The sequence below is a fragment of the Thioclava sp. ES.031 genome (assembly GCF_002563775.1).
Classification (GTDB): Bacteria; Pseudomonadota; Alphaproteobacteria; order Rhodobacterales; family Rhodobacteraceae; genus Thioclava.
The window spans coordinates 1,112,789-1,225,331 of record NZ_PDJO01000001.1 but is presented as its reverse complement, the minus strand read 5'-3'; the positions used below and the strand labels follow the sequence as shown (position 1 = coordinate 1,225,331).

General features: G+C 65.4%; 100 protein-coding genes and 2 tRNA genes (2 of these 102 cut by a window edge). 50 read left to right on the top strand and 52 right to left on the bottom strand.

The annotated features are described in order from the left end of the window. The 8 genes from AXZ77_RS05945 to AXZ77_RS05910 all read right to left on the bottom strand — a co-directional run. Positions 1–2,410, bottom strand: the 5' portion of a protein-coding gene (locus AXZ77_RS05945; RefSeq protein ID WP_098410427.1) for an error-prone DNA polymerase. 1,004 nt of this gene lie to the left of the window's left edge; the window shows 2,410 of its 3,414 coding nt (coding positions 1–2,410); it begins with the start codon at positions 2,408–2,410; its stop codon lies beyond the left edge, outside the window. Beyond that, entirely contained in the window at positions 2,407–3,882 is a 1,476-nt protein-coding gene (locus AXZ77_RS05940) for a DNA polymerase Y family protein (RefSeq protein ID WP_098410426.1), read from the bottom strand. Before AXZ77_RS05940 ends, AXZ77_RS05945 begins: the two co-directional genes overlap by 4 nt. A 96-nt stretch (positions 3,883–3,978) precedes the next feature. Continuing rightward, a complete protein-coding gene (locus tag AXZ77_RS05935) occupies positions 3,979–5,205 on the bottom strand; it encodes a glycosyltransferase (protein WP_098410425.1) in 1,227 nt (408 codons plus the stop codon). Further along, complete coding sequence (locus tag AXZ77_RS05930; protein WP_098410424.1) at positions 5,202–6,812, bottom strand: ABC transporter ATP-binding protein; 1,611 nt, start codon at positions 6,810–6,812, stop codon at positions 5,202–5,204. Before AXZ77_RS05930 ends, AXZ77_RS05935 begins: the two co-directional genes overlap by 4 nt. Then, positions 6,809–7,921, bottom strand: coding sequence for an ABC transporter permease (locus AXZ77_RS05925; protein ID WP_078546388.1), 1,113 nt, complete (start codon positions 7,919–7,921; stop codon positions 6,809–6,811). The genes AXZ77_RS05930 and AXZ77_RS05925 overlap by 4 nt, the downstream gene beginning before the upstream one ends. Then, positions 7,921–9,078, bottom strand: coding sequence for a microcin C ABC transporter permease YejB (locus tag AXZ77_RS05920; protein WP_088721872.1), 1,158 nt, complete (start codon positions 9,076–9,078; stop codon positions 7,921–7,923). Before AXZ77_RS05920 ends, AXZ77_RS05925 begins: the two co-directional genes overlap by 1 nt. Before the next feature lie 32 nt (positions 9,079–9,110). Beyond that, positions 9,111–11,027, bottom strand: coding sequence for an extracellular solute-binding protein (locus AXZ77_RS05915; RefSeq protein ID WP_098410423.1), 1,917 nt, complete (start codon positions 11,025–11,027; stop codon positions 9,111–9,113). Positions 11,028–11,179: 152 nt separating this feature from the next. Further along, complete coding sequence (locus AXZ77_RS05910; protein WP_098410422.1) at positions 11,180–11,728, bottom strand: cytochrome c family protein; 549 nt, start codon at positions 11,726–11,728, stop codon at positions 11,180–11,182. A 204-nt stretch (positions 11,729–11,932) separates the two neighbouring features. On the opposite strand from AXZ77_RS05910, the gene AXZ77_RS05905 reads away from it, so the two are divergent. After that, positions 11,933–12,790, top strand: a complete 858-nt coding sequence (locus AXZ77_RS05905; RefSeq protein ID WP_098410421.1) for a prephenate dehydratase — start codon at positions 11,933–11,935, stop codon at positions 12,788–12,790. A 29-nt stretch (positions 12,791–12,819) separates the two neighbouring features. Here the strand turns inward: AXZ77_RS05905 and AXZ77_RS05900 are convergent, their stop codons facing one another. Then, positions 12,820–13,287 carry an SRPBCC family protein gene (locus tag AXZ77_RS05900; RefSeq protein WP_098410420.1) on the bottom strand — a complete coding sequence of 156 codons (468 nt, stop codon included), beginning with the start codon at positions 13,285–13,287 and terminating at the stop codon, positions 12,820–12,822. A 64-nt stretch (positions 13,288–13,351) separates the two neighbouring features. Then, positions 13,352–14,383 carry an NAD(+) diphosphatase gene (nudC, locus tag AXZ77_RS05895; RefSeq protein WP_098410419.1) on the bottom strand — a complete coding sequence of 344 codons (1,032 nt, stop codon included), beginning with the start codon at positions 14,381–14,383 and terminating at the stop codon, positions 13,352–13,354. A gap of 233 nt (positions 14,384–14,616) precedes the next feature. On the opposite strand from nudC, the gene AXZ77_RS05890 reads away from it, so the two are divergent. The 4 genes from AXZ77_RS05890 to AXZ77_RS05875 all read left to right on the top strand — a co-directional run bounded on the left by AXZ77_RS05890 (position 14,617) and on the right by AXZ77_RS05875 (position 19,344). Continuing rightward, the gene (locus tag AXZ77_RS05890; protein WP_098410418.1) at positions 14,617–16,533 is read left to right on the top strand and encodes a 5'-nucleotidase C-terminal domain-containing protein; all 1,917 of its coding nucleotides are present in this window, start codon (positions 14,617–14,619) and stop codon (positions 16,531–16,533) included. A 174-nt stretch (positions 16,534–16,707) separates the two neighbouring features. After that, the gene (locus tag AXZ77_RS05885) at positions 16,708–17,721 is read left to right on the top strand and encodes an ABC transporter substrate-binding protein (RefSeq protein WP_078539657.1); all 1,014 of its coding nucleotides are present in this window, start codon (positions 16,708–16,710) and stop codon (positions 17,719–17,721) included. Positions 17,722–17,794: 73 nt separating this feature from the next. After that, positions 17,795–18,583 (top strand): ABC transporter ATP-binding protein, encoded by a 789-nt coding sequence (locus AXZ77_RS05880; RefSeq protein ID WP_098410417.1) that lies wholly within the window; start codon positions 17,795–17,797, stop codon positions 18,581–18,583. Next, complete coding sequence (locus tag AXZ77_RS05875) at positions 18,583–19,344, top strand: ABC transporter permease (protein WP_078519584.1); 762 nt, start codon at positions 18,583–18,585, stop codon at positions 19,342–19,344. The genes AXZ77_RS05880 and AXZ77_RS05875 overlap by 1 nt, the downstream gene beginning before the upstream one ends. Positions 19,345–19,453: 109 nt before the next feature. Here AXZ77_RS05875 and AXZ77_RS05870 read toward each other — a convergent pair whose 3' ends face one another. The 4 genes from AXZ77_RS05870 to AXZ77_RS05855 all read right to left on the bottom strand — a co-directional run bounded on the left by AXZ77_RS05870 (position 19,454) and on the right by AXZ77_RS05855 (position 25,745). Further along, on the bottom strand, positions 19,454–20,554 hold the full coding sequence (locus tag AXZ77_RS05870) for a hypothetical protein (RefSeq protein ID WP_141536232.1): 1,101 nt from the start codon (positions 20,552–20,554) through the stop codon (positions 19,454–19,456). Next, a complete protein-coding gene (locus AXZ77_RS05865) occupies positions 20,521–21,351 on the bottom strand; it encodes a glycosyltransferase family 25 protein (RefSeq protein WP_141536231.1) in 831 nt (276 codons plus the stop codon). Before AXZ77_RS05865 ends, AXZ77_RS05870 begins: the two co-directional genes overlap by 34 nt. 157 nt (positions 21,352–21,508) lie before the next feature. Next, a complete protein-coding gene (locus AXZ77_RS05860; protein ID WP_098410414.1) occupies positions 21,509–24,766 on the bottom strand; it encodes an efflux RND transporter permease subunit in 3,258 nt (1,085 codons plus the stop codon). Continuing rightward, complete coding sequence (locus AXZ77_RS05855) at positions 24,756–25,745, bottom strand: efflux RND transporter periplasmic adaptor subunit (RefSeq protein ID WP_098410413.1); 990 nt, start codon at positions 25,743–25,745, stop codon at positions 24,756–24,758. Before AXZ77_RS05855 ends, AXZ77_RS05860 begins: the two co-directional genes overlap by 11 nt. 199 nt (positions 25,746–25,944) lie before the next feature. On the opposite strand from AXZ77_RS05855, the gene serS reads away from it, so the two are divergent. Together serS and AXZ77_RS19525 are read left to right on the top strand one after the other, a co-directional pair. Continuing rightward, a complete protein-coding gene (serS, locus tag AXZ77_RS05850; RefSeq protein WP_098410412.1) occupies positions 25,945–27,234 on the top strand; it encodes a serine--tRNA ligase in 1,290 nt (429 codons plus the stop codon). A gap of 123 nt (positions 27,235–27,357) precedes the next feature. Further along, positions 27,358–27,531, top strand: a complete 174-nt coding sequence (locus AXZ77_RS19525; protein WP_176535972.1) for a hypothetical protein — start codon at positions 27,358–27,360, stop codon at positions 27,529–27,531. Positions 27,532–27,615: 84 nt separating this feature from the next. Here AXZ77_RS19525 and der read toward each other — a convergent pair whose 3' ends face one another. The 3 genes from der to AXZ77_RS05835 all read right to left on the bottom strand — a co-directional run bounded on the left by der (position 27,616) and on the right by AXZ77_RS05835 (position 31,253). Next, positions 27,616–29,130: a ribosome biogenesis GTPase Der gene (gene der / locus AXZ77_RS05845; protein WP_078539662.1), complete on the bottom strand. Its 1,515-nt coding sequence runs from the start codon at positions 29,128–29,130 to the stop codon at positions 27,616–27,618. 49 nt (positions 29,131–29,179) lie between these two features. After that, complete coding sequence (locus tag AXZ77_RS05840) at positions 29,180–30,502, bottom strand: PQQ-binding-like beta-propeller repeat protein (protein ID WP_255266423.1); 1,323 nt, start codon at positions 30,500–30,502, stop codon at positions 29,180–29,182. 73 nt (positions 30,503–30,575) lie between these two features. Further along, positions 30,576–31,253: a hypothetical protein gene (locus AXZ77_RS05835; protein ID WP_098410411.1), complete on the bottom strand. Its 678-nt coding sequence runs from the start codon at positions 31,251–31,253 to the stop codon at positions 30,576–30,578. Between the two features lie 197 nt (positions 31,254–31,450). Here AXZ77_RS05835 and AXZ77_RS05830 point away from each other — a divergent pair, with 197 nt between their 5' ends. Continuing rightward, complete coding sequence (locus tag AXZ77_RS05830; protein ID WP_098410410.1) at positions 31,451–32,629, top strand: efflux RND transporter periplasmic adaptor subunit; 1,179 nt, start codon at positions 31,451–31,453, stop codon at positions 32,627–32,629. Next, positions 32,626–36,180 (top strand): efflux RND transporter permease subunit, encoded by a 3,555-nt coding sequence (locus tag AXZ77_RS05825; protein ID WP_098410409.1) that lies wholly within the window; start codon positions 32,626–32,628, stop codon positions 36,178–36,180. The genes AXZ77_RS05830 and AXZ77_RS05825 overlap by 4 nt, the downstream gene beginning before the upstream one ends. A 184-nt stretch (positions 36,181–36,364) precedes the next feature. Here the strand turns inward: AXZ77_RS05825 and AXZ77_RS05820 are convergent, their stop codons facing one another. Both AXZ77_RS05820 and AXZ77_RS05815 read right to left on the bottom strand, forming a co-directional pair. Then, on the bottom strand, positions 36,365–38,212 hold the full coding sequence (locus AXZ77_RS05820; RefSeq protein ID WP_098410408.1) for an ABC transporter ATP-binding protein/permease: 1,848 nt from the start codon (positions 38,210–38,212) through the stop codon (positions 36,365–36,367). Between the two features lie 137 nt (positions 38,213–38,349). Continuing rightward, positions 38,350–39,822, bottom strand: coding sequence for a LysM peptidoglycan-binding domain-containing protein (locus AXZ77_RS05815; RefSeq protein ID WP_098410407.1), 1,473 nt, complete (start codon positions 39,820–39,822; stop codon positions 38,350–38,352). A 135-nt stretch (positions 39,823–39,957) separates the two neighbouring features. On the opposite strand from AXZ77_RS05815, the gene AXZ77_RS05810 reads away from it, so the two are divergent. Beyond that, a complete protein-coding gene (locus tag AXZ77_RS05810) occupies positions 39,958–40,512 on the top strand; it encodes a TIGR00730 family Rossman fold protein (RefSeq protein ID WP_098410406.1) in 555 nt (184 codons plus the stop codon). On the opposite strand, the gene rarD is transcribed toward AXZ77_RS05810, so the two are convergent. After that, positions 40,498–41,439, bottom strand: a complete 942-nt coding sequence (gene rarD / locus AXZ77_RS05805; RefSeq protein WP_098410405.1) for an EamA family transporter RarD — start codon at positions 41,437–41,439, stop codon at positions 40,498–40,500. The genes AXZ77_RS05810 and rarD overlap by 15 nt on opposite strands. 133 nt (positions 41,440–41,572) lie before the next feature. On the opposite strand from rarD, the gene AXZ77_RS05800 reads away from it, so the two are divergent. Beyond that, the gene (locus tag AXZ77_RS05800) at positions 41,573–42,418 is read left to right on the top strand and encodes a DUF1206 domain-containing protein (protein WP_098410404.1); all 846 of its coding nucleotides are present in this window, start codon (positions 41,573–41,575) and stop codon (positions 42,416–42,418) included. A gap of 214 nt (positions 42,419–42,632) precedes the next feature. Here AXZ77_RS05800 and AXZ77_RS05795 read toward each other — a convergent pair whose 3' ends face one another. The 5 genes from AXZ77_RS05795 to AXZ77_RS05775 all read right to left on the bottom strand — a co-directional run bounded on the left by AXZ77_RS05795 (position 42,633) and on the right by AXZ77_RS05775 (position 46,391). Then, positions 42,633–43,088, bottom strand: a complete 456-nt coding sequence (locus tag AXZ77_RS05795) for a host attachment protein (RefSeq protein WP_098410403.1) — start codon at positions 43,086–43,088, stop codon at positions 42,633–42,635. Next, a complete protein-coding gene (locus AXZ77_RS05790) occupies positions 43,088–43,315 on the bottom strand; it encodes a hypothetical protein (protein WP_098412449.1) in 228 nt (75 codons plus the stop codon). The genes AXZ77_RS05795 and AXZ77_RS05790 overlap by 1 nt, the downstream gene beginning before the upstream one ends. A gap of 159 nt (positions 43,316–43,474) precedes the next feature. Continuing rightward, positions 43,475–44,074 carry a superoxide dismutase gene (locus tag AXZ77_RS05785; protein ID WP_078519601.1) on the bottom strand — a complete coding sequence of 200 codons (600 nt, stop codon included), beginning with the start codon at positions 44,072–44,074 and terminating at the stop codon, positions 43,475–43,477. 102 nt (positions 44,075–44,176) lie between these two features. Further along, positions 44,177–45,022, bottom strand: coding sequence for a DMT family transporter (locus tag AXZ77_RS05780; protein WP_098410402.1), 846 nt, complete (start codon positions 45,020–45,022; stop codon positions 44,177–44,179). A gap of 349 nt (positions 45,023–45,371) precedes the next feature. After that, a complete protein-coding gene (locus AXZ77_RS05775) occupies positions 45,372–46,391 on the bottom strand; it encodes a ribose-phosphate pyrophosphokinase (RefSeq protein WP_078519603.1) in 1,020 nt (339 codons plus the stop codon). A gap of 111 nt (positions 46,392–46,502) precedes the next feature. Here AXZ77_RS05775 and AXZ77_RS05770 point away from each other — a divergent pair, with 111 nt between their 5' ends. From AXZ77_RS05770 to purF, 5 genes are all read left to right on the top strand, one after another. Further along, the gene (locus AXZ77_RS05770; protein ID WP_098410401.1) at positions 46,503–47,102 is read left to right on the top strand and encodes a 2-hydroxychromene-2-carboxylate isomerase; all 600 of its coding nucleotides are present in this window, start codon (positions 46,503–46,505) and stop codon (positions 47,100–47,102) included. Beyond that, entirely contained in the window at positions 47,103–47,918 is an 816-nt protein-coding gene (locus AXZ77_RS05765) for an alpha/beta fold hydrolase (RefSeq protein ID WP_098410400.1), read from the top strand. It begins immediately after the preceding gene. 4 nt (positions 47,919–47,922) lie between these two features. Next, positions 47,923–49,287: a DNA repair protein RadA gene (gene radA, locus AXZ77_RS05760; protein WP_078539678.1), complete on the top strand. Its 1,365-nt coding sequence runs from the start codon at positions 47,923–47,925 to the stop codon at positions 49,285–49,287. Between the two features lie 22 nt (positions 49,288–49,309). Beyond that, complete coding sequence (locus tag AXZ77_RS05755) at positions 49,310–49,921, top strand: CvpA family protein (RefSeq protein ID WP_078519607.1); 612 nt, start codon at positions 49,310–49,312, stop codon at positions 49,919–49,921. A gap of 105 nt (positions 49,922–50,026) precedes the next feature. Then, entirely contained in the window at positions 50,027–51,505 is a 1,479-nt protein-coding gene (gene purF, locus AXZ77_RS05750; protein ID WP_078519608.1) for an amidophosphoribosyltransferase, read from the top strand. A gap of 68 nt (positions 51,506–51,573) precedes the next feature. On the opposite strand, the gene AXZ77_RS05745 is transcribed toward purF, so the two are convergent. From AXZ77_RS05745 to AXZ77_RS05735, 3 genes are read right to left on the bottom strand one after another with little or no spacing between them, the layout of a single operon-like run. Further along, positions 51,574–51,996: an MliC family protein gene (locus tag AXZ77_RS05745; protein ID WP_098410399.1), complete on the bottom strand. Its 423-nt coding sequence runs from the start codon at positions 51,994–51,996 to the stop codon at positions 51,574–51,576. Beyond that, entirely contained in the window at positions 51,993–52,370 is a 378-nt protein-coding gene (locus AXZ77_RS05740; protein WP_078519610.1) for a cell division protein ZapA, read from the bottom strand. Before AXZ77_RS05740 ends, AXZ77_RS05745 begins: the two co-directional genes overlap by 4 nt. Continuing rightward, a complete protein-coding gene (locus AXZ77_RS05735) occupies positions 52,363–52,947 on the bottom strand; it encodes a hypothetical protein (protein ID WP_098410398.1) in 585 nt (194 codons plus the stop codon). Before AXZ77_RS05735 ends, AXZ77_RS05740 begins: the two co-directional genes overlap by 8 nt. A gap of 200 nt (positions 52,948–53,147) precedes the next feature. On the opposite strand from AXZ77_RS05735, the gene tkt reads away from it, so the two are divergent. The 3 genes from tkt to AXZ77_RS05720 are packed head-to-tail and all read left to right on the top strand — an operon-like array spanning position 53,148 to position 56,982. Next, entirely contained in the window at positions 53,148–55,166 is a 2,019-nt protein-coding gene (tkt, locus tag AXZ77_RS05730) for a transketolase (RefSeq protein WP_098410397.1), read from the top strand. Positions 55,167–55,207: 41 nt separating this feature from the next. Then, positions 55,208–56,095, top strand: coding sequence for a DMT family transporter (locus tag AXZ77_RS05725; RefSeq protein WP_176535971.1), 888 nt, complete (start codon positions 55,208–55,210; stop codon positions 56,093–56,095). 11 nt (positions 56,096–56,106) lie between these two features. Continuing rightward, complete coding sequence (locus tag AXZ77_RS05720; protein ID WP_098410395.1) at positions 56,107–56,982, top strand: lysophospholipid acyltransferase family protein; 876 nt, start codon at positions 56,107–56,109, stop codon at positions 56,980–56,982. Between the two features lie 49 nt (positions 56,983–57,031). On the opposite strand, the gene AXZ77_RS05715 is transcribed toward AXZ77_RS05720, so the two are convergent. The 5 genes from AXZ77_RS05715 to AXZ77_RS05695 form a co-directional block, all read right to left on the bottom strand. Then, positions 57,032–58,633: an APC family permease gene (locus AXZ77_RS05715; RefSeq protein ID WP_098410394.1), complete on the bottom strand. Its 1,602-nt coding sequence runs from the start codon at positions 58,631–58,633 to the stop codon at positions 57,032–57,034. A gap of 119 nt (positions 58,634–58,752) precedes the next feature. Next, complete coding sequence (locus AXZ77_RS05710) at positions 58,753–60,168, bottom strand: aldehyde dehydrogenase family protein (RefSeq protein ID WP_098410393.1); 1,416 nt, start codon at positions 60,166–60,168, stop codon at positions 58,753–58,755. Between the two features lie 61 nt (positions 60,169–60,229). Continuing rightward, positions 60,230–61,015: a metal ABC transporter permease gene (locus AXZ77_RS05705; RefSeq protein WP_078519617.1), complete on the bottom strand. Its 786-nt coding sequence runs from the start codon at positions 61,013–61,015 to the stop codon at positions 60,230–60,232. Beyond that, entirely contained in the window at positions 61,008–61,808 is an 801-nt protein-coding gene (locus tag AXZ77_RS05700; RefSeq protein WP_098410392.1) for a metal ABC transporter ATP-binding protein, read from the bottom strand. The genes AXZ77_RS05705 and AXZ77_RS05700 overlap by 8 nt, the downstream gene beginning before the upstream one ends. Beyond that, complete coding sequence (locus tag AXZ77_RS05695) at positions 61,805–62,314, bottom strand: Fur family transcriptional regulator (RefSeq protein ID WP_098410391.1); 510 nt, start codon at positions 62,312–62,314, stop codon at positions 61,805–61,807. The genes AXZ77_RS05700 and AXZ77_RS05695 overlap by 4 nt, the downstream gene beginning before the upstream one ends. A gap of 91 nt (positions 62,315–62,405) precedes the next feature. Between AXZ77_RS05695 and AXZ77_RS05690 the strand changes: the two genes are divergently transcribed. Genes AXZ77_RS05690 through AXZ77_RS05680 form a run of 3 tightly spaced genes read left to right on the top strand, consistent with a single transcriptional unit; the run spans position 62,406 to position 64,725 of the window. Further along, positions 62,406–63,362, top strand: coding sequence for a zinc ABC transporter substrate-binding protein (locus AXZ77_RS05690; RefSeq protein ID WP_098410390.1), 957 nt, complete (start codon positions 62,406–62,408; stop codon positions 63,360–63,362). Positions 63,363–63,394: 32 nt separating this feature from the next. Further along, the gene (locus AXZ77_RS05685) at positions 63,395–64,159 is read left to right on the top strand and encodes a 2-dehydro-3-deoxygalactonokinase (RefSeq protein WP_098410389.1); all 765 of its coding nucleotides are present in this window, start codon (positions 63,395–63,397) and stop codon (positions 64,157–64,159) included. 35 nt (positions 64,160–64,194) lie between these two features. Beyond that, the gene (locus AXZ77_RS05680; RefSeq protein ID WP_098410388.1) at positions 64,195–64,725 is read left to right on the top strand and encodes a GbsR/MarR family transcriptional regulator; all 531 of its coding nucleotides are present in this window, start codon (positions 64,195–64,197) and stop codon (positions 64,723–64,725) included. A gap of 34 nt (positions 64,726–64,759) precedes the next feature. On the opposite strand, the gene AXZ77_RS05675 is transcribed toward AXZ77_RS05680, so the two are convergent. Both AXZ77_RS05675 and secG read right to left on the bottom strand, forming a co-directional pair. Then, positions 64,760–66,403: a CTP synthase gene (locus AXZ77_RS05675; RefSeq protein WP_078519623.1), complete on the bottom strand. Its 1,644-nt coding sequence runs from the start codon at positions 66,401–66,403 to the stop codon at positions 64,760–64,762. A gap of 183 nt (positions 66,404–66,586) precedes the next feature. Further along, positions 66,587–67,039 carry a preprotein translocase subunit SecG gene (gene secG / locus AXZ77_RS05670; RefSeq protein ID WP_098410387.1) on the bottom strand — a complete coding sequence of 151 codons (453 nt, stop codon included), beginning with the start codon at positions 67,037–67,039 and terminating at the stop codon, positions 66,587–66,589. A gap of 291 nt (positions 67,040–67,330) precedes the next feature. Here secG and AXZ77_RS05665 point away from each other — a divergent pair, with 291 nt between their 5' ends. The 3 genes from AXZ77_RS05665 to AXZ77_RS05655 are packed head-to-tail and all read left to right on the top strand — an operon-like array spanning position 67,331 to position 70,091. Further along, complete coding sequence (locus AXZ77_RS05665; RefSeq protein WP_098410386.1) at positions 67,331–68,626, top strand: adenylosuccinate synthase; 1,296 nt, start codon at positions 67,331–67,333, stop codon at positions 68,624–68,626. Positions 68,627–68,630: 4 nt separating this feature from the next. Continuing rightward, a complete protein-coding gene (locus tag AXZ77_RS05660; RefSeq protein WP_078539696.1) occupies positions 68,631–68,870 on the top strand; it encodes a DUF2842 domain-containing protein in 240 nt (79 codons plus the stop codon). A 42-nt stretch (positions 68,871–68,912) separates the two neighbouring features. Further along, complete coding sequence (locus tag AXZ77_RS05655) at positions 68,913–70,091, top strand: amidohydrolase (protein ID WP_098410385.1); 1,179 nt, start codon at positions 68,913–68,915, stop codon at positions 70,089–70,091. A 54-nt stretch (positions 70,092–70,145) separates the two neighbouring features. Here the strand turns inward: AXZ77_RS05655 and AXZ77_RS19520 are convergent, their stop codons facing one another. After that, the gene (locus tag AXZ77_RS19520) at positions 70,146–73,070 is read right to left on the bottom strand and encodes a hypothetical protein (RefSeq protein ID WP_176535970.1); all 2,925 of its coding nucleotides are present in this window, start codon (positions 73,068–73,070) and stop codon (positions 70,146–70,148) included. Between the two features lie 141 nt (positions 73,071–73,211). Here AXZ77_RS19520 and AXZ77_RS05635 point away from each other — a divergent pair, with 141 nt between their 5' ends. Then, on the top strand, positions 73,212–73,865 hold the full coding sequence (locus tag AXZ77_RS05635) for a thiamine diphosphokinase (RefSeq protein WP_098412448.1): 654 nt from the start codon (positions 73,212–73,214) through the stop codon (positions 73,863–73,865). Between the two features lie 4 nt (positions 73,866–73,869). Here the strand turns inward: AXZ77_RS05635 and AXZ77_RS05630 are convergent, their stop codons facing one another. Continuing rightward, positions 73,870–74,820 carry a LysR family transcriptional regulator gene (locus AXZ77_RS05630; protein WP_098410382.1) on the bottom strand — a complete coding sequence of 317 codons (951 nt, stop codon included), beginning with the start codon at positions 74,818–74,820 and terminating at the stop codon, positions 73,870–73,872. A 166-nt stretch (positions 74,821–74,986) separates the two neighbouring features. Here AXZ77_RS05630 and AXZ77_RS05625 point away from each other — a divergent pair, with 166 nt between their 5' ends. Both AXZ77_RS05625 and AXZ77_RS19295 read left to right on the top strand, forming a co-directional pair. Further along, a complete protein-coding gene (locus AXZ77_RS05625) occupies positions 74,987–76,345 on the top strand; it encodes an aminotransferase (protein WP_098410381.1) in 1,359 nt (452 codons plus the stop codon). A gap of 136 nt (positions 76,346–76,481) precedes the next feature. After that, positions 76,482–76,853, top strand: coding sequence for a hypothetical protein (locus AXZ77_RS19295; protein WP_141536230.1), 372 nt, complete (start codon positions 76,482–76,484; stop codon positions 76,851–76,853). Between the two features lie 192 nt (positions 76,854–77,045). Here the strand turns inward: AXZ77_RS19295 and AXZ77_RS05620 are convergent, their stop codons facing one another. From AXZ77_RS05620 to AXZ77_RS05610, 3 genes are all read right to left on the bottom strand, one after another. Beyond that, positions 77,046–77,645 (bottom strand): hypothetical protein, encoded by a 600-nt coding sequence (locus AXZ77_RS05620; RefSeq protein ID WP_141536229.1) that lies wholly within the window; start codon positions 77,643–77,645, stop codon positions 77,046–77,048. 240 nt (positions 77,646–77,885) lie between these two features. After that, on the bottom strand, positions 77,886–79,268 hold the full coding sequence (locus tag AXZ77_RS05615; protein WP_098410379.1) for a DEAD/DEAH box helicase: 1,383 nt from the start codon (positions 79,266–79,268) through the stop codon (positions 77,886–77,888). Positions 79,269–79,785: 517 nt separating this feature from the next. Next, the gene (locus AXZ77_RS05610; protein WP_098410378.1) at positions 79,786–81,165 is read right to left on the bottom strand and encodes an L-serine ammonia-lyase; all 1,380 of its coding nucleotides are present in this window, start codon (positions 81,163–81,165) and stop codon (positions 79,786–79,788) included. 153 nt (positions 81,166–81,318) lie between these two features. Between AXZ77_RS05610 and AXZ77_RS05605 the strand changes: the two genes are divergently transcribed. The 8 genes from AXZ77_RS05605 to AXZ77_RS19290 all read left to right on the top strand — a co-directional run bounded on the left by AXZ77_RS05605 (position 81,319) and on the right by AXZ77_RS19290 (position 89,547). Next, complete coding sequence (locus AXZ77_RS05605) at positions 81,319–82,335, top strand: Hint domain-containing protein (protein WP_176535969.1); 1,017 nt, start codon at positions 81,319–81,321, stop codon at positions 82,333–82,335. Positions 82,336–82,420: 85 nt separating this feature from the next. Beyond that, positions 82,421–83,206 (top strand): ribose-5-phosphate isomerase RpiA, encoded by a 786-nt coding sequence (gene rpiA / locus AXZ77_RS05600; RefSeq protein WP_098410376.1) that lies wholly within the window; start codon positions 82,421–82,423, stop codon positions 83,204–83,206. 142 nt (positions 83,207–83,348) lie between these two features. Then, positions 83,349–84,701, top strand: a complete 1,353-nt coding sequence (gene gor, locus AXZ77_RS05595) for a glutathione-disulfide reductase (RefSeq protein ID WP_098410375.1) — start codon at positions 83,349–83,351, stop codon at positions 84,699–84,701. Positions 84,702–84,756: 55 nt separating this feature from the next. After that, positions 84,757–85,938 carry an FtsH protease activity modulator HflK gene (gene hflK, locus AXZ77_RS05590; protein WP_098410374.1) on the top strand — a complete coding sequence of 394 codons (1,182 nt, stop codon included), beginning with the start codon at positions 84,757–84,759 and terminating at the stop codon, positions 85,936–85,938. After that, entirely contained in the window at positions 85,938–86,870 is a 933-nt protein-coding gene (hflC, locus tag AXZ77_RS05585; RefSeq protein ID WP_083079136.1) for a protease modulator HflC, read from the top strand. The genes hflK and hflC overlap by 1 nt, the downstream gene beginning before the upstream one ends. Then, positions 86,870–87,061, top strand: a complete 192-nt coding sequence (locus tag AXZ77_RS05580) for a DUF2065 family protein (protein WP_083079137.1) — start codon at positions 86,870–86,872, stop codon at positions 87,059–87,061. Before hflC ends, AXZ77_RS05580 begins: the two co-directional genes overlap by 1 nt. Before the next feature lie 175 nt (positions 87,062–87,236). Continuing rightward, positions 87,237–88,709: a DegQ family serine endoprotease gene (locus AXZ77_RS05575; RefSeq protein WP_098410373.1), complete on the top strand. Its 1,473-nt coding sequence runs from the start codon at positions 87,237–87,239 to the stop codon at positions 88,707–88,709. 223 nt (positions 88,710–88,932) lie between these two features. Then, on the top strand, positions 88,933–89,547 hold the full coding sequence (locus tag AXZ77_RS19290) for a hypothetical protein (RefSeq protein ID WP_141536228.1): 615 nt from the start codon (positions 88,933–88,935) through the stop codon (positions 89,545–89,547). Positions 89,548–89,743: 196 nt separating this feature from the next. Here AXZ77_RS19290 and AXZ77_RS05570 read toward each other — a convergent pair whose 3' ends face one another. Continuing rightward, positions 89,744–90,982 carry a nitrate/nitrite transporter gene (locus AXZ77_RS05570; protein ID WP_098410372.1) on the bottom strand — a complete coding sequence of 413 codons (1,239 nt, stop codon included), beginning with the start codon at positions 90,980–90,982 and terminating at the stop codon, positions 89,744–89,746. Positions 90,983–91,092: 110 nt separating this feature from the next. Then, positions 91,093–91,656 (bottom strand): peptidoglycan-binding protein, encoded by a 564-nt coding sequence (locus AXZ77_RS05565; protein ID WP_098410371.1) that lies wholly within the window; start codon positions 91,654–91,656, stop codon positions 91,093–91,095. A 166-nt stretch (positions 91,657–91,822) separates the two neighbouring features. Here AXZ77_RS05565 and AXZ77_RS05560 point away from each other — a divergent pair, with 166 nt between their 5' ends. The 4 genes from AXZ77_RS05560 to purU all read left to right on the top strand — a co-directional run bounded on the left by AXZ77_RS05560 (position 91,823) and on the right by purU (position 95,015). Continuing rightward, entirely contained in the window at positions 91,823–92,146 is a 324-nt protein-coding gene (locus tag AXZ77_RS05560) for a 2Fe-2S iron-sulfur cluster-binding protein (RefSeq protein ID WP_075776110.1), read from the top strand. Then, positions 92,146–92,907 carry a VCBS repeat-containing protein gene (locus AXZ77_RS05555; RefSeq protein ID WP_098410370.1) on the top strand — a complete coding sequence of 254 codons (762 nt, stop codon included), beginning with the start codon at positions 92,146–92,148 and terminating at the stop codon, positions 92,905–92,907. Before AXZ77_RS05560 ends, AXZ77_RS05555 begins: the two co-directional genes overlap by 1 nt. 116 nt (positions 92,908–93,023) lie before the next feature. Next, positions 93,024–93,974, top strand: coding sequence for a cation diffusion facilitator family transporter (locus AXZ77_RS05550; protein ID WP_098410369.1), 951 nt, complete (start codon positions 93,024–93,026; stop codon positions 93,972–93,974). A gap of 144 nt (positions 93,975–94,118) precedes the next feature. Beyond that, a complete protein-coding gene (purU, locus tag AXZ77_RS05545; RefSeq protein WP_098410368.1) occupies positions 94,119–95,015 on the top strand; it encodes a formyltetrahydrofolate deformylase in 897 nt (298 codons plus the stop codon). Here the strand turns inward: purU and AXZ77_RS05540 are convergent, their stop codons facing one another. Together AXZ77_RS05540 and mgtE are read right to left on the bottom strand one after the other, a co-directional pair. Then, positions 95,016–95,552, bottom strand: coding sequence for a 5-formyltetrahydrofolate cyclo-ligase (locus AXZ77_RS05540; RefSeq protein WP_078603931.1), 537 nt, complete (start codon positions 95,550–95,552; stop codon positions 95,016–95,018). It abuts the gene before it with no gap. Beyond that, on the bottom strand, positions 95,549–96,934 hold the full coding sequence (gene mgtE / locus AXZ77_RS05535) for a magnesium transporter (RefSeq protein WP_098410367.1): 1,386 nt from the start codon (positions 96,932–96,934) through the stop codon (positions 95,549–95,551). The genes AXZ77_RS05540 and mgtE overlap by 4 nt, the downstream gene beginning before the upstream one ends. Before the next feature lie 146 nt (positions 96,935–97,080). On the opposite strand from mgtE, the gene guaD reads away from it, so the two are divergent. Next, positions 97,081–98,364, top strand: coding sequence for a guanine deaminase (guaD, locus tag AXZ77_RS05530; protein WP_098410366.1), 1,284 nt, complete (start codon positions 97,081–97,083; stop codon positions 98,362–98,364). Further along, positions 98,361–99,092, top strand: coding sequence for a hypothetical protein (locus AXZ77_RS05525; RefSeq protein WP_098410365.1), 732 nt, complete (start codon positions 98,361–98,363; stop codon positions 99,090–99,092). Before guaD ends, AXZ77_RS05525 begins: the two co-directional genes overlap by 4 nt. Here AXZ77_RS05525 and AXZ77_RS05520 read toward each other — a convergent pair. The 7 genes from AXZ77_RS05520 to AXZ77_RS05490 form a co-directional block, all read right to left on the bottom strand. Then, on the bottom strand, positions 99,082–100,419 hold the full coding sequence (locus AXZ77_RS05520; RefSeq protein ID WP_098410364.1) for an 8-oxoguanine deaminase: 1,338 nt from the start codon (positions 100,417–100,419) through the stop codon (positions 99,082–99,084). The two genes, AXZ77_RS05525 and AXZ77_RS05520, sit on opposite strands and share 11 nt — an antisense overlap. Before the next feature lie 66 nt (positions 100,420–100,485). After that, positions 100,486–101,052 carry a peroxidase-related enzyme gene (locus AXZ77_RS05515; protein ID WP_078539717.1) on the bottom strand — a complete coding sequence of 189 codons (567 nt, stop codon included), beginning with the start codon at positions 101,050–101,052 and terminating at the stop codon, positions 100,486–100,488. Positions 101,053–101,128: 76 nt separating this feature from the next. Continuing rightward, positions 101,129–101,938 (bottom strand): exodeoxyribonuclease III, encoded by an 810-nt coding sequence (gene xth, locus AXZ77_RS05510; RefSeq protein WP_098410363.1) that lies wholly within the window; start codon positions 101,936–101,938, stop codon positions 101,129–101,131. A gap of 66 nt (positions 101,939–102,004) precedes the next feature. Beyond that, complete coding sequence (locus AXZ77_RS05505; RefSeq protein ID WP_098410362.1) at positions 102,005–102,616, bottom strand: inner membrane-spanning protein YciB; 612 nt, start codon at positions 102,614–102,616, stop codon at positions 102,005–102,007. Between the two features lie 6 nt (positions 102,617–102,622). Next, a complete protein-coding gene (locus tag AXZ77_RS05500; protein WP_098410361.1) occupies positions 102,623–103,525 on the bottom strand; it encodes an EamA family transporter in 903 nt (300 codons plus the stop codon). Between the two features lie 182 nt (positions 103,526–103,707). Continuing rightward, positions 103,708–105,006 carry a signal recognition particle-docking protein FtsY gene (gene ftsY / locus AXZ77_RS05495; RefSeq protein WP_098410360.1) on the bottom strand — a complete coding sequence of 433 codons (1,299 nt, stop codon included), beginning with the start codon at positions 105,004–105,006 and terminating at the stop codon, positions 103,708–103,710. 55 nt (positions 105,007–105,061) lie between these two features. Beyond that, positions 105,062–105,700, bottom strand: a complete 639-nt coding sequence (locus AXZ77_RS05490) for a lysoplasmalogenase family protein (protein WP_098410359.1) — start codon at positions 105,698–105,700, stop codon at positions 105,062–105,064. Between the two features lie 122 nt (positions 105,701–105,822). Here AXZ77_RS05490 and AXZ77_RS05485 point away from each other — a divergent pair, with 122 nt between their 5' ends. After that, entirely contained in the window at positions 105,823–107,016 is a 1,194-nt protein-coding gene (locus AXZ77_RS05485; protein ID WP_255266422.1) for an alkane 1-monooxygenase, read from the top strand. Between the two features lie 55 nt (positions 107,017–107,071). Continuing rightward, on the top strand, positions 107,072–107,494 hold the full coding sequence (locus AXZ77_RS05480; protein WP_255266421.1) for a hypothetical protein: 423 nt from the start codon (positions 107,072–107,074) through the stop codon (positions 107,492–107,494). Positions 107,495–107,497: 3 nt separating this feature from the next. Here AXZ77_RS05480 and xseA read toward each other — a convergent pair whose 3' ends face one another. Beyond that, complete coding sequence (gene xseA, locus AXZ77_RS05475; RefSeq protein WP_098410358.1) at positions 107,498–109,078, bottom strand: exodeoxyribonuclease VII large subunit; 1,581 nt, start codon at positions 109,076–109,078, stop codon at positions 107,498–107,500. A gap of 93 nt (positions 109,079–109,171) precedes the next feature. Between xseA and purD the strand changes: the two genes are divergently transcribed. The 6 genes from purD to AXZ77_RS05445 form a co-directional block, all read left to right on the top strand. After that, the gene (gene purD, locus AXZ77_RS05470; protein ID WP_098410357.1) at positions 109,172–110,437 is read left to right on the top strand and encodes a phosphoribosylamine--glycine ligase; all 1,266 of its coding nucleotides are present in this window, start codon (positions 109,172–109,174) and stop codon (positions 110,435–110,437) included. 434 nt (positions 110,438–110,871) lie between these two features. Continuing rightward, a tRNA-Gly gene (locus AXZ77_RS05465) sits at positions 110,872–110,946 on the top strand. Positions 110,947–110,968: 22 nt separating this feature from the next. After that, a tRNA-Gly gene (locus tag AXZ77_RS05460) sits at positions 110,969–111,043 on the top strand. 128 nt (positions 111,044–111,171) lie between these two features. Then, on the top strand, positions 111,172–111,759 hold the full coding sequence (gene hisB, locus AXZ77_RS05455) for an imidazoleglycerol-phosphate dehydratase HisB (protein ID WP_098410356.1): 588 nt from the start codon (positions 111,172–111,174) through the stop codon (positions 111,757–111,759). Further along, positions 111,759–112,397 carry an imidazole glycerol phosphate synthase subunit HisH gene (hisH, locus tag AXZ77_RS05450; protein ID WP_083079159.1) on the top strand — a complete coding sequence of 213 codons (639 nt, stop codon included), beginning with the start codon at positions 111,759–111,761 and terminating at the stop codon, positions 112,395–112,397. The genes hisB and hisH overlap by 1 nt, the downstream gene beginning before the upstream one ends. Next, on the top strand, positions 112,397–112,543 hold the 5' end (the start) of the coding sequence (locus AXZ77_RS05445) for an adenine nucleotide alpha hydrolase (protein ID WP_176535968.1). 519 nt of this gene lie beyond the right edge of the window; 147 of the gene's 666 nt are visible here — the first part of the coding sequence; it begins with the start codon at positions 112,397–112,399; the stop codon falls past the right edge of the window. Before hisH ends, AXZ77_RS05445 begins: the two co-directional genes overlap by 1 nt.

Here is a 112,543-nt window from a genome sequence, read left to right as displayed (position 1 = left end):
AGACATAGGTGAGATGCGCAAAGGCCGCCGCGTGGCTTTCGGGGAAGCCGTATTCGCCGAACCCCTCGATCTGGGAGAAGCAGCGATCGGCGAAATCGGGCGTGTAGCCGCGTGCCAGCATGCCTTGCACGAAGCGCTCGCGAAAGGTGCCGATCGTACCCATCTTGCGAAACGTCGCGAGCGAGCGGCGCAGGCGATCGGCCTCCTCCGGCGTGAAGCCCGCAGCCACCACCGCGATCTGCATCGCCTGTTCTTGGAACAGCGGCACGCCGAGGGTTTTGCCCAGCACGCCTTCCAGCTCCTTGGAGGGGAAATCTACCTTTTCGCACCCCTGACGACGGTTGATATAGGGGTGGACCATGCCGCCCTGAATGGGACCGGGACGGACGATGGCGACCTCGATCACGAGGTCGTAGAAAGTGCGTGGACGCATCCTCGGCAGGAAGTTCATCTGCGCCCGGCTTTCCACCTGAAACACCCCCACCGCATCGGCGCGGCACAGCATGTCATAGGTCGGCATGTCCTCCTGCGGGACGGTGGCGAGCGACATATCCAGCTTCTCGTGACCCGCCAGAAGGTCGAAGCTCTTGCGGATACAGGTGAGCATCCCGAGGCTGAGCACGTCGACCTTCAGGATGCCCAGCGTGTCGATATCGTCCTTGTCCCATTCGATGCAGGTGCGCCCCTCCATCGCGGCATTCTCGATCGGACAAAGCGCGTCGAGGCGGCCTTTCGTGATGACGAAGCCGCCGACATGCTGGCTGAGATGGCGCGGAAATCCGATGATCTCGCCGATCAGTTTCAGCGTCTGCGACAGCCGCCGGTCGGTGGGGTCGAGGCCCAGCTCACCCATCCGCGCATGGTCCGGCCCCTTGCCGGAAATCCCCCAGATCTGGCCCGCGAGGCTCGCCGTGACATCGGCGCTCAGCCCCATCACCTTGCCCACCTCGCGGATCGCGGCGCGGGTGCGGAAATGGATCACGGTGGCACAAAGCCCAGCGCGGTCGCGGCCATAGCGCTCATAGATCCACTGGATGACTTCTTCGCGGCGCTCATGCTCGAAATCGACGTCGATATCAGGCGGCTCGCCGCGATATTTCGAGATGAAGCGCTCGAAGACCATGCCGATCTGATCGGGGCTGACATCGGTGATGCCAAGCGCCCAGCAGATGATCGAATTGGCCGCCGAGCCGCGCCCCTGACACAGGATGCCGCGGCTGCGGGCGAAGCTCACGATGTCATGGACGGTGAGGAAATAGGCGGCGAAGCCCAGTTCGGAGACGAGGCGCAGCTCTTTCTCCAGCAGGCCTGCGTGACGTTCCGAGATGCCCCCCGGAGAGCGCCGCGCCAGCCCCTCGCGGGCGAGCCGGTCGAGCCGGTCCTGCGCGGGCTCGTTCTGCGCCACCTCATCGGGATATTCGTAGCTGAGTTCGTCGAGATCGAAACCGCAGCGCGCCGCGATCTCGCAGCTTCGGCGCAGGGCTGCGGGGTGGCGACGGTAGAGCCGCGCCATGTCCTGCGGCCCCTTCAACCGGCGCTCGGCATTGGGCAGCGCGCGGGTGCCAAGCGCGTCGATGGTGCAGCCCTCGCGCAGGCAGGTCAGCACATCGGCCAGCTGCCGGCGCGACCCGCGATGCATCAGCACGTCGCCAGTCGCCACCATCGGCGTCGAGGCCCGGAGCGCGAGCGCCGCGCAGGCGTCGAACCAGCGCTGATCCGAGCCGTCATAGCGCGGCGGCGCGCCAAGGAAGACCTGTCCCGGAAAGCGCCGCCGCATCTCCTGCAGCGGGCGGTAGGCACGGGCCAGATCGGCGGGCGGCAGGGCGATCAGGATCATCCCCGCGCAGCCCTCCAGAAGGTCCGCGCGGGTCAGGTGACACTCCCCCTTCCCCGCCCGGCGCTTGCCGCGGGTCAGAAGCTGGCTCAGCCGGTGATAGGCCGCGCGGTCGGTGGGAAGCGCCACCCACTCGACCGGGCAATCGCTCAGCACCAGCCGCGCGCCGACGATCAGCTTCGGCAGTTTCGCGGTTGTGGGTCGGGCCAGATCCTGTGGCGATCCGATGGGCTGGCGGGAGCTTTCGTCGCGCTGGACTTCCGAGCGGATACGCAAAGCCTCTCCGATCTCGCGCTTGAGTTCCTTGAGTGCGGAGAAAGCACGCACCACGCCCGCGAGCGAGTTGCGGTCGGTGATCGCGATGGCCTCGAGGCCCAGCTCGGCGGCGCGCACCATCAGCTCCTCGGGGTGGGACGCGCCGGTGAGGAAGGTGAAATTGGAGGTGGTGCAAAGCTCGGCATAGGCGAGCGGAATGGCGGGGGTGTTGGCGGTGGTCACGACCGTCGAGGGGGCGCTTCCCCCGCGCCCGTCGGGCGCCCCCCGGGATATTTCGGCCAAGGCGAAGGGAGCGGTCATGCGAAGACCCCCTCGACATACCAGCCGGGATCCTGCGGCGTGTGGAACATCCAGAGCCGCAGCCCCTGCCCGGTCTCGACGCGCCAATAGTCGCGCATCCCGCGCCGCCAGTTCGGGTCGTCGAACCACCATTCCGGGGTCAGCCGTTCCGGCCCCTCGATGCGTTCCGCGCTGAGCGACTGACGACGCCAGCGGAAGCGGCGCGGCGGATCGGGCGCGTCAGAGATGAGCGGCTCGGGCGGGAACAGCCGCAGCGGACGGGGATGCGGCTGGTGCCAGTTGCCCTCGGGCTCGGTGAAGGCGGCGGGCGCGATCAGGAAGCTGCGCTCGGGGATATGGCTGTCGGCGGGCAGGTAGCGCTGAACGTTCTCCAGCCCGATGCGCAGCCCGATCCGGGTGATCAGATCGCCCAGCTTGTCGCGCCGCTCGGTGGCGATGGCGCCGATCTGGCGGGCGGGCAGTGCCTCGACCTGCGTGGCGGCGAGGCGCATCTGGTCGATGCCGAAGCCCGCGTCGATATCCTCGATGCCACGCGCGAAGAGGGCCGCGATCCGGGCGGGGTCGCGGAGCGGGGTGGCGAGGCGCAGCTCGACCTCCTGACTGGCCTGATCGACGCGGCGCAGAGTGAGGCAGAGCACCCGCGCGCCGGTCTCGTTTTCCTTGAGTTTGGTGCAGAGTCGGTCGAGCAGCCGCTCGATCCCGGCCATCACATCGGCCTGCTGGCCGATCGGTTCGGGCAGGGTCAGGCGGGTGCCGTAATGGGGCGGATCGGCCACGGGCGAGACCTGTTCGGGCAGATCGCCCAAGGCCTGATCGAGCCGCGCCATCAGCCCCGCCCCGAAGCGGCGCACGAGCGGCGCGCGCGGCGTGCGGGTCAGATCGCCGATCTCGCGCAGGCCCAGCCGCTGCAGCCCCGTGACCGTGTCATGCGGCAGGCGCAGCGCAGCCACCGGCAGCTTGCCCAGTGCCGAGAGACGCGCGCCGGGCGCGGCCAGGCCGGGGGCGAAATGCGCCAGCGCCCAAGCCGCGCCGCGCGTATCGGCGAGGCCCAGCCGCGCGGTGATCCGGGCGCGCTCCAGCCGGGCGGCCATCTCGGCCATCATCGGCTCCTCCCCGCCCCAGAGGTGATCCGAGCCGGTGATGTCGAGCACCAGACCCTCGTCCTCCAGCCCCACCCAAGGGCAGTAGCGCGTGGCCCAGCGGCGCAGGGTTTCGAGAAATTGCGCCTCGCGGGCGGGATCGGCGGGCGCGGTCTGCAGCGCGGGGCAGAAGGCGCGGGCCTCGGACAGCGCCATGCTGCGCGCCAGCCCCTGCCCCTCGGCGGCGGCGTTCAGGCAGTGCAGCCGGTCGGTATTGCCCTCGCGCATGACCAGCGCGAAGGGCCCCTCAACGGGGCGCGCGCGAAGAACCCGGTCGCTCGCCAGCCGGGGAAACCAGAGAGTGAGAATACGCCGTGTGCGCCCGTCGAGCATGTCGCTGAGCCTAGGGTTCGAGTCACTTGTTCGTGCTTTGTTCTTTTTAGGTCTCGGGGGCTGCGGAGTCGAGTCCGTCTCGCGGAAGGGCGCGTATCAGGGTGTGGCGATCGCGCCCTCGACGAAGGCGATCAGGCGCGGCAGGCAATGGGTGCGCAGGTCGTAACGCTCGCACATATGGGCGCGGGCTGCCTCGCGCATCGGGGCGAATGTCTGCGGAGTCGCAAGCCCTTCGATCAGTGCCCTCGACCAGCCGGGGATGTCGAAGAAATCCACCAGCCGCCCGGTCTGCCCGTCGGTGATCACCTCGCGCACCGGGGCGGTATCCGAGGCCACGATGGCGCAGCCGGCAGCCATCGATTCCATCAGCGACCAGCTGAGCACGAAGGGATAGGTCAGGTAGGCATGGGTGCGGCTGACATGGAGCATGTCGACGTAATCGCCGTAAGGAATACGACCGAGGAAATGCACGCGGCTCATGTCCAGCCGGTCGCGAACCTCGTCGAGGAATTTCTGTTTCCAGCTTTTGGCGTCCTTCGGCGGGGCGCCATAGCTTTGCCCCTCCTCGCCCACGATCAGCACATGCGCCTCGGGCCGCGCGGCGAGCACTTCGGGCAGCGCGCGCATGAAGGAGTGATAGCCGCGATAGGGTTCGAGCGAGCGGTTCACGAAGGTCAGAACCTCGTCGCCGGGGCGGAAGGTGAGCGTCGTTCCGGGCACCGTAAAACGCGCCTGCGGGTTCGGTGCGAGGCGGGCGCAATCGACGCCGTCATGGCAGATGGTGAGCTTGGCGCGCAGCTCCGGCGGGAAGGTCTCGGCCTGAAACTCGGTCGGGGCGAGCCCCGCATCGGCCTGCACCATCGACTGGATCAGATGGGCCGAGCGCGCGGTGGTAGAGATGCGGGTCTCGAGGCCGGGGCGCTGGAACTCCGCGTCGAAGTCCGTGTCCATGCCGGTCGTGCGATACATCAGCTCGGCATAGACCAACAGCTTCGCTTCGGGCCAGACCTCGCGCAGGAACAGCGTCTCGCCCCAGCCGGAATGGCCAAAGATCACGTCCGGCACATAGCCGTGCTTGTCGCGCAGCTGCCGGGCGGCCAGCGCAACCTTCGCCCCGCGCGCGGCGCAATCGGCGTAAAGGCGGGTGAGCCGCGAGGACATCTCGACCGGCGCGGGCTTGCGATATTTCACCACCTTCACCGGCGAGGGGCGCTGGTTCGTCTCGACCGTCAGGGCGAGAATGTCATGCCCGCGCGCGGCCAGAGCCGGTGCCAGATGTACGAACTGGCCCGGGAAGTTCTGGTGAACGAAGAGGATCTTCATGCAATCTCGGGGGTCAGCGAACTCTCCCCCAAGGCGGCCACCATCAACTGGCGGGTATAGGCGGTCTGCGGATTGGCGAAGACCTCCGCCGCGTTGCCCGCCTCGACCACGTCGCCGCGCTTCATCACCATGATCTTGTGGCTGAGCGCGCGCACCACCCGCAGGTCGTGGCTGATGAACAGATACGCGAGCCCGTGGCGTTCCTGCAGATCGCGCAGCAGGTCCACGATCTGCACCTGCACCGTCATGTCGAGCGCCGAGGTCGGCTCGTCCAGCACCACCACCTTGGGACGCAGGATCATCGCGCGGGCGATGGCGATCCGCTGGCGCTGGCCACCCGAGAATTCATGTGGGTAGCGCTCCATCATCGACGGATCGAGCCCGGTTTCCTCCATGATTTCGGCCACCATCTCGCGGCGGTTGCGGCCCGGATCGACGCCGTGGACGGTCAGACCTTCGCCGATGATCTGCTCCACCGTCATACGCGGCGAGAGCGAGCCGAACGGGTCCTGGAACACGATCTGCATGTCGCGGCGCAGCGCGCGCAGCTTGTTCGCCTGCCAGCTGGAGATGTCCTGGTTCTCGTAGATGATCGGCCCTTCGGAGGCGATGAGCCGCATGATCGCGAGCGCGAGCGTGGTCTTGCCCGAGCCGGATTCGCCCACGATGCCCAGCGTCTCCCCTGCCCTCACCGACAGCGAGGCGTCGTTCACCGCCTTCACATGGCCGATGGTCTTGCGCAGCAGACCGCGCTGGATCGGGAACCAAATTTTCAGATGCTCGGTGCGCACCAGTTCGGGCGCGTTCTCGGGCACCGGTTCGGCGCGGCCGGTGGGTTCGGCCTCCAGAAGTTTCTTCGTATAGGGGTGTTTGGGGTTGGCGAAGATGTCTTCGGTCTTCCCCTGCTCCACGATCTCGCCATGCTGCATGACGCAGACCCGGTCCGCGATGCGCCGCACCACGCCGAGGTCGTGGCTGATGAACAGAAGGCTCATGCCCATGTCGCGCTTCAGATCGGCCAGCAGCTCGAGGATCTGCGCCTGAATCGTCACGTCGAGCGCGGTCGTCGGTTCGTCTGCGATCAGCAGGTCGGGCCCGTTGGCGAGCGCCATCGCGATCATCACGCGCTGGCGTTGTCCGCCCGAGAGCTGGTGCGGGTAGTCCTGCAAACGGTCCGCCGGGTTCTGGATGCCGACCTTGTCGAGCAGGTCGATGATACGTTTCTTGGCCTGCTCACCCGTCACGCCCTGGTGCAGCGCGAGGCTTTCGCCGATCTGCTTTTCCAGCGTGTGCAGCGGATTGAGCGAGGTCATCGGCTCCTGAAAGATGAAGCTGATATCGTTGCCACGCACCTGCATCAGCTCGCGCTCGGTCGCGCCGACCATCTCGCGGCCCTCGTAGCGGATCGAGCCCTCGACCTTGGAATTGCCCCCGACCAGCGCCACGGTCGACAGCGCGGTCACGGATTTGCCCGAGCCGGACTCGCCCACCAACGCGACGGTCTCGCCCGCATTCACGGTGAAGCTCACGCCTTTCACGGCCGGGGTGAATTTGCCCTCGGAGCTGAAGGCGACCTTCAGGTTTTCGACCTCGAGAACCGGTTTCATCGGAACACCTTTCTGGGATCGAACGCGTCACGGATGCCCTCGAAGACGAAGACCAGAAGCGAGAGCATGATGGCGAAGGTGAAGAAGGCCGAGAAGGCCAGCCACGGCGCTTGCAGGTGCTGCTTGCCCTGCAGCGCAAGCTCCCCAAGCGAGGGCGCCGACGACGGCAGCCCGTAGCCCAGATAATCGAGCGAGGCGAGCGCGCCGATCGCGCCGGTGATCACGAAGGGCAGCATGGTCAGCGTCGCCACCATCGCATTTGGCAGGATGTGGCGGAACATGATCACACGGTCCGACACGCCAAGCGCACGGGCGGCACGGACATATTCGAAGTTGCGCGCGCGCAGGAACTCGGCCCGGACGACGCCGACCAGCGCGGGCCAGCCGAAGAGGATCGAGACCATCACCAGAAGCCAGAAACTTCGGCCCAGGATCGCGAAGAGGATGATGATGACGTAGAGCGCGGGTGTGGAGGACCAGATCTCCAGAATGCGCTGGAAGAACAGGTCCACCTTGCCGCCGAAATAGCCCTGCACGGCGCCTGCCGCGATCCCGATGATCGAGCCGATCCCGGTCACGATCAGCGCGAACAGCACCGAGGTGCGGAAGCCGTAGATCACCCGCGCCAGCACGTCGCGCGCGGTGTCGTCCGTGCCCAGCCAGTGATCGGCATCGGGGGCCGAGGGCGCGGTGCCCACATCGTTGATCGTGTTGTAGCTGTAGGGGATCGGCGGCCACAGGAGCCAGCCCTTCTCGATCTTCTCGCCATCGACCTCGCCCGCCTGCAGCGCCTGTTTCGCGAAGGCGTTCGGGTCGTCCGCGTCGAAGCAGCCCTCGGTGCCGCCCGTCTCGATCAGGCATTGCACGGTCGGGTCGCGATAGATCGCCTCGGTGCGGAAATCGCCGCCGAAAGCGGTCTCGGGGTAGAAGTTGTAGATCGGGAAATACAGCTCGCCGCGATAGCTCACCACGATGGGTTTGTCGTTCGCGATGAACTCCGCGAACATCGCGAGGACGAAGAGCACGGCGAAGATGATCGCCGACCAGAAGGCGCGGCGATTGGCCTTGAAGTTGCGCCAGCGACGTTGGTTGAGAGGAGACAATGCCATCAGCCGGACCTCTTCTCGAAATCGATCCGCGGGTCAACGAAGACATACATCATGTCGGAGATGATGTTCACGACGAGCGAGATCAGCCCGAACATGTAGAGCGTACCGAAGATCACCGGGTAGTCGCGCTCCACCGCCGCCTGGAAGCCCAGCAGGCCCAGCCCGTCGAGCGAGAAGATCGTCTCGACGATGATCGAGGCGCCGAAGAAGATGCCGAGGAACTGCGCCGGGAAGCCCGCGATCACGATCAGCATCGCGTTGCGGAAGACATGGCCGTAAAGCACCTTCTTTTCGGCCAGACCCTTAGCGCGGGCGGTCATCACATATTGCTTGTTGATCTCGTCGAGGAAGGAGTTCTTCGTCAGCAGCGTCATCGTGGCGAAGCTCGCGATGGTCGTGGCCGTCACCGGCAGCGCGATGTGCCACAGGTAATCGAGCGCCTTACCGATCATCGTCAGCTGGTCGAAATTATCCGATGTCAGGCCGCGCAGCGGGAAAATCTTGAAATAGCTGCCGCCCGCGAACAGCACCATCAGCATCACCGCGAAGAGGAAGCCCGGGATCGCGTAGCCCACGATGATCGCGCCGGAGGTCCAGGTGTCGAAGGGCGTGCCGTCGCGCACCGCTTTGCGAATGCCCAGCGGGATCGAGATGATATAGGCGAGGATCGTCGACCACAGGCCCAGCGTGATCGAGACCGGCATCTTGTCGATCACGAGGTTCACGACGCTCTCGTTGCGGAAGAAGCTGTTGCCGAAATCGAAGGTCAGATAGCCCTTCATCATGATCGCGAAGCGCTGCCAGGCCGGGATCTTCTCCTTGTGGCAGGCCGGGTCCGCCAGATCGGGCGTGCCGGTGAAGCCGTCATCGCAGACGATCCGCGCGAAGCCCATCTGCACTTCGAGCTGATTGAGCAGTTCCGGAGAGATGCCGCGCGCGCCCTGATAGCCGCTGTCCTCGACGCCGCCCTGGTTCTGCGTGCCCGCATCCCCGCCGCCCGAGATATTGCGCATCGAATCCGCCTCGCCCTGCACGCGGGCGATGACCTGTTCGATCGGCCCGCCGGGGACGAATTGCGTCAGCGTGAAGTTGATGATCATGATTCCCAACAAGGTGGGGATCACCATCAGCAATCGCCGCAGGATATAGGCGCCCATGTCCGGCCCTCTGCTCGTTTATCGGCGGTCGCTCAGAGTGCGCCGCTCGCTTTCAGTTTCTTGGCCTTGTCGGCGTCATACCACCAGAAATCCAGCTCTCCCAGAGCGTAGGGCGGCAAGTTTTTCGGGTGATCGTACATATCGTAGTAAGCGACCGTATAGGTGGGTTTGAACCATTGCGGCACCCAGAAGCGCAGGGCGCGCAGGCTGCGGTCCAGCGCGTGGACGCGCGGCAGCAGCTCTTCTTCGGTGTTCGCCTCTTCGACCATGCGGATCATCTTGTCGATCGCCGGATTCTTCAGCCCCATCGCATTGAACACGTCATCGGTCGAGCCCGAGCCGAAATACTGCTGCAGGTTCGAGCCGGGGATTTCGTCCTGACCCAGATGGGTGGTGATCATGTCGAAGTCGTGGCTGCGACGGCGGTTCTCATATTCGCTGTCATCGACGCGGTCCATTCTGGCGTCGATGCCGAGCGCGCGCAGGTTCTGGACATAAGGGTTGATGACACGGTCGAAGGTCTGGCTGTCGTTGAGGATCGCGACTGTCAGTTTCTCGCCCTCGGCGTTGCGACGCATCCCGTCATCGCCGACGACCCAGCCCGCCTCTTCCAGCAGCTTCGCCGCCTTGCGCATGTTCTTGCGGTCCAGCTGACGCTTGCCCGAGACCGGCTGGATCACCGCGTCGTCGGTGAGGATGCCGTCGGGCAGATCCTTGGCGAGCGGCTCGAGGATCTTCTTTTCCTCCGCCGAGGGCTTGCCCTGCGCCTGCAGCTTGGAGTTTTCCCAGAAGCTCTCGACCCGGTCATAGAGCCCGTAGAACAGCGTGTCGTTCGACCATTCGAAATTGAACGCCAGATCGAGCGCCTCACGCACGCGGAGATCGTCGAATTTCGGCTCGCGCAGGTTGATCGCGAAGCCCTGCCCCGAGGCGATGTTGCCGTTGGGCAGTTCCGCCTTCACGACCTCGCCCGTCTGCATCGCCGGGAAGTCGTAGGCGGTGGCCCAGATGATCGAGCTGGCCTCGTTGCGGAACGTGTAGGTGCCGGATTTGAAGCCCTCGAAGGCCGACTGGTAATCGCCGAAATACTCGACGCGGATCTTGTCGAAGTTGGAGCGCCCCTTGTTGATCGGAAGGTCCTTGCCCCAATAGTCGGGGTTGCGCTTCCAGGTGATCGCGCGATTGCTTTTGACGCTGTCGAACACGTACGGCCCCGAGCCGATGAAGGGCACCGGCGAGGTTTGCGACAGGTCGATATCTTCCTTCTCGAACTGCGCCTTGGAGAAGATCGGCAGCGACGCCACCGATTGGATGATATCGCGGCGCGGGTAATCGGGCTGGAACTCGAAACGGATGTGCTTGTCGTCGATCGCCTCGGCCGATTTGACCTGCTGGGCGATCACCGCGCGGAAGGAGCTCAGCCCTTTGTCGCGCAGCTGCTCATAGGAGAAGACCACATCCTGCGCGGTCAGCGGCGTGCCGTCGGAGAATTTGATCCCGTCGCGCAGCGTGAAGACGACCCAATCCTTGCTCGGCGGATATTCGAGGCTCTTGCAGAGCAGGCAATACAGCTCCCCCACCGTGTCGGCGGTACCCTCCATCAGCGATTCCAGCGGAACAGAGGACAGCGCGGCGGCGCGGCCCTGAATCGAATAGGGATTGTAGTTGTCGAACCCGCCCGGCGCCCATTCCGAGATCTCACCGCCCTTGGGCGCATCCGGATTGACGTAGTCGAGATGGGTGTAGTCGGCGGGATATTTCAGATGTCCGAGCGTCGCGATCCCGTAGGAGGTGATCGTGTCGCCGCTTTGCGTGCTGTCTTGTGCATGTGCGCCGAAGGCCAGTCCCGCCCAGATCAGACCCGCTGCAACCAGCCCGCTCAGCGCGCGCGGCGCCACCTGCGTCCAATCCGTATCAATCGCTTTACTCGCCACTCGCGCTTTTGCCATGCACACCTGCTCCCTGCTCCAAAGCGTTTTCGCGTCTGCCTAGCTAAAAGCCTAAGTGCGCAGGGAGCAAGTTACGAATCTGTAAAGCAGGACGGGAAATGCAAAAGGCCGCCCAAAGAGGCGGCCTTGAGAAGATTCGAGAGGGGTTTGCCTCAGTTCGAATGCTCTTGCAGATAGGCGATCACGTCGTTGCGGTCTTCGGGCTTCTTCAGACCGGCAAAGGACATCTTGTTGCCCGGGATGTAGTCCTTCGGGTTCTCAAGCCACGAGTTGAGCGCTTCGAGCGTCCATTCGCCGCCATGGCTCTCGAGGGAGCCCGAGTAGGAGTAGTCGCCGACTGAGGCGACCGCGCGACCGACCACGCCGTCGAGATGCGGGCCAACGCCGTTCTTGCCTTCCATCGAGTGGCAGGCCTTGCACTTGCCGAAGATCTTCTCGCCCTTGGCCGCGTCGCCGGTGCCAAGCTCGATCTGTGCGACTTCCTCTTCCTGAGCCGCGCCATCGCCTTCGTCCTCGGTCGCCAGCAGATCACCGGGGGCTGCGGACATCATGTCCTTCATCTCGTGCTCGCTGCCGCCCGAAGCGTCATGGCTCTCGCCAACGGTGTAGAGCGCGCTCGAGGCCCAGGCCGTGAGCAGGAAGAACAGCAACGCGCCCAGAAACGCGCCCGCCGCCTTGGTAAAGGTCATGGTATTGAACATGTCTCGTCCCTGATATGCGTCGTCGTCCCGCGCATCTATCCGCACAGGGACTTTCAGATCAAGGGAACTTTACCAGATGTGATCGGATTTTCAGAGGGTGGATAATGAATGACGCAGCGTGAGCCTCCCGCGCCCCGGCCCTTCCCTTCCGCGCGGGCACGGGCTAGGCAGGGCGCAAGACAAGATCAGTGCGGGGGATTGCACATGAGCCGCCAAGGACAAACGCCGAAAACCGGACGGATCGCCTTTCAGGGCGAGCTGGGCGCCTATTCGCATCAGGCCTGCCGCGACGCGCGCCCGGACCTCGAGCCTGTCCCCTGCCGCACCTTCGAGGACGTGATCGCCGCCGTGAAGAAAGGCGATGCCGATCTCGCGATGCTGCCGGTGGAGAATTCGACCTACGGGCGGGTGGCCGACATTCACCGCCTGTTGCCGGAATCGGGGCTGCATATTCTCGATGAGGCCTTCGTGCGCGTGCATATCAGCCTGATGGCTCTGCCCGGCGTCGAGATCGAGGAACTGGAAAAGGTCCGCGCGCATCTGGTGCTTCTGCCGCAGGCGGCAAGCTTCCTGTCGCGCTACGGCATCCGGGGCGAGGCGGCCGCCGACAGCGCGGGTGCCGCGGCCGAACTCGTGCAGGCGCAGACCCGCAGCGTCGGCGTGCTGGCTTCCGACATGGCCGCCGAGACCTATGGCCTCAACATCCTCGCGCGCCATATCGAGGATCACGCGCATAACACCACGCGCTTCCTGATCATGGGCACCGAGCCCGACACCCGTCCGCGCGGCGAGAAGATGATGACCACCTTCGTCTTCCGGGTCCGCAACATCCCGGCCGCGCTCTACAAGGCGATGGGCGGCTTCGCGACCAACGGCGTGAACATGACCAAGCTGGAAAGCTACATGGTCGGCGGGCATTTCACCGCGACCCAGTTCTATGCCGATGTCGAAGGTCACCCGGACGATCCGGCGCTGGCGCGTGCGCTCGAAGAACTGGACTACTTCACCAGCTATCTGGAAATTCTGGGCGTCTATCCGGCCGCCCCGGAACGCGACAGCTAAGGCGAACGCGACAGCTGAGGATCAGGGCGTCAGGCGCTTTTCTCGTGCTGACGCTCGATATCCTGGGCGAATTGCTCGATCCGCTCCTTGAAGCGGCGTTCCAGATTGCCCTTGCCGAGCTTGGCCGACTGGATCATCAGCCGCGCGCCGAGGCTGCGCGGCCTCAGGTCCAGCCCGACCTGCAGACGCGTGCGCGTCTTCGACAGATCGGTCAGATCGAAATCCATCACCGCCTCGAAACTGTTCGACACGCCCTCGTAGATGATCAGTTCCGGCACCTCGAAATGCTTCACATCGGTGATCATCTGGCGCTGCTTGCCGCGAAAGCGAAAGCCGATATCCCAGGACATGCCCGCGCCGGGTTCGCTCAGCGTATCAAGCCGTTTCAGCGTGATCCCGCGCCGCATCGCCACCCGCTCGAAGCTGCCGAAATCCGCGAGCCGCTCGAAGACGAAACCGGCGGGCGCGGAAATATCTGTGCGGGTCGACAATTTCATAAAGCGGAGTCCTCAGGGCAGATCGGAGGCCGGGGAGTGGCGCACCGTGCGCGGCAAACTGGCCTCATTCCAGCCGATCTGCAAGCCACTCGCGCATCAGCCAGCCGGCAATCGCGCCTTGGCGTGGCGCAGATATCTCAGGATCGCGCCCGGCCACCACCTGCAGCAGCCGCTCGCGGCTGATCCAGCGCGCATCGGCGATCTCGACCGGGTCGATGGTGATCTCGGTGGTGGTCGCCATGCCGCGACAGCCCAGCATCAGCGACGCCGGGAAGGGCCAGGGCTGCGAGGCCACGAGAGAGACCTCGCCCACCTCGACGCCGCTTTCCTCGAAGACCTCGCGGCGCACCGCGGCCTCCACCGTCTCGCCCGGCTCCATGAACCCCGCGAGGCAGGAATACATCGTCTCGGGCCAATGCGGGCCGCGCCCCAGGAGCAGTCGGTTGCCGTGGGTGATCAGCATGATGACCACCGGATCGGTGCGCGGGAAATGGTGCCGTTCGCAGACCGGGCAGCGCCGATGCCAGCCCGCCTGTTCGGGTTCGCTCTCGGCCCCGCAGGTGGAGCAGAAGCGATGCGTCCGGTGCCATTCCACGAGCCCGCGCGCGGTGGCGGCGATCTCCGCCTCGACCGGGCTGAGGAAACCCATCCGCCCGCGCAGTTCGGCGAAGACGATATCGTCGGGCAGATCGGGATGGCGCTGCTCGGAGGCGTCGAAAAAGGCGGCACCATCGGGTCGTTCGCCCTCGGGCTCGAAGGCCGAGACATCGCGGGAAAACAGAGCACACGCATCGTGACACCCGAGGAAAATCTCCGGTCCCGGCATCGCCTCGAGCGCCGCCTCGCCCGCGCGCAGAAGATGCAGCCCCTCGGGTCCGAACAGCGGACGCCCGCGCCAAAGCGCAACCACCCGCGCAGTTTTGCCTGCGCGCAGCTCCGCGAGCCGCTCTGCATCGCCCCGCAGATGGGCCGCGCGCTCCAACGCGCCCGGCGCTTCGGCGAAGGCCAGCCCCCGCGGATCGAGCGCAGGCCTTTGAGACAACCGGGCGGGTTGAGAATTCGGCTGTAGCGCGTCGGCGAGGGAATCGGGCGGCATGAAAAACTCCTGCGGATCGCCCTACCCTTGCCACGGGCCGCCAGCCGGAGACCAGTGCCGATCAGGTGACGCGCAAGCCAGAGCCGCCACGCGCCCTGACCTCGCAAACGCGTTACGTCAATTTAAAACTTGGCAAACGACCGACCTCTACTCTAGGTTGCGTATGGGGACACGCGACCGTCAAGAGGCGGCATTTCAACGATAAAAGGTCAATTACGGGCCAGGGGGAACTCATGGGGAAACTGTCTGACCGGGATTGGCCCGGCCAGTTTTCGGGTCAGCGCGTCACGCTCGCGCTGAGGCTTCTTGAGACGACCGATTTGCATGGTCAAGCTCGGGGCTACGATTACTTCAATGACCGCCCAGCCCCGCGCAGAGGCTTGGCGGCGCTGGCGTCGGAAATTGCGCAAGCGCGCAGCGAAGCCCCGAACTGCCTTCTGTTCGATTGCGGCGATTTTCTTCAGGGCACGCCGTTGACGCAGCTCTGGAGCGAGCCATGCAAGATCGCAGGCTGCCACGACGGCGAAAATCCGATGATCGCGGCGATGAACGCTCTGGGCTACGACGCGGCGGCGCTTGGCAATCATGAGTTCGATTTCGGGATCGGGCCGCTCGTTCAAGCGTTGGAAGCGGCGAAATTTCCCACGCTCTGCGCCAATCTGCGCGCCTCCATCGGCACGCCGATCCGCCCTTGGGCGATGCTCGAACGCCGCCTGCTCGACAGTCACGGCATGGAGCGGACCCTGCGCATCGCGGTGATCGGCGTGCTGCCGCCCCCCAGCCTCGCCTGGCTCGAGACCCGGCCCGGGGCCGAGCTTTCGACCTCTTCGCTCCTGGAGGCGACGGAGGCACAGCTGCAATTGATCCGCGCCTCGGGCGCCGATCTTGTGATCGCCCTCGCCCATACCGGGATTTCGCCCCTGCCGCCGGGCAACGAGGCATCGCAAGATCCCGAACACTCTGCCGAACGGGCGGCGCTTGCGATCGCGCGGCTCGACGGGGTCGACGTCGTGCTGGCCGGGCATGACCATCACGGATTTCCCGACGCCACACGGCCGGCCTTCGTGGGGATCGACCCCGTTCTCGGCACGCTTCACGGCAAGCCCGCGCTCAATGCGGGCGCGCGCGGCACACATCTCGGGGTGCTCGACCTCGTGCTGGAGCAGACGCAGGACGGCTGGAGACTCGCAGCGCATCGGGCGGAACTGCGCCCGGCGCAGCAAGAGACCGGGCCGGACAGCGCGGCGGTGCTTGCCGCCTCCGAGCCTGCCCATCGCCGCACGCTCGATCACATCCGCCGTCCCATCGGCACCACTGCGGAGCCGCTGCACAGCTATTTCACACAGATCGCGCCGGACCGGACGCTCGCGCTGATCAGCGCGGCGAAACAGCGCTTCGCCCGCGAACGGCTCGCCGGTCGCCCCGAGGCGGACCTGCCCCTCCTCGGGGCTGCGTCGAGCTTCAAATCGGGCGGCGCGGCGGGGTCGGCCCATTTCATCGACATCCACCCAGGCCCGCTGCGTATGAGACATGTCGACGATATCTACCTGTTCAACAATACGGTCGGCGCGGTGGAGCTGAACGGCGCGGAGCTGCGCGACTGGCTCGAGCAGGCGGCCTCGATCTACAACCAGCAGCATCCCGATGGGCAGTTGCGGATGCTCTGCGACCTCACCTTCGCGAGCTACCATTTCGACGTGATCTCGGGGATCACCTACGAGATCGACCTCTCTCAACCCCCGCGTTTCCGCCCCGATGGCAGCCTGCGACCCGCCGCGCCCGGTCGCATCCGCGACCTGCGCCATGAGGGCGCTCGGATCAGCAACACCGACCGCTTCATCGTCGTGAGCAATGATTTCCGCCTGTCGGGCGGCGGCGGCTTCAAGCGGCGGGGCCGTCCCGTTCCAATCGATCCGGAGCCGGTGCTGGTGCGCGATCTGTTGCTCGAAGAGATCGATGCGCAGGTGGGGCCGCTGCATCTCGACGCGCCACCGATCTGGCGGTTCTCTCCCTTGCCCGGCGCGCGTGCGCTCTACCATACGGGTCCCGGCGCCGCGGCCTATCTCTGCGAACTGGAACAGGCGGGGCTGCGCGCGTCTTCCGGACCGGTCGACGCGACCGGGTTTCTGCCCCTGGAGATTTTGCTCTGAGCGCTCGCCGATGCCGCGCCTAATTTTCTTGCATTCTTGCAGCACCCCGCCCAAAACTTAATCACGGAACCGTGAGCGCCCCGCCTGTTCGCATGGCGTGCGCGGTTTGAGTTTACCCCCGCGCGCCGCCGGTCAGGATCGGGGCGAAAACGGATTAACGAAGTGAGGGATATCATGCTGCACATCAAACCGGGGCTTTTCGCGGCGCTCGCGCTCGGCCTCTCGGCCACGCTGGCACAGGCCGAAACCAAGATGCCTTTCGCGCTGGACTGGAAATTCGAAGGCCCCTCGGCGCCCTATTTCCTCGCCGTGGACGAGGGCTATTATGGCGAGGCCGGGCTCGACGTCGAGATCGCAGAGGGCAAGGGCTCGCTCGACGCGATTCCGAAAGTGGCGACCGGCGCCTATCCGGTGGGCTTTGCCGATATCAACTCGCTGATGAAATTCCTCGACCAGAACCCCGGCGCACCCGTGACCGCGGTGATGATGGTCTACGACAAGCCGCCCTTCGCGGTGGTCGGCCGCAAGTCGCTGGGCGTGAACGAGCCGAAAGACCTCGAAGGCAAGGTGCTGGGCGCGCCGCCGCCGGATGGTGCCTGGGCACAATTCCCGATCTTCGCCAAGGAGACCGGCCTCGACATGGACAAGATCAAGGTCGAGCCCGTCGGCTTCCCCACGCGCGAGCCGATGCTGGCCGAGGGCAAGGTCGATGCGGTCACCGGCTTCTCCTTCTCCTCGACGCTCAACCTCAAGCGCCTCGGTGTCGGCATGGATGATCAATCGATCCTGCTGATGGCCGATTACGGCGTGGCGCTGTACGGCAACGCGATCATCGTGAACACCGATTACGCGAAAGCACATCCCGAAGAGATCACGGGCTTCATCAAAGCGACCGCCGAGGGCTGGAAAGCCGCCGTGGCCGATCCGGGCAAGGCGGTCGACGCGCTTCTCAAGCGCAACCCCGCCGCCGACAAGGATCTGGAGACCGAGCGCCTGCAGATGGCGATCGATGCCAACGTCCTGACCGATTACGTCAAGGAAAACGGCATGGGCGGGATCGACGCGGACCGCATGGCCACCGCGATCGAGCAGACGAAAACCGTCTACGAGTTCCAGAACACGCCTGACGCGGCGCTCTATTTCGACAGCGAATACCTGCCCGACGCGGCGGAGCTGAAGATCGACTGATCCGTCATCGTCTCAGGGGCGGGCGCCGCAGACGCGCCCGCCCCTTTTCTCTGCCTTCTCGCGCCGGACCCTCATGGAAAACCTTATCGACATTCGCGGCGTGACCCACGCCTATCAAACCAAGCATGGCCCCCTGCCTGTGCTCGACCATCTCGACATCCGCGTGCCGCAGGGCGAGTTCTGCGCCGTGGTCGGCCCGTCGGGCTGCGGGAAATCCACCCTCACCCGTCTGGTGGCGGGGCTGATGAAGCCCGATCAGGGCGAGGTCTGGCTGCATGGCGAGAAGGTCACCAGCCCGCGCAAGACCGTCGGCATGGCGTTTCAGAACCCGGTGATGCTGGAATGGCGCTCGATCATCGAGAACGTCATGCTGCCCTTGGAGATCGTGGCTCCGGGCATGGCGAAATCCGAGAAGGTCGCGCGCGCCGAGCATCTGCTGGACATGGTGGGCCTGAAGGGGTTCGAGACCAAGCGCCCCTCCGAGCTGTCCGGCGGCATGCGCCAGCGCGCCTCGCTGTGCCGCGCCATCGTGCATAAGCCGGATGTGCTGATCATGGACGAACCCTTCGGCGCGCTCGACAATTTCACCCGCGAGGACCTGTGGCAGACGATGCGCGATCTGCGCGCCGCCGAGCCCTTCACCGCCGTGCTGATCACCCATGACCTGCGCGAGAGCGTGTTCCTCGGCGATCAGGTCATCGTGCTCTCGGGCCGCCCGGCACATACGCAATATGTGCTGGATGTGGACCTGCCGAAGGATCGCACGATCGACATTCTCTACGAGCCGAAAGCCGTCGACATGCTGCATTTGCTGCGCGACCAGATCCGGATCGCTCAGGGCCGCGACGAGGAGATGCACTGATGGACTTCAAGAAAATCCTCACCCCGATCCTGTCGATCATCGCCTTCCTCGCGATCTGGGAATTCATCGTCTGGGCGAATGGCTGGCCGAATTACGTCATGGCCTCGCCCTCGGACCTGCCCGCCGCCTATATGCGCTACTGGAACCTGTTCCTGATCGACAGCTGGCAGACGCTGTGGCGCACCGTGGCGGGGCTTGCGATCTCGATCGTGTTCGGGACGTTCCTCGGAATGGTGATGGGCTTTTCGCGCACCGCGCGCGATGCGCTCTATCCGCTGCTGGTGGGCTTCAACGCAGTGCCGAAAGCGACCGTGGTGCCGGTGCTGGCGCTGCTGTTCATCGGCGCGCATGACTTCAACACCGTACTGATGGCCTTCATGATCTCCTTCTTCCCGATCGCGGTGTCGGTGGGGATCGGCCTGTCCACGCTCGAGCCCGAATATCGCGATATCCTCGGCGCGCTCGGGGCCTCGAAATTCACCATCTTCCGCAAGATTGCCCTACCGAAAACGCTGCCCGAGTTCTTCGGCGCGCTGAAGGTCTCGGTGACGCTCGCCTTCATCGGCACCAACCTCGTCGAGATCATCTCGCCGCATGGTAAAGGCCTCGGCGCGCTGTTCCTGTCGGGCCAGACCAACGGGGATTACCCGCTGATGTTCGCGGTGCTGATCGCCTTGGCCTTCCTCGGGATCCTGCTCTACTACGCCGTCGTCGCGCTGGAGAAGATCTTCGCAGGCTGGGCGGAGAGGCAACCGGGCTGAGGGGGCCTGCCCCCTCGGGCTTCGCCCTCACCCCCGGGATATTTTCGCCAAGGCGAAGGGGGCGCCGGCGTGAGGCAACGCCTCGGTAGAACCGGTTGAGAAGAGGTTTTCAGAGTAGCCTCTTTCTCACGCGAGATCTGATCTTGCGCACCTGCCGAGCGGCGTGTCGGTTCCACCACCGGAGTTTCAGCTTGGCGACGCCGCGCGCGGTGGCATCGACCAGCCCGTCCTGCCGCGCGGGTGCGTTCTTGCTCGCACGCAGATCCCGCAGCACAGCGGGGTCGCAATTCGCAAACAGGATATCGAACGTGTCAGGCGCGGCGCGCATGGCGACGACGAGTTTGGCGAAACCCGAAAATTGTCCGCGCCTTTTCGTTCCGTCGAGCTGGGCAAAGAGAAACGTCCGCGCGCGCACCATCGCAAGAATTTCCGTCAGCAGATCGAGGTTCGCGGCATGGCGATCCGCCAGTTCCGTCTTATGGAGTGGCTGACCCTTTGTGTCGGGAGGTTCCGCAATCGAAATGACGTGAACCCGGTCGCCCAACAGGCGCGGCGCCTGTTTCTTGACCTCGGCGCTGTCGGTGCAGATCAGCAGCCTTCGAGCCGAGAAGACCGGAGCGACGCGCTGCAAAAAGCCTTTGAAATCGGTTCGGTAGTCGGAATGACGGATATGCACCGCATCGTAATCCGCGTTCAGCGTCAGGAGCCTGCGCGCAATCTCCGAGGCGACATCCGCGCGCAGGGATAGGCGACGAAGGAGCCGGAGCGAGTCCAGACCACCGCCCGCGCGTTCCTGAACGAGCAGGGTTTCAGGGTGATCGCGCTTCAGATCCACGCTCGTGAGGGCGTTGCTCTGGGTATCGCGATGCAGCCGTGTCGCATCGTCATAGACGGCCCGATACGTACTGATGCGATGCGCCAGCGCCTCGGGCTGCACAGAATTGATCGTGTCGAGTGCCTTGCCGATCTCCGGGATCCAGAAGACGACGGGACAACCGAAAGTCTCGCGCGGCGCAAAGAGCGTCTCGAACCCCGCCTGCAGCCCCGATCGGTGGGTATCGATGATCAGGGTCCGGTCGAATGTCTCGGCATGCCGACGGGCGCGATCCAGTTGGACGAGACAGTCGTTGAAGCCACCGCAGGGACGCGCGAGCAGGTAACGCTTGCCCGGCTCGATCACGAAAGGCGTATCGTCGTCATTTTGAGCCATTTCTTCTTCCAGTAAGCGCCCCTGAGGTATTTCCGCTCATTCCGAAAACTCTGCTTTTGGCGCCTCTTATACTCCAGATGCAACTGTGTTCTGAGATCGCCAAGTGCCGAAATATCTTCGTCTCCAGTTGGATGATCGACAAGACGCGGATCCGAGCACAGCACCCCCAAGGGACGCAGATCACAGGGCCAGTCCGCCGGGGCGCGCAGAGGGATCGCGCGCTCCAGTATGAAACTGGCGGCGTGACGGTTGATCGCATAGCCGGTCGAGAGGAGAGCATTGCGCGCGAGACGCCTGAGCGTGCAGCTTTCGATCAGCAGGGAGCGCCCCATGATCCGTGGGATGCGCGCGTGGTGATGATCGAGCTGGATGAGAGGTGCTCGCTCGTAGCCGCGCTCTCTCAGGAACTGCACGAAGCCTTCGCCGAGGATCGCGTCGTCTTCGAGGACGATCGCACCGGGGAGGTCTCTGTCGAGAATGAGGCGATAAATCGCGAGATGCGAAAGGGCGCAGGCATATTCGCCGTCGGTCATTGCGCGGCCGAGATGCCTCTGGGTTCCGATGCGGTCGATGCTGGCTTCGTATTCTTCAGGCAGCCCGGCACGCCCGTCGATCGCGTCGAGGAATTCGAATGGCAGATCGAGTGCGCCTAATTGCCGAGAGATCATCTCTTTTCGCGCAGCCGCGTCAGGCAGCGAAATGACCACGATGGGCCAGTCGGTTTCGGGCAGGGTCGAGAGAGACATCGATTTCAATTCGCCCTTAGCAAATGGGGGGGAAAAGACTGCCTGCTCCACCCGAATATGTGCTTGTTTCTGGAGGAGCGACCGGGCTGCGTCAACGCTGTTGGTGCGGCCTTGCGCCGTTCGATGGGGGGAACGCCGCCCGCATATGGAAAACCGCCCGCACGAGAGAGACGTGCGGGCGGGTTTGCGTTTCAGGTCGGTGACCGGATCAGGTCTTGAAGATCCGGTAGATCGCCGGGATCACGAGCACGGTCAGCAGGGTCGAGCTGAGCAGACCGAACAGCAGCGAGATCGCGAGACCCTGGAAGATCGGGTCGGCCAAGATCACCACCGCACCGATCATCGCCGCGATCGCGGTCAACAGGATCGGCTTGAAGCGGATGGCCCCCGCCTCGATCAGTACCTCGGTCGGCGATTTGCCCTCGTGGCTGCCGTGGCGGATGAAGTCCACCAGCAGGATCGAGTTGCGCACGATGATCCCCGCCAGCGCGATGAAACCGATCATCGACGTGGCCGAGAACGGCGCGTGGAAGATCCAGTGGCCGAGCATGATCCCGAGGAAGGTCAGCGGCACCGGCGTCAGGATCACCAGCGGCAGGCGGAACGAGCCGAACTGCGCGACGACGAGGATGTAGATCCCCAGAAGCGCCACCGCGAAGGCTGCGCCCATGTCGCGGAAGGTCACCCAGGTCACCTCCCATTCGCCGTCCCACAGAAGCGTCACGTGGCTCTCGTCCTGCGGCTGGCCATGCAACGACACGACAGGTTTCTCGCCCTTGGGCCAGTCCATGTTGTTGATCGCGTCGTCGACGGCGAGCATCCCGTAGAGCGGCGCCTCGAACTTGCCGGCAAGCTCTGCGGTGACCATCTCGGCCTCGCGCCCGTTATGGCGGAAGATCGGATAGGACGCCTTCTCCTTGTCGACGCTGACCACGTCGCCCAGCTCCACCACGCCGCGCGCGCCGGGCAGGACATTGGCCGGGATCGGCGTCGAGAGCGTTGCCTCGTTCATCACCTTGTTCGACTTCGAGCGCTCCATCACGATCGGGATCGGCTGGCGCTCCTGCCCGCGATGGGAATAGCCCACCGTGGTCGAACCGTTCAGCATCCCCAGCGTGTCCCAGACATCGCCTTCGGAGACCGAGTAGAACTCCAGATCGTCGGAATTGACCGTGGCGCGCAGCTTGTCGGGCTGGATGCCGAAGCTGTTATCCACGTCGACGATATAGGGCACCTGCTTGAACGCCTTCTCGATCCGGCGGGCCGCGTCACGGCGCATCTCGGGCGTCGGGCCATAGACCTCGGCCAGAAGCGTCGCGATCACCGGCGGACCGGGCGGCGGTTCGACCGTCTTCAGGCTCGCGCCTTCGGGCAGCTTGATCGCCTTGATCTTGTCGCGGATCTCCAGCGCGATTTCGTGGCTGGTGCGGTCCCGTTCCCCTTTCGGCGCGAGCTGAAGCTCGACATCGCCCTGATTGGGCTGCGCGCGCAGGTAGTAGTGGCGCACGAGCCCGTTGAAGTTGAACGGCGCGGAGGTGCCCGCATGGGTCTGCACCGAGAGTACCTCGGGCAGCTTGGTCACGATCTCGGCCACCTGCTGAGCGACCGCATCCGTGCCCTCGACCGAGGTGCCCGCAGGCATATCGACCACGACCGAGAGTTCGGACTTGTTGTCGAAGGGCAGCAGTTTCACGGTGACATGCTTGGTGTAGAGCAGCCCCAGCGAGCCGAAGGACAGCACGGTCACGACCAGCAGGAACAGACCCGAGCGGCCCTTGGTCTTCAGGATCGGACGCGCCACGGCGCTATACATCCGACCGAGCTTGCCGCCCGCATGTTCGCCGCCATAGGCGTCGTCATCGCCGTGATGGCCATGCAGCTGCGCCTTGCCTGCAACCTTCACCATCAGCCACGGGGTGATGATCACCGCCACGAAGAAGGAGAAGATCATAGCCGCCGAGGCCACCGCCGGAATGGGCGACATGTAAGGCCCCATAAGGCCCGACACGAAGAGCATCGGCAGCAGCGCGGCCACAACGGTCAGGGTGGCTACGATGGTGGGGTTGCCCACCTCGGCCACGGCCTCGATCGCCTTGGTCACACGGCTGCCGGGCGTTTTCATCGCCCAGTGTCGCGCGATATTCTCGATCACCACGATGGCGTCATCGACGAGAATACCGATCGCGAAGATCAGCGCGAAGAGCGACACCCGGTTCAGCGTGAAGCCCATGATATAGGCCGCAAACAGCGTCAGCAGGATCGTCACCGGAATGACGACCGCGACCACGATGGATTCCCGCCAGCCGATCGCGACCAGCACGAGGCCCACGATGGAGACCGTCGCGAGGCCAAGGTGGAACAGCAGCTCGTTGGCCTTCTCGTTCGCGGTCTCGCCATAGTCGCGGGTGACCTTCACCTCGACATTGTCGGGGATCAGCTGGCCATGCAGCTCGTGCACGCGGTCGAGGATATGCTCGGCCACGACCACGGCGTTGGAGCCTGCGCGCTTGGCGATGGCGAGCGTCACGGCAGGCGAGCGCTCGATCTTGCCATTGGCGTCGCGCTGCACGTTGGAGACGATATGGTCCGAGGCGTCCGGCACATAGGAGACCTTCGCGACATCGGCCACATAGACGGGGCGGTTGTCGCGCGTGGTCAGCAGAAGGCCCGCGATCTCGGAGGGCGCGGTCAGCGTCTCCCCTGCCGAGAGGCTGATCTGCTTGCCCTCATGGCGGATATTGCCGGTATTGAAGGCGCGGTTCGCCTGCGTGACCTTGTTCGAGAGCTGCTGCAGCGTGACGCCGTAGAGCGCGAGCTTGTCGGGCTCGGGCTCGATGCGGATCTCGCTCGTGGCGTCGCCCACCAGATAGGTCAGGCCGACGTTCTGGATCTTCGTGACCTCGGTCTGCAATTCGCGCGCGACACGGGTCAGCTCGTCGCTGTCGACCTGCGCGCCGTCCTTGCCGGTCAGCGTCAGCGAGACGATTGCCACATCGTCGATCCCGCGGCCCACGATCACCGGATCGGGGATGCCTTTCGGGATCTTGTCCATATTCGCGCGGACTTTTTCATGCACGCGCAGGATCGCGGCATCCGAAGAGGTGCCGACCTTGAAGCGCGCCATCACCAGCGAGTAGTCGTCCTGCGTGCGCGAATAGACGTGTTCGACCTCGTTGATGCCCTGCACGATGGTTTCCATCGGCTCGGTCACCAGCTTCATCGCGTCCTGCGCCTTCAGGCCCGGCGCCTGCAGGTGGATATCCACCATCGGCACGGAAATCTGCGGCTCTTCCTCGCGCGGCAGCGAGATCAGCGCGACCAGACCCACCGCGATTGCGGCGAGGATCATCAGCGGCGTCAGCGCGGAGCGGATGAAGGACTTCGTGAGTCCCCCCGCGATCCCCAGCTTGACGTGGATTTCGTCGTCTTCGGGCGTCTCGGGCCCGGTGCCTTGGTTATTGCTCATCGTTCGGCACCACCGTGTCGTCGGCGTTCAGACCGGTAAGAACTTCGACCATGTCCTGGCCGTCGATATTGACCTTAACGCCCGGCACGACCGTGCGCAGATAGGTGCCGTCCGCTTCCTTCACGCGGACGAAATCGAGCCCGGTGCGGTTGAAGACATAGTCCTGCGGGATGACAATCGCGTCACGCTCGCCCATCGGCAGCTTCACCAGAAGCCGCGCGCCGACGAAGCGCGAATCCAGATCGGGCACTTCGACATCGGCCTGCACCCGACCGCCCTCGATCTCGGGGTAGATCTTGGCCAGCTTGCCCTCGATCTCCTTGCCGTCGGGATCGGTGATCATGATCGTGTCGCCCATGTGCAGCGTGTCGGCGTGGCGCTCGGGGATCGACAGACGCAGGAAGAACCCGCCACCGCCGATCGTCGCGATCGTCTCGCCGCCCATGATGACGGCGTCCTTGGTGACCGGAACGGTCACGACCTTGCCGTCGATCGGCGCGGTCACGGTGCCGAATTCCTGCTGCTGTTCATAGACTTTGCGCTGCGCTTTCTGCGCCGCGATCTGGCCCTCGTAGACATTCACCTGCGTCTGAAGCTGGTCGACATTCTGCGAGGTCGAGACGCCGCGCGCCTGCAATTCCTGCCCGCGCTTGAGCTCGGTCTTGGCGTTTTCCAGCTGCGCTTCGAGCGCATTGATCTGCGCATCGACCGCGCCGATCTGATAATCGAGCGTCTGGTCGGTGATCTTGCCGATCTCCTGACCGGCCTTGACCTCGTCGCCCTCGGTCACGTCGAGTGCGGTGATCGTGCCGGAAATCCGTGCACGCGCCGCAATCGTGTTCTTTGCCTCGACCTGCCCGTAGACAGATTTCCAATCGGTCACGACCTGCGGTTCGACCGTAATCGCCCCGTCCTGCGCCAACGCGATTCCCGGCAGGATCAACGCGGCGAATGCCAACGGCAGAAGCTTCAACGTCATCTCGGGTTCCCTTCCCTTACCGGCGCGCCCCTGCGCCTGCAATTTATATTCCGGTTATTGAATATGTATTCACCCGACAGAATACAACCACTCCGCAGGTTTGAATTCATTGACCTGTGTCATGGTCGCATCGCCGGGGGTTTTCGCTTTCACAATCATGCGTTAAAGCCAAGTCCGCAACAGTCTTGGAGATGGTGAGATGCACGATATCCGCGCAATCCGCGAAAACCCCGAAGAATTCGACGCGCAGCTGGCGCGGCGGGGGCTATCGCCGCTCTCGCCCGAGATTCTCGCGATGGACGAGGCGCGCCGCACGGCGATCCACGCTGCCGAGACCGCGAAAGCCGATCAGAACGCTGCGTCGAAGCAAGTCGGCGCCGCGAAAGCGAAAGGCGACGAGGCCGAATTCGAACGCCTGCGCGCGCTGGTGACCGAGAAGAAAGCCGAAGTCGCGCAAATGCAGACCGAGGCGGGCGAGCTCGACGCCAAGCTGCGCGATCTGCTGATGACGATCCCGAACCTGCCGCTGGCCGATGTGCCCGATGGCGCGGATGAGGACGAGAATGTCGAGGTGAACCGCTGGGGCACGCCGCGCACCTTTACCTTTGATCCGAAAGAGCATTTCGAGCTGTCCGCCGTGGGCGGCGAGATGGATTTCGAGATGGCGGCGAAGCTGTCGGGCTCTCGTTTCGTGGTGCTCAAGGGCGGGGTCGCCCGCGTTCACCGGGCGCTCGCGCAATTCATGCTCGACCTGCATGTCGACAAACATGACCTGTCGGAAAACATCACCCCCGTGCTGGTGCGCGACGAGGCGATGATGGGCACCGGGCAACTGCCGAAATTCGCCGAGGACAGCTATCAGACCACGAATGGCTGGTGGCTGATCCCCACCGCCGAGGTGACGCTGACGAACTACGCCAATGGCGAGGTCATGGACGCCGCCGCCCTGCCCCAGCGCATGTGCGCCCATACCAACTGCTTCCGCTCGGAAGCCGGGTCCGCAGGCAAGGACACCTCGGGCATGCTGCGTCAGCACCAGTTCGAGAAGGTCGAGATGGTGACGCTCTGCACGCCCGAGACCGCGATCGACGAACATGAGCGCATGACGAAATGCGCCGAAGCCGTGCTGGAGGCGCTGGAGCTGCCCTATCGTCGCATCGTGCTCTGCACCGGCGACATGGGGTTCGGTGCGCAGAAGACCTACGATCTCGAGGTCTGGCTGCCGGGTCAGAACACCTATCGCGAAATTTCCTCGGTCTCGACCTGCGGCACCTTCCAGGCGCGGCGGATGAACGGGCGCTACAAGCCCGAGGGTGGCGGCAAGCCCGAATTCATCGCGACGCTGAACGGCTCGGGCCTCGCGGTCGGTCGCTGCCTGATCGCGGTGCTGGAGAACGGTCAGGAAGAGGACGGCTCGGTCACCCTGCCCGCCTGCCTGCACCCCTATCTGGGCGGCAAGACCCGGCTGGTCGACGGCAAGCTGGCCTGACGCTGCGACCCGGCGACGCAAGACTCCGGCCGGGAACGTTGTTAACGTTTCCGTGTTCGAAGTGAGTCGCCGGGAGAGCTGCACATGTCCGTAACAGTCACGCACAAGCGGGATAGCGTCTTGATGAGCCGTATCCTCGAGATCGGCGAAGACCAGATCCCCGCGCAGATCATCGCGATGCGCCGGGAAAAGACGCTGTCGAAACTGATGGCGGAGATCAATGCGAGCGTGCTTTCGGACTCGAGCGAAGAGCGCGCGCGCGCCCAAGCGGCACTCGATCGGCTGGGCTTTCTGTAAAGCGCGTCGGCATCGCCGAAACGAAAAACGCCCGCCGGAGATTGCGACATCCTCCGGCGGGCGTTTTCTTTCAGGATTAAAGGCTTACTCGCCCTTCTTCGCCTCGCGCGCTTTCCGCGCCGATTCCTTATGGGCCGAGCGCTTCTTCGCATCGACGTGTTTTTTCAGGCGCGACGGGATCGACTTCTTGCGATCCTTATAGGGGTTGGTCTTGCCCTGATCGCGCATGTAGAGGCGGATCGGGGTGCCCGGCATGTCGAAGCTCTCGCGCAGACCGTTAACCAGATAGCGCTCGTAGCTTTCGGGGATCTTGTCGGTATGGGTCGATTTCACCACGAAGCCCGGCGGACGGGTCTTCGCCTGCGTGATGTAGCGCAGCTTGATCCGACGGCCGCCGGGCGCCGGGGGCGGGTGCGCCTCGGTCATCGCGGTCAGCCAGTTGTTCAACTTCGCGGTCGGCACGCGGCGGTTCCAGACCTCATGGGCCTTCAGGATCGCATTGTGCAGCCGGTCGAGCCCCTTGCCGGTCTTGGCCGAGACGGTCACCAGAGGCGCGCCCTTGAGCTGCGGCAGCAGACGCTCGAACGCCTCGCGCAGCTCCTTCAGCTTCTCGGGCTTGTCTTCTTCGAGATCCCATTTGTTCGCGGCAACCACGACGGCGCGCCCCTCGGTCTCGGCGAAATCGGCGATCCGCAAGTCCTGGGTTTCAAAGGGAATATTCACGTCGAGCAGCACCACGACGACCTCGGCGAAGCGCACCGCGCGCAGGCCATCGGCCACGCTCAACTTCTCGACCTTGTCGGTGACCCGCGCCTTCTTGCGCATCCCTGCCGTGTCCCAGATCCGCATCGGCGTGCCCATGAAATCGGCTGTGACCGAGATCGCGTCGCGGGTGATGCCAGCCTCGGGGCCGGTCAGCAGGCGGTCTTCGTTGAGGATCTTATTGATCAGCGTCGACTTGCCCGCATTCGGGCGCCCGATCACGGCAAGCTGCAGTGGTTTCGCGGCAGAGGGCGGCTGGTAGGCGGGGATGTCGCCTTCCTCGAGCTCGTCCTCGATCACGATGTCGGTGACGGGAGCGTTCGCGGCATTGCGTTCGGCGAATTCGTCGGCCAGCGGCACCAGCGCGGTATAAAGATCGTCCAGACCTTCGCCATGCTCGGCCGAGATCCGCAGCGGCTCGCCCAGACCAAGGCTCCACGCCTCCATCGCGCCCGCATCGCCCGCAGCCCCTTCGGCCTTGTTGGCCGCGAGGATGACGTTGGCGTTCTTCTTGCGCAGGATATCGGCGAAAATCTCGTCGGCGGGCGTCACGCCTACGCGCGCGTCGATCATGAAGAGGCAGATATCGGCCTCTTCCACGGCGCGCTCGGTCAGGCGGCGCATCCGGCCCTGAAGGCTGTCGTCTTCGGCCAGTTCCAGACCGGCCGAGTCGATCACAATGAAACGCAGATCGCCCAGACGCGCATCGCCCTCGCGCAGGTCGCGCGTGACGCCGGGCATGTTATCGACAAGCGCGAGTCGCTTGCCGACAAGCCGGTTGAACAGCGTCGATTTTCCGACATTCGGGCGGCCCACGATGGCCAGGGTAAAGCTCATGATGCCCTCCTTGGGCGGTCGTAAGCGGCCCCCTTACACCCTAAAGGGCTCACTGAAAAGCGTGCAGTTTCCCATCGCCGCCGACGACGTAGAGGGTGCGCCCCGCCACGACCGGATCGGTCGCAGCCCCGCCCGGGATCTTCGCCTGGCCGATCAGGCTGCCGTCGATCGGGCTGAAGACGCGCAGCACGCCGTCGGAAGACGCGACGAACAGCTTGTTGCCAGCGAGAACCGGGCCGTAGCTCGCGACGATGTCGCGCTGCCGCTTCGGCTTGTCCTTGGTGTAATAGGGCAGATCCTTGGACCAGATCTGATCGCCGGTCTTGGCATCGAGACGCACGATCTTGCCCTGATCCGAGACGAGGAAGATCGAGCCGCCCGCAACCTGCACGGGGCTGTTCGCCCCTTCGGTCGCGGTCCAGATCCGCTCGCCGGAATTCACGTCGAAGGCTGCCAGCTTGCCCGCAGAGGAGCCCGCATAGACGGTGTCGCCCACGACGACCGGATCGCCGGTCAGATCGACGATATTCGCATAGCCCACGCCCGGACGTGCGCCCGGCACCTTGGAGTTCCACATCTGCATCCCGCTTTTCGGCAGGACGCCGCTCAGGAAGCCCGAGGAGAACGGGAAGATCACCATGCGGTCGGTGACGGCAGGCGAAGAGACGCCGGTCATGCCCGAAGCCGACGGCGCGCCCGGCACCTGCCAGATTTCCTTGCCGTCGCTGGCGCGGATCGCCCAGGCCGAGGAATCGCGCGCGACCACATAGACCACGCCGTTCTTCACGGTCGGCGCACCGCCGATGCCAGCGTCGAAATACTGCCGCCATTTGATGCCGCCGGTGGCTGCGTCGATCGCGACGAGCTCGGCGAAATCGGAGGTCACGTAGACCGTGCCGTTGGCATAGGCCACGCCGCCGCCCGAAGCATCGCCCTCGCGGTCGCCCGGAGGCGTGATGTCGGTCTGCCAGACGCGCCCGCCATTCGTCGCGGTCGCGGTCACGCGGGCCTGACTGTCGAGTGTGTAGATCTTGCCGCCGCCCACGATCGGGTCGGCGGTGATGCGGTAGCGGCGCGCATTGCCCGAACCGATATCGGCGGACCAGACCGGCGTCGTGCCGTTGCCGAGCGCCGCATTGAACAGGCTATGCGTGGCCGAGCCCGCCCGCTGCGGCCATTCGGCATTGCTCACCTGACGGGGCAGCGAGATCGGCAGCGACTTCTGGGCGGGCGCATCGGCCAGCGGCAGCCCCTCTTCGGCGCGCAGCGCGTCGCGGGGCGAGAGACGCTCGCCGGGGAGGATCGTTTCCTTGGTACAGCCTGCCACGAAAGCCGCCACACTCAGCATGCAGATCGTCTTGCTCAGCTTCACGCCCGTTCCCCCTGCCTGTCTCGGCTCTCTTGCAGCGCCCGCGCGGCCGATAAAGACGCGCCGGTTCAACCCTTTACTCTTGCGGTGCCGGAGCGGTCTGCCCCGGCTGGGTCGGCACTTCGCCACCCAGCGCCACAATCAACTCTGTCGCGCGTTGTTGCAAGCCCGGCGTGAGGCCGGCGTCCTGAAGAATCTGCTGGGCGATCGAGATCGCGCCGTCCCTGTCGCCGGACGCGACGGCTGCGGCCGCCTGCTGCTCCATCGCCAGAAGGCGGTAGGGCGCGCCGGGGGTGGCGAGTTCCTGCAGCGTCGCGTCGCGCTTGGCGGCATCCATCTTGTCGCCGGCCGCGATCACCGCCTTGAGCTTCGCGAGATCGCTGATCGAACGCGGCAGGCCCTGCTCGGCGCTGACCGCGTCGAAGAACTTGATCGCCTCGTCGGGCTTGCCCGCCTCGATCGCGGCGTCGCCCTGCATGATCTTGAGAACCGCGGTGCGGCCGGGACCGTCGGGCGTGACCTTGGCGAGATCGGCGCTGGTGGCGTCACCGTTCACGGCCGCCATTACCTGATCGCCAAAGGCGCGCGCATCGGCCTCGGTCTTTTCCTTCTGCCACGCATTCCAAGCGGTGCCGCCGACGATCGCGAGGATGATCACCGCGCCGATCCAGCCCCATTTCTTGAACGCCGCCCAGAGCTTGTCCTGACGCACGGCATCGGTGACTTCGTCGATGAAACTGTCGGTATCACTCACGCGCGGGTCTCCTCGTAGCTTTGGCGCCCCTCTTACACGGCTCCCCCGGCGCTGCCAAGGGCCGCACGAACCGCTCTGGTCACGCGCGCGCCGGAGGAACGCAAGCCTTGAGATCACGCTTCGCTCTCGGTAAGTTGAACCCTGCGGTTCAGTCCCCATTTTGGCGAGACGCCGTGCCCACATACAGGAGCCCGCCGATGCGTCCGGTCCCGATCCTTAACGCGATCCTCGTTCTTGTCGCGCTCTACCTTCTGGTGTTCGAGCGCGACCGCCTGATGGGCTATCTCGGCGATGCCGCGACGCCTGCCGAGCAAGCGCAGCAGGTCGAAGAGACCGGCACCCCTGCCGTGCCGGTGCAGGCGATGGTCTCGACCGCGCAGCCGCTCGATCAGGGCGTTCTCACGCGCGGGCAAACCGAGGCCGCGCGCCGCGTAGAGGTGCGTTCCGAGACGACGGGCAAGGTGATTTCCGAGCCGCTCGGCAAGGGCGCGCAGGTCGAAAAAGGTCAACTGCTGTGCAAGCTCGACCCCGGCACGCGGCCCGCAGCACTGGCCGAAGCGCAGGCCCGGCTGGCGGAAGCACGGCTCAACGCCACCGCCGCCGAGAAGCTGAAAGAGGGCGGCTACCGGTCGGAGACCTCCACCGCCTCCGCGCAATCGGCGCTCGAAGCGGCCAGCGCCGCCGTCGGGGCCGCACAGACCGAACTCGCGCGGCTCGAGATCACCGCGCCCTTTGCCGGGATGATCGAGGAAGACACCGCAGAACTGGGCTCGCTGCTCTCGGCGGGCGGGCTCTGCGCCACCGTGATCCAGCTCGATCCGATCAAGCTGGTGGGCTACGTCCCCGAGACAGAGATCGACCGTGTGCAGTCCGGCGCGATGGTCGGCGCACGGCTTGCGACCGGGCGCGAGGTGATGGGCAAGGTCACTTTCGTCTCGCAATCGGCGGATGCCGCCACGCGCACCTTCCGCATCGAGGCCGAGGCGCCCAATGGCGACCATTCGATCCGCGAAGGGCAGACGGTCGAAATGATCGTCGCCGCCGATGGGACCAAGGCACATTTCCTGCCCGCCTCCGCGATGACGCTGAACGATCAGGGCAAGCTGGGCGTGCGGCTCGCGGTGGACGGCGTGGCCCGTTACGCCCCGGTCGACTTCCTGCGTGACACGCCCGAGGGCGTCTGGCTGGCGGGCCTGCCGGAGAGCGCGACGGTGATCGTGGTCGGGCAGGACTACGTCACCGAGGGCTCGCCCGTGGCCGTGACCCTCGTCGATCACGCGCCGGGCGATGCGGCCCAAGACACGCCCGCCCCCATGACGCCCGCCCCGCAAACCGATAGCGACACCACAGACGCCACCGACGGGGCCGCGCAATGACCGGCATCGTCGATTGGGCCGCAGCACGCGCGCGGATGGTGATCGCCTTCGTGGCGATCTCGATCCTCGCGGGGCTGACCGCCTATCTGAGCCTGCCCAAGGAGGGCGAGCCGGATATCGAGATTCCGATGCTGTTCATCTCGGTCCCCTTCCCCGGCATCTCGGCCACCGATTCCGAGAAGCTGCTGGTCAAGCCGATGGAGACTGAACTGGCCGGGCTCGACGGGCTCGACAAAATGACCGGCATCGCGAAGGAAAATTACGCGGGGCTGATGCTCGAATTCGACTTCGGCTGGGACAAGACGAAGATCATCGCCGATGTGCGCGACGCGATGAACACTGCAGAGGGCAAGTTCCCGGACGGGGCCGAGAAATATTCGATCAACGAGATCAATTTCTCCGAATTTCCGATCGTCGTGGTGACGCTTTCGGGCAACGCGCCCGAACGCACCCTGCAACAGCTTGCCCGCGAATTGCAGGACGAGGTCGAGGGGCTGGAGCCGGTGCTGGAAGCCCAGATCGCGGGCCAGCGCGACGAGATGCTGGAAGTGGTGATCGATCCGCTGAAGCTCGAGGCCTATAACGTCACCGCGCCCGAGCTGATCAATGTCGTGCAGGCCAATAACCAGCTGATCGCGGCGGGCGAGGTGGAGACCGATGGCGGCGCGTTCTCGGTGAAGATCCCCGCGACCTTCGAGACCGCGCAGGATGTCTATGCGCTGCCGGTGAAGAAGAACGGCGAAAGCGTGGTGACGCTGGGCGATCTGGCCGATATCCGCCTGACTTTCGAGGACCGCACCGGCACCGCGCGCTTCAACGGCGAGCCGACGGTGGCTTTGCAGATCGTGAAGCGCAAAGGCTACAATATCATCGACACGGTGAACCTGCTGCGCAAGACCGTGGCCGAGACCGAGAGCCGCTGGCCCGAGCCGCTGCAGCGCGCCGTCGATGTGGGGATCTCGCTCGATCAGTCGAAGACGGTGGGCGCGATGGTCAGCCAGCTGGAAGGCTCGGTGCTGACCGCGATCGCGCTGGTGATGATCGTGGTACTGGCGACGCTGGGCACGCGCTCGGCGCTGCTGGTGGGTTTCGCGATCCCGACCTCGTTCCTTCTGACTTTCCTGCTTCTGGGCGCGATGGGCGTGCCGATCTCGAATATCGTGATGTTCGGCCTGATCCTCGCGGTGGGGATGCTGGTCGATGGCGCGATCGTGGTGGTGGAATATGCCGACAAGCGGATTTCCGAAGGCTCCGGCCCGATGGCCGCCTACACCGAAGCCGCCAAGCGCATGTTCTGGCCGGTCGTGTCGTCCACTGCGACCACGCTTTGCGCCTTCCTGCCAATGCTGTTCTGGCCGGGCGTGCCGGGCGAGTTCATGGGGATGCTGCCGGTCACGATCATCTTCGTGCTCTCGGCCTCGCTGGTCGTGGCGCTGATCTACCTGCCCGTCGTGGGCGGCGTCGCGGGCCGCGTGAGCCGCAGGTTGGATTACGGCGCCGCGCACCTCAAAGGACGCCCCTATTGGCTGCGCCTGCTGCTGGCCGTGATCTCCGCCGCGCTCGTCTTCCTCGGCGCGTTGCTCACGCTCAACCCGGCCTTCTTCACGGGCACCCATACCGCTTCGGGCAATCTGCTGGCCTCGCTGCCCGGTGTGATCCTTTTCGTGATCGCGACGCTGCTCAGCTCGATCACCTTCACGGCGGCCAAGCCCCAAGGCAAACCCAAGCCCATCGATGCGGGCTATCGCCGCCGCCCCTTCGGCCATTTCACCGCCGCCATCGCGGGCAATCCGATCATGCCACTGATCGTGGTCGCGGTGATCGTGACCGGCGTCGTCATGACCTTCGGCTATTACGGCAAGAACAATAACGGCACCCAGTTCTTCACCGATAGCGAGGTCGAACAGGCGATCGTCTATATCCGGGGCCGCGGCAACCTCTCGCTGACCGAGAAGGACGCGCTGCTGCAGGAAGCCGAGAACATGGTGATTGGCACGCCCGGCGTCGGCGCGGTCTTCTCCTTCGCGGGCGAAGGTGGGTTGAACCAGAACAATGGCGGGGCCAGCGCGCCGCGCGACACGATCGGTCAGATTCAGGTCGAGATGATCCCCTGGGCCGAGCGCAAGGACGATCCGGCGCTCGATGGCGATGTGGTGATGGAGAAGATCATGGCGAAGATCGCCACGATCCCCGGGATCCAGTCCGAATATCTCGCCCAGGATCGCGGACCGTCCTCCGGCAAGCCGATCCAGTTGCGGCTCGAGGGCGACGATTTCGCAGCGCTCGACAAGGCCGTGCGGCAGGTCGAGGCGCATATGGCGGATATGAAGGGCGTCACCGCGATCGAAGACACCCGCCCCCTGCCCGGCATCGACTGGGTGATCGACGTGGACGTGACCCGCGCGGGCCGTTTCGGCGCGGATGTGGCGACCGTGGGCGGCATGGTGCAGCTGGTGACGCGCGGCATCCTGCTCGACACGATGCGTGTGCCCTCGTCTGACGAAGAGATCGAAATCCGCGTGCGCCTGCCCGAGGAAGACCGGGTTCTGTCGACCCTCGACACGCTCAAGCTGCGCACCTCCGAGGGGCTGGTGCCGCTCGCGAATTTCATCACCCGCACGCCCGCCCCCAAGCTGGGCCAGATCGACCGGATCGACCAGACCCGCTATTACGACATCAAGGCCGGGGTCGAAGAGGGCCTCACCAATGACGACGGCCAGCCGATCACCGGCAACGGGCGGATCGCCGCACTGGGGGAGTGGCTCGATACCGAGGCCGCGCTGCCGCCGGGCGTCAGCTACGAATGGTCCGGCGATCTGGTCGAGCAAAACGAGAGCCAGGATTTCCTGATGACCGCTTTCGGCGGCGCGCTGGCGCTGATGTTTGTGATCCTGCTCGCGCAGTTCAACAGCTTCTACAATTCGGTGCTGGTGCTGCTGGCGGTGGTGCTGTCCACGGCAGGCGTGCTGATCGGGATGCTGGTGATGGGCCAGCAATTCTCGATCATCATGACCGGCGTCGGCATTGTCGCGCTGGCGGGGATCGTGGTGAACAACAACATCATCCTGATCGACACCTATCAGGAATTCTCGCGCTACATGCCCGAACTCGAAGCGATCATCCGCACCGCCGAGGCCCGCCTGCGCCCTGTCCTGCTGACCACAATCACCACGATGGCGGGCCTGACGCCGATGATGTTCGGCCTGTCGCTCGATTTTCTTCATGGCGGCTATTCGATCAACAGCCCGACGGCGCTTTGGTGGAAGCAACTGGCGACGGCGGTGGTGTTCGGCTTGGGCACCGCGACGGTGCTGACGCTTGTGCTGACGCCCGCGCTGCTGGCAATCCGGGTCTGGTTCAAGACTGGCGCCTACCGCTCGACGCGCGCGCTTTCGGCACTGATGCAAGGCGCGGACAGCCGCGCCGCGCGCGATCTGGCGCTGGAACGCGCGATGCGCAAGATGCGTGGCCGCGAGATCATCTGGGACGAGGATGCGCCCGAAGGCGGCGTGAAGCCGCATCTGGTGACACGGCCCGACGCGGCGGAGTGAGTGCGAAGGGGCGCGCCCGGCCCTCGGGTGGGCGCGTCGCATCGTCGGTGGCGTGGCGCTTCATCGTGCAAGCCCGCAAGTCGGTCGTGCCCGCAATCTCCTCGCCAATGCGCCCTCCCGGGGGAAGGGTCGGGCGCTGCCCGGGGCTGGTCGCCCCGAGCTCAGATGGCTGACAACGGAAGGCTTACGCCGCCCCCTGCTCCGCCTCGTCTTCCTCTTCCGCCGATTGCCGCGCCCACATCGAGGCATAGCGCCCGCGCTGTGCCAGCAACTCCTCGTGGCGTCCGCGCTCGATGATCTCGCCCTTGTCGAGCACGAGGATCTGATCCGCATCCGCGATCGTCGACAAACGGTGCGCGATGGTGATCACGGACCGCCCCTCACCCATCGCCTTCAGGCTCATCTGGATGTCGCGTTCGGTCTGCGTATCGAGCGCCGAGGTCGCCTCGTCCAGAAGCAGAATCGGCGGGTTCTTCAGGATCGTGCGTGCGATGCCCACCCGCTGCTTCTCGCCGCCTGAGAGCTTCAGCCCCCGCTCGCCCACGGCCGTGTCATAGCCTTCGGGCAGGCTCAGCACGAAGTCGTGGATGCGCGCCGCCTTCGCCGCCGCGACGATTTCCTCGTCCGTGGCATCGGCGCGGCCATAGGCGATGTTGTAGCGGATCGTGTCGTTGAAGAGCACGGTATCCTGCGGCACCACGCCGATCGACTGCTGCAAGCTCTCCTGCGTCACATCGCGCAGGTCCTGATCGTCGATGCGGATCGCGCCGCCAGTCACCTCGTAGAAGCGGAACAGCAAGCGCCCGATCGTCGACTTGCCCGAGCCCGAGGGCCCGACCAGCGCCACCGTCTGCCCGGCCGGCACGTCGAAGGAAATCCCTTTCAGGATCGGCCGCGTCGGGTCATAGGCGAATTCGACATGGTCGAAGCTGATATGCCCGCCTTTCACTTTCAGAACATCGGCGCCTTCTTTGTCCTGAATTTCGGCCGGTTGCTGCAACAAATCGAACATTTCGCCCATATCGACCAGCGCCTGACGGATCTCGCGATAAACCGTGCCGAGGAAGCCCAGCGGCATTGTGATCTGGATCATGTAGGCCTGCACCATGACGAAATCGCCGACCGTCAGCGTGCCCGCCTGCACCTGCATCGCGGCCATGACCATCACCGTCACGAGCCCGATCGTGATGATCAGCGTCTGGCCCGCATTGAGCGCCGCGAGCGACTGGCCGGTCTTCACCGCCATCGACTCGTAGCCCTTCATCGAGTCGTCGTAGCGTTCCGCCTCGCGCTTGGCCGCGCCGAAATATTTCACCGTCTCGAAGTTCAGCAGGCTGTCGATCGCCTTCTGGTTCGCCGCCGTATCGGCCTTGTTCATCTCGCGCCGGATGTTCACGCGCCATTCGGTGACCTTGAAGGTGAACTTGATATAGGCCGCGATGGTGACCAGCACGACCGCCGCGTAGCGCCAGTCGAAGACCACTGCAAAGATGATCGCCACCAGCGTCAGCTCGACGATCAGCGGGCCGACCGAGAACAGCATGAAGCGCAGCAGGAACTCGACGCCTTTCACCCCGCGCTCGATGATCCGGCTGAGGCCGCCGGTCTTGCGGGTGATGTGATAGCGCAAGGAGAGCTGATGCATATGGGTGAAGGTCTGCAGCGCCAGATGGCGCAGCGCGCGTTGCGCCACCTTCACGAAGATCGCATCGCGCAGCTCGCCGAAGGCCACCGTCATCAGGCGCGCGACGCCATAGGCCACGGTGATCGCCACCGCCCCCATGCCCAGCGCCCAGGCCGCCGAGGTGCCCTCGCCCGAGAGCGCGTTGACCGCCTCGCGATAGACGAAGGGCGTCGCGACCGAGATGATCTTGGCGAAGACCAGCATCACCATCGCGAAGACGACGCGGCGCTTCACCCACGGGGCTTCATGCGCCCAGAGATAGGGCAGCACCGCGCGGATCGTCCGCCAGCCGCGGGCGCGCTCCTCGGCATTCATCTTGCCCTTGGTCGTGATCTGTGCCGGAGGCATCGCGCCCTCCTCTTCCTCTTGGCTAAAATATCCCGGGGGCTCCCGTCAGGGAGCGGGGCAGCGCCCCTCACGGGGCAAACCTGCGCGCAACCTACTCGGCGGCGCGCAGGAGTCCAGCCATGCAAGCGGTCTGTGCGCTACTGCGCAGCCTCGGCAGGTTGTGCATCGGGGGCGGGAATATTGAAGACCTGCCCCGGATAGATCAGGTCGGGGTCGCGGATCTGGTCGCGATTGGCATCGAAGACCCGCACATAGAGGAACCCGTCGCCATAGACCTCGCGCGCGATCGCCCAGAGCGTATTGCCCTTCACGATCTGCACCACCTTCACAGCGTCGCCGACCTCGCCGGTCGCGCGCACCGAAGCCGCCTGCGCACCGGTCGGATCGGCGGCGTTGGCCACGAGGATCTCGTCGGGCTGGTCGAAGCCGGTCTCGGCCCGCGCGACCACCTTGCCGGACGCATCCTGCGCATCGATCCGCAGCTTATGCTCGCCCGTGCCCAAGCCAGGCAGGTTAAGCGACCAGCGCCCATCCGCGCCCGGCTGCGCCTCGGCGACGAGCGTGTCGTCGAGATAGGCGCTGAGCGTCGTGCCCTCGGGCGCGCCGCGCCCTTCGCTGCGCGCAACCTCGCCCGAGCCGAAGGAGATCGTGTCGATCACCAGATCGTCGCTTTTCGGAGCAAGCAGCCGCGCGCCATCGGCATCCGCGATGAGCGGGGCTGCCGGCGGCGTGGGTGTGGAGGGGGCCGCGTCGCTCGCGGATGCGGCGGACGCGCCTGCGTCAGTGCCGGTCATTGCCGCACCATCTGTCGCCGAGGCAGTCGCCCCGGCGCTACCATCTTTCGCACCATCCGCAGCCGCTCCGGACGTCGCACTCTCCCCTGCCGAAGCGAGGCGCTCCTGTTTCGGCTGGCCGCGCAGCACGAGCGTCTCGGCGCTGTCACGCGTGATGCCATCCGCGCCGGTCACCCGCAGCGAGAGCGCGCGCGGGCCATCGGAAGGCGGGAGATCGAAGAGCGAAGCGAAGCTGCCACTGCCATCGGCCAGCGTGCTCGCCACGACTTTCCCATCCACCAGGATATCGAGCTTGGCGCCCGGTTCGGCCCGCCCGGCGAGCGTCACCGATCCGTCGGGCGTGGCCCGCAGCGCATCGAATTGCACCTGAGAGAGCGCCTTGTCGTCACCCGCCGCCCTCGCAGTGGTGCTGTCAGCCCCCGCCTCGGTCCCGGTGGCGGACGCCGCGGCCGTAGCCTCCGCGCCCTGACCGTCGACCGTTTCAACAAGCTTGTCGGTGGGCTCCTCTGCCAGCGGAGCCACGGCACTTGCCGCCTCTTCCGCTTCCTGAGCCACGGTTTCCACGCCTTGCTTTTGTGGCGCGGCAGTGCCGGAGGCCGTCTCCGCGCCCCCCTCTTGTGTCGTTTGCGGCGCCCCTGCGGAACCGGTCGCGGCAGTGGTATCTGTCCCCGATGGCTGCATCCCTTCGCGTTCCACCGGGCGCAGAACGCCCCAAAGCACCAGCCCCAAGACCACGAGGAGCAGTGCGACCGCCCCCCCTTTCACCGCCCCGAGCCCGGTGCTCTCGACTGGTTGATCCGTCACGTTTTCATTCATTTAAGTCCCGCCTTCACGTCATCCCTCGGGGCCTGCCGCCTGTTCTTATGTGCGGCTAGGTCACCCGGTCCCTTGAGGGAACTTATCAACCCCGGTATCACCGCTCAATAACAATGCATTTTCGGAGACACCGTCATGACCCTTCCCCGTTCCGTCTGTGTCTATTGCGGCTCTCGTTCGGGCGCGAAGCCTGCTTATGCGGCAGCAGCGCAGGAAACCGGAGAGATGCTCGCCGCGCGCGACTGGCAGCTGGTCTACGGCGCGGGCGATGTCGGGCTGATGGGAGAGGTCGCGCGCGCGGCGCAAACCGCGGGCGGGCGCACCTTCGGCGTGATCCCCGAGCACCTCTTCCCGCGCGAGGTCGGCAAGCGCGATCTGACCACCTTCGTCGTCACCGAGACGATGCACGAGCGCAAGAAGGTGATGTTCATGAATGCCGATGCGGTGGTCGTGCTGCCGGGCGGTGCGGGCTCGCTCGATGAGCTCTTCGAAGTGCTGACCTGGCGCCAGATCGGCCTGCATGAGAAGCCGATCTATCTGCTCAATATCGAGGGCTACTGGGCCCCACTCGAGGCGCTGATCGACCATGTCATCGGCGAGGGCTTCGCGGATGCGTCGCTGCGCGATCTCGTCGTGACGGTCGACAGCGTGGCGGAGCTGGAACGCGCGCTCGTCTCAGCTTTCGCCTAAACCGCGCTGCGTGACGGGCTGTGCCGCAGGCTGCGGGCGGCGCATCCGCAGGTTGGCGCTGGAATAGAGCGCGAGCGCCGTCCAGATCAACCCCAGAGCGATCGCGTGCCAGATCGTGACCGTCTCGCCGAAGGCCAATGTCGCCACGGCGAATTGCAGCGTCGGGTTGAGATATTGCACCAGCCCCACGGTCGCCATCCGCACGCGCTGCGCCGCATAGGCGAACAGCAGCAAAGGCGTGCCGGTGAGCGGGCCGGAGAAGATCAGGAGCAGCGTCGTTTTCCAGTCGCCGCCGAAATGGCCCGCACCGGGCGCGCTGCCCCACCAACCCGCGTGATAGCCCCAGAGCACAATCAACGCGACCGGCGAGAGCAGCAGTACCTCGGCACAGACCGAGACCATCGGACCCGCGCGCAGCCCCTTCTTGATCAGCCCGTAAGTGCCGAAAGTCGCGGCAAGGATCAGCGAGACCCACGGCGCAACGCCCAGCCCGATCGTCAGGACGATGACCGCCGTGGCGGCCAGCGCGACAGCCATCCACTGCCGCGTGCTCAGCGCCTCGCGATAGACGATCAGCCCGAGGACGACGGCCACGAGCGGGAAGATGTAATAGCCCAGCGACGCCTGCACCGCATGGCCGAAATGGACCGACCAGATGAAGGTGAACCAGTTGGCCGAGATCATGAGCGCCGCCGTCGCGATCACCAGCGCCCCGCGCCCGCGACGTTCCGCCAGCGCGATCCAAAGCTCGCCAAGGCGGCCTTTCAGCCCGAGGATCACGGCGAAGAACAGGAAGGACCAGAGCGTGCGATGGGCGAGCACCTCGATCGGCGGCATCCCGTCGAGCATTTTGTAATAGAGGCCCGACAGCCCCCAGATGACGCAGGCCGTCACCATCGCCCAGAAGCCCTTGACCGCCTCGTTCATCGAAATTCCCTTCTCTCAACCGCGTGACCCTGACCGATTGGCGGGCGAAAGGAAAGGCCGCGGCTCACGGGAACCTGTGCGCTTGTCCACGCATTGGGTCTGCGTCAATTCACAGTACCGAGAGAGACCGCCAATGTCCGCCACCGACAGCCACGACCCCGACGATTTCGCCTGGGCAGTGCCCGTCATGCGCACGGGCTACGGGGGGCGCGGGCTGGTCTATCTCGTCGTCGCCGGCGTCTCGCTCTGGTCGCTGTTTCATGGCGGCAGTGCCGAGGGCACCAAGCAGGTGCTGCAGAAGCTCTCGAGCGGCTGGGGCGCCGTGGTGCTGGTCGCCATCGCGCTCGGCATGGCGGCATATGCGATCTGGCGTGTGGTGGATGCGCTCTGGGACCTCGAAGCCTATGGCTCCGAGATGAAGGGGTGGGTCGCGCGGATCGGCCTCGTGGTCAGCGGCCTCGTCCATCTGGGCATCGGCGGTATCGCCGTGACGGCTCTGGTCGCCCGCGCTAGCGGCGACAACGGGACAAGCAAACTGGTCTCCACGATCCTGAGCGCACCGATGGGCCGGATCGCGCTTGGCGTCATAGGGCTGATCGTGATCGGCGCGGGCGGCTACTACCTCTATAAGGGGATCACCAAGGCCTACCTGAAACATCTGCAAGCCAACGAGGTTACCCGGCGCGCCAATATCGTGCTGCAGGCGGGGCTTGTGGCGCAGGGCGTGGTGATCGCGCTCATGGGCGCGCTGATCGTCTATGCCGCCTATAGCTACGACCCGTCGAGCGCGGGCGGCCTCGGCAAGGTGTTCGACTGGCTGCGCGGACACCCGTTCGGACAATTTCTGACCGGGGCGATCTGCGTGGGCCTTCTCGGGTTCGCCGTGTTCTGCTTCGTCAACGCCGTCTATCGGATCGTGCCGCGCGCCAGCGACCCCGATATCGAGACGCTCAAGCAGAGCCTTGAGAGCGACGAATGAGCCGCCTAGATCCTCCCCAACCAACCAACGCCGCGCGGGTCTCGCGCGGCGTTTTTACTTTGCTCGACAGACGGCCGGAGACGCATGGCGGGTTGAACGATCCGTGGCGTTCTGACCAACAGCGCAAGGCCCCACTCCCCTCTCGAATTCCCAATGAAAAAGCGCCGCGCGAGACCCGCACGGCGCTTTTCCTGTCATCTTGGCGAGGCGCGGCTCAGGCGGTCGCGAGTTCTTCCTTCACCAGCTTCTCGATCTCGTCGCGAGGGTGATTGGTCAACGTCTTGTCGATCTCGGCCACCACCACGTCGGAGACTTCCTTATGCAGTGCAGAGCGGATCTCGCCCAGGACGCGCGGCGCCGCAACGATCACCAGCCGCTCGATCCGGCCCTTATGAACCATCTTGTAGAGCCGCTCTGCCAGATCGTCGGCGAAGCGCATTTTCGCCAGCTCGTGCCAGTCGGTCTCCTGGAAGGCCGAGCGATGGCCGGGGCCGTCATCGGCCATGCGGCCGGGGCTGTCGGTGCCCTGCTCGTGATCCGGCGGGTTCTCCTGCTCGTCGATGCGGCGCACGACGAGGTTGGGATCCTGGTCGTCCATCATGTTTTCAAGAAACAGCGCCTTCTCGCCATCCGCGATCACAACCCAGGTGCCTTTGGAAAGCTTGGTCATCACATCTTCTCCTTTTCACCGCTGTCGCGCTCGTCGCCGCCCAACGGACGGGTCGCGCCTGCCGAAGTTTCATCCAGGCGTTTCTTCTCGTCGCGGGTGCCGACCTTGCGATTGAGGTTCCCGCCCGAGCTGCCTTGCCCCTGCGGCGTGTCGATATTCTCGGGCTTCTCGCCGAGGACCTCTTCGGTTTCGCGCTTGCCGTCCTTGGAACGAATACGCTCTGCCATCATATCCTCCTCTTGGTTTCTGGTAGCTGTCAAGAAAACCGATTTGGCAGGGTCGCGGTTCCTGCTTTGCAGACTTTCCGTTCCGGCAATCATCACCGGCACAAAAACGAAAAAGGGCGCCCCGCAGGACGCCCTTCCAATTCGTATCGCGCGCGGAAATTACATGCGCGACGCGACGTTTTCCCAGTTCACCAGCTTGTCGAGGAAGTTCGACAGGTAGGCGGGGCGCTTGTTGCGGAAATCGATGTAGTAGGAGTGCTCCCACACGTCGCAGCCCAGAAGCGCGGTCTGGCCGAAGCACAGCGGGTTCACGCCGTTCTCGGTCTTGGTCACTTTCAGCGACCCGTCGGTGTCCTTCACGAGCCATGCCCAGCCCGAGCCGAACTGGCCCGCGCCTGCGGCGGCGAAGTCTTCCTTGAACTTGTCGACCGAGCCGAAGCTTTCGGTCAGCGCCTTTTCCAGCTCGCCCGGCATGGCCGAGGCGCCCGGACCCATCATTTCCCAGAACTGGGTGTGGTTCCAATGCTGCGAGGCGTTGTTGAAGATGCCGCTCTGCGCAACCGCGTTCGGCTGGTAGGTGCCCTTCACGATCTCTTCGACCGACTTGCCTTCCCATTCGGTACCGGCAATCGCCTTGTTGCCGTTATCGACATAGGCCTTGTGGTGAATGTCGTGGTGATATTCGAGGGTTTCCTTCGACATGCCGAGATCCGCGAGTGCGTCGTGGGCATAGGGAAGATCGGGAAGTTCAAAAGCCATGATGTCCTCTCATTAGTTCGAAGGTACGTGTGTCAAACACTAAAGAAGCGCTGGAGGTTCCGAGGTCAAGCCGTTTCCGGCCCGAAAATCCGAGAGATGCGCTCAGGTTTTTCGCCTCAGCGAGAGGGCGATCCCGCCGATCACCAGCGCCGCGGCCAGCCAGAAGCGTTCCGAAGGCGTCTCCGCGAGCAAAACCGCCCCGCCCAGCGCCGCGATCAAGGGCACGGAGAGTTGAGCGATGGCGGCGAGGCTCGCGGGGATTTGGGGTATCACGCGATACCACAGCGCATAGCCCAGCCCCGAGGTGACCGCGCCCGAGAGGATCGCAGGCGTCCAGCCCCAGCTTTCTCCCTGCCCCCAATCGCCCGCGCCAAGCATCCAGATCAGCGCCAGCGGCGTGGCGAGTGCGAAATTGAGTGCGGTGGCGACCAGCGGATCGCCCGTGCGTCGTCCGTTGAGCGAATAGAGCCCCCAGCCGATCCCGGCCAGCGCCATCATCGCAAATCCGCGCGGGTCGATATGAGCGGCACCCGAGGCGGGCAGCAGCAGAACAGCCAGCCCCGCAAAGGCCAGCCCCGCCCCGATCCAGCGCCAGAGCGAGATCGCCTCTCGCAGCCATAGCGCGCCTGCGAACATGGTGATCTGCACCATCCCGAACAGCGTCAGCGCGCCGACGCCCGCATCGATCAGCCCGCTCGCGATGGAGAACCCGAAGATATAAAGCGCGAGCGTCGCGACCCCGGCCGCCAGCACCGCGCCCGGCAGCCGCAGCCCGCGCGCGCCTTTGGCCCGGATCGCAAGGATCAACAGCACCAGCGCCCCCGAGGCGAGCCGCACGAAGCCCGTCGTGGCAGGGCCCCATCCCGCATCATGCACCGCCATCCGGTTGAGCACCGAATTGGCCGCGAAGGCGACCATGACGAGGGCGGTAAGGGCGAAAAGGCGCATGCTCAAGTCATCGCCGCGCCACGCGGCGCTGTCCAGCCCGACCTTTGGCCGACGCGAAAACAATGGCTTCGACGCCCGGCCCTATACATCGCGGGACCGTTGCCGCACGATGCTATTGCTAGGGATTGACACGGAGGAGCCTGATCATGGCGAAGAAAGCGAAGCTCAAGGAGCTGAAACAGGAAGTGAAGACGCGCAAGGCCAAGGTCGAGCGTCAGGAAAAGAAGCTGAAAGAGGCGAAGAAGGCGCTCAAGAAAGCCTCGTAACCCGGCGCTCGGGCTCGGGCGCAATGAAAAAGGCCCGGATCGCTTAGATCCGGGCCTTTTTCTTGTCTCGGGCGAGCCGCGGATCAGTCGCGGGTGTACATGCCCTCGTAGATAGGTACGAGCGTGTCGGTCTCGAAGAGCGACGACACGGACGTGCCCGACCAGGTATTGAGTATCGCCTGCGCGAACATCGGTGCGGTCGGCACGATGCGGATATTGGGGCAAGCTTTCACGGCGTCGGTTGGCTCGATCGAGTCGGTGATGACCAGCGACTTCAGCGCCGAATTGGTCACGCGCTCGACCGCCGGGCCCGACAGGACGCCGTGGGAGATATAGGCGTGAACCTCGGTCGCGCCGTGCTCCATCAACAGATCGGCGGCTTTGCAGAGCGTGCCCGCCGTGTCGACCATGTCGTCGACGATGATGCATTTCTGGCCCTTCACGTCGCCGATCACGGTCATGCCGGCCACTTCGCCCGCCTTCTCGCGGCGCTTGTCGACGATGGAGAGCGGTGCGTCGATCCGCTTGGCCAGCTCACGCGCGCGGGCCACGCCGCCGACGTCGGGCGAGACGACCATGATATCGTCGGTCTGGCCTTTGAAGTTGTGCAGGATATCGAGCGCGAAGACCGGCGAGGCGTAGAGGTTATCCACCGGGATATCGAAGAAGCCCTGGATCTGGGCTGCATGCAGGTCGAGCGTCAGGATGCGGTCGACCCCGGCTTCGGTCAGCAGGTTCGCAACCAGCTTGGCCGAGATCGGCGTGCGGGCCTTGGTGCGGCGATCCTGACGGGCATAGCCGAAATAGGGGATCACGGCGGTGATGCGATCGGCCGAAGAGCGTTTGAGCGCGTCGGTGATGATCAGCAACTCCATCAGGTTGTCATTGGCCGGGTTCGAGGTCGGCTGGATGATGAACATGTCCTCGCCGCGAACGTTCTCGAAAACTTCGACGAAAATCTCGCCATCGTTGAAACGCTCGACCCGCGCATCCACCAAACCGACTGACATGCCGCGATGCATCGACATGCGCCGCGCGATGGATTGCGCGAGCGGTTTGTTGGAATTTCCGGAGATGAGCTTCGGTTCAGTGACGACGGACATGGGCCAGTTCCTTCGTGACGCCGGTCAGTGCCGGCGGGATTCGCTTGATTGCGCCTGCCTTAGCACCGGGGTAGCGTGGCGGCAATTTCGACTGTCAAGAAAGTGTTATGAATGGCACGGATCGACTACTATTTCGGCACGTTCAGCCCCTGGGCCTACCTCGGCGGACCGCGATTCGAAGAAATCGCGACGCGTCACGGGGCCGAAGTCACCTATAAACCGCTCGATCTTCTGGGCCTGTTCGACCGCACCGGCGGGGTGCGCCCGGCGCAGCGCCACCAGAGCCGGATGGAATACCGGATGCAGGAGCTCAAGCGCTGGTCGGCGCGGCTCGGGATGGAGATGAACACCACCCCGCCCGGCTATCCGCCGAACCCCGCACCGTCCTCCTACGCGATCATCGCGGCGCAAAAAGCCGGTGGCGGCGATGTGGGCGGTCTGGTGAACGCGATCCTGCGCGCCTGCTGGGCCGAGGATAAGGACATCGCCTCGGACGAGGTGATCCGCGCGGCGCTCGAAGCCAACGGCTTCGACGGCAATCTGGCGACCACCGGCCTCTTCGATGGCGCGGTCACCTATGAGAAGAACCTCGAGGACGCGGTCGAGGCCGGGGTCTTCGGCTCGCCCTTCTATATCGTGACCGATACCGACGAGCGGTTCTGGGGTCAGGACCATCTGGAGCTGCTCGACGACTATCTGGGGACGCTCTGAATGCCGCGTGATCAACGACAAGGGGCGGAAGTGTTCTGGCAAAGCTTCGGTCAGGGCGAGCGCCCCGCCATCGCGATCCATTGCACGCTCGGCAGTTCGAACCTCTGGGCGAAGGCGCTGATACCGCTCGGCCAGCAGATCCATGCCGTCGCCTTCGATCAGCCGAGCCACGGGCAATCCGCGCCGTGGCGCGGCGATGTGAGCGAGCCGGGCGGTTTCCAGACGCAGGTGACGCGCATCGCGGCGAGCTTCATCGAGCGCCCCGTGGACCTGATCGGGCATAGTTTCGGTGCCTCGGTCGCGCTGCGTATCGCGGTGGGCGCCCCCGAGGCCGTCCGCTCGCTGACCTTGATCGAGCCGGTGCTGTTCGCAGCCCTCCCCGAGGACGACCCGGATTGGCAGGACCTGCGCGCCAAGCAGGACCATTTCGAGCAATTGATAGAAGCGGGCGATTACGAGCCTGCCGCGCGCGGCTTCATGCGCGACTGGGGCACCGGTCAGCCGTGGGACAGCTATTCCGAGACGCAGCGCGAGCGCTTCACCGCGTGCATGCCGATGGTCGAGAACATCAGCCGCGCCAATTTCGAAGATCCGGCACAGATCGCGCGGCCCGACGGGATCGAGCAGATCGACGCGCCCACGATGATCATCCACGGCGACCGCTCGCCCGCGACGATGCCGAAAGTGGCCGAGGCGATCGCTGCGCGGTTGCCCGATGTGGGCGTCGCCTGTGTCGAGGGCGCGGGCCATATGCTGCCCGCCACCCATCCCGAGCAATGTGCGAGCCTGATCGCCGCCAATCTGGACCGCAGCTGACCTTATGGCCAAGCAATCCGCGATCTTCCGCTGTGCCGAATGCGGCGCGACGCACGCCAAATGGTCCGGGCGTTGCGACGCCTGCGGGGCGTGGAACTCGATCCACGAAGAAGCGCCGATCTCGACCACGCCCGGCTCTGGGATGAAGGGCGCGAAAGGCAAGGTGATCCCGCTCACCGCGCTCGACACGAAGGAAACCCCGCCTGCCCGCGTGAAATCGGGCATGGAGGAATTGGACCGGGTCTTGGGCGGCGGTCTGGTCGCGGCCTCGGCGGTTCTGGTGGGCGGCGATCCGGGCATCGGGAAATCGACGCTTTTGCTGCAAGCGACGGCCAGCTTCGCCCGCAAAGGCGTGAAGGCGCTCTATATCTCGGGCGAGGAAGCGGCGAGCCAGGTGCGGATGCGCGCGCAACGTCTTGGGCTTGCCGATGCGCCGGTCGGTCTGGGCGCGGAAACGTCCCTGCGCGACATCCTGACGACGCTGGAAACCGAGCGCCCCGACCTCGTGATCATCGATTCGATCCAGACCATGTGGTCGGACAATGTCGACAGCGCGCCGGGATCGGTGAGCCAGCTGCGCGCCGCTGCACACGAATTGGTGAGCTTCGCCAAAAAGCGCGGCACCGCCGTGATCCTCGTGGGTCATGTGACCAAGGAAGGCCAGATCGCCGGCCCGCGCGTGATCGAGCATATGGTCGACACGGTGCTCTATTTCGAGGGCGAGCGCGGTCATCAGTTCCGTATTCTGCGCGCGGTGAAGAACCGCTTCGGCCCGGCTTCCGAGATCGGCGTCTTCGAGATGACCGGCGCGGGTCTGGCCGAGGTCGCCAACCCCTCGGCCCTGTTCCTGTCCGAGCGCGGTCAACCCGCACCGGGCTCGGCGGTTTTCGCAGGAATTGAAGGCACGCGACCGGTGCTGACCGAGATTCAAGCGCTGGTTGCACCCTCCACGCTCGCCTCGCCGCGACGCACCGTGGTCGGGCTCGACAGCGGACGGATCTCAACCATTCTCGCGGTGCTGGAATCGCGCTGCGGCATCCCGTTTGCGGGGCTCGACGTGTTCCTGAATGTCGCGGGCGGCATGAAGGTCGTGGAGCCCGCAGCCGACCTCGCCGCTGCCGCAGCCCTTCTCAGCGCGCGCGAAGATGTGGCACTGCCTGCCGATATGGTCATTTTCGGCGAAATCAGCCTGTCGGGCGCGCTGCGTCCCGTGGGTCAGGCGGAAAACAGGTTGAAAGAAGCGGCGAAACTTGGTTTTTCACAGGCGATCGCACCCTCGGGAACGAAAGCCGAAGGGTCGAGCGGGATGGCATTGCGCAAGCTGGGCGATCTCGTGACATTTACCGGGGAGATGTTCGGCGCCGGTTAACGCCGAGAACATAGGAGCGCAAATGGACGGGTTCACCATTGTCGATGCCATCGTGGCGGTCGTCATCATTCTTTCGGCGATCCTCGCCTATTCGCGAGGCTTCGTGCGTGAGGCGCTGGCCATCGTCGGCTGGATCGCAGCGGCGATCGTCGCCTATATCTTCGCCAACGAGGCACGCCCGCTGGTGCAGCAGATCCCCGGCCTCGACAAGTTCATCGGTCAAAGCTGCGAGCTGGGCATGATCGGCGGCTTCGCAGTGGTCTTCGCCGTCGCGCTGGTCGTGTTTTCGATCCTCACGCCGCTCTTCGCCTCGGCCGTGCAGCGCTCGGCGCTTGGCGGGATCGACCAGGGTCTGGGCTTCCTGTTCGGCGTGCTGCGCGGGGTGGTCCTCGTGGCGGTGGCCTTCGTGGTCTATGACCGCGTGATGAGCAACGACCCCGTGCCGGTGGTCGACGACTCACGTTCGGCCAAAGTGTTCTCGCGCGCCTCGGGCCAACTCGACGAATCGATGCCCGCCGATGCACCCGGCTGGATCGTTCAGCGTTACGAACAACTTGTGGCCGCCTGCCCCGCCCCTCCGGGTGCGGATGCCCCGGCCCGGACGGACGAACTGCCTCCGGCGACCGACAATTGATGTCAGTCACATGACGGTTTTACAGGCGCGAGGGGTTAACACCTCTCGCGTTTGTCTATAAATGGGCCAAAGCGCCCTCCCCTAGCGTCACACGGAGCTGATGACATGTCCTGCCCCGCCGCCCAGAAGACCCACTACGCCCACCCTTTCGACGACGACAAGCTCAAGGAAGAATGCGGCGTCTTCGGTGTTGTCGGCATTTCCGACGCCGCGAATTTCGTGGCCCTCGGTCTTCACGCCCTCCAACACCGCGGTCAGGAAGCGGGCGGCATCGTCGCCCATGACGCCGCCACCGGCTTCAACTCGGCCCACCGTTTCGGCTATGTCCGCGACAACTTCACCAAGTCGAGCCTGATGGAAACGCTGCCGGGCGATGTCGCCATCGGCCATGTGCGCTACTCTACCGCAGGCTCCAAAGGCGCGGTGATCCGCGACATCCAGCCCTTCTTCGGCGAGTTCTCGATGGGCGGCTGCGCGGTCGCCCATAACGGCAACCTGACCAATGCCGACGCGCTGCGCCGCGAGCTGATCGAACGCGGCGCGATCTTCCAGTCGTCGTCGGACAGCGAATGCATCATCCACCTGATGGCGCGCTCGATCCAGCGCAAGCATGCCGACCGGATCGCCGATGCGCTGCGCCGTGTGGAAGGCGCCTTCTCGATCGTCGCGATGACGCGGACCAAGCTGATCGGTGTGCGCGACCCGCTGGGCGTACGCCCGCTGGTGCTGGGCAAGCTGGGCGAGCATGGCTATGTGCTGAGCTCGGAGACCTGCGCGCTCGACATCATCGGTGCGGACTTCGTCCGTGAGATCGATCCGGGCGAGATGGTCGTCATCCAGGACGGTCATATCGAAAGCTCGCGCCCCTTCGGCCCCTCCACCGGCCGTTTCTGCATCTTCGAGCATGTCTATTTCTCGCGCCCCGACAGCATGATCGGCGGCCGCTCGGTCTATGAGACCCGCCGCGCCATCGGTGTGGAACTGGCCCGCGAGGCCCCGGTCGAGGCCGATCTGGTCTGCCCCGTGCCCGACAGCGGCACCCCGGCGGCAATCGGCTACAGCCAGGAAAGCGGCATCCCCTTCGCGCTCGGGATCACCCGCAACCAGTATATGGGCCGCACCTTCATCGAGCCGACCGAGCAGATCCGCAACATGGGCGTGCGCCTCAAGCTCAACGTCAACAAGTCGCTCATTCGCGGCAAGCGGGTGGTCCTTGTCGACGACTCCGTCGTGCGCGGCACCACCTCGCGCAAGATCAAGGATATGATCCTCGATGCGGGCGCGAAGTCGGTGCATTTCCGGATCGCCTCGCCGCCGACCGCATGGCCGTGCTTCTACGGCGTCGACACGCCCAACCGCGACAAGCTGCTGGCGGCTCAGATGACAGAAGAAGAGATGCGCAACTGGGTCGGCGTGGACAGCCTGAAATTCATCTCGCTCGACGGGCTGTATCGCGCCGTGGGCGAGGCCGAGGGCCGCGACAATTCCTGCCCGCAATATTGCGATGCCTGCTTCTCGGGCGAGTATCCGATCACGCCGTCGGATCAGCTGGAAAAAGGTTTCGAAATGAAGGCGGCCGAGTAAGCGCGCGACGCTTCAGGTTACCCGAACGAACAAGACGAGGGCCGCCGCGCTGATCCGCGTTGCGGCCCTTATTCTTGGCGGCAGGCCCTGAGCAGCGGTTGCACCTCGCCATCCTCGGCGATCCAGTCGAGCATCGCCTGCGCGCCGCGCGTCCACCAGACATAGCCGGCTTCGCCCTCGCCATCCTCGGCATATTTCGCACCGTCGGCGGAGCGGATATGGCTCATCACAACCAGCCGCCCCTGTAGGAAGACGACTGCGCGTTGAGGGTCGGTGTCGTTGAGATAGGCGGCATGCACTTCCGCGCCGCGTTCGCAGTGATAGGTGGCGGTCAACACCGCCGGGGGGCCGTCGCCGACGATCGGATTGAGCGGCTCCAACCGCTCGACCGATCCGTCATCCGGGGCCGTGCCCTGCACCGCGTCTTGCGCCGCGACCGGTCCCGCCAGCGCGACACTTGCGAGCGCCGCGCCAAACAGCTCCCGTCTCACGCGTCGTCCTCGACCCGGTCGGCAAGCGACTCCGCGCGCGCGGCGATCTCGGCCAGCGTTTCGGTCACTTCGGGCGGCACGATCGGCACCTCGACATGCGCCGGGTTCGACTGCAACTCGTCGATCTTCGCCTGCAATTCGCCCAGACGGTTCATCGCGTCGCGCAGCTGGTCCTCGATACCTGCGGCCTTGTCGGCCAGCATGAGCCCCGACATCAGCAGCATCCGGCTCTCGGGCACCCGCCCGATCTGGCCCAGAAGCACCTGCGCCTCGCTGTCGAGCATCCCGGCGGCAGAGCGCAGGAAATGTTCTTCACCCTCTTGGCAGGCGACCTGAAAATCGCGGCCGCCGATGGAAATCGTCACCTCAGGCATCGGTCTCCTCCTCGCGGTTCGCCGCTTCGATGATCGGGTCGAGACCCGCGATGATCTGCTCCAGCTCGGCGCTCTCGCCATCGCGCGCGGCGCGCAGGCTTTGCAGCTCGGCCATCAGCGCCTCCTCGGAGAAGGCCACGCCCTCGTCCATCAGCTTGCGATTGGCCGCGACCAGCGCCGCGTTGGCTTGCTTGAGGGCGGCGACTTCCTTGAAAGCGGCTTCCTGCGCGCGCACGGCCGCGCCGTATTTGCGCTCCATCGCGCCCAGCGTGGTGTCCTGTTTCTCGCGGATCGCGCGGACGCGCTCAGAAAGCTGCGCATTGGCTTCCTGCTCGGCGGCGAGCGCGGCTTTCAGCTCGGCCACTTCGGCGGGATCGGCGACAACTTCGGGCGGCGCCTCCGGCACGGGAGGCAGCTCTGCCTCGGCAGGCGGTGCGGTCTCCGGCTCGGGCTGGTGCGTGGCATCCTGCGCGCCTTGCGCCTGCAATGCCTCGCGCTGCTTGAGCGCTTCGACCCCGCGCCCGATCCGTTCGAGCGCGAAAGCGATGCGGCGTTCGTATTCGGCTATGTCACTCATACGCGCCTCCTCGTCCTCATGTTTTTCGCTTGCCATGGCCGAATCGCGGCCGACTGCGGGTTTGGTTAAGTCTAACCTTTTGCGACAGGGCAAGCCCACCCTTTTGCCTCAAGCACTTGTGGGCCGCGCTTGATCTTGGGCCGATCCCTGCTATCAGGGGCGCGGACCCATCCAACAGCTGCCCCGCGAAAGGACGTTTCATGGAAATCGAAGAGCTGCGCGCCGCCCATCCTGAGCATTGGAAACTTGCCTCCGCGATCCGCGCACTGGCGATGGATGCGGTGCAGGCCGCCAATTCCGGTCACCCCGGCATGCCGATGGGCATGGCCGATGTGGCGACCGTTCTGTTCCAGAACCACCTGAAATTCGACGTGAAAAACCCGAAATGGGCGGACCGCGACCGGTTCATCCTGTCGGCGGGCCACGGCTCGATGCTGATCTATTCGCTGCTCTATCTTTGCGGCGACGAGCAGGTCACGCTCGACCAGATCAAGAACTTCCGCCAGTCGGGCGCGCTGACCGCGGGCCACCCCGAGAACTTCCTGCTCGACGCGGTGGAGACCACGACCGGCCCGCTCGGTCAGGGCGTCGCGACCTCGGTCGGCATGGCCATCGCCGAAGAGGCGCTGCGCGCGCAATGGGGCAAGAAGCTCGTCGATCACCGCACCTGGGTCATCGCGGGCGACGGCTGCCTGATGGAAGGCATCAGCCAGGAGGCCATCGGCCTCGCCGGGATGCAGGAACTGTCGAACCTGATCGTGCTGTGGGACAATAACGACATCACCATCGACGGTCGCGTGTCGATGTCCGACAAGACCGACCAGCGCAAGCGCTTCGAGGCGTCGGGCTGGACGGTGTTTGCCTGCGACGGCCACGATCCGGCCTCGATCGACGAGGCGCTGACCAAGGCGAAGAAAGCCAAGGGTCCGGTTCTGGTCGACTGCAAAACCATCATCGGCTTCGGCGCACCGACCAAGGCCGACAGCTATTCGGCCCACGGCTCGCCGCTGGGCGACGAGGAAATCGCGCGCACCAAGGCGATCTATGGCTGGGATCACGGTCCGTTCGAAATCCCCGCCGACGTGAAGTCGCAATGGGAAGCGATCGGCACCCGCGGCGCGGCTGAGCGCGCCGAGTGGGAAGAACGCTTCGGCAAGCTCTCGGCAGCCAAGCAGGCCGAGTTCACCCGCATCATGGAAGGCGGCGTCTCGAAGAAGCTCACCGGCGCGATCCGCAAGTTCAAGAAAGAGCAGGCCGAAGCCGCGCCGAAAGTCGCGACCCGCAAGGCGTCCGAGATGGTGCTGGGCGTGATCAACGCCGCCTGCCCCGAGACCATCGGCGGCTCGGCCGACCTGACCGGCTCGAACCTCACGAAGTCGAAGGACATGACGGTCTTCAACCCGGAGAACCGCAAGGGCCGCTACATCCATTACGGCATCCGCGAGCATGGCATGGCCGCGGCGATGAACGGCCAGTGGCTGCATGGCGGCGTGCGCCCCTATGGCGGCACGTTCTTCTGCTTCACCGACTACGCGCGCGGCGCGATGCGTCTGTCGGCGCTGATGAAAGTGCCGACCGTCTATGTCATGACCCATGACTCCATCGGTCTGGGCGAAGACGGCCCGACCCACCAGCCGGTCGAGCATCTCGCGATCTGCCGCGCGACGCCGAACACGCTGACCTTCCGCCCCGCCGATGTCATCGAGACCGCCGAGGCATGGGAAATCGCGATGAACCAGGAGGGCACGCCCTCGGTTCTGGCGCTGTCGCGTCAGGGTCTGCCGACGCTGCGCACCGAGTACAAGCCGCAGAACCTCACCGCGCGCGGCGCCTATGTTCTGGCCGAGGCCGACGGCAAGCGTCAGGTGATCCTGATGGCAACCGGCTCGGAAGTGGAAATCGCGCTGAAAGCCCGCGAGATGCTGCAGAAGGAAGCGATCGGCACCCGTGTCGTCTCGATGCCCTGCATGGAACTGTTCGCCGAGCAGGACGAGGCCTATCGCAAGCGCGTGTTGCCGCCGAACTCGGTCCGCGTGGCCGTCGAGGCTGCCGTGCGCCAGCCGTGGGACCGTTGGCTTCTGGGCGAGCGTGGCCGCGAGGCGAAAGCCGGCTTCGTGGGCATGGAGGGCTTCGGCGCCTCCGCCCCCGCAGGCGAGCTTTACGAGAAGTTCGGGATCACCCCCGAGGCCGTGGCCGAGAAGGTCAAGAGCCTCCTCTGATGGCTCTGCCCGGCTTGAAAGCGACTGCGAGGGGGCCCGGCGTGGCCCCCTCTTCACATCCCGAGGGCGATCGTCCCGGGATGGGGATCGCGCTGATGCTTGGCGCGTTCTCGATGCTGACGCTGATGGACGCATTCGCGAAGCTTCTCGGGCAAGGCTATCACCCGCTCCTCATCGTCTGGGCGCGCTTCGCGGTGAATGCCGCCGTGCTCGCCTTCATCTATCGTGGCAGCCTCCCGCGCAGGCTCCGCAGCGCACAGCCGAAGTTCCAGCTGGGCCGGGCGCTGTTCCAGATGGGCGCGATCGTGTCGTTCTTCTACGCGCTGAAACATGTGCCGCTGGCCACTGCTACCGCGCTTGGCGACCTCAACCCGGTGATCGTGACGCTGGGCGCGGCGCTGTTTCTGGGCGAGCGGCTGGGCCCGCACCGCATCTTCGGCATTCTGGCGGCCTTCATGGGCGCGATGATCATCCTGCGTCCGGGTTTCGGCGGGCTGCATCCGGCGGCGTTTCTGGCGCTGCTGGCCGCGTTCAGCTTCGCAGGCGCGGTGCTGCTGACGCGCTACCTGCGCGGCGATAGCGCGGCCACCTCGCAGCTTTGGTCGGCCTTTACCGGGCTTGCGCTTTCGTCGCTCGCCCTGCCCTTCATCTGGCAGCCGATCGCGCTGTCGGACCTGTGGATTTTCCTCGGTCTCGGGCTTGCCGGCAGCATGTCTCAGTTCCTGCTGATCCGCGCCTTCGCACTGGCCGAAGCCTCGACGCTCGCGCCCTTCGGCTATTCGGGGCTGCTGTTCGCATCCTTCTGGGGATGGCTGATGTTCGGGCAGTTCCCCGACGGGTTCACGATGGCCGGGGCGCTTGTGATCGTGGGGGCAGGCCTCTATGTCTGGTCGCGCGAGCGCCGTGCCGCGCGCCAAGCCAGAGCCTGACACTCGACACGATGAAAAACCGCGAACCCACCCTGTCCGACCGTGTCTCGAACGCCCTCTTCGTGGCGGTGATGCGGCTGGTCCAGCGCCTGCCCTACGAGCGGCGCATTCCGGCGGCGGGGCGGATGGTCGCGCGGCTCGCCCCGATCCTCGGCTTCACCCGCAAAATCCGCGAGAACCTGCGTATCGCCTGCCCGGACCTGTCGGAAGACGAGATCAAACGGCTGCAGCGCGAGATGCCCGACAATCTGGGCCGGATGCTGGCGGAGATCTATTCGGGCGAGGAATTCGTTGCCCGCGTGCGCGATCTGCCGATCGAAGGCCCCGGGGCGGAGACCTTGGAAGCCGCCCATCGCGAGGGTCGCCCCGTCGTCCTCGCGGCAGGCCATTTCGGCAATTACGACGCGTGGCGCGCAGCGCTGGCCGGGCGCGGCTACCGGGTCGGCGCGATCTACCGCCCGATGAACAACCCGCTCTTCAACGAGCAATATGTCTCGACCATCTCGGCCATTGCCGAGCCGCTGTTCTCGCGCTCGCGCCGGGGTCTGGGCGACATGATGAAATTCCTGCGCGACGGTGGGATGGTGGCCTTCGGCTTCGACCAGCACTTCAAGAAGGGCGCGGAGCTGAGCTTCTTCGGCCTGCCCGCCTTCACGCCGCTGTCGGCGGCGGAAATGGCGCTGAAGATGAAAGCCGATCTGGTGCCGATCTACGCGATCCGGCAGCCTGACGGGCTCAACTTCAAGATCTATGCCGACAAGCCCGTCCCGCACAGCACCCCCGAGGCGATGACGCAGACGCTCAATGACGGGCTGGAGGAGATGATCCTCAAGCACATGGAGCAATGGCTCTGGATCCATCGCCGCTGGAAGGTGAAGCGAGTATAGGAAAGGCGCGCGAGTTTCCCCGCGCGCCCTTTTGTCATTTCGCAAAGGCTCAGTTGCCGCGCTGGATACGCTCCATCAGCGCACCGGTCTCCTCGGCGGGCAGCGCCGCGCGCAGCGCGAACCAGATCACCACCAGCGACCACACCGAGACGAGGCCCATGCCGTTCCAGAAGTTCAGCACATTGAGCGCGTGATCCGAGGTACCGAGTGCGGTGATCACCCAGAGCCCGCCGAACCACAGCGCCAGCCAGCCGATATGGCGCCAGCCGAACTCGGAGGCGGATTTCTTCTGCACGACGTGGAAGACGACCGCATAGACCGCGAACCCCCCGAGCAGCATCCCGAACAGGATCGAGTCGGTGTAGAAACCCGTCCAGTAGATGACGAGGTTCGACGCGATGAAGGCCAGCGGCGCAAGGAACTCCGCCCCTTTCAGGCGGAAAGCGCGCTCGGCATCGGGTTGGCTGCGGCGCAACACCATCAGGACGATCGGACCGAGGCCATAGGTCAGAACCGTGATCGAGCTGATATAGCCCACCAGAAGTTGCCATGCCGGGAAGGGCAGCAGGAAGAACACGCCCACGGCCCACATCACCGCGACCGCCAGCCACGGCACGCCGTGACGGGTCGTATGGGTCAGCGCGCTCGGCCCGCTCTCGGTGTCGCCCACCGCATAGAGGATACGCGAGCCGCCGGTGACGTAGATCAGCCCCGTCCCGCCGGGAGAGACATAAGCGTCGACGTAAAGGAGCAGCGCCAGCCATCCCATGCCCAGCGTCGCCGCGAGACCGGCGAAGGGACCAGCGGAGCCTTTGAAGCTCAACGACGACCAGCCATTCGCCAGATCGCCCTGCGAGAGCGCCATGATGAAGGCAACCTGCAGCAGAACGTAGACGATCGCGGCCAAGATGACCGACCCGATGACCGCCATCGGGATATTGCGGCCCGGATTGGCGCTCTCGCCGCCCAGGTCGATCGCAGTGCGGAAGCCAAGGAAGGAGAACACGATCCCCGCGGCGGGAATGGCGGTGAACATGCCCTGCGCCTTGTAGGTGCCCGGTGCCGCATGCCAGACGCCCCAATGGGACGAGGCCGCGATCAGGCCGACCACGGTGATCAGCGGCACGGCGATCTTCCACCATGTCACGGTGTTGTTCACCTTCAACAGCGCCTTGATCGCCAGCAGGTTCAGCAGCGCCAACACGCTCAGGAGCAGCGCGGACGTGATGAAGCCCACCAGCGTCAGCGTGCCCGACCCGTCCCCGCGCAGGAAATACGGCAGGTAGTTATTGGCATAGGTGACGATGCCCTCGGCCTCGACCGCAGGCACCGGCGCATAGCTGAGAAACAGCATCCACCCCCAGAGCCGGCCCAGCGTCGCGCCGTGGCTCGCATGGCTCATATGGACGAGCGCGCCGGATTTGGAGAACATCGTGGAGAGCTCGGCGAAGCACAGCGCGATCAGCATGATGATCGCCGCCCCGACGACCCAGGACCAGACCGAGAGCGGCCCTGCGATTTTCGAGGCGTGATAGGCCCCGAAGAGCCAGCCCGAGCCGATCATGGAGGTGGTGGACGCAAAGAGCAGCCCGATGACCCCGGCGTCGCGCCGCAGTTTGCCTCCTCCGGCCATCGTTTCTGTTGATGCCATTGGTTAATCCCCTGTTTCTTATTAATCACAAGGGCTCAACTAGGGCGCGATCTCGCCAATCGGAGCGATTACACAGGCTTGTGGCGGAACGCGATCACGCGTGAAACCTGCAGCCGGAATTAGCGCAGGAATTTCTGGGCGAGTTTCGCCATGCGCCCGCTGCGATAGGGCGGCATCAGCATCGAAAGCGGCGCGAACCGGTTCTCGAGCACGGGCTTGAGATGGGTAAAGGCCTCGAAGCCCCAATGGCCATGCGCCGCCCCGACACCCGAATTCCCGATCCCACCGAAGGGCAGGTTCTGGTGCAGGTAATGGACCAGCGCGACATTGACGCCCACCGCGCCCGAACTGGTCGCGCGGCGCAGCCGGTCGATCAACCCGCGGTCGCGCTCGAAGATGTAAAGGGCGAGCGGCTTCGGCCCGGCCTCGATCCGCGCCACCACATCGGCCGCATCGTCGAAGGGAATGACCGGAAGAACGGGGCCGAAAATCTCCTCCTGCTCGACGCGCATCGACGGGTCGGTGCCCATCAGAACGGTCGGCGCGATATAGCGGCTCTCGGCCTCGCTGGTGGCACCGGTCAGCGCCTTTGCGCCAGCGGATTGTGCGCTCTCGATCATGCCCATGAGACGCGCGAAATGATCCGGGTTGATGATCCGCGCGAGGTCGCGCGACGCCGCCTGCGCCTCTTCCGTCTTACCATACATCCGCGCGATCGCGGCTTTCAGCTCGGCGAGGAACGGGGCCTCGATCTGCTTGGCGACATAGACGTGATCGGGGGCGATGCAGGTCTGACCTGCATTCGCGAACTTGCCCCAGGCGATCATCCGTGCGGTCTTTTTCAGATCCGCACCGGGGCCGACGATGACCGGGGATTTGCCCCCCAGCTCCAGCGTCACCGAAGTCAGATGCTTCGCCCCCGCCGCCATCACGATCTTGCCCACCCGCGGCGAGCCGGTGAAGAAGATATGATCGAAGGGCTGGTCTAGCAGTTCCTGACTGACCTCGACCCCGCCCTGCACCACGCGCACGAGATCGGCGGGCAGCGCCTCCTCCACGATCTGCGCGATCACGGCGGCGCTGGCCGGGGCCAGCTCAGACGGTTTGATAATCGCGGCACAGCCCGCCGCGATGGCCGAGACCAGCGGCCCGAGCGACAGCGCCAGCGGGTAATTCCACGGCGCGATGATCAGCGCAGTGCCCTTCGGCTCTGGCACGATGCGCGCGCGGGTGCCCAGCATCGCGCGGGTCGGGCGGACCCGGCGCACCCGCGTCCACGTCTTCAGATTGCGCAGCGCGTGGGAGATTTCCGCCTGAACGGGAAGGATCTCTGTCAGGCGGATCTCGGCCTCGGGCTTGGCGAAATCCTCCGCCAGCGCCGCGAGGATCTCCGCCTCGCAATCGTGGATCGCCCGCGAGAGCGCCTGCAGCGCCGCGCGCCGCTGCGCGGGATCGAAAGCCATGCGGCGCTGCGGATTGCCTGCGGCAAGGTCGATGAACGCCTGCGCCGGGGTCTTGAAACTGCGGTGATCCATCGGGGCTCCTTTGCCGCCCATCTCACCGCGCGGGAGGGGAAATGGCAAGCGGCAGCGCGGCTTAGCGCGCGCGACGCAGCGGCAAGGACAGCACGAAAAGCACGGTCGAGGCCGCCACGATCGACGGACCGGCGGGGGTGTCGAACTGCAACGAGCCCCAAAGCCCCAGCAGCACCGAGGCGATCCCCACCCCGGTCGCGCCCGCCGCCATCGCCTCGGGCCCGCGCGCGAATTGCCGCGCCGTGGCCGCCGGGATGATCAGCAGTGCCGCGATCAGCAGCGCGCCGACGATCTTGATCGCCACGGCCACGGTCAGCGCCAGCGCGATGGTCAGCGCCATCTGCTCGCGCCGCGGGTCGAGCCCCGAGGACATCGCCAGCTCGTCATTGATCGTTGCGGTCAGCAGCCCCTGCCAGCGCCATGCCAGCAGCGCCACGACCACCGCCGAGCCGCCCCAGACCACGGCCAGATCGCTGCGCGACACGGCGAGGATATCGCCGAACAACCATGCCGACAGATCGACCCGCAGCCCCGATTGCAGCGATGCCGCGACGAGGCCGAAAGCCAGCGCGGAATGGGCGAGCACCCCCAAGAGCGTGTCCATCGCATGGCCGCGCCCCGAGAGCCGCGCAACGGTGAGCGCCATCGCCAGCGCCACGCCAAGCGTGCCCAGATAGACCGAGATACCGAAGGCGAAGCTCAGCGCCACGCCGAGGATCGCCGCATGGGCGGTTGCATCGCCGAAATAGGCCATCCGCCGCCACACCACGAAAGAGCCCAAAGGCCCAGTCGCGAAGGTCAGGCCGATCCCGGCCAGCGCCGCGCGGAAAAGAAAATCGTCAAACATGCGCCTGCCCGTGGGTCTGAGTGTCGTCCTGCGCCGCATCATGGGCGTGATCGTGATCGTGGCTGCAGGTCGCGTGATCCGCATGTTCGCCATGATCGTGGCTATGCTGATAGAGCGCGAAGGCCCCTTGTGTGCCCATCCCGAACAGCGCGCGATATTCCGGCGCCTCCGAGACGACTTTCGGCGTGCCCTGACAGCAGACATGGCCGTTGAGGCAGATCACCCGATCCGAGGCCGACATCACGACGTGCAGATCGTGACTGACCATCAGCACCGCGCAGCCGGTTTCCTGACGGACTTCTTCGATCAGCTTGTAGAACCCTGCCGTGCCTGGCTGGTCGAGCCCCTGCGTCGGCTCGTCGAGGATCAGGATCTGCGGCTCCGACAGCAAGGCGCGCGCCAGAAGCACCCGTTGGAACTGCCCACCCGAGAGCCGCGAAATCTGCCGCCCGCCCAGATGCGGGACGCCGGTGCGTTCCAGAGCGGCCTCGGCGCGCGCGTTCGAAACGCGCTTGGGCAGCGACAGGAAGCGGCGCACCGTCAGCGGCAGGCTCACATCGACATGCAGCTTTTGCGGGACATAGCCGATCCGCAGCCCAGCCTGACGGTTCACCTTGCCGCGCGCGGCACGCTCCAGCCCGATCAGGGCGCGGATCAGCGTCGATTTACCCGAGCCGTTCGGCCCGACGACGGTGACGATCTCGCCCGAGGAAATCGTGAAGTCGACGCCGTGAAGCACCTCGACCTCGCCATGACGCACGCTCAGGCCCTGCGCCGTGATCAATTCGCTCATTGCGCCTCCTCTGCAGCGCAGTTTGGGCAGAGCCCCAGCGCCTCGACGGTCGCCCGCTCGACATGGAAATTCAACCGCTCGGCCGCGCCCTGCAGGGCGCGGCGCACCTCTTCGGCCCCCTCTTCGGGCCCGGCCTCGGCGACCTCGCCACAGTTGCGGCAGATCAGGAAGAACGGCGCATGTTCCTCGCCCGGGCTCATACAGGCGGCGAAGGCATTCAGGCGACGCACGCGATGCGCAAGGCCGTGCTCGACAAGGAACTCCAGCGCGCGGTAGGCCACGGGCGGCTGCTTGCCGAACCCATCCTCTGCGAGCCGATCGAGCACCTCATAGGCGCCCATAGCCCGATGTTCTTCCAGCAGAATTTCCAGCGCGCGCTTGCGCACCGGGGTCAGACGCGCGCCCCTCTCGGCGGCGACAGCCTCGGCGCGCGCCAGCGTGGTGCCGGCGCATCGGCTGTGGTCATGCGGCGTGAAAGCCTTGGCGGAAGAGGTCGAAGATCCCACGAGAGCGTTACCTTATCACATTTCTTCTTGACGAGTGATTTTATAACATACATCTTCCGCTCCTCAGATCAAGTTGGACAGGAGACATCCGATGCGCCCCACCCTTCCCGTTCTCGTGAGCGCCCTTGTCGCGCTGCCCGCACTCGCCCAAGCCGAGGTGCCCAGCGTCGTCACCGATGTGCCGCCGGTGCAGTCGCTCGTCGCGCAGGTGATGGGCGATCTGGGCCAGCCCGAAGTGCTGCTCGGTCAGAATTCGGACGCGCATCACTATCAGCTGAAGCCGAGCCAAGCGCGCGATCTGCAAGATGCCGATCTCGTCTTCTGGGTCGGCCCGCGCCTGACGCCGTGGCTCGAACGCGCCATCGAAGGCGTCGGCGTGAAGGGGCAATCGGTCGAATTGCTTCACGCGCCCGGAACGACGCTGCGCAGCTTCTCTGCGCAAGACCCGCATGATCACAGCGCCGATCTCGACGAGGACGAGGGTCACGCCGAGGCGGGGCACGACGACCACGCCGAGGTCGATCAGATGACCGATCCCCATGCGTGGCTCGACCCCGACAATGCGAAGCTCTGGCTCGGCCTGATCGCCGAAGACTTCGCCAAGGCCGATCCCGAACATGCCGACACCTACGCGGCCAATGCCAAAGCGGCGCAGACGCGGATCGAGACGCTCGACGCCAAGCTCAAGGCTGAATTCGCCCCCGTCGCGGACAAGCCCTTCCTCGTCTATCACGCGGCCTATGGCTATCTGGCCGATCACTACGGGCTGACCATCATGGGCGCGCTCTCGCCCAGCGATGCCTCGACCCCCGGCGCGGCGCATCTGGTGAGCCTGCGCGACGAGGCCTCGGCAAAGAATGCCGTCTGCGCCTTCCCGGAAGCGAACCACGACCCGAAGATGGTCGAAATCCTCGTCGATGGGACGCCGGTGACGCTCGGCAAGTCGCTCGACCCTTCGGGCACCGCGCTGACCTATGGCCCCGGTCTCTATGAGGACCTGATGCAAGGAATGGCGGACACGATCACCGCCTGCCTGTCGCAGGGTTGATCCCGCAAGACCTCCGTGCGATCTGATGCGCCATGGCTGATTGGATCGCACTCACGGAAGAATTCGGGCGCTGGCGCGCCGCACATGTCTCGGACGGGGCGGTGAGCGACCGCAAATCCGGCCCCGCCGCCCGCCCGCTCTTGCCCGACGGGGCCGCTGCGATCGTGGCGGCCTCCACTGCAGGCCCCGCCCCGCGCGCCCTGCCCTGCACGCCGCGCGCTGAGGGCGCGCTGCCGCTGACCGAGATCGGCGGACAAAGCTATCCGGCCCTGCCCGGCCTGATCCAAGACAGCGACGGCACCGAGATCACCGCCCCCGAGGCGGCCCGGATCGCCGGCATCCTCGCAGGCCTCCCGCAATTCGATGGCGTGATCTGGATCTGCGGCGCAAGCGCGATCTGGGCGCATATCTCGGCGGGTGAAGTCGTCAGCGCGATGCGCGCAGGCTCCGCCGCGATGCTGGCCGCGCTTGGCGCGCCGCTCGAGGCGGGCGACGGGTTCGACGCAGCCCTCGCCGATACCCTTTCGCGCCCCGAACGCCTCGCCCGCGAATTGGCCCCGCTCAGCCTCGGACGCCCCACCCCGCGCGCCGCCGGTGCCGTCCTCGGCGCGGAACTCGCCGCGGCGAAACCGTGGTGGCTCGGGCAAACCGTGCTGGCTCTGTCCTCCGCCTCCGCCCCCGGCTGGTCGGAAATTTGCGCCCGCGGCTTGCAAGCGCAGGGCGCGCAGGTCACTTTGGGCGACGGGGAGGCCGCGCTGATCGCGGGGCTGTCCGCGGCGCGCCGACCCAGCGCGTAACCGAGCGGCGAAAATAGGCGGCAGAGGATGGATGCATGAGTGAAACCGAACTGCCCGAAGCCTTCGCCGAACTCGCCCCCCGTTTCGGATTTTCCCGCCCCGCGGGCCGCTGCCTCGGCGCGATCTGGCGCGCGGCGCAAGCGCCCTCGGCCGACGATCTGGTAGCGCAGCTTGGCCTGTCGCGCTCGAATGTCTCGACCGCGTTGAAGGAATTGCGCGATGCGGGTCTCGTGCAGGCCGCACGCTCGCCGGGCTCGCGCAAGGATTTCTTCGTCGCCCCGACCGAGCCGTGGGAGTTGGCGCGGCTGATGCTGGCCGAGCGTGAACGCCGCGTCATCGGCCCCGCGCGCGACCACCTGTCCGCCCTGGAAGCCCGCAGCGCCGATCCGCGCGCGGCGGCCTTGTGCGAGCTGCTCGACGCGGCCTCGGGCTACATCCAGACGCTGATCCGCCTCGACCCGGCCGAGCTTGCCCGCCAGATCGACCCAGCCCGCGGCGGCGGCAAAGCCGAAAAACACGCGCCTAAGCCATCGAAGAAGAAAAAGAAAAAAGCCGCGCAAAGCTGAGCGCGGCTTTTTCGATTTCGAGCTTGAGACCGGTTTACACCAACCGGCTCTGATCCCGCGCGGCTTTGATGAAGCCCGCAAACAGCGGATGCGGCGCGAAGGGCTTCGATTTCAGCTCGGGGTGGAACTGCACTCCGATGAACCACGGATGGTCCTTGTGCTCGACGATCTCGGGCAGGCGGCCATCGGGCGACATGCCGGAGAAGGTCATGCCGCATTTCTCCAACGGCTCGCGATACTTGATGTCGACTTCGTAGCGGTGGCGGTGACGCTCTTCGATATCGGTCGAGCCGTAGACCTCGGCGACCTTCGAGCCCTCTTTCAGCGCGGCGGAATAGGCGCCCAGACGCATCGTGCCGCCCTTGTCGTCGGTCACCTTGCGCTCGACCCGGTGGTTGCCCTGCACCCATTCCTTGAGGTGATAGACGACCGGGGTGAAGCGCTTCTTGCCCGCCTCGTGGTCGAACTCCTCAGAGCCCGCATCGCTGACGCCCGCGAGGTTCCGCGCGGCCTCGATGACGGCCATCTGCATACCCAGACAGATGCCCAGATAGGGCACACCCTTTTCGCGCGCGAATTGGGCCGCCCGGATCTTGCCTTCCGTGCCGCGTTCACCGAAGCCGCCGGGCACGAGGATCGCGTGGTAATTTTCCAGATAGGGCGCGGGGTCTTCGTTCTCGAAAATCTCCGCGTCGATCCATTCCGCCTTCACGCGGACCCGGTTCGCCATCCCGCCATGGGTCAGCGCCTCGGCGATCGACTTGTAGGCATCCTCCAGCTGGACATATTTGCCCACGATCGCCACGCGCACCTCGCCCTCGGCATGGTCGAGACGATCCATCACGTCTTCCCAGCGGCTCAGTTCCGGCTTCGGCGCGGGCGAGATGCCGAACGCGTCCAGCACCGCCTGATCGAGACCCATGCGGTGATAGGCCAGCGGCGCCTCGTAGATCGACTTCAGGTCATAGGCCGGGATCACCGCCTCGGGGCGCACGTTACAGAACAGCGCGATCTTGCCGCGCTCTTTTTCCGGAATCGGCTGCTCCGAGCGGCAGACCAGCACGTCGGGCTGCAGGCCGATCGAGCGCAGTTCCTTCACCGAGTGCTGCGTCGGCTTGGTCTTCAACTCGCCCGACGCCGCCAGATAGGGCAGCAACGTGAGGTGCATGAAGATACATTGGCCGCGCGGACGGTCCTGGCTGAACTGGCGGATCGCTTCGAAGAAGGGCAGGCCCTCGATATCGCCGACCGTGCCGCCGATCTCGCAGAGCATGAAATCGACCTCGTCATCGCCGACATCGAGGAAGTCCTTGATCTCGTTGGTGACGTGCGGGATCACCTGGATCGTTTTGCCCAGATATTCGCCACGGCGCTCCTTCTCGAGCACATTGGTGTAGATCCGCCCCGAAGAGATCGAGTCGGTCTTGCGCGCCGAAACACCTGTGAAGCGTTCGTAATGGCCAAGGTCGAGATCGGTCTCGGCCCCGTCATCGGTGACGAAGACCTCGCCATGCTCGAACGGGCTCATCGTGCCCGGATCGACGTTGAGATACGGGTCGAGCTTGCGCAGCCGAACCGAAAAGCCGCGTGCTTGCAGCAATGCCCCCAGGGCGGCGGATGCCAAACCCTTGCCGAGCGACGAGACAACGCCGCCGGTAATGAAGACATAACGTGCCATAAAGACCCCCGTGATCTGCGAAATTCGAATGGTTTCCCTGCCCCAAAGAGGGTCAGGATCACGGGATTTAATGCTTACACGATTCGCGGCCTGCCCGCAACCAGACCGCAAGCTATTGAGTTTGGATTGGACGCACCCGCAACTTTTTGTGGGTGCGAACCGATTGTCGGCTGAAGTGACGGCTTAGTTGGCGGCGGGCGGCGTAACCGGACCGCTTTGCGTATCCGTCGTGGTTTCGCCCGCGTTCCCGCCGGTCGAGGAATCCGACCCGCTTGCCGGCGGCGGCATCACCACATCGAGCGACGGCGTCGAGCCGGTCGTGTCAGTGGCCGGCGCGGTCTCTGCCGGAGCGCTTTGCTCGGGCGCGGCGCTATCGAGCACCGAGCTGCTGCCCGCTTTCTGCGCGGCCAGAACCGTCAGCGTCACCGAGGTCGCGAAGAAGCCAGCGGCCAGAACCCAGGTCACGCGAGTCAGCGCATTGGCCGCCTGCCGACCGGTCATCAGCCCGCCGACACCGCCGCCGGAGCTGTTGGACGACCCCATGCCGAGGCCACCCCCTTCGGAGCGTTGCAGCAGCACCACGCCAATCAGCAGCAGTGCGAGGATCAGATGGATCGAGAGAACGACGTTTTCCATGAACGGGTCGGGCCTTCTTTCTTGCGACGCGCCTATCTAGGCGGATGAGACTGAGGGTGCAAGGCCGCAGAGGTGGATTTTCGGCTTTCGCGGGGTCAAATCGGCACAGCCGCGCTGCCTGCCTGCGCCCTCCCCTTCGTTTTGGCCCAAATATCCCCGCCGGAGGCGCCTGCCCCCTCGCGCGCGCGTCACGCGTGGATAGAGCGAAGCACCTCTCGCAAATGCGGGCTTTCGCACCGCGCGCTCAGCCGCTATACCTCGCGCGGTTTTACACCTGCCAAGGAGAGAGCAATGGCCAATGTCGTCGTCGTCGGCGCCCAATGGGGTGACGAGGGGAAAGGCAAGATCGTGGACTGGCTCAGCGAGCGCGCGGATGTGATCGCGCGGTTTCAGGGCGGTCATAACGCGGGCCATACGCTCGTGATCGACGGCAAGGTCTACAAGCTCAACGCGCTGCCTTCGGGCGTGGTGCGGGGCGGCAAGCTCTCGGTGATCGGCAATGGCGTCGTGCTCGACCCGTTCCACCTGCTCGCAGAGATCGAGAAGATCCGCGATCAGGGCGTGGAGATCACCCCCGAGACGCTGATGATCGCAGAAAACACCCCGCTGATCCTGCCGATTCACGGCGAGCTCGACCGCGCCCGCGAAGAAGCGGCCTCGAAAGGCACCAAGATCGGCACCACCGGTCGCGGCATCGGCCCGGCCTATGAAGACAAGGTGGGCCGCCGTTCGGTCCGCGTGGCAGACCTCGCGGACGACGCGACGCTGGAAGCCCGCGTCGACCGCGCGCTGCAGCACCACGATCCGCTGCGCAAGGGTCTCGGCATCGAGGCGATCGACCGCGACGCGCTGATCGCAAAGCTCAAGGACGTCGCGCCCGAGATCCTGAAATACGCAGCCCCGGTCTGGAAAGTGCTCAACGAGAAGCGCAAGCAGGGCAAGCGCATCCTCTTCGAAGGCGCGCAGGGCTCGCTGCTGGACATCGATTTCGGCACTTACCCCTTCGTGACCTCGTCGAACGTGGTCGCGGGTCAGGCCGCCGCCGGCACCGGCATGGGTCCGGGTGCGATCGATTTCGTCCTCGGTATCGTCAAAGCCTACACCACCCGCGTCGGCGAAGGCCCCTTCCCGACCGAGCTGGACGACGAAGACGGCAACCGCCTCGGCACGCGCGGCCATGAATTCGGCACCGTCACGGGCCGCAAGCGCCGCTGCGGCTGGTTCGACGCGGCACTGGTGCGCCAGACCTGCGCGATCTCGGGCGTGAACGGCATCGCGCTGACCAAGCTCGACGTGCTCGACGGGTTCGAGACGATCAAGATCTGCACCGGCTATGAGCTCGACGGCGAGACGCTCGACTATCTGCCGACCGCCGCGGAAGAGCAGAAGCGCTGCATCCCGGTCTATGAAGAGATCGAGGGCTGGGCCGAATCGACCGAAGGCGCGCGCAGCTGGGCCGATCTTCCGGCGGCAGCGATCAAATATGTTCGCCGGATCGAGGAGCTGATCGACTGCCCGGTCGCGATGCTCTCGACCTCGCCTGAGCGCGACGACACGATCCTCGTGACCGACCCCTTCGCGGATTGATCCGATGGCGCTGAGCTACAAGGCCCGTCGCCGCCTCTCGCTGCTGGCCCTCGTCGTGGGGCTGCCCGCCTATATCGTCGTCGCGGTGACGGTGGTGAACTGGGCGGGCGCGCGCTGGGGGCGGCTGCCGATCTGGGCCGAGTTCGGCGTCTATGTCGTGCTTGGCCTGCTGTGGATCGCGCCGCTCAAGCCGATCTTCAAAGGCGTCGGCAAGGACGATCCCGACGATCCGTCGCAGCCGTGACACCCTCTGGCGGGCGCGCCGAAAAACGGGCAAATTAGCCCGATGACCAGCGCGCCCTCCTCCCTCCCGCCCGACAGTCTGACCAATTCCGACATCGCGGAATTTACCGCGTGGCGGCACCGTCTGCATCAGGACCCCGAGCTTTCCGGCGAGGAACGCGACACCGCCGCGCGGGTGGTCGCGATGTTGCTGCCAACCGCGCCGGACCGGACGCTGACCGAGCTTGGCGGCCACGGGGTCGCCGCGATCTACGAGGGTGCGGAGCCCGGTCCGACGGTTCTCCTGCGCTGCGAATTGGACGCGCTGCCGATCCACGAGACCGGCACGCCGCCTTACCGCTCGAACTTTCCCGGCAAGGGGCACTTATGCGGCCATGACGGTCACATGGCGATTCTCGCAGGGGTGGCGCGCTGGCTGTCGCGCAATCGTCCCGCGCGTGGCCGCGCGATCTTGCTGTTCCAACCCGCCGAAGAGACCGGCGCGGGGGCTGCGGCCGTGATCGCCGATCCGCGTTTTGCCGAGATCGCGCCCGATCTGTCCTTCGCGCTGCACAATATGCCCGGCGTGCCCTTCGGGGCGGCAGCGCTGCAGGACGGGGTGATGAATTGCGCTTCGCGCGGCATGAAAATCACGCTCACCGGGTGGACTGCTCATGCCTCGCTGCCCGAAAGCGGTCGCTCCCCCGCTCCGGCACTGGCCCGACTGCTGAGCGATCTGACGGCGCTCGGCAACGAGTTGCACCAGAGCGATCCCGATTTCGCGCGCGTGACGATCACCCATGCGCGGCTCGGCGAGCCCGCTTTCGGCGTCGCGCCCGGCGCGGCGGAGCTTTGGGCGACCCTGCGCACCCAGCGCGATGCGGGGATGGCGGGGCTCGTGGAGAAAGCCGAGGCGATGGTGCGCGAGGCCGCCGATGCGCTCGGTCTGGAGCGCGAGATCACCTATCACGACGTCTTTCGCCATTGCGAAAACGCTCCTGAAGCGAACGCCATCCTGCGCGCGGCGCTGCGGGCCGAGGGGATCGAGACCACCGAGACCGATCTACCGATGCGCGCCTCCGAGGATTTCGGGCGTTTCGCCGATCACGGCCCTGCCGCGATGGCGCTTCTGGGCGCGGGTGACCGCCCCGCCCTGCACAATCCTGATTACGATTTCCCCGACGCGCTGATCGGCCCTGGCGCGCGCGTGCTGATCCAGTGCCTGCGCGCACGGTTATACTGATCCAATGAGAAAGGGCGGCCCCCCAGGACCGCCCCTTCTGATCTGTCGCCGGGGTTACTGCCCCGAGGCCATCTTCGCCTCGTCCCAGTAGCGCGAGGCTTCGGTAATCGCGTATTGGCCGCGCTTCACCTTGGTGATCTTGCCCTGGCGCAGCAGGCGACCGAAGACGCGCATCCGCTCTTCGCGCGGCACGTCAGCCGCATCGTCCATGACCGACAGCTTGCGCATGATCTGCGGCGGCGAGAAATGCGGGCGCCCTTCCACGGCCGAAGTATAGGCGGCGGCGGCTTCCAGCAGATCGGAGAGGCCCTGCGTGCCGAGGCTTTCCGCGAATTCGGCGAAGCTGGTCGCCTGCTCGGGGTTCATCGGCGTGGCTTCGGATTCGTCGCCTTGGGCAACGGCGAACTGACCTGCCGAGACACGGCGCGGACGGATCGCGGCAGCGGGCTGCGCGGCGGGCTGCTCGACCTCCTCGACATCAGAGGCTTCCTCCGCATCGACGCGCTGTTCGGAAACCAGCACCAGCGGCGCGGGGCGCAACGGATCGGGACGGCGCGATGCCGTCTCGCCCGAGCTGACCGGGCGGCGCGGGCGCACGGCCTGGGTCAGATCGGCACGGTAAGGCTCGGACCCGTCCTCATCCTCGACGCCCCCTTTCGCGGTGTCCTGGCCCTTGGCCAGACGATCCGCGACGGTGGCGGCGACGGCGGCCTTGAGATGCGCGATCGCGGAGAAGCGGCGACGGGTTTCAACGACTTCGGCCTGTTTGTCGGCCTCGGCCAGAAGGCGATCCACCTCGGCTTCGCGGTCGGTCCCCTCCGCGGAGAGCGACGCGGCCTCGCGCGCGGCAACCTCGGTCGGGGCCTCCGCCTCTTCCGTGTCTTCCGCATCGGCGGTCTCGACGGTTTCGGCCTCTGCTTCCGCGTCCTCGGCTTCGGTCTCTTCTGCGACCTCGGCTTCAAATTCGGGTGCGAAGACGTCGGCGGAGATATCCTCCACCTCGGCCTCAGCTTCGGCCACGGTGTCGTCTTCCGACGCTTCGGCTTCGGTCTCTTCGGCGATGATCGCGTTGCCCAGAACCAGCACGTTTTGCGCGTCGAGCGATGCGGCTTTGGTGGCCGCTTCGGGCTCTTCCGCCTCGGGCGCGGCGGCCTCGTCTTGCGTCAGAACCAGCGGCGCGTCGACCGACTCGTCTTCCAGATCGGACAGGTCGATATCGGGCAGCGCCAGATCTTCGTAAACATCTTCCTGCGCAACCGCCTCTTCCGGGGCTTCGTCAGCAGTCTCGATCTCGGCGCCGGTGAAGAGGTTCTCCATCTGCAGCGCGGCGAGTTCGCGCATGAGATCGGCTTCGGCCTCGGGCGAGAGGCGACCCGGCCCACGGCTGTCGCGGTCACCTTCGTCCTGCGCCTGAGGCTGTTCTTCCTGCGACGCGACCGCAGCGGGGCTTGCCTCCTGCGACGAGACGTTCAACTCGGCAGCCAGACGTGCGGCGAGGTCGTCATCCTCGGCCTCTGCCTCCAGCTCGGCCTCGGCTTCGACGTCTTGCTCGGCTTCGGCAGCCACTTCAGGCGCCTGTTGCGCGGCGTCTTCCTCGACCTGTTCGGCGACCGGGATCGACTGATCCTCTGCGCTGTCTGCCGTGACCGCGTCGCCGGTCTGCGCCGGAAGCTCTTCCGAAGCGTCCGCAGCAACCTCCGCAGCGGCGGCTTCGATCGTTCCGCGGCGGCGCACCTTGATCACACGCGCGCGCATTCGCGGCGCGGCGGGCGCGTCGGCCTCAACGGTGGTGTCAGCCGAGGTCTCCTCGGTTTGGCCCTCGGCCTGCTCGACCGTTTCCTCTTCGGTCGCACCGAGTTCTTCGGCTGCGGCCTTGAGCGCTGCGATGCGCTTGGCACGCTTCGCCGAACGGCGCGCGCGGCGACTTGCCTGACGGCGCTGCATGTGATCGTCGGTCGGGCCAAACGCGACTTCGGCTTCGGCTTCGGCTTCGGCTTCGGCTTCGGCTTCGGCTTCGGCTTCGGCTTCGGCTTCGGCTTCGGATTGGTCGGCAACCTCCTCTTCCGAGGCAACGGTTTCGGCTGCTGCGATGTCTTCGGCTTCAGCCTCATCCGCTTCGGCGACGGGCTCTTCCTCGGTGACGACGTCTTCGTCTTCGCGAGCAACTTCCGCCGCTTCTTCGTTTTCTTCCGCAATCTGTTCGAGTGCGGCGTCTACCGCTTCTTCTTCTGCCACCTCCGCCTCGGGCATTTCGGCCTCGGGCTGCGTGGGTTCGGAGGCTTCGGGTTCGATTTCCTCGGCGCTTAGCGGGCCGGAAATGTCGAGGTCATAGCCGAAATCTTCCGCTTCGCTCGAGGCTTGCGTCTCGAAGCGGCCCAGAAGCGCCTCGGGGGCGGAGACCGGTTCGTCTTCTTCGGAGAAGCTGTCGGCCTGAACCTCGCGGGCGCGGGCTACGGCTTCGCGGATGCGCTGCAGCTTGGCGGCGACGGTTTCCGGCTGCGCGAAGCCTGCTTCGGGTTCGGTGGGCTGGGATTGAATCTCGGGCGCGGGCTGCTCTGCGACCGGCTCGGGCGCGGCTGCCGGCTCGGGCGTCTCGTCGACCTCCGGCTGCGCGGGCGCTTCGGCGGCAGGCGCGGCTTCTTGCGGCGCTTCCGACGTCACCAGCGGCTCTTCCTGAGCGGGCGCGGGCGCTTCGTCTGCTGCAGCCTCGCCACCCAGAAGTGTGTCTTGCTGGCGCAGAACAACGCCGTTTTCTTGAATTTTCGCTTCGACCCGGCGCTGAATTTCGCGCTCTGCGATACGGTGAAGCATCTCCGCATCAGGCTGGGGCGGCTCTGCACCGAAATACCGGTCGTCGGCAGCCAGATCGCGGAAATACTCCGCAATCGCCTTCATCGTGTTGAAAGGCTCATCAAATCCTTCCAAGGTGCACGAAAAGGTGCCGTAGGATACGGTCAGGATCTTGCTCGCACCAACCATGGACCACTCGCTTTCTATTGGACCTCAATGCGTCGACATTCCTGTCCAACTGGTTCTTTCGCGTGGACGAAAGAAGGCATTTGAAAGGTTTTTTACCGGTCTCGATTGTCTTTCTTTGCCACAATCGTCATCAATCAGCCCATGATTAGCAGTATTGTCCATTCGTCAACCGGGGTTTCGCTTCTCGGCGCCGGCGCAGTTAACCATGCGGATGTTGACGAAGCGTTGACAATCGCCCCCTGTCTCGTGGCCGCCGATGGCGGTGGAGATCGGGCCTTGTCGATGGGTCTCGAGCCCGAAGCGGTGATCGGCGATCTCGATTCCCTGTCGGATGCGGCGCGCGCCACACTTGGCCCGCGGGTGCATCCGGTGGCCGAGCAGGACAGCACCGATTTCGCGAAATGCCTGCAACGCATCAAGGCGCCGTTCATCCTGGCGCTCGGCTTTACCGGGATGCGGCTGGATCACACGCTGGCCGCGATGACCGACCTGATCCGCACGCCGCACCGGGTCGTGATGCTGGCCGAGGAAGAGGTGATCTTCCGCTGCCCGCCGTCCCTCTCGCTGGATGTGACGGAAGGCACGCGGGTCTCTTTGTTTCCATTCGGCGAGGTAAAAGCGCGATCGGAAGGGCTGCAATGGCCGCTGGACGGGATCGGCTTCACGCCCGCCGAACGGGTCGGCACGTCGAACCGGGCGACGGGGCCTGTACGGATCATGCTGGAGGGGCCCGCCCTGATGATGCTGCCGCGCGAGAACCTCTCCGCCGCGCTGGAAGGTCTGGGGATCGGCTGAGGCGCTAGCCTTCTTCAACCCGCAACGTCTCATCCAGCCACGGCGCTTCCGCCAGAGCCGGTTCGACCACGCGTTCTTGCAGCAGCGCCCGCAACCGGGCGGCCACTTTCGCGGGCCAATCCGCCATCATCCCGTCGCGCGCCGCCAGCACGATGCGCCTGGTCAGAGGCGGCCCCTCGAGCGGCGAGAGCGCCAGCCCCGCGCGCGGCGCATGACGCACCGCCGAGGGCGTCAGGATCGTCCAACCCCGCCCCGCCGCGACAAGCGCGAGGATCGCAGGATAGCTGTCGAGTTCCAGTTGATGCGGCGGCGCGTTGCCCGTTTGCGCGAGATGCGCGGCGATCTGGCGCCCCATCAGCGTGCGCTGGGAATAGTGGATCAGCGGCAGCGGCGCACCGCTTTTCGCAGGTGCATCGGTGGGATGAATGGCGAGGAATGGTTCGGTCAGAAGCGGGTGCAGCTCGATCCCGTCGAGCGCCGCGCCCTGCGGCTCGGCGGCGACGGCGACATCCAGACCCCGCGCTTCGAGCTTCGACAGCAGCCGGTGGCTCGGCCCGGTTTCCAGCTCGAACCGGCAGGTGCTGAGCTCGTCGGCCATGCCCGCCAGCAGAAGCGGCGTCACCTCGGCCTCGAAATCCTCGATCATGCCGAGCCGGAAACTCGTGAGCCCCGCCGGATCGGCTTGCCCCACCCCGGCGCGACCGCGGGCCAATTCGTCCAGCATCGCCTCGGCATGAGGCAAGAAGGCCCGCCCGGCAGCCGTCAAAGCGAAAGGCCGCGCCGAGCGGTCCACAAGCTCCGCGCCCAAAGCGCCCTCCAGACCCGCAAGCTGCTGGCTGACCGCCGAGGCCGAGACGCCCAGACGGCGCGCGGCGGCGGTGGTCGCGCCTTCTTCCGCCGTGGCCACGAAGACCTCGACCGCCCAAAGGCTGATGCGGGGATGGGCGGCGGGCATGGGAGGCTCCGTGATCGGGGAGGCGGTAAGGGTTGTGGCGCAGACTGCCCTGCCCCGCCCCGGCGCGCAAGCCATGCGACATCCTGGGACATCGCGGACCATTGACGCCGCCCGCGCCGCGGATAGCCTCGCTTTCATCCATCGCCCATCCCGGAGGAGTCGCGAGATGAAAGACCAAAGCTGGCAGGCCCGCGCCGATGCGCATAGCTTCTACGGTTTCACCGATCTGCCCACGATCCATGACCGCGGCGCGGTCGTCGTGACCCATGGCGAGGGCCCCTACATCTTCGACACCGAGGGGCGGAAATATCTCGATGCGAATTCGGGGCTCTGGAACATGGTCGCGGGGTTCGACCATCCCGGTCTGATCGAAGCGGCGCAGGCGCAATATGCGCGCTTCCCCGGCTATCACGCCTTCTTCGGGCGGATGTCGGATCAGACGGTGATGCTGTCCGAGAAGCTGATCGAAGTCTCGCCCTTCGCGGACGGCAAGGTGTTCTACACCAACTCCGGCTCCGAGGCGAATGACACGATGGTCAAGATGCTGTGGTTTCTGCATGGGGCCGAGGGCAAGCCGCAGAAGCGAAAGATCCTGACCCGTAAGAACGCCTATCACGGGGTCACCGCCGTTTCCGCTTCGATGACCGGCAAGCCCTATAATTCGGTCTTCGGCCTGCCGCTGCCGGGCTTCCTGCACCTCACCTGCCCGCATTTCTGGCGCGAGGGGCAGCCCGGCGAGACGGAAGAGCAATTCACCCAGCGCCTCGCCAATGAGCTGGAAGCGACGATCATCAAGGAAGGCGCGGACACGATAGCGGGCTTCTTCGCCGAGCCGGTGATGGGCGCGGGCGGGGTGATCACGCCGCCGAAGGGCTATTTCCAGGCCGTGTCGAAAATCCTGAAGAAATACGACATCCCGCTGATCTCGGACGAGGTGATCTGCGGCTTCGGACGCACCGGAAACACTTGGGGCTGCGAGACCTATGAGTTCCAGCCCGACGCGATCATCTCGTCGAAGAACCTCACCGCCGGCTTCTTCCCGATGGGCGCGGTGATCCTCGGCCCGGAATTGTCGGACCGCCTGCAGGCGGCCTCCGAGGCGATCGAGGAATTCCCCCATGGCTTCACCGCCTCGGGCCACCCGGTCGGCTGCGCGATTGCGCTGAAGGCCATCGACGTGGTGATGAACGAGGGGCTGGCCGAGAGTGTCCGCCGCCTGAGCCCGCGGCTCGAAGCGGGCCTCGCCCAGATCGCGCAGAACCCCAATATCGGCGAGCTGCGCGGCGTGGGCTACATGTGGGCGCTGGAAGCAGTGAAGGACCGCGAGACCAAGACGCCCTTCGACGGGTCGCTCTCGGTCTCGGAACGCATCGCCAATGCCTGCACCGATCAGGGGCTGATCTGCCGACCCTTGGGGCAATCGGTGGTGCTGTGTCCGCCGTTCATCCTGACGGAAGCGCAGATGGACGAGATGTTCGAGAAGCTGGAAACGGCGCTGAAGAAGGTGTTCGCCGAGGTCGGGTGAGCCTCCAAGCCGCGAGAACACCAGTTCTCCCGATGGGCGCCCCGGCACATAAGTAACCGCAAGTGACCACAAATATGCTATTTTTACCTTGTCCCCGAAGGGACGAGGTAAATTACGTTGGTCGGGGGGAACACGCATGAACCGTCTTCTCAAAGCACTGACCTGCGCAGCCTTGGTCGCCTTCGGTGCGCTCGCACCAGCCTATGCCGCCGATAGCATCGGCCACGTCGGGACGTGGAGTGTCTTCGAAGAGAGAAGCGGCTCCATGAAGACCTGCTGGACGGCGACGGCAAACGATCGGCGGGTTCTGCTGAACGGCTCGCTTCTCTATGTCGCGGTGACCAGGCATTCGGGGAGGCAACCGGAACTGTCCGTCTATGCCGACCGACGGCTGCCCCGCTCTGGCGGAATGACCATACGATCGGAAAGAGCACATTCCGCCTGCGCTCGACCGGACAATATGCCTGGCTTGACCAGCGCGATGACAAGCTTGCGATCAACGCCCTGAAACGCCTTGAAGCCACAGGCGGGAAAGCGAGTTTCAGCGTCTCAATTCCGAAAGTGGGCGTATTCGGCTTCTCCGCGAAAGGCTTCACTGCCACGCTGGACATGACACTGAAGCGGTGCAGATGATGGCTGCGGATATCCGAGCGCGGCGAATGCGCTGCGGCGGTGGGGTGACGCCCGAAAGGTGACGGCCTTATTCCGAGCGCGACGCCATGACGAGGAAAATCACGAAGAGCAGCACGAAAGAGACTGCCGTATAAAGCGACATGGCCTCGAGAAAATCGGTGCCTGCCTGACTTCCCTGTTGGAAATTGTGGATACCGAAGATCGCGAGGATGCTCACCAGCCCCGACATCGCCAAAGTCAGCGGCAATTCGCTGTGACCAAGCAGGGGATGCGCGAGCTCAAGAATGATCACGGCACCAAGCAGGATGCCGAAGATCGTGCTGATCGACATCCGATCACCGGGCGCGCGGTTCGACAGAAAATGATCGAGATCGGACAGCCCCGTTAATTCGAATGCGAGATTGCCGCTCGCAATCGTCGCGGCGCAGAGGGCGCAAATCCGGGCAAGGCGGCGGTTCGCGGTCTGCCCGAGCAGGATCAGGGCTGCCATAAACAGGAGACCGAGGCTCGCTGCGGTGCTGGGCATCATGGCTGCGCCGTCCATACCCCAACGCACAAGGGCCTGATTGTCAGTGGCCCAGCCGATTACATTCGCGCATAGGCCGACCAAGACCAAAACACCGAGCATCATGCTCAAGCGGTGTGTAACCTGCCGCGCGTTTGACATGGTCATACGTCTCCCCATTGACGCCACGGAATCTCCGTTCCGCTTATCGATACGACGGAGCGCCGAAACGGACCAATGAAAAGCGCGCGGAGCGAGGCGTTTTTCCAAATAACTTTGGCTTATGAGGCAAGCATCCGGCTCGGGGTAATTTCATCCGCGGAATACGTCGCTCAGCCGCCTTGATCGAAGAAGATTAGGCCAAAGAAAAAGGCCGCGTCCCTCGACGCGGCCTTTCCAAATTTACGCGCTCGCAGCGGCTGCATTGCGCCGGCGCGGGCGACGCCGCTTCGGCGTGGCGTTGCCGCCGGCATCGACCTTGGGCTTGGCCTCGCCGCGCGGTTTGGACTGAGCTTGGGCGCGAGCCTGACCTTGCGGCTGCCCCTGCCCCTGCGGTTTGCCCTGAGGCTTGCCGCCGCGACCTTTGTTGCCACCGCGCGGACCGCCGCGACCGCGGCCACGGGCTGCGCGGGCAGACGGGCGCACGGCCTCGGACGGGCGTTCGCCGCTCGCGGTCGGGATCTCGATCTTCATCAGCTTTTCGATCTGCAGGAAGTTATCCGCCTCATCGGGGGCGCAGAAGGCGATCGCCTCGCCCTCGCGACCGGCACGCGCGGTGCGCCCGATGCGGTGGACATAGGCGTCCGGCACGTCGGGCAAGTCGAAGTTCACGACATAGGACACGCCCGGAATGTCGATCCCGCGCGCGGCCACGTCGGTCGCGACCAGCACGTTGACCTTGCCATCGCGGAAGCCCTTGATTGCGCGGTCACGCTGGCCTTGGCTCTTGTTGCCGTGGATCGATTCCGCGTTGTAGCCGTCGGCGCGCAGGCTCTTCATCAGCTTTTCCGCGCCATGCTTGGTGCGGGCGAAGACGAGCGTCAGCGCACCCATATCGGCCGAGAGAATATCGCGCAGCTTGCGGGCCTTCTCGGCCTTGGAGTCGAGGAAGTGCACCGACTGGGTGATCTTGTCGGCGGCCTTGCCGGGGGGCGAGACCTGCACGCGCTTGGGATCGGTAAGGTAGGCCTGCGATATCTCCTCCATCTGCTTCGGCATCGTGGCCGAGAACAGCAGCGTCTGGCGCGGGGTGCCCAGACGCGGGGCGATCTTGCGCAGCGCGTGGATGAAGCCGAGGTCGAGCATTTGGTCGGCCTCGTCGAGCACCAGATGGCGGGTGTAGCGCAGGTCGACCGCGCCACGATCCATCAGGTCGATCAGACGGCCCGGGGTCGCGACGAGAATGTCGTTGCCGCGATGCATCTGGGTGATCTGGCGGTTGATCGACTGGCCGCCGACGACCGTCGCGACATTCATCTTGGTGCCCTGAACGAGCCCCGCGAGGTTATCGGAGATCTGGTTCACCAGCTCGCGGGTCGGCGCGAGGATCAGTGCCTTGCAGGTCTTGGGCGAGGGTTTGCCCGGCTGCGCCATCAGCTTGTCGATGAGCGGCAGGCCGAAGGCCAGCGTTTTGCCGGTGCCGGTCTGGGCGAGGCCCAGCACGTCATGGCCCGCAAGAACCAGCGGGATCGCCTTTTCCTGAATCGGGGTCGGCTGGGTGAATTTTGCGCGTGCGAGCGACTTGAGAATGGCCGGGGAGAGCCCCAGCGAAGAGAAATCGGACAATGCCTATCCTTTATGGCCGAGGCTCCCGACGCGGGGATGCGCACGGCGATCAGCCCGGACGGGATTGTCCGGAGCGCAGGTTGACGCAGACCTCGGGACAGGCGGGCGTTTCCCGCGTGGTCCGGTCTTGCGTGTCAGAACCCTGCGTGAATGGGAACTCGGGAGGTATCGCCGATGCGCCTCTCTCGGGCGCGGCTTGCTCACGCGGCAGCGCGGCGATGTGGGCTAAATGCGCGTGATCCGGGGAAAAGTCAAGGGGGCGCGCGTTTTGAGGGCGCGCATCGCGCCGCGAGGGCAGCGCCCGACTTCGGGTGGGCGCAATTGCACGAAAAGTGGTTTGCACTTTATCGAGCCACATCCGACTGACGCCCGTGCGCGCGATGACGATGCAAAAGCGCCCTCCCGGGGGGAATGAAGTGGGACCGTCGCGCCAGTGGCGCGGCGTAAGCCCGACGAATGGGCGCTGCCCGGGGCCGGTCGCCCCGGGCGGGGGGCATCTGCGCGCGGCGTCTCTTCCTCAGCAATTCGGCACGTTCACCGCCAAGCCGCCGAGGCTCGTCTCCTTGTAATGCTCGTGCATGTCGCGGCCCGTCTGGCGCATCGTCTCGATTGCCGCGTCCAGCGGCACGAAATGCGTGCCGTCCCCGCGCAGCGCCAGCGACGCCGCCGACACCGCCTTGATCGCGCCCAGACCGTTGCGCTCGATACAGGGCACCTGCACCAGCCCTTTCACCGGATCGCAGGTCATGCCGAGGTGATGCTCCAGTGCGATTTCGGCCGCGTTCTCGATCTGCTCAGGGCTCCCGCCCAGTACAGCGGCCAGTCCCGCCGCCGCCATCGCCGCTGCCGATCCGACCTCGGCCTGACAGCCGCATTCCGCCCCCGAGATCGAGGCGTTGGTCTTGATCAGCCCGCCAACCGCCGCCGCCGTCAGCAGAAAATCGGGGATCTTCGCGGAAGAGGCCGACTGCACATGATCCAGCCAATATCGGATCACCGAAGGCATGACGCCCGCCGCCCCGTTCGTGGGCGCGGTGACGACCTGCCCACCGGCGGCGTTTTCCTCGTTCACCGCCATTGCATAGGCCGAGATCCAGTCATTGATCTGATGCGGCGGCGCGAGGTTCTGGCCCCAATCCGCCTTCAGGCTCTCGTGGATCGCCTTGGCGCGGCGCTTCACGCGCAACCCGCCGGGCAACTCGCCCTCGCTGGTCAAACCGCGCTCCATGCAATCGCGCATCGTGATCCAGATTTTCTCGAGACCTTCGTCGATTTCCTTCGGGCCGCGGAAGCGCGCCTCGTTGCGCCGCTTCATCTGCGCGATGCTCTGCCCCGAGGCATGGGCCATCGCCAGCATCTCTTCGGCGGTCTTGAAGGGGAACGGCACCGGGCTCGGCGCGTCGCGGGCGGCATCGTCGACGGCGGCCAGTTCGGCCTCGGTGCGCACGAAACCGCCGCCGATCGAGTAATAGACCTCGTGCATCAACACGTCGCCCTGCGCGTCGCGCGCCTCGATCACCATGCCATTCGCATGGCCGGGCAGCGACGTGTCGTAGTCGAAGATCAGATCGGCCTCGGGGTCGAAGACCAAAGGCGGCAGCCCATCAGGCTTCAACAGATGGTCGCGCGCATTCGCGGCCAGCAATTTCTCGGCCAGATCGTTGTCGTAGCTCTCGGGCACCACGCCCGCGAGCCCGAGGATCGCCGCCCGATCCGTCGCATGCCCCTTGCCGGTAAAAGCGAGCGAGCCGTGCAGGCGCACCCGCACCCCATGCGCGGTGAAAGGCGAGGCCCGGAGCGCGTCGAGAAACCGCGCGCCCGCCACCATCGGCCCCATCGTATGCGACGAGGACGGCCCGACGCCGATCTTGAAGATATCGAAGACGCTCAGAAACATGCGACCTCCCTGCCCTGATTTTCGCCCAGACTGCCGTGTTCGCCCCCGGATCAACAGCCCCAAAACGACCCCGGCATGCGCAAAAGCAACATCGTTGACGCGATATTCAGGATTATCGCGCAGCCTGAGCGGCGAAAGGCTGTGGTGGGCACGATGCCGATTTTCGGTGCATGGCAATTTTCGGACCTGATCGTATCGGGTCCGGACCCGTTCGGGTCGAACGCGTCGGCGAATTCCGACGCGGTGGGTGCGACCAGCTTCACGATCGAGGCTGACGCTGCGGTGCAGATGATCGATCTGACCGATGACGACGCCAATCTCGAAGATGCCGACGGCTCGCAGGAACTCACCCTACCCACGACATTCGACGGCATCGCCTGGGGCGCAGGTGCGGCGGGCGATGTCGAAATCGAATACAGCTATGTCATCCGTCCGACGGGCTCCTCCGATCCGGCCGACAATATCACGATCTTCGTGCTCGAATTCGAGGGCGACGTGCATGGCATCGCCTCGTCCGAGCGTCTTTTCGCGGGGCAAACCTACGACATCGTCGCAATCGACAGCAACGATCCGGTCATTCCCTATGCCGATCTTGCGGTCTGTTTCGCCCGCGGCACCCGGATCGCGACCAAGCAAGGCCCCGTCGCGGTGGAGGATCTGCGCCCCGGCATGAAAGTGCAGACCGCCGATAACGGCTATCGCGAATTGATCTGGACTGGCCGCTGGCGGATGACCGGGCGCGACGAGAACGCGCCGATCCGCGTCGCGAAAGGCGCGCTTGGCAATGACCGCGCCTTTGAAGTCTCGGCCCAACACCGGCTGCTGGTTCGCAGCCGCGCGGGCGTCCTTGGCGGGCGGGAGCTTCTGATTCCGGCCAAGGGGCTGCTCGACCTGCCGGGGATCGCGCGGGCACTGCGTCCGCGCATCGAATGGCTGCATCTGCTGTTCGAGGCGCATGAGATCGTCTTTGCGGACGGAGCCGCGGTCGAAAGCCTCCTGCCCGGCCCGATGGCGCTGCGCGGGGTCGGCCCGCAAGAGGCCGCGCGGCTGCGCGCGCTGATGGCGGAGAACCCGCTGCTTACCCAGCCCGCGCGTCCGATCCTGCCCCCGGGGCAGGCGCGACGCCACGCCAAGCAAGCGGGCGGGATGCGACAATTCCTCCTGCGATGAACACAGACTGACAAAGCCCTCGCCTGAGCGCCCTTGATTGCCTATAAGCGTCGGCAACTCAGACTGCCCATGAATGGAGCGCCAAATGGCTGCCGACCTCTCCCCGATCGACAAGGCGAAATTCGCCGCCGCCCGCCGTGCCGTTGACCTCATTGAAGACGGGATGCGTGTGGGCCTCGGCACCGGCTCGACAGCCGCATGGATGGTGCGCTGCCTTGGCGAGCGTATCCGCGACGAAGGGCTGCAACTGATCGGGGTGCCCACCTCGACGCGCACCGCTGATCTCGCCCGTCAGGTCGGCATCAAGGTCGTGGCGCTCGACGAAGCGAAATGGCTCGATATCACGATCGACGGGGCGGACGAATTCGACCCCGATCTGAACCTGGTGAAGGGTGGCGGCGGCGCGCTGCTGCAGGAAAAGATCGTGGCCACCGCGTCCGATCAGATGATCGTCATCACCGACGCCTCGAAGGAAGTGAACCATCTGGGCGCCTTCCCCCTGCCCGTGGAGGTCGTGCCCTTCGGCTGGCAGGTCACCCGCGCGCTGATCGAGGAACTGCTCGACTCGATGGACGTGATGGGCCGCCAGACCTCGCTGCGCCTGAACGGCCAGCAGCCCTTCGTGACCGATGAAGGCAATTACATCGTCGATCTGCATCTCAACCGCATCGGCAACCCGCGTCAGCTGGCGCTGGTGCTGAACCAGATTCCCGGCGTGGTCGAGAATGGCCTGTTCATCGACATCTGCGACAAGGTCATCATCGGCGGCACCGACGGCAAGGTCGAAATCCGTGACATCAACGAGGGCACGGTGGCCAATGAGACCATCGAGTTCGCCGAGGACGAGAACATCTTCCGCGATATGGACTGATCTTCGCGCAGGGCGCGCGCCTCGGGGATGCAACGCTGTGACGCATCCCCGCCTTGCGCGCGTCTTTCCGTCCCCGCCTTGCTCCTGAGCGCATGGACCGCTAAGCCAAGACGCAAGGAATATCAGGAAGGAAGGCGCCCCCATGAGCTTCGACTACGACCTTTTCGTCATTGGCGGTGGCTCGGGCGGGGTGCGCGCGGCTCGGATTGCCTCGGGCCATGGCGCGCGCGTCGCACTGGCCGAGGAATACCGGATGGGCGGCACCTGCGTGATCCGCGGCTGCGTCCCGAAGAAACTGATGGTCTTCGCCTCCACCGCGCCGGCGGCCATCGAAGAGGCCCGCGCCTATGGATGGAGCGCGGATGCGGGTCAGTTCGACTGGCCCGGCTTCCGTGGCAAGCTGGATGCGGAGCTTGACCGGCTCGAAGCGATCTATCGCAAGGGGCAGGAAAACGCGGGCGTGAAGGTCTTCGACCAGCGCGCCACCGTGTCGGGCCCGCATGAGATCACGCTGGCCGATGGCACGAAAATCTCGGCCAAGCATATCCTCGTCGCGGTCGGCGGACGGCCCTTCGTGCCCGAATTCCCGGGCTGCGAGCTGGTGATGACCTCGAACGACATCTTCAAGCTCGACACCCTGCCCGAACGCATCCTGATCGTCGGCGGCGGCTATATCGCCTGCGAATTCGCCTGCATCCTCAACGGCCTGGGCGTTCAGGTCACGCAATATAACCGCTCGCCCCTGCTGCGCGGCTTCGATGGCGAGGCGCGCGACCTGATCGTGGATCAGATGCAGGCGAGCGGCATCGACATTCACACCCATGTCGTGATCACCGAGATCGAGAAGACCGAGAACTGCCTGAAAGTCACCTGCGGCGACGGGCGCGAGGACGAGTTCGACGCGGTGCTCTACGCGACGGGCCGCACGCCGAACACCGAAGGGCTCGGCCTCGAGACCGCGGGCGTGGAGCTGGGCGAGCGCGGCGAGGTCATGGTCGACGAATGGTCGCAGACCAACGTGCCCTCGATCTTCGCGGTGGGCGACGTGACCGACCGCATCAACCTGACCCCGGTCGCGATCCGCGAGGGCCACGCCTTCGCCGATACCGTCTTCGGCGCCAATGCCCGCCCCTCCGATCATGAGCTGGTGGCCTCGGCCGTCTTCACCCAGCCCGAATTCGGCACCGTCGGCATCACCGAGGAAGAGGCCGAGGAACGCGGCAATGCCGAGGTCTACGTCTCGAGCTTCCGGCCGATGCGCTCGGGCTTTGCAGGCTCCGACGCGCGGGTGCTGATGAAATTGATCGTTTGCCGCGAGACGCGCTGCGTGCTGGGATGCCATATTGTGGCCCCCGAAGCGGGCGAATTGATCCAAATGGTCGGTATCGCCGTCAAAATGGGGGCAACCAAGGAACAGTTCGACGCGACTTGCGCGGTCCACCCGACCATGGGCGAAGAGCTCGTGACCATGCGGAACCCTGTAAGACATTATTGAAATCACGGAAAAGATACCCAACTGTCCGACAAGATAACGGAAAGGTGAGGAGCATATGAGCAACGGAGGCCCCTGGGGCGGCGGAGGCGGTGGCGGCGATGACCGCGACGACGACCGCGAAGACAAGCGTCCCGGTCAGCGACGTCCCGGCGAGGGCGCGCAAATCCCGGAAATCGAGGAATTCATGCGCAAGGGCTCCGAGCAGCTCCGCGTGCTGATGGGCGGCAAAGGGGGCGGCAATCGTCCCAACCGTCCCAATGGCGGCGGAGGCGGCAAAAGCCCGTTCCCGATCAAGTCCGCCATCGTCATCGGCCTTGTGGCCGTGGTTGCGATCTGGCTCGGCTCCTCGCTCTACAAGGTGAACCCGGAAGAGCGGTCGGTGGAACTGATGTTCGGTCGCTATTATGAGACCAAAGGCCCCGGTCTGAACCTCGCGCCGTGGCCCATCATCACCTATTCCAAGGTTCCGGTGACGCGCGAACAGACCGTCGATATCGGCTCGGGCCGCGCAGGCACGAACGATACCGGCCTGATGCTGACGGGCGACCAGAACATCGTCGATCTCGAATTCCAGGTGGTCTGGAACATCAGCGATCCGGCGAAATACCTGTTCAACCTCGGCGATCCGCAGGACACGATCCGCGCGGTGTCGGAATCCGCGATGCGCGACATCATCGCACGTTCGAACCTCGCGCCGATCCTGTCGACCGCACGTGGCGAGATTGCCGCCGATCTGCGCACCGCAGTGCAGAAGACGCTCGACAGCTATGATGCGGGCATCAACATCGTCCGTGTGAACTTCAACCGTGCCGACCCGCCGCGCGAAGTGATCGACAGCTTCCGCGAAGTGCAGGCCGCCCAGCAGGAGCGGGACCGCCTCGAGAAGGAAGCCGACGCCTATGCCAACAAGGTGACGGCAGGCGCTCGCGGTGAGGCCGCTCAGGTCAAGGAAGAGGCCGAAGGCTACCGTGCGCAGATCGTGAACGCCGCCGAAGGTGCCGCCGCGCGCTTCAACTCGATCCTCACGGAATACGAGAAAGCGCCCGAAGTGACCAAGCGCCGGATGTTCTACGAAACCATGGGCAAGCTGCTTCAAGACGTCGACAAGGTCGTCGTGGATACCAAAGACGGCGCTGGCGGGGTCGTGCCCTATCTGCCGCTGGATCAGCTGCGCAAGAACTCCAGCTCGTCGTCCAGCACAACCAACTCGACCGCTAACACGGGAGGAAGCAACTGATGCGCGGACCTATCGCAATTGCCGTTCTCGTTGTTCTCATCTTCCTCGGACTGAATTCGGTCTTCGTGGTGGACGAGCGTGAAAAGGCCCTCGTGCTGCGCTTCGGTGAGGTGCAGCAGGTGAAGACGGAGCCCGGTCTCGGGTTCAAGATTCCGGTCGTGGACACCATCGTGAAATACGATGACCGCATCCTGAGCCTGACCACGCAGCCGCTCGAAGTCACGCCCGAGGACGACCGTCGTCTCGTGGTCGACGCCTTCGCCCGCTGGCGCATCGTCGACGCGGTGAAATTCCGCGAAGCCGTTGGCGCGGGTGGTGAGACGACCGCAAAGAGCCGCATCGACGGCATCCTGAATAACGCGATCCGCGAAGTTCTGGGCTCGGTCCCCTCGACGGCTGTGCTGTCGGATGACCGGACGCCGCTGATGAACCGCATCCGCGATCTGGCAAGGCGCGAGGCGCTGTCGCTGGGCGTGGACGTGATCGACGTGCGTCTGACGCGCACCGATCTGCCCGAGCAGAACCTCGCCTCCACCTATGGCCGGATGCGGGCAGAGCGTGAACGCGAGGCCGCCGACGAGCGCGCCCGCGGCGCCGAGGCCGCACAGCGCATCCGCGCAACCGCCGACCGTACCGCGGTCGAGGTCACATCCGAGGCCAAGAAACAGGCCGAGATCGTGCGCGGTGAAGCCGATGCGCAGGCCAACAAGGTCTATGCGGATGCTTACGGCAAGGATCGCCAGTTCTTCGCATTCGTGCGCGCGCTGCAATTCTACGCGCAATCGATGAAGACGCAGACCTCGTCGCTGGTGACGCAGCCCGACAGCCTCTACTTCGATTACGGGCGCTTCCTGCGCTCGATCGGGGAGAACCCGGGGCCCGAAACCGGTGCAGGCCGGGGCAGTGCATCGGCGAGCCAGGTCGGCCAGTGATGGCGATGCTTTTGACCGGTCTGGGACTGGTCCTTGTGATCGAGGGGCTGGCGCTTGCGCTGGCCCCTTCTCGCATCGAGGAGGCGCTGGATATGCTGCGCGCCATGTCGGCGGGCCAACGTCGCGCCCTTGGCCTTGCGGCTCTGGCGACGGGTGTGGCGATCCTCTGGGCGCTGCGGCAGTTCGGATAACCGCCTTTCTCTCGTGCCTTGAGCGCAAGAGAGCGCCATTGTCCGCCCCCTGCGACGCAATTTCCTGTCGTGAATTTTGGCGAATAACTTCCCTTCGCCCCTCCCTGCTCCTACATTTCAAATCAAAGAGAGCATCGCGCCGGTCTCCCGCACCGGCGAAGCAAGGGAGAGCCATATGACAATCCTCACCGGACCCGGATCCATGCTGCGCGCCGGATTGAGCGCCGCCACGCTTGCCGTGGCGCTCGCCTGCGCCCCTCTGGCCGGGCCCGCCTATGCCCGCGCCGCCCCGGAAAGCTTTGCCGAACTCGTCGATCAGGTCTCCAATTCGGTGGTGAACATCACCACGTCGACCACGGTGGCCGCGCCGACCGGTGACATGCCGAACTTCCCGCCCGGCTCACCCTTCGAGGATCTGTTCCGCGATTTCGGCCTGCCGAACCCGAACGCCCCCAATGGCCCGAACGGGCGCGGTGCGCCGCGCCGCTCGAACGCGCTCGGCTCCGGCTTCGTGATCTCGGAAGACGGCTATATCGTCACCAATAACCACGTCATCGAAGATGCCGACGAGATCGAGATCGAGTTCTTCTCGGGCAAACGTCTCGACGCGAAACTGGTGGGCACCGATCCGAAAACCGACATCGCGCTCTTGAAGGTCGAGAGCGATTCCCCCCTGCCCTTCGTCGCCTTCGGCGACAGCGACGCCGTGCGCGTCGGCGACTGGGTGATGGCGATGGGCAACCCGCTGGGTCAGGGCTTCTCCGCCTCGGCCGGGATCATCTCGGCGCGCAATCGCGAGCTGTCCGGCAGCTATGACGACTATCTGCAGACCGACGCCGCGATCAACCGCGGCAACTCGGGCGGTCCGCTCTTCGACATGGAAGGCGAGGTCGTCGGCGTGAACACCGCGATCCTGTCGCCCAATGGCGGCTCGATCGGGATCGGCTTCTCCATGGCCTCGAACGTGGTCGCGAAAGTGGTCGATCAGCTCAAGGAATACGGCGAGACGCGGCGCGGCTGGCTGGGTGTGAAAATCCAGGACGTCACCGCCGACATGGCCGAGGCGATGGGACTCGAGGCCCCCGAAGGCGCGCTTGTCTCTGAAGTGCCCGATGGCCCCGCGAAAGAGGCCGGGATCGAGGCGGGCGACGTGATCACCTCCTTCGATGGCGGCGAGGTCAAGAGCACCCGCGATCTGGTGCGTCGCGTGGCCGACGCGCCGGTGGGCGAGAAAGTCCGCGTGACCGTGATGCGCGATGGCGAGGCCAAGACGCTTCTGGTGACGCTGGGGCGTCGCGAAGCCGCCGAGGGCGAACAGCCCCCGAAAGCCGTGCAGGCTCCGCAGGAGGTCGAGAAGGACATGCTCGGCCTGACCGTGACGCCGCTGACGGATGAACTGCGCACCGAGATGGGCCTGACGAAAGAGGCCAACGGCCTTGTCATCAAGCAGATCGACGAGACCTCCTCGGCCTATGAAAAAGGGCTGCGCGTGGGCGATCTGATCACCGAGGTCGGGCAGAAGCCGGTCTCCGCGGTCGATGATTTCGAAGAGCGCGTGCAGGCGGCGAAGGATGCGGGGCGCAAGTCGATCCTGCTGTTGATCCGCCGCGCTGGCGAGCCGCGTTTCGTGGCCCTCCCCGTGGAGTGATCCGCACCGCTCACGACGATAGAGAAGGCGCCCCGCGGGGCGCCTTTTTCAGTAAATGGTGCGCGTGAGAACCTTGAAGGCTCGAAGCGCAGTGGCCGCATCGGGCCCATAGTGCAAAATGCTGCGCGATAGACAGATGACCGATTTGCCAATAACTTAGCCTTGCCAATCTTACGCATCAGCTGCTTTCTATTTACGGTGCACAAAGCAGGGTAAGGGTACTTTGGATATAAGCGAGATTGTTGTTGGCGTTGTAGATGTCGGTGCGCCAAAGAATATTGGCTGGGCAATCAAATTTCGCGGTCAGGATGAAACAGGCCAAAACTTAGATGACTTTATTGGCCGCTACCGAGAATTGGTGACGCATCACCCCGGCGTTCTGGGTTTTGAAGCACCTCTGTTCATTCCAGTTAATCGCCAATTGGCAAAGATTACCTCTCAGCGTTGCGGAGAGGCCGGTCGACCTTGGTCTGCTGGGGCGGGTGCTACTGTCACAACTATCGGTCTCGCTGTTATGTCACATGTATTCGAGGGGCTACGAAAAAACTTGGCGGACTCGTCCTTCACTCTTGGTTGGCACGATTGGTCGCCCGAAGAATCCATTTTGGTTTTCGAGGCGTTCGTTAGCGGTGTGGCACATGCTGGTAAAGGGGATCATCATTTGGATGCCTTGAAAGCGGCTAACATGTTCTCTTCTGCATATCCTGATCTGTCAGCGGCCAATGCCGTAGAAGAAACGCGTGTTTTGTCACTTGCAGGAGCCTGTATGCTACGCGCTGGAGTCATCGTCGAAGAACAAGACGCACTGTCTGCCCCAGTGCTTGTTATCAAGCCTTAGGCAGGGTCTTTCCCGAAAGCGGACAATTGAAAACCGCGGAGCAATGGCAGCTTCGTCCTGCTTAGCCGACGTCCGCCGCAGACCGCTCCCGAAGAACTTGTCGGGAGCTGCCGATCCACATGGCGTTGCGCCTACAAGGCGTCCGGCCTCACGCTGCATCATTTACTGCGAAGGGCTGGCCCGCAGGGCGCCTTTTTCATTGCGCCGTTTCGCGTGCCCGCACCCGGCGCGAGGCGATCGTCAGGCTCCCGGCGGCGATCACGCACCAGACCGCCATGCCCAGCATCTGGGTCGGTAGCTCCACGCCCATATCGATCAGCACGCCAGTGATCCCCGGCCCCACCGCGGTCGAGAGCACCATCGAGGCCACGATGATCGCGCGGATGCCGCCGAGGTTCTTCACCCCGTAGACCTCGGGCCAGAGCGCGCCCATCAGCGTCCCGGAAAACCCGTTCGACATGCCAAGCAGCGCCATGAAGGCATAGACGCCCCAGACCGGCGTGACCAAGGCGACCGTCAGCGAGGCGAAGGTCAGCGGGGCCAGAACGAAGGGCAGCAGGCGCAGCGCTCCGAAGCGGTCGATCAACCCGCCGCAAACGAAGCCGAAGCCCACGGTCGCGAGGGACATCACCGGGAAGGCGGCTGCGAAGGCGAGCGGGGAGTAGCCGCGCAGCTCGGTCAGGTAGCCTTGGTGGAAGAAGATCACCGTGCCGATGAAGGGCGGCGCGAGCAGCCCCGCCAGCAGCATGTAGAGCACCGGATCACGGATCACCTCCGCACGGGTCCAGTCGCGCGCGGTGCCAGAGGCGCTCGATTGCACCTCGGTCGCGTTGGGCACCCGCTCGACCTGCATCAGCCGCATCAGGAGCGGCCAGGCGATCAGGACCAGCACCCCGGCCGAGAGCCACCACGCGAGATGCCAATTGCCGCTCACCTGCGCGATCAGCACCACCAGAACCGGCAGCACCGCAGAGCCGAAAGGCTGGCCCGGCACGATCAGCGACATCGCCTTGCCGCGGCTCGCGACGAACCAGCGGCCGATCTCGGTGAAAGCGATCTCGGTCATCATGCCCTGCCCGAAGAGCCGCAGCATGTAGATCGCGAGCGTCAGGAAGATCAGGTTCGGCGCGAGCGTGATCCCGATACAGGCCAGCGCGAGCAGCGGAATGGTGAAGCGCACGACCTTCCAGCCGGGCATCAGGTCGAGCGTGCGCCCCAGAAACGGCAGCGTCGAGGCCGAGGCCAGCGTCGCCACCATGTAGAGCGCTCCGAAGGTGCCACCCGACAGGCCGAAGGTTGCCCGGATGTCATTGCCCGACAGGCCAATGAAGAAGGTCTGCCCGAAGGACGAGAACAGCGTCAGCAGGAACCCCGCGCCGAGCCAGCGGGCATTGTCGCGCATGAAGCGCAGGTTGCTGCCGAAAAGCTTTTGCATGATGCCCCCTGATCCCTTGGCCTCCGGTTAGAGACCGTTCCCCCCGTGGGCACAACCCCGCCGCCTGCGCAAAGGGGTGTGCGGCGCTGCGATGGCAAACGCGGACGGCCTCAGTTTGACCAGATATAGAGGCCCAGTTCCTGCGCGGCGCGCACCGAAAGCGTCGGGCTATCGAGGCCGCGCGGTGCCTGATAGGCCGCGATTGCACGGCCCGTCGCCGGGTCCAGCTTGCCGTCGGCGGGGCCGGAATAAAGCCCGCGCAGCGCCAGCGCACGCTGGGTCATCGCAACGAAAGCGGGTGTCAGATCCTCCGAGCAGACGGATTCGAAATAGCGCGGCTTGCCGCTATCGACGAGCTTCTGGCCGCTCAATTCGCGATAGATCGCGGGCTGCGTGACCTTGCCGGTCTTCGGGTCGCGCTGTTCGGGGAGCACCTGCACCTGCCCGGTCACGGTCTCGACCTTGGCCGGGCCTTTGAGTTGGGTGAAACAGCCCTGCGCGTCGTCGGCGGGCGGGCGGCTTTGCAGCACATGGGCGAGCGTCTTGGCGGGCGGATCTTTCGGCGCGGCCTCCGAGCCCTGCGCTGTGGGATGACAACCCGCCAGCCCCATCGTCACACCCAGCGCCACCAGCACCGCCCGCGCCGTGCCGAAGTTTTCAGCGATCTGCCGCATTCTCGTCTCCGCCTGCCTTGGCCGGCACACTAGCCGATATCTACGCTGCGGCAATCCCTTGCCCGTGACAGCCCACCTCTGGCCAAATCGCCGAAAGCAGCTTAGATCACTTGCGACCGGCCCCGCCGGCAAGCGCGTTTTGATTACGAACAAGAGGCCCCGAGCTATGGCGAAAATCACCTATGTCGAATTCAACGGCACCCGTCACGAGATCGACGTGAAGCCCGGCATGACCGTGATGGAAGGTGCGCGCGACAATGGCGTGCCCGGCATCGACGCCGATTGCGGCGGCGCCTGCGCCTGTTCGACCTGCCATGTCTATGTCGACAAGGACTGGATCGAGAAACTGCCTCCGCGCGATCCGATGGAAGAGGACATGCTCGATTTCGCTTACGAGCCCGACCCCGTCACCTCGCGCCTGACCTGCCAGATCAAGGTCACGGACGAGCTCGACGGCCTGATCGTCAATCTCCCCGAAAAGCAGATCTGATGCGCCGCGCGGTGGCCCTCGCCTTCGCGCTGGTCACCGCTGCCGCCCTGCCCGCGCGGGCCGAGATGTCGGTCGCTGCGCGGTTCACCGAGCCGACGGACCGCTATGGTCACGGCGCGCTCGGCCCCGATCAGGAATTCGCAAATCTCCAGATCGACGTGACCCGCAAGGCGGGCAATCCCAAGGGGCTGTTCTCGGGGCACAGCACCCTGACCTATGAGCTGCGCCTCGATCCCGACATGGTCTATGAGGACACCGCCCCGCGCCTGAGCGACCTCGACGGCGACGGCATCGCCGAGGTGATCGTGGTGCAATCGCATCTGAAGTTCGGCTCGCGGCTCCTCGTGCTCACGGTGAAATCGGTCAAGCCGGAATTCCTCGCCGCGACCGATTTCGTGGGAGAGCCGAACCACTGGCTCGCGCCCATCGGCGTCGCGGATTTCAATGGCAACGGGCATCGCGACATCGCGCTGATCGACGCGCCGCATCGGTTGGGCGTGCTGCGCATTTTTGAGTATCGCGACGGCGCTTTGCAGCCCCTTTTCGCGGGCGGCTCGTTCACCAATCACCGTTTCGGCTCTGACACGATCCTGGGTGGGGTGCGCGATTGCGGCTCTGGTCCCGAGATGATCGTCGCCAGTTTCGACTGGTCGGAACTGCTTTCGCTCTCGGTCACGTCCGCGAACGCGGTGAACTGGACGCGCCTTGGCCGCGACACCTCGCCAGCGGGCTTCGCGACAGCGCTGAACTGCAACGGCTGAACCCTGCCACACCGGCCTCGCGGAACCGCCCTACCCTCACCCTTGTTACCCCTGCATCACGACACCGGCGCGCGGTCGTTCCTCCCCGTCGCGCGCCCAGCTGCAGGATCCCATCCATGGCCGAAGCGCAAGCCTCCGAAGAAAAGCCGATTGCCGTCTATGGGGCGCTCGCCGCGAACCTTCTGATCGCCATCGCGAAATTCGTGGCCGCGGCCTTCACGGGCAGCTCGTCCATGCTGGCGGAGGCGTTCCACTCGGTGGTCGATACCGGCAATGAGGGGCTGCTGTTGCTGGGCCACAAGCGCAGCAAGAAGAAACCGGATGAGAAACACCCGTTCGGCTATGGCAAGGAGCTGTATTTCTGGTCGCTCGTCGTCGCGATGCTGCTGTTCGCGATCGGCGGCGGGCTCTCGATCTATGAGGGCATCGTTCATATCCAGACCCCCGAGCCGATCGAAAAGCCGATCTGGAATTACGGCGTGCTGCTCGTGGCCTTCCTCGCCGAGGGCACCTCCTGGGTGATCGCGATCCGCCAACTGCTGAAGCAGCGCAAGCCGGGCGAAGGCTATTTCAAGGCCTTCCGCCGCTCCAAGGACCCGTCGATCTTCGTCGTCGTCGCCGAAGACAGCGCGGCCCTTCTGGGCATCCTCGCGGCCGCGCTTGGCGTCTATCTCTCGGTGACCTTTGAGAACCCGTTCTTCGACGGCGCGGCCTCCATCGTGATCGGGGCGATCCTGATCGTCGTCGCCATCATCCTCGTCTACGAGACCCGCGCACTGATCATGGGCGAGGCCGCAGACCGCGACGTACGCAGATCGATCCGCGAGATCGCGACCGGTTTCGACGAGGTGGCGGAGGTCAAACGCCTTCTGACGATGCATTTCGCGCCCGATCAGGTGCTGGTGAATATCGAGCTGAAGATGAGGAACGGCCTTTCGCCCGACGCGATCTTCCACGCGGTGGAGGCGGTGCAGAAGAAAATCCACGAGGTCCACCCGGAGGTTTCGAGCGTCTTCCTCGAAATCGAGTCTCTGCGCGGCACGCAGCCCGAGGGCGCTGCGGCCTGAGGCCGCGCGCTTCGCCCCCGACGCGATGCCGCTTTTCACCGCAACGCCGTCGCTTTCTCCCGCGCCCCTCCCCGGACTCGGGGTGATTGTGTCCCCACCCCCGGCGCGCTAGGAAACCGGGCGAAAGATCAAAAGGGATGCGACATGACCCAGACTGCCGACGCTTACGTTCTCACCGTTGCCTGCCCCTCGACGCGGGGAATCGTCGCGGGGATCGCGAACGTGTTGGCCGATCAGGGCTGCAACATCACCGACTCGCACCAATATGACGACCCGAAGACGGGCCAGTTCTTCATGCGCGTCAGCTTCGTCTCCGAGAAGGGCAAGGATGCCGAGGCTATCCGCGCCGCCTTCGAGCCGGTCGCCAAGGATTTCGAGATGGACTGGGCGGTGCGCAGCTCGCGCGAGAAGATGAAGGTTCTGGTGATGGTGTCGAATTTCGGCCATTGCCTGAACGACCTTCTCTATCGCTGGCGCATCGGTGCGCTGCCGATCGAGATCGTGGGCGTGGTGTCGAACCACATGACCTATCAGAAGGTCGTCGTGAACCATGACCTGCCCTTCCACCACATCAAGGTGACGAAGGAGAACAAGCCCGAGGCCGAGCAGCGTCTGCTCGACGTCGTCGACGAGTCGGGTGCCGAACTGATCGTGCTGGCGCGCTACATGCAGATCCTGTCGGATGCGCTGTGCCAGAAGATGTCGGGCCGGATCATCAATATCCACCACTCCTTCCTGCCGAGCTTCAAGGGCGCGAACCCCTACAAGCAGGCTTACGAGCGTGGTGTGAAGCTGATCGGGGCGACCTCGCATTACGTGACTGCCGATCTCGACGAAGGTCCGATCATCGAGCAGGACACCGTGCGCATCACCCATGCGCAGAGCCCGTCGGATTACGTCTCGCTGGGCCGCGATGTCGAGGCGCAGGTGCTGTCGCGCGCGATCCACGCCCATGTGCAGCACCGGGTCTTCCTGAACGACAACAAGACGGTCGTCTTCCCGGCCTCGCCCGGCGCCTACGCCTCCGAGCGGATGGGCTGATCAAAGATGTAGGATGCCCGCCTCGGTCACGATCATGTCGAGCGGCTGATCGGTCGGCTCGGTGGGCACCTCCGGCACTTCCTGCGCCGCGAAAGCAAAGCCGATCGCGGTGACGGGGCCGCGGGCGCGCAGCCCCTCCAGCGTGCGGTCGTAAAAGCCGCCGCCATAGCCCAGCCGATAGCCCTGTGCGTCGAAAGCCAGCAGCGGCACGATCAGCACCTCGGGTGTGATCTCCTCACCCTCTGCCGGGATATGCGCCCCGAAAGCGCCCGCGATCATCTCGGTCTCGGGCGTCCAGCGGTGAAAGACCAGGGGCTGCGCCTCCGCGACCACCACCGGCAGACAGAGCGGCCCGCCATGGGCGACCATCGCCGGGCGCGGATCGGGCTCGGTGCGGATCGGCCAGTATCCCGCCAGCACCTTGCCCGCGAACGGCTCCAGCGCCGCCGTCAGCGCACGGGTCGCCGCGCCATCATCGGCAGCATGGGCGGCTTTGCGCGCCGCGAAAGCGTCCTTGCGCGCGAGATCCTTGCTCATAGCAGAACCACGGAGGCCAGCCCGAGGAAGGCGAAGAAGCCCACCACATCGGTCATCGTCGTGACGAAGGTGCCCGAGGCCAACGCCGGGTCCGCGCCGAGTTTCTCAAGCGCGAGCGGGATCAGGATGCCCGAAAGGGCGGCCACCACGAGGTTGATCACCATCGCCAGCCCAATCACGATGCCAAGCTGCGCGCCCGAGAACCAGAAGGCGGCCACCGCGCCCATCACCACAGCGAAGGCCAGACCGTTGAGCAGCCCCACGATGGTTTCGCGTCGCACGACCCGCCAGACGTTGCTGTCGGTCAGGTCGCGGGTGGCCAGCGCGCGCACCGCCACGGTCAGCGTCTGGGTGCCCGCATTGCCGCCCATCGAGGCCACGATCGGCATCAGCACCGCGAGCGCCACAAGCTGCTGGATCGTGCCTTCGAAGATCGAGATCACCGCCGAGGCGAGGATCGCCGTCAGCAGGTTCACGAAGAGCCACGGCAGGCGCTGACGCACGGTTTCCAGAACGGTATCCGAGATCGCGGATTCGTCGCCCACACCGGCGAGGCGCAGGATGTCTTCCTCGTGTTCCTCGTCGAGCACGGACATCGCGTCGTCGATGGTGATGACGCCGACCAGGCGGTCGTCTTCATCCACGACCGGGGCCGAGATCAGGTGATACTGGTTGAACGCATAGGCCACGTCGCCCTCGTCCTGATAGGCCGAGATCTTGCGGAACTCTTCCTCGCAAATCTCGATCAGCTTCGAGGCGCGCGGGGCGGACAGGATGCGTCCCAGAGTGACATTGCCGACCGGGTGGTGGCCCGGATCGACGAGGGTCACATGATAGAACTGGTCGGGCAGCCATTTGGCTTTCCGCAGAAAGTCGATCGTCTCGCCCACCGTCCAATGCTCGGGCGCTGTCACGACCTCGCGCTGCATCAAACGACCGGCGGAATATTCGGGATAGCCCAGCGATTTCTCGACCGCGGCCCGGTCGGTCTCGTCGAGCGCGCCGAGGATCACTTCCTGCTGCGGCTCCTCGAGGTCTTCGATCAGGTCGACGACGTCATCGGAATCGAGCTCACGGACAGCGTCGGCCAGAACTTCCGGCGGCAGGCTCGCGAGAACCTCCTCGCGGATGCCCTCATCGATCTCGGTCAGGATCTCGCCGTCGATCTGGCGGCCCCAGAGGCGCAGAATCTCGCGCCGCTCATGGCCGGAGACCTGTTCGATAAGGTCGGCGATGTCGGCGGCGTGCAAAGGCTCGAGCAGCTCGCTCAGGCGACCTGCATCTTCCTGCTCGACGGCATCGAGAATTTCCTCGACCAGCTCACCGCTCAGCCGATAATCCTCTTCCTCGCGCTCTGTCTCTTCGGCAAGTGCTTCGGCCATGTCGCCCCCGTTCGGATCGCGCGTGAAACATAGCTGTTTTCTCGCAGATGGACAGGGGGGCGATGGCGAAAAAGAAGCGCCGCGACGGCAGAGATTTACCTTCGCCCCGCCCCGCCCTAGCATGGTGCTTCTGACAGGAGAGAATGATGGCTGAGCTGCATCTGGGGCAGGTTCTGGAATACCGTGGCGATGCGCTTGTCGAAGGGCCGGAAGCGGTCACGCACCGGCGGCGCGGCGGTATGCTGATCGACGGCGGTATGATCGCCGCCGTGGGCGAGGCCGACGATCTGCGCGAGGCCCATCCGCAGGCCGAGATCATCGATCATGGCGACCATCTCCTGTCGCCCGGTTTCGTCGATGCGCATGTGCATTACCCGCAGACCGCGATCATCGCGAGCTGGGGCAAGCGCCTGATCGACTGGCTCAACACCTATACTTTCCCCGAAGAGATTTCCTTCGCCGATCCCGCCCATGCCGAAGAGATCGCGACCCGCTATCTCGATCTGGCGCTGATGAACGGCACGACGTCGATGTGCAGCTATTGCACGATCCATCCCGCCAGCGTCGAAGCCTTCTTCACCGCCGCCAAGGCCCGCGGAATGCGCGCCGCGGCGGGCAAGACCTGCATGGATCGCCACGCCCCCGAGGCTTTGCGCGACACCCCGCAATCGGCCTATGACGACAGCCGCATCCTCTTGCAGAAATGGCACGGGACGGGCCGGCTGAGCTATGTCATCACGCCGCGCTTCTCGCCCACCTCTTCTGCGGATCAGCTTTGCGCCTTGGGCGCGCTCTGGGCGGAGCATCCCGATTGCCTGATGCAGACCCATCTGAGCGAGCAGGTGGACGAGATCGCCTGGGTGCGCGAGCTATATCCCACCGCGCGCGACTATCTCGACACTTACGAGACCTATGGCCTGCTGGGCGAGAACGCGCTTTACGGCCACGCGATCCATCTGGAACCGCGCGAGGCCGACCGGATCAAGGAGGTCGGCGCGGCGCTGATCCATTGCCCGACCTCGAACACTTTCATCGGCTCGGGACTGTTCGACTGGCCGACGCGTCTGGCCGAGGGGCAGCGGATCGGTCTGGCCACCGATACCGGCGGCGGGTCGAGCTTCTCGATGCTGCGCACGATGGCCGCCGCCTATGAGATCGGGCAGCTGACGCATCAGCCGCTGCATCCCGCGCAGCTCTGGTGGCTGGCCACGCACGGCTCGGCCCAGTCGATGCGGATGGGCGACAAGATCGGTGCGCTGGCGCCGGGGATGGAGGCGGATTTCATCGCCGTCGACCTCGCCTCGACGCTTGCCATCTCTCAACGCGCGGCGCGGGCGGAGGATATCTGGGAAGCGATTTTCCCGACGATCATGATGGGCGACGACCGCGCGATCGCGGGCACCTGGATCGCGGGCAAGCGGCTGCATTGAGCGATCCGGCTTTCGAGAGGATCTACGCCCGCGCGCCTTTCACGGTCGATTTCCTAGACGGCGGCGGTGGTGATCTGGTGATCTCCTTCGCCTCGATCGGCCATGACCCCAGCCGCCCGCCCGCGCCGGAATTCGTCGCCACCGCCACGGGGCGCGGCACGCCCGGATTCCCGCGCCGAGCGCTGTTCTTCAGTGATGACAGTCGCAGCTGGGCGAATGATCCGGGTTTCGCCCCTGCCCTGCGCGCCGCCTTGGCAGAGGTGGCGCGCCGCCGCCCCGTCGCCCGCATCGCTGCCATTGGCCTCTCGATGGGCGCGGTCTCGGCGCTGGTCGCGGCGGAGGTGATCCCGGTCGACGTAGTGCTCGCGCTGTCGCCGCAAGCCTCGGTCAAACCGGGCGTCGTGCCGGGGGAGACGCGCTGGAGCGAATGGACCTCTCGGATCGACCATTTCGCCCGCGAGGCCACGCCGCTTCCGCCCGCGCCCTGCTGGGCGATCCTGTGCCACGGCGCGCATGACGATCTGGATCAGGCGCTCCCCTTCCCGCGCGCGCCCAATGTCGATCACCTGATCTTCCCCGATCTCGGCCATTCCGACCTCGCCCCGCATCTGAAGGCGCGCGGCGGGCTATCGGGGCTGATGGAGGCTGCCCTTGCAGGCGACCGTCGCCGCCTGCTGCGGATCGCCAGCGCCGCCGGGGCCGTGCGGCGCGAGAAATTCAGCCCATAAGCGCTGATGCGAGGCGGTTTTGCGTCTCGATCACCCGCGGCAGGTCGATCGTCACCACCCGCCCGTCGCGCACCACCTGACGGCCCTCGACGAAGAGATGTTTCACCTTGGGCGGCCCGCAGAGCACCAGCGCCGCGACCGAATCCCAAGCCCCCGCCGCCTCAAGCCCCGAGACATCCCAGATCGCCACATCCGCGCGTTTTCCGGGCGCGATCACCCCGCAATCGGGGCGGCCCAGCACCTGCGCCCCGCCCAAAGTCGCGATTTCCAGCGCCTCGCGCGCGGCCATCGCGTCGGCGCCGTTTTGCACCCGCTGCAGCAGCATCGCCATGCGCGCCTCGCCAATGAGGGAGCCTGCATCGTTCGAGGCCGAGCCATCGAGGCCCAGCGCCACCTTCACCCCCGCATCGCGCATCTGCCGCACCGGCGCGATGCCCGAGCCCAGACGGCAATTCGAGCACGGACAATGCGCAACCCCCGTCTTCGTGCGCGCGAACAGGTCGATCTCGCCCGCATCCAACTTCACGCAATGGGCGTGCCAGACATCCTCGCCCGTCCAGCCGAGGTCTTCCGCATATTGCCCCGGACGGCAGCCGAACTGCGCCAGAGAATAGGAAATATCCTCGTCATTCTCGGCCAGATGGGTGTGCAGCATCACGCCCTTGTCGCGCGCCAGCAGCGCCGCGTCGCGCATCAGTTCGCGCGAGACGGAAAACGGTGAGCACGGCGCGATCCCCACCCGGCACATCGAGCCCTCGCCCGCATCGTGGAACGCGTCGACGACCCGGATGCAGTCGTTCAGGATCGCGTCCTCGCGCTCGACCAGACTATCGGGCGGTAGGCCACCATCGCTCTCGCCGATGCTCATCGCGCCGCGCGTGGGATGAAACCGCAGGCCCAGCTCGGCGGCGGCGTGGATCGTGTCCTCCAGCCGCGCGCCATTCGGATACATATACAGGTGATCGGAACTGGTGGTGCAGCCGGTCAGCGCCAGCTCCGCGAGCCCCACCTGCGCCGAGACGCGGATTTCCTCGGGACCCATCTTCGCCCAGATCGGGTAGAGCGTCTGCAGCCAGCCGAACAGCAGCGCATCCTGCCCACCCGGCACCGCGCGGGTCAGCGTCTGGTAGAGATGGTGATGGGTGTTCACGAGGCCCGGCGTGACGACGCAGCCCTTGGCCTCGACCACCTCGCCCGTGCTTTCGAGCCCCGGCCCGACGGCGGCAATCTGCCCGTCGCGCAGCAGCAGATCCGCGCCCTTCAGCTCGCGCCGGGTGCCGTCCATCGTGACGATCACCTCGGCGCCCCGGATCAAGATCTCGCCCATCGCGCGCTCCTACTGACTGATTTCGCCAGAGCCTAGACCGCGCGGATGGGCGAAGACCAGAGGCGCTCAGCGCCCCATCGCGTAGAACTCGGGGTTCGGCGGGATCGCGGCCATGTTCACCAAGCGGTTCGACAGGCCGAAAAACGCGGTGATCGCGCCGATGTCCCAGATATCGTCATCGGTGAAACCGTGGGCGCGCAGCGCTTCGTAATCGGCCTCCTCGACCTCCTGCGCGCGCAAGCTCACCTTCATTGCGAAATCGAGCATCGCGCGCTGGCGCGGCGTGATCTCGGACTTGCGGTAATTCACCGCGACCTGATCGGCGATGAGCGGGTTCTTGGCGCGGATGCGCAGGATCGCGCCATGCGCAATGACGCAATACTGGCACTCATTGGCCGCCGAGGTCGCCACCACGATCATCTCGCGCTCGGCAATGGTCAGGTTGCCGGGCTTCTCCATCAGCGCGTCATGATAGGCGAAGAAGGCGCGGCACTCGTCGGGCCGGTGCGCCAGCGCGAGGAAAATGTTCGGGATGAACCCGGCCTTCTCCTGCACCGCCTCGATCCGCGTGCGGATATCCTCGGGCATGTCTGCGAGTTTCGGCACCGGATGCCGGCTGATCTTGTCTTGCATGTGGGGTCTCCTCTCTTCCGCCGCCACTATGCACAGTCGCGACGGGGCCGAGGAAATGACGTTGCGGCAATCGCGCTCAGAGGTCGAGCGTGATCCAGACCGGCACGTGATCCGAGGGCTTGTCGCGGCCGCGGATTTCCTTGTCGATGCCGACATCGCGCAACAGATCCGCCGCCTGCGGGCTTAGCAGCAGATGGTCGATCCGGATGCCGTTATTCTTCTGCCAGGCGCCTGCCTGATAGTCCCAGAAGGAGTAATGCCCCGGCCCTTGGACCCGGGCGCGGAACGCCTCGGTGAAGCCGAGATTGAGGATACGACGGAAGGCTTCGCGGCTTTGCGGCAGCGCCAGCGCATCACCGCGCCACGCCTCGGGTTTCGCGGCATCCTCGTCCTGCGGGATGATGTTGTAATCGCCCGCCATCACGAAGGGCTCTTCCAGCGCCAGCAGTTCTTCCGCGCGCGCCTTCATCCGCGCCATCCATGACAGCTTGTAGGCATATTTGCCGCCCTCGACGGGCTGGCCTGCATCGTCCAGCTCCACCGGGTTGCCATTGGGCAGATAGAGACCACAGAGCCGCACCGCGCCCTTGTCGCCGACCACGGTGGCCTCGATCCAGCGCGCCTGTTCGTCGCCCTCGTCCCCGGGCAGGCCGCGCGTCACATCCTCCAAAGGCAGCTTCGAGAGGATCGCGACGCCGTTGAAACTTTTCTGACCATGCGTCTCGACCGAATAGCCCAGCTCTTCGAAGATCTCGCGCGGGAAACCCTCGTCGACCGACTTGATCTCCTGCAGCAAAGCCACGTCGGGCTCGGCCTCCTTCAGCCAATCGACCAGCGCCTGATGGCGCGCCTTGATGCCGTTGATGTTGAAGGTGGCGATTTTCATGAGCGGCTCCGGGTTTGGCAGTCGCGAAAGGTGTAACGGATCGCGGCGGGCGCGGACAGGGCGGAGTTAACCCTCCTCGCTTTCCTCCGTATCGATCCCGTGGCGCTCGAACAGCTTCGCCTGCGACATGATGAAGGCGATCATGATGATCGGCAGACCGAAGGTCTTGAAATCGACCCAATGCGCGTCCGACATCGTGCGCCAGACGACCTCATTGGCCACGGCAAGGCCCAGAAACAGCCAGACGAAGCGCTTGGTCAGGATCATCCAGCCCTCATGCGCCATCGGCATCGCCTCGTTCATCACCAGTTGCAGCCACGCCTTGCCGCGCAGCAATCCGGCCCCGAGGATGCCCGCAAACAGCAGGTAGATGATCGTGGGCTTCATCTTGAAGAAGGTCGGATCGTTCAGCCAGACCGACAGCCCGCCGAAGATCGCCACCAGCACGAGCGTCGCGATCTGCATCGCCGAGAGCTTGCCGGTCAGCAGCCACAGAATCAGCGTCGTCGCCGCGATCAGCGGGATGAACAGCGCGGTGGCCACGACGAAGCCCGAGTAGTCGGTGCCGAGGATCGTGTAGGTGCCGTCCTTGAGCCGGTTGAAGGCGACGAAGAACACGATGAGCGGCCCCCAGTCGAGCGCCGCTTTCACCCAGGGGGAAATCTTTTTCTCTGCCATCTGCCTTTACCTGCCTGCTATCTCAACGATCACGGCCCCTGCCGCGATCAGCGCCATCAGAGCCGTGCGCCGCGGCCCCACTTTCTCGCCCAGCACGAGCCAGCCGATGAGCGCTGCGAAGACCGTCGAGGTCTCGCGCAGCACCGCCGCCTCGCCCACCTTGTCGAGCCGTGTCGCCAACATGATCGAGCCAAAGGAGAAATAAGCAACAATCGCGCCGATAACACCCCTTTTGACGAGCGGCACCATTTCCGAACTCGCCAGCTTCGTCCAGCGCCGCGCGGTAAAGATCGGCATGAACCAGCCGTCGATGAAGAAGAACCACGCAAGGAAGGTGAACGGATCGGCGGTCGCGCGAATGCCATAGGCGTCATAGGTGGTATAGAGCGCAACGAACGCGCCGGTCGCCACGGCCAGCATCAGGGCGGGCACCATCGTCTCGCGATCGACCGTCACATTGCGCAGATTGTAGATCGCAAGCCCGTAGATGCCTGCCAGAAGCGTCGCCACCCCGGCCCATTGGCCCAGCGTGAAATGCTCTCCGAAGATGAACCCCGCGCCGATCACCGCGAAAAGCGGCCCCGTGCCGCGCACCACCGGATAGACCACCGTATAGGCCCCGCGCTGGTAGCAGGCCGCCTGCAACAGCTTGTAGGCGACATGGATGAAGAAGACGCCGACGAAGATCGGCCACATGAAGGGCTCGGGCCACGGCACGACGAAGAGCGCGAAGGGGGCCGCGATGATCCCGTAGCTCGCATCGATCGCGGCGCGGCTGAGCCACGGATCGTGACGCCCTTTCTGCAGCGCCCCGAACAGCGCGTGAAGAAAGGCCGCGAGCAGCGCGAGACCCAGCGCGAGGTGTTTGCCGGTCTCGGTGCCCGAAACGGAGATGATCCAGTCGCTCAAGGGGAAGTCCTTCGTGATCTCGGGGGCTGGGGGGCGCTGCCCCCTCTGGCCTTAGGGCCATTCACCCCCGGGATATTTCGACCAAGGGGAAGAGGAAAGGCGCATCCCTCTCTTCGCTCTTGCACAAATATCCCCGGGGGGAGCGCGCACGCGCGGGGGGCGGCGCCCCCCCCTCCGCGGTGTCAGTCTTCGAGACCGACGAGGGCCTGCGCGAATTCCTCCGGGTCGAAGGGCGCCAGATCGTCGAGCTGTTCGCCCACCCCGATCGCATGGATCGGGAGGCCGAACTTGTCGGCCAGCGCCACCAGTACGCCGCCCTTCGCGGTACCGTCGAGCTTGGTCATCACCAGCCCCGACACGTTCGAGATCTTGCGGAAGACATCGACCTGCTGCAGCGCGTTCTGCCCCGTCGTCGCATCGAGCACGAGAAGCGTGTTATGCGGCGCGCTCTCGTCGACCTTGCGGATCACGCGGACGATCTTGGCCAGCTCCTCCATCAGGTCGGCGCGGTTCTGCAACCGCCCTGCCGTGTCGATCATCAGAAGGTCCGCGCCTTCGGCCTCGGCCTTTTTCATCGCGTCATAGGCGAGCGAGGCCGGATCCGAGCCTTCGGGCGCGGTCAGGACCGGCACGCCGGCGCGGTTGCCCCAGACCTGCAGCTGTTCGACGGCGGCTGCGCGGAACGTGTCGCCCGCCGCGATCACGACCTGTTTGCCGGCTGCGCGGAATTGCGAGGCGAGCTTGCCGATCGTCGTGGTCTTGCCCGAACCGTTGACGCCCACCACCAGAACGACCTGCGGTTTTTTCGGATAGAGCGGCAGCGGTTTCGCGACCGGCTCCATGATCCGGGCGACCTCTTGGGCCAGAAGCCCCTTGATCTCGGAGACCGAGAGCTTGCGGCCCATCCGCCCCTCGGCGAGGTTTGCCGAGACGCGCAGCGCCGTGTCGACGCCCATGTCGGAGGCGATCAGAAGCTCTTCGAGGCTTTCGAGCATCTCGTCATCGAGGACGCGGCGCGGCTCGGCGGGTTTCGCCTCGCCGCCGCCGAAGATGCGACCTAGAAGGCCGGGCTTCTTCGGCTCTGGGCTGGGACGTTCGGGCGCGGGCTCGACGTCGAGCGGCGCCTTGGCGATCTGCGCGTGCTCCTCCTCGACCGGTTCGGTCACCGGCGCGGGCACGTAGCCGGGCGCGGGCGGCGTCGGATCGGGGAGGTTGATCGTGTCGCTGTGCTGCGGTTCGGGTTCGGGCTCAGGCTCTGCCTCGGGCTCCGGTTCCGGGGCGGGTTCAGCGCGGGTCTGCGGCGCGGCCTCGGGGGAGGTCTCTGCGGGCGTCTCTGCGGGCGTCGCGGGCGCGGAAGGCTCCGGCGTCTCCGCAACCTCGTCTTCACTGGCCGCATTCTCGGCGACGATATCCTCGAGGCCCTGCTCGAGCTTGGAGGAGGAACGCGTCAGACGCGATTTGAGCTTTTTGAAAAACGACATGGATCAGGCCTTTCCTTACGCTCCACCTAGTTCATCGCAGGCCCGGATGGAAGGCTTATCCCCCGGCAAAACCCGATCCCGCGCCCCAGCCGATCAAGGCCTGACCGCCCCAGTAGAGCACCCAGAGCGCGCGCGCCGCCAGCTGTTTGCGGCCTGCGTCGCGCAGCACGAACATCTCCAGCGCGAGGATCAGGTCGGAGAGGACGAAGGCGAGGCTGCCCAGGACCACCATCAGATAGCCCGCAGGCAGGCCCATCGCCACCGCCGCCATCGCCACGATGATCCAGATATAGCTGCGCACCGGCCAGCACAGCCCGCCCGTGCGCGGCAGCAGCCAGAACTCCGCCGACAGTCCCAGGGCGATAAGCGGAATGGTCCATGCGGAGGGCCGCGCTCCGATGTCGAGGAAGCCCAGAAGATAGGCCAGATGCCCGGCCGCGAAGGCCGCCATGCCGATCAGGAAAGCCCGTTGGCCGGGACGCGACAGGGCGAAATCGCCCGCCGCCCCGAGCGCGAGACCTGCGAGGATCGCAAGCGGTGCCCCCATCGCCGCCGCCATCGGAATCAGCGCCACGACGGAGGCGGTCTTCACAAGGGTTTTCGCGCCGCTTTCCCCCGCGCCTGCATGGCGCGCGAGGTAAATCAGCGCGAAGACGGCGGCGATGAGGAGACTGATCGGGGCTGCGGACATCATGGCCACATCTCGCGCAGAAAAGCCCGGCCGCCGCAAGCGGGGTCATAAAAGGGTCGAAATTAGCGAAAGAATAGCGCAAAACCATTGCACTATTGAGAGAGAGCGAAGCGGACCCGCAGCACGTGACCCAAGGCAAAGACCCTTCACGCAAGCGCCGCCTGAGCGGAGCAATTGCAAATCTGCTGCGGCGGTCGCGCGATATCCCCGGGGTCGACAGTTTCGCGGTGGTGACGCTCTTGCCGGTGCCGCTTCTGCTGGTGGCGGGCGTCTTCGGCGGGATCGCGGCCTGGGCGGCGCTGGTCTGGATCGGGCTATGCATGTTCATCTTGGATGAGGCGCTGAAACACCCCTCCCCCGATGCGCCGGAAGGCTCGGAATTCCCCGCAGCGGATGCGCTGTCGACGACGCTGGCGGTGGTGCATTTCGTGCTGCTCGTGCTCGGCGTGGCGGCGATGTCGGGGCATACGCTGCTGGAGGGGCCAAGCTGGATCGCGGTCTGGCTGGCCTTCGGGCTGTTCTTCGGGCAGGTGTCGAATTCCAATGCGCATGAGATGATCCATCGCTCGGACAAACGGCTCTTTCTGCTAGGAAAATGGGTCTATATCTCGCTGCTTTTCGGGCATCACACCTCGGCGCATCGGCTCGTCCATCACCGCTTCGTCGCGACGCCGGACGATCCGAATTCCGCGCAGCTCGGCGAGGGCTTCTGGTCCTTTGCGCCGCGGGCCTGGATCGGCAGCTTCATCGGCGGCTACGAGATGGAGCGCAACCGCTTCGCCCGTCTGCCTGCGATCGACCCGAAAGCGCCGCTGAGCGCGCGGATCAAGGCGAGGATCGCGCGGCTCGGCCCCTACCCGTCCTATCTGCTGGGCGGGCTATGGTTCGCGGTGCTGTTCGGGATGCTCTTCGGGGCCGAGGGCGTGGTGGCTTACCTGATGCTCTGCGCCTATGCGCAGGTGCAGATCCTGCTCGCCGATTACGTCCAGCACTACGGGTTGTCACGTAAGCGTCGGGGCGATGGCAGTTTCGATCCGGTCGATGCGCATCACAGCTGGGATGCGCCCGCACCGATCACCTCGCTGTGGATGCTCAACGCGCCGCGCCATTCGGATCACCACGCGCATCCGGCGCGGGAATACCCGGCGCTGCGGCTTGGCGATCTGACCGAGCCGCAACGGCCCGTCCTTCCGCGCAGCCTGCCCGCGATGGCGGCTCTGGCGCTGTTCCCGCCGCTCTGGCGCCGGGTCATGGACAAGCGCGTGAAAGCGCTGCGCCCCGACAAGCCAGCCGACGCCGACGCGCCCAGCGCGCGCTAGGCAAGCGGGCCGCGATCTGGCAGGTTGGGTGAAAGACCTTGCCGGAGCCTCCCCCATGCGCCCGATCCCGATCCTGACATTGTCCCTCGCGGCCTTGGCCCTGATACCGACGCTGGCGGCGGCTGCCGACCCGCTTGGCCCACCGCTCAATGCGGAGCAATTCGATCAGCGCACCGTCGGGCGCACCATCACCTATTCGGTCTTCGGTCAGCCCTACGGGTCGGAGCAATACAAGCCCGGCCACAAGGTGATCTGGGCCTTCACCGAAAGCGAATGCAAGGAAGGCGACTGGTATCAGGACGGGCAGTATATCTGCTTCGATTACGGCGAATACGCGCCGCTGCAATGCTGGACCTTCTACGACACGGCGCAGGGGCTGGTCGCGCAGTTCAAGGGCGATCCCTCGCAGGAGCCGCTGGTTAGCCTGTCGGAAAGCCACGACCCGCTGATCTGTCAGGGCCCGGATGTGGGCGTCTAAGCCTCAGAACAGGCTGCCCTGAGACGGGCCGGGATCGGGCTTTTTCTTCTTCGGCTTCGGCGCGGTCGCACTGCCGCCGCCGCCCGGGATCACCGCGAGCTTGCCATCGGCGAACTCGATCTCGAGGCCGGGCTGTTTCTCCGCGACCTCCTGCGAGGTCACCACGCCGTCGGGGCCGCGCACCACCGCATAGCCGCGCTTGAGCGTCTCGGCATAGCCCAGCGTCTGGCGCATCCGATCGAGCCGTTCGAGCCGTTCGCGCTGCGCCTCAAGCCGCGCGGGCAAGGAGCGCTCGAGCCGGGCTTCCAGCCCCGCCAGCCGCTCGGCGCCGTCGCGGTTGCGCCGCTGCGCATCGCCGATCATCCGCACCCGCGCCGCATCCAGCCGCCGCGCAAGCTGCGTGTGATCCTGGGTCGCGCGCCGCATCCGCGCCGCAGGCGCAGGCGCGAGCCGCGCCGACAGCCCCTCGATCTCACGCGAGCGATCCCGGATGAAGCGCCGCAGCAGGTTCGGCGAGATCTGCGCAGCCAGCGGCGCGAAGCGGGTATTCTTGCGCAGAACCAGCGTGCGCAGTGCAGGCCCCAGCCGCTCGGCCCAGAGATCGAAGCTTTGCCGCGCCGGTTGGGTCAGCGCCTCGGGACGGCCCAGCCCACGGGCCAGATCGCGCAGCCGCTGGCCACGCTGATCGAGCCGCCCGCGCGCCGCGCGCATCATCCGCGTCTGCGCCTCCGACAGCCACGCGGCCAGTTCGGCGCGCACCGGCACCGCCATTTCCGCCGCCGCCGTGGGCGTGGGCGCACGCCGGTCGGCCGCGTGGTCGACCAGCGTCGTATCGGTCTCGTGGCCCACCGCCGAGATCACCGGGATGTCGCTTTCGGCCACGGCGCGGACTACGGCCTCGTCGTTGAACCCCCAGAGGTCCTCGATCGAGCCGCCGCCGCGCGCGACGATGATCAAATCGGGACGCGGGATCTCCCCGCCCGGCGCCAGCGCGTTGAAGCCTCGCACCGCGCGCGCCACTTCCGGCGCGCAGGCCTGCCCCTGCACCGCGACCGGCCAGATCAGTACATGGCGCGGGAAGCGATCGGCGAGCCTGTGCAGGATGTCGCGGATCACCGCCCCCGAGGGCGAGGTCACCACGCCGATCACCTGCGGCAGCCACGGAATGGGCTTCTTGCGGCCCGCGTCGAACAGCCCCTCGGCGGCCAGCGCCTTGCGCCGCGCTTCCAGCATCGCCATCAGCGCGCCCGCGCCCGCCGGTTCGACATTGTCGACGATCAGCTGGTATTTCGACTGGCCCGCGAAGGTCGTCATCCGGCCCGTGGCGATGACCTCCATCCCCTCCTCGGGGCGGACCTGCATTTTCGCCACCTGCCCCTTCCAGCTGACGGCGGCGATCACAGAGCGGTCGTCCTTGAGATCGAAATACATATGGCCCGAGCGCGGCATCGACACACGGCCCACTTCGCCGCGCACCCGGACGCGGCCGAATTCTCCCTCGATCACGCGTTTCACCGCCCCCGAAATCTCGGAGACCGTATAGTCATGCGCGTTCGAGCCGTTTTCGTCGTCGAGAAGGTCCATATGACTGCCTGCTTGAGCGTTGGTCCGGGGCGCCTTGCCTCAGGGTTTCGCGCAGCTTAGAAGGCGGGAAAGCGAAGGCCAAGGGGGCGAGCGATGAACATTCTGGTTCTGGGCGGCGGCGGGCGCGAACATGCGCTGGCTTGGGCGATCAAGCAAAACCCGAAATGCGACCGGCTGATCGTGGCCCCGGGCAATGCCGGGATCGCGCAGATCGCCGATTGCGCGGCGATCGATCCGAGTGATGCGGCGGCGGTGCTGGAACTCTGCGAGGCCAATGCGGTCGATTTTGTGGTGATCGGGCCGGAAGCGCCGCTGGCTGCGGGCGTGGCCGATGCGCTGCGCGCGCAGAACATCCTGACCTTCGGCCCCTCGGCGGAGGCCGCGAAGCTGGAAGCCTCGAAAGCCTTCACCAAAGAGATTTGCGACGCCTGTGGCGCGCCCACCGCAGCCTATGCCCGCTTCACCAGCGCGGAAGGCGCGAAGGGCTATGTCCGCGAACAGGGCGCCCCGATCGTGGTCAAGGCAGACGGTCTTGCCGCCGGCAAGGGCGTGATCGTCGCAATGACGCTCGATGAGGCATTCAACGGCATCGACGAGATCTTCGGCGGCGCCTTCGGAAGCGCGGGCGCGGAAGTCGTGATCGAGGAATTCATGGAGGGCGAGGAAGCCTCGCTTTTCGTGCTGTGCGATGGCGAGAACGTGCTGGCCGTGGGCGGTGCGCAGGATCACAAGCGCGTCGGCGAAGGCGATACCGGCCCGAACACCGGCGGCATGGGGGCCTATTCCCCCGCCCCGATCCTGAGCCCCGAGATCGAGGCGAAGGCGATGGACGAGATCATCCGCCCCACCGTGGCCGAGATGGCCAAGCGCGGCACCCCGTTCCAGGGCGTGCTCTATGCCGGGCTGATGATCAAGGATGGCCAGCCGCGGCTCGTGGAATATAACGTGCGCTTCGGCGATCCCGAATGTCAGGTACTGATGCTGCGGCTGGGCGCGCAGGCGCTCGACCTGCTGCTGGCCTGCGCGGAAGGGCGTCTGGGCGAGGTGCAGGCACAATGGGCGCCCGATCACGCGATGACGGTGGTCATGGCCGCGCAGGGCTATCCCGGCGCCTATGAGAAAGGCTCGGTGATCGGCGGGCTCGACTCTTTGCCCGAGGATGGCACGCGCATGGTCTTCCATGCCGGCACCTCCGAGAAAGACGGACACGTCGTCGCGAGCGGCGGTCGCGTTCTCAACGTCACAGCCCGCGGCGAGAGCCTGCAGGAAGCGCGCGATCGCGCCTATGCGATGATCGACGCGATCGACTGGCCCGAAGGCTTCTGCCGCCGCGATATCGGCTGGCGGGCGCTGAGCTGACCCGAGGGGTGGAGGGGGCTCTGCCCCCGCTCGCGTTCCGCGCGCCCCCCGGGATATTTCTGCCAAGTCGAAGGCACGCAACGAAGTCTTAACGACAGCTGCGTTAACAAGGATTCGCGGAACAGGCGGGGACGCCGATGACCGCCCAAGACGAAACGGCCCGGCTCGCCCGCCCTTCTGCGGATCGAGTCGGGCATTTTTCGTTTTCGGCTTGGCTCAAATATCCCGGGGGGCTGGCGCAGCCAGCGGGGGCAGAGCCCCCTCGATTGGCGCGTCCCAAGCTCGCCGGCCCACTCTCCTCTTGCCTCACCAGATGCTTGCAACGCGGCTCGGCGCCGCCTGCCGAAACGTCAGGCAGGAATTTTCCCCTTTGCGCAAAATTTCCTCTTGCAGCCTACGCCGCTATCCCCTAAATCCGCCTCCACCGAACCGGCGCGGGCGTAGCTCAGGGGTAGAGCATAACCTTGCCAAGGTTAGGGTCGGGCGTTCGAATCGCCTCGCCCGCTCCAGTTCGGTCAAATACCCAAGGATGCGGGCGTAGCTCAGGGGTAGAGCATAACCTTGCCAAGGTTAGGGTCGGGCGTTCGAATCGCCTCGCCCGCTCCAATACAAAAAAGCCTCCCTTCGGGGGGGGCTTTTGTTTTTCCGCCCCACTGCCCGGCAATCGACATGCCCCCGCTTGAGCGCGCCCCCTGCCCCGGCCTATAAGGCGGTGAGTTTCAAGGAGGCGCCCCATGCGCAAAGCCACGATCAGCCGCAAGACCGCCGAGACCGAGATCAGCGTCGAGATCGATCTCGATGGCACCGGTCAGTATGACAACAAGACGGGCGTGGGCTTCTTCGACCACATGCTCGATCAGCTCGCACGGCATTCGCTGATCGACATGACCGTGCGCGCGAAGGGCGATCTGCATATCGACGATCACCACACGGTCGAGGATACCGGGATCGCGCTGGGTCAGGCGCTGGTGCAGGCGCTTGGCGACAAGCGCGGCATCCGCCGTTACGGCCATTTCGCGCTGGCGATGGATGACACGCAGGTGCAATGCGCGCTGGACCTGTCCGCGCGCCCCTTCTTCGTGTGGAATTGCGACATGCCCTCCCAGAAGATCGGCACGTTCGACACCGAACTGGTGCGCGAGTTCTTCCAGGCGATCGCCACCCATGGCGGGATCACGCTGCATATCGACCGCGTGCATGGCTTCAACAGCCATCACATCGCCGAGGCCGCGTTCAAATCGGTCGCCCGCGCCCTGCGCATGGCGGTCGAGCCCGATCCGCACATGGGCGGCGTGCTGCCCTCGACCAAAGGGGCGCTTTGATGCTCACGGCACTGGTCGATTACGATTCGGGCAACCTGCACTCGGCCGAGAAGGCGTTTCAGCGCATGGCGAACGAGACGGGTCACGGCACGATCGTCGTGACCTCGGAGCCCGACGTCGTCGCGCGCGCCGACCGGATCGTGCTGCCGGGCGACGGGGCGTTTCCGTCCTGCAGCGCGGCGCTCTATCGCTTCGAGGGGCTGGCGCAGGCGATCGAGGAAGCGGTGACCGTGAAGGGCCGCCCCTTCCTCGGGATCTGCATCGGCATGCAGATGCTGGCGACGCGCGGGCTCGAGTTCCGCGAGACCGAGGGTTTCGGCTGGATCCCCGGCGAGGTGGTGAAGATCGAGCCCGCCGATCCGTCGATGAAGGTCCCGCATATGGGCTGGAACGATCTGGTGATCGACAACGATCACGCCGTGCTCGACGGGATTTCGACCGGCGATCACGCCTATTTCGTGCATAGCTACCATTTCAAGGTGGCCGAGCCGCAGCACCGTCTGGCCTATGCCGAATACGGGGCCGAGATCACCGCGATCGTGGGGCGCGACAATATCGTGGGCACCCAGTTCCACCCGGAAAAATCTCAGGCCACCGGTCTGCGACTGATCGCGAATTTCCTCGGCTGGAAACCCTGATGGCGCCCAAGGCGGTTCTCTCGTGGTCCTCGGGCAAGGATTGCGCGATGGCGCTGCATGCCTGCCGGACCGAAGGTCACGCGGATGTCGTGGCGCTGCTGTCGACGACCAACGAGGCTTTCGACCGGGTCGCGATGCACGGCACG

Excerpts from the sequence above, each read along its gene's own strand:
- AXZ77_RS05855 (WP_098410413.1), bottom strand. The coding sequence starts at position 25,745 with ATGACGTTGAAGCTTCTGCCGTTGGCATTCGCCGCGTTGATCCTGCCG.
- purU (WP_098410368.1), top strand. The coding sequence starts at position 94,119 with ATGACCCAGACTGCCGACGCTTACGTTCTCACCGTTGCCTGCCCCTCG.
- guaD (WP_098410366.1), top strand. The coding sequence starts at position 97,081 with ATGGCTGAGCTGCATCTGGGGCAGGTTCTGGAATACCGTGGCGATGCG.
- hflC (WP_083079136.1), top strand. The coding sequence starts at position 85,938 with ATGCGCGGACCTATCGCAATTGCCGTTCTCGTTGTTCTCATCTTCCTC.
- AXZ77_RS05900 (WP_098410420.1), bottom strand. The coding sequence starts at position 13,287 with ATGAAATTGTCGACCCGCACAGATATTTCCGCGCCCGCCGGTTTCGTC.
- AXZ77_RS05780 (WP_098410402.1), bottom strand. The coding sequence starts at position 45,022 with ATGCGCCTTTTCGCCCTTACCGCCCTCGTCATGGTCGCCTTCGCGGCC.
- AXZ77_RS05915 (WP_098410423.1), bottom strand. The coding sequence starts at position 11,027 with ATGGCAAAAGCGCGAGTGGCGAGTAAAGCGATTGATACGGATTGGACG.
- AXZ77_RS05775 (WP_078519603.1), bottom strand. The coding sequence starts at position 46,391 with ATGTCCGTCGTCACTGAACCGAAGCTCATCTCCGGAAATTCCAACAAA.
- purD (WP_098410357.1), top strand. The coding sequence starts at position 109,172 with ATGAACATTCTGGTTCTGGGCGGCGGCGGGCGCGAACATGCGCTGGCT.
- AXZ77_RS05520 (WP_098410364.1), bottom strand. The coding sequence starts at position 100,419 with ATGGGCGAGATCTTGATCCGGGGCGCCGAGGTGATCGTCACGATGGAC.
- AXZ77_RS05570 (WP_098410372.1), bottom strand. The coding sequence starts at position 90,982 with ATGCAAAAGCTTTTCGGCAGCAACCTGCGCTTCATGCGCGACAATGCC.
- AXZ77_RS05885 (WP_078539657.1), top strand. The coding sequence starts at position 16,708 with ATGCTGCACATCAAACCGGGGCTTTTCGCGGCGCTCGCGCTCGGCCTC.
- AXZ77_RS05870 (WP_141536232.1), bottom strand. The coding sequence starts at position 20,554 with ATGGCTCAAAATGACGACGATACGCCTTTCGTGATCGAGCCGGGCAAG.
- der (WP_078539662.1), bottom strand. The coding sequence starts at position 29,130 with ATGAGCTTTACCCTGGCCATCGTGGGCCGCCCGAATGTCGGAAAATCG.
- AXZ77_RS19295 (WP_141536230.1), top strand. The coding sequence starts at position 76,482 with ATGAACCGTCTTCTCAAAGCACTGACCTGCGCAGCCTTGGTCGCCTTC.
- tkt (WP_098410397.1), top strand. The coding sequence starts at position 53,148 with ATGGAAATCGAAGAGCTGCGCGCCGCCCATCCTGAGCATTGGAAACTT.
- AXZ77_RS05675 (WP_078519623.1), bottom strand. The coding sequence starts at position 66,403 with ATGGCACGTTATGTCTTCATTACCGGCGGCGTTGTCTCGTCGCTCGGC.
- AXZ77_RS05910 (WP_098410422.1), bottom strand. The coding sequence starts at position 11,728 with ATGTTCAATACCATGACCTTTACCAAGGCGGCGGGCGCGTTTCTGGGC.
- AXZ77_RS05920 (WP_088721872.1), bottom strand. The coding sequence starts at position 9,078 with ATGGGCGCCTATATCCTGCGGCGATTGCTGATGGTGATCCCCACCTTG.
- AXZ77_RS05720 (WP_098410395.1), top strand. The coding sequence starts at position 56,107 with ATGAAAAACCGCGAACCCACCCTGTCCGACCGTGTCTCGAACGCCCTC.
- AXZ77_RS05830 (WP_098410410.1), top strand. The coding sequence starts at position 31,451 with ATGCGTCCGGTCCCGATCCTTAACGCGATCCTCGTTCTTGTCGCGCTC.
- xseA (WP_098410358.1), bottom strand. The coding sequence starts at position 109,078 with ATGGACCTTCTCGACGACGAAAACGGCTCGAACGCGCATGACTATACG.
- AXZ77_RS05740 (WP_078519610.1), bottom strand. The coding sequence starts at position 52,370 with ATGCCTGAGGTGACGATTTCCATCGGCGGCCGCGATTTTCAGGTCGCC.
- rpiA (WP_098410376.1), top strand. The coding sequence starts at position 82,421 with ATGGCTGCCGACCTCTCCCCGATCGACAAGGCGAAATTCGCCGCCGCC.
- AXZ77_RS05560 (WP_075776110.1), top strand. The coding sequence starts at position 91,823 with ATGGCGAAAATCACCTATGTCGAATTCAACGGCACCCGTCACGAGATC.
- gor (WP_098410375.1), top strand. The coding sequence starts at position 83,349 with ATGAGCTTCGACTACGACCTTTTCGTCATTGGCGGTGGCTCGGGCGGG.
- AXZ77_RS05930 (WP_098410424.1), bottom strand. The coding sequence starts at position 6,812 with ATGAAACCGGTTCTCGAGGTCGAAAACCTGAAGGTCGCCTTCAGCTCC.
- AXZ77_RS19525 (WP_176535972.1), top strand. The coding sequence starts at position 27,358 with ATGAGCCGTATCCTCGAGATCGGCGAAGACCAGATCCCCGCGCAGATC.
- AXZ77_RS05490 (WP_098410359.1), bottom strand. The coding sequence starts at position 105,700 with ATGATGTCCGCAGCCCCGATCAGTCTCCTCATCGCCGCCGTCTTCGCG.
- AXZ77_RS05815 (WP_098410407.1), bottom strand. The coding sequence starts at position 39,822 with ATGAATGAAAACGTGACGGATCAACCAGTCGAGAGCACCGGGCTCGGG.
- AXZ77_RS05635 (WP_098412448.1), top strand. The coding sequence starts at position 73,212 with ATGATTAGCAGTATTGTCCATTCGTCAACCGGGGTTTCGCTTCTCGGC.
- mgtE (WP_098410367.1), bottom strand. The coding sequence starts at position 96,934 with ATGGCCGAAGCACTTGCCGAAGAGACAGAGCGCGAGGAAGAGGATTAT.
- ftsY (WP_098410360.1), bottom strand. The coding sequence starts at position 105,006 with ATGTCGTTTTTCAAAAAGCTCAAATCGCGTCTGACGCGTTCCTCCTCC.
- secG (WP_098410387.1), bottom strand. The coding sequence starts at position 67,039 with ATGGAAAACGTCGTTCTCTCGATCCATCTGATCCTCGCACTGCTGCTG.
- purF (WP_078519608.1), top strand. The coding sequence starts at position 50,027 with ATGTCCTGCCCCGCCGCCCAGAAGACCCACTACGCCCACCCTTTCGAC.
- AXZ77_RS05860 (WP_098410414.1), bottom strand. The coding sequence starts at position 24,766 with ATGAGCAATAACCAAGGCACCGGGCCCGAGACGCCCGAAGACGACGAA.
- AXZ77_RS05710 (WP_098410393.1), bottom strand. The coding sequence starts at position 60,168 with ATGGATCACCGCAGTTTCAAGACCCCGGCGCAGGCGTTCATCGACCTT.
- rarD (WP_098410405.1), bottom strand. The coding sequence starts at position 41,439 with ATGAACGAGGCGGTCAAGGGCTTCTGGGCGATGGTGACGGCCTGCGTC.
- AXZ77_RS05825 (WP_098410409.1), top strand. The coding sequence starts at position 32,626 with ATGACCGGCATCGTCGATTGGGCCGCAGCACGCGCGCGGATGGTGATC.
- AXZ77_RS05505 (WP_098410362.1), bottom strand. The coding sequence starts at position 102,616 with ATGGCAGAGAAAAAGATTTCCCCCTGGGTGAAAGCGGCGCTCGACTGG.
- AXZ77_RS05480 (WP_255266421.1), top strand. The coding sequence starts at position 107,072 with ATGCGCCCGATCCCGATCCTGACATTGTCCCTCGCGGCCTTGGCCCTG.
- hisB (WP_098410356.1), top strand. The coding sequence starts at position 111,172 with ATGCGCAAAGCCACGATCAGCCGCAAGACCGCCGAGACCGAGATCAGC.
- AXZ77_RS05655 (WP_098410385.1), top strand. The coding sequence starts at position 68,913 with ATGACCAGCGCGCCCTCCTCCCTCCCGCCCGACAGTCTGACCAATTCC.
- AXZ77_RS05685 (WP_098410389.1), top strand. The coding sequence starts at position 63,395 with ATGGCTGATTGGATCGCACTCACGGAAGAATTCGGGCGCTGGCGCGCC.
- AXZ77_RS05515 (WP_078539717.1), bottom strand. The coding sequence starts at position 101,052 with ATGCAAGACAAGATCAGCCGGCATCCGGTGCCGAAACTCGCAGACATG.
- AXZ77_RS05625 (WP_098410381.1), top strand. The coding sequence starts at position 74,987 with ATGAAAGACCAAAGCTGGCAGGCCCGCGCCGATGCGCATAGCTTCTAC.
- AXZ77_RS05610 (WP_098410378.1), bottom strand. The coding sequence starts at position 81,165 with ATGTTTCTGAGCGTCTTCGATATCTTCAAGATCGGCGTCGGGCCGTCC.
- AXZ77_RS05795 (WP_098410403.1), bottom strand. The coding sequence starts at position 43,088 with ATGACCAAGCTTTCCAAAGGCACCTGGGTTGTGATCGCGGATGGCGAG.
- AXZ77_RS19520 (WP_176535970.1), bottom strand. The coding sequence starts at position 73,070 with ATGGTTGGTGCGAGCAAGATCCTGACCGTATCCTACGGCACCTTTTCG.
- AXZ77_RS05880 (WP_098410417.1), top strand. The coding sequence starts at position 17,795 with ATGGAAAACCTTATCGACATTCGCGGCGTGACCCACGCCTATCAAACC.
- AXZ77_RS05925 (WP_078546388.1), bottom strand. The coding sequence starts at position 7,921 with ATGGCATTGTCTCCTCTCAACCAACGTCGCTGGCGCAACTTCAAGGCC.
- AXZ77_RS05540 (WP_078603931.1), bottom strand. The coding sequence starts at position 95,552 with ATGAGCAAGGATCTCGCGCGCAAGGACGCTTTCGCGGCGCGCAAAGCC.
- AXZ77_RS05800 (WP_098410404.1), top strand. The coding sequence starts at position 41,573 with ATGTCCGCCACCGACAGCCACGACCCCGACGATTTCGCCTGGGCAGTG.
- AXZ77_RS05810 (WP_098410406.1), top strand. The coding sequence starts at position 39,958 with ATGACCCTTCCCCGTTCCGTCTGTGTCTATTGCGGCTCTCGTTCGGGC.
- AXZ77_RS05755 (WP_078519607.1), top strand. The coding sequence starts at position 49,310 with ATGGACGGGTTCACCATTGTCGATGCCATCGTGGCGGTCGTCATCATT.
- AXZ77_RS05620 (WP_141536229.1), bottom strand. The coding sequence starts at position 77,645 with ATGTCAAACGCGCGGCAGGTTACACACCGCTTGAGCATGATGCTCGGT.
- AXZ77_RS05940 (WP_098410426.1), bottom strand. The coding sequence starts at position 3,882 with ATGCTCGACGGGCGCACACGGCGTATTCTCACTCTCTGGTTTCCCCGG.
- AXZ77_RS05890 (WP_098410418.1), top strand. The coding sequence starts at position 14,617 with ATGGGGAAACTGTCTGACCGGGATTGGCCCGGCCAGTTTTCGGGTCAG.
- AXZ77_RS05660 (WP_078539696.1), top strand. The coding sequence starts at position 68,631 with ATGGCGCTGAGCTACAAGGCCCGTCGCCGCCTCTCGCTGCTGGCCCTC.
- serS (WP_098410412.1), top strand. The coding sequence starts at position 25,945 with ATGCACGATATCCGCGCAATCCGCGAAAACCCCGAAGAATTCGACGCG.
- AXZ77_RS05550 (WP_098410369.1), top strand. The coding sequence starts at position 93,024 with ATGGCCGAAGCGCAAGCCTCCGAAGAAAAGCCGATTGCCGTCTATGGG.
- AXZ77_RS05700 (WP_098410392.1), bottom strand. The coding sequence starts at position 61,808 with ATGAGCGAATTGATCACGGCGCAGGGCCTGAGCGTGCGTCATGGCGAG.
- AXZ77_RS05875 (WP_078519584.1), top strand. The coding sequence starts at position 18,583 with ATGGACTTCAAGAAAATCCTCACCCCGATCCTGTCGATCATCGCCTTC.
- AXZ77_RS05785 (WP_078519601.1), bottom strand. The coding sequence starts at position 44,074 with ATGGCTTTTGAACTTCCCGATCTTCCCTATGCCCACGACGCACTCGCG.
- radA (WP_078539678.1), top strand. The coding sequence starts at position 47,923 with ATGGCCAAGCAATCCGCGATCTTCCGCTGTGCCGAATGCGGCGCGACG.
- nudC (WP_098410419.1), bottom strand. The coding sequence starts at position 14,383 with ATGCCGCCCGATTCCCTCGCCGACGCGCTACAGCCGAATTCTCAACCC.
- AXZ77_RS05905 (WP_098410421.1), top strand. The coding sequence starts at position 11,933 with ATGAGCCGCCAAGGACAAACGCCGAAAACCGGACGGATCGCCTTTCAG.
- AXZ77_RS05665 (WP_098410386.1), top strand. The coding sequence starts at position 67,331 with ATGGCCAATGTCGTCGTCGTCGGCGCCCAATGGGGTGACGAGGGGAAA.
- AXZ77_RS05680 (WP_098410388.1), top strand. The coding sequence starts at position 64,195 with ATGAGTGAAACCGAACTGCCCGAAGCCTTCGCCGAACTCGCCCCCCGT.
- AXZ77_RS05790 (WP_098412449.1), bottom strand. The coding sequence starts at position 43,315 with ATGGCAGAGCGTATTCGTTCCAAGGACGGCAAGCGCGAAACCGAAGAG.
- xth (WP_098410363.1), bottom strand. The coding sequence starts at position 101,938 with ATGAAAATCGCCACCTTCAACATCAACGGCATCAAGGCGCGCCATCAG.
- AXZ77_RS05575 (WP_098410373.1), top strand. The coding sequence starts at position 87,237 with ATGACAATCCTCACCGGACCCGGATCCATGCTGCGCGCCGGATTGAGC.
- AXZ77_RS05935 (WP_098410425.1), bottom strand. The coding sequence starts at position 5,205 with ATGAAGATCCTCTTCGTTCACCAGAACTTCCCGGGCCAGTTCGTACAT.
- AXZ77_RS05580 (WP_083079137.1), top strand. The coding sequence starts at position 86,870 with ATGGCGATGCTTTTGACCGGTCTGGGACTGGTCCTTGTGATCGAGGGG.
- AXZ77_RS05605 (WP_176535969.1), top strand. The coding sequence starts at position 81,319 with ATGCCGATTTTCGGTGCATGGCAATTTTCGGACCTGATCGTATCGGGT.
- AXZ77_RS05630 (WP_098410382.1), bottom strand. The coding sequence starts at position 74,820 with ATGCCCGCCGCCCATCCCCGCATCAGCCTTTGGGCGGTCGAGGTCTTC.
- AXZ77_RS05690 (WP_098410390.1), top strand. The coding sequence starts at position 62,406 with ATGCGCCCCACCCTTCCCGTTCTCGTGAGCGCCCTTGTCGCGCTGCCC.
- AXZ77_RS05565 (WP_098410371.1), bottom strand. The coding sequence starts at position 91,656 with ATGCGGCAGATCGCTGAAAACTTCGGCACGGCGCGGGCGGTGCTGGTG.
- AXZ77_RS05765 (WP_098410400.1), top strand. The coding sequence starts at position 47,103 with ATGCCGCGTGATCAACGACAAGGGGCGGAAGTGTTCTGGCAAAGCTTC.
- AXZ77_RS05770 (WP_098410401.1), top strand. The coding sequence starts at position 46,503 with ATGGCACGGATCGACTACTATTTCGGCACGTTCAGCCCCTGGGCCTAC.
- AXZ77_RS05735 (WP_098410398.1), bottom strand. The coding sequence starts at position 52,947 with ATGAGTGACATAGCCGAATACGAACGCCGCATCGCTTTCGCGCTCGAA.
- AXZ77_RS05715 (WP_098410394.1), bottom strand. The coding sequence starts at position 58,633 with ATGGCATCAACAGAAACGATGGCCGGAGGAGGCAAACTGCGGCGCGAC.
- AXZ77_RS05820 (WP_098410408.1), bottom strand. The coding sequence starts at position 38,212 with ATGCCTCCGGCACAGATCACGACCAAGGGCAAGATGAATGCCGAGGAG.
- AXZ77_RS05555 (WP_098410370.1), top strand. The coding sequence starts at position 92,146 with ATGCGCCGCGCGGTGGCCCTCGCCTTCGCGCTGGTCACCGCTGCCGCC.
- hflK (WP_098410374.1), top strand. The coding sequence starts at position 84,757 with ATGAGCAACGGAGGCCCCTGGGGCGGCGGAGGCGGTGGCGGCGATGAC.
- hisH (WP_083079159.1), top strand. The coding sequence starts at position 111,759 with ATGCTCACGGCACTGGTCGATTACGATTCGGGCAACCTGCACTCGGCC.
- AXZ77_RS05705 (WP_078519617.1), bottom strand. The coding sequence starts at position 61,015 with ATGTTTGACGATTTTCTTTTCCGCGCGGCGCTGGCCGGGATCGGCCTG.